The organism is Allobosea sp. GW823-FHT01F03 (assembly GCF_058798075.1).
Window position 1 is genome coordinate 4996549 of record NZ_CM179505.1, and the last position, 110952, is coordinate 5107500.

Annotated in this window: 105 protein-coding genes and 1 tRNA gene (2 of these 106 cut by a window edge); 47 read left to right on the forward strand and 59 right to left on the reverse strand. The window is 66.8% G+C overall.

Translation table 11 applies throughout. The features are described 5' to 3' along the window. The 3 genes from AC3RCC_RS23905 to AC3RCC_RS23915 all read left to right on the forward strand — a co-directional run. On the forward strand, positions 1 to 524 hold the final stretch of the coding sequence (locus AC3RCC_RS23905; protein ID WP_291640463.1) for a mandelate racemase/muconate lactonizing enzyme family protein. Its footprint begins 592 nt before the window's first position; the window shows 524 of its 1116 coding nt (coding positions 593-1116); the start codon falls outside the window, past its left edge; the stop codon is at positions 522 to 524. Positions 525 to 566: 42 nt separating this feature from the next. After that, positions 567 to 1586, forward strand: coding sequence for a GntR family transcriptional regulator (locus AC3RCC_RS23910; protein ID WP_492256823.1), 1020 nt, complete (start codon positions 567 to 569; stop codon positions 1584 to 1586). Positions 1587 to 1814: 228 nt separating this feature from the next. After that, positions 1815 to 1973 (forward strand): hypothetical protein, encoded by a 159-nt coding sequence (locus tag AC3RCC_RS23915; RefSeq protein ID WP_492256824.1) that lies wholly within the window; start codon positions 1815 to 1817, stop codon positions 1971 to 1973. A 1000-nt stretch (positions 1974 to 2973) separates the two neighbouring features. Here AC3RCC_RS23915 and AC3RCC_RS23920 read toward each other — a convergent pair. From AC3RCC_RS23920 to asnB, 6 genes are all read right to left on the reverse strand, one after another. Beyond that, entirely contained in the window at positions 2974 to 3417 is a 444-nt protein-coding gene (locus AC3RCC_RS23920; protein WP_492256825.1) for a hypothetical protein, read from the reverse strand. A 109-nt stretch (positions 3418 to 3526) separates the two neighbouring features. Beyond that, the gene (locus tag AC3RCC_RS23925; protein WP_492256826.1) at positions 3527 to 9991 is read right to left on the reverse strand and encodes a hypothetical protein; all 6465 of its coding nucleotides are present in this window, start codon (positions 9989 to 9991) and stop codon (positions 3527 to 3529) included. Between the two features lie 3 nt (positions 9992 to 9994). Beyond that, complete coding sequence (locus AC3RCC_RS23930; protein WP_492256827.1) at positions 9995 to 11833, reverse strand: hypothetical protein; 1839 nt, start codon at positions 11831 to 11833, stop codon at positions 9995 to 9997. Between the two features lie 53 nt (positions 11834 to 11886). Continuing rightward, the gene (locus AC3RCC_RS23935) at positions 11887 to 12438 is read right to left on the reverse strand and encodes a hypothetical protein (RefSeq protein ID WP_492256828.1); all 552 of its coding nucleotides are present in this window, start codon (positions 12436 to 12438) and stop codon (positions 11887 to 11889) included. A 129-nt stretch (positions 12439 to 12567) separates the two neighbouring features. After that, positions 12568 to 13152, reverse strand: a complete 585-nt coding sequence (locus AC3RCC_RS23940) for a hypothetical protein (RefSeq protein ID WP_492256829.1) — start codon at positions 13150 to 13152, stop codon at positions 12568 to 12570. Positions 13153 to 13855: 703 nt separating this feature from the next. Then, positions 13856 to 15385, reverse strand: coding sequence for an asparagine synthase (glutamine-hydrolyzing) (gene asnB, locus AC3RCC_RS23945; RefSeq protein WP_492256830.1), 1530 nt, complete (start codon positions 15383 to 15385; stop codon positions 13856 to 13858). A gap of 278 nt (positions 15386 to 15663) precedes the next feature. Here asnB and AC3RCC_RS23950 point away from each other — a divergent pair, with 278 nt between their 5' ends. The 4 genes from AC3RCC_RS23950 to AC3RCC_RS23965 are packed head-to-tail and all read left to right on the forward strand — an operon-like array spanning position 15664 to position 19083. Next, a complete protein-coding gene (locus AC3RCC_RS23950; protein ID WP_291639859.1) occupies positions 15664 to 16317 on the forward strand; it encodes an ABC transporter permease in 654 nt (217 codons plus the stop codon). After that, the gene (locus AC3RCC_RS23955; RefSeq protein WP_492256831.1) at positions 16314 to 17426 is read left to right on the forward strand and encodes an ABC transporter ATP-binding protein; all 1113 of its coding nucleotides are present in this window, start codon (positions 16314 to 16316) and stop codon (positions 17424 to 17426) included. The genes AC3RCC_RS23950 and AC3RCC_RS23955 overlap by 4 nt, the downstream gene beginning before the upstream one ends. Then, positions 17419 to 18156 carry an ABC transporter permease gene (locus AC3RCC_RS23960; RefSeq protein WP_291639855.1) on the forward strand — a complete coding sequence of 246 codons (738 nt, stop codon included), beginning with the start codon at positions 17419 to 17421 and terminating at the stop codon, positions 18154 to 18156. Before AC3RCC_RS23955 ends, AC3RCC_RS23960 begins: the two co-directional genes overlap by 8 nt. A 42-nt stretch (positions 18157 to 18198) precedes the next feature. Beyond that, positions 18199 to 19083, forward strand: a complete 885-nt coding sequence (locus AC3RCC_RS23965) for a glycine betaine ABC transporter substrate-binding protein (RefSeq protein ID WP_492256832.1) — start codon at positions 18199 to 18201, stop codon at positions 19081 to 19083. A 195-nt stretch (positions 19084 to 19278) separates the two neighbouring features. Here AC3RCC_RS23965 and tam read toward each other — a convergent pair whose 3' ends face one another. Continuing rightward, positions 19279 to 20067 carry a trans-aconitate 2-methyltransferase gene (gene tam, locus AC3RCC_RS23970; protein ID WP_492256833.1) on the reverse strand — a complete coding sequence of 263 codons (789 nt, stop codon included), beginning with the start codon at positions 20065 to 20067 and terminating at the stop codon, positions 19279 to 19281. Between the two features lie 159 nt (positions 20068 to 20226). Between tam and AC3RCC_RS23975 the strand changes: the two genes are divergently transcribed. After that, positions 20227 to 20451, forward strand: a complete 225-nt coding sequence (locus AC3RCC_RS23975; protein WP_465247529.1) for a helix-turn-helix domain-containing protein — start codon at positions 20227 to 20229, stop codon at positions 20449 to 20451. A 102-nt stretch (positions 20452 to 20553) separates the two neighbouring features. Here the strand turns inward: AC3RCC_RS23975 and AC3RCC_RS23980 are convergent, their stop codons facing one another. The 4 genes from AC3RCC_RS23980 to AC3RCC_RS23995 all read right to left on the reverse strand — a co-directional run bounded on the left by AC3RCC_RS23980 (position 20554) and on the right by AC3RCC_RS23995 (position 26797). Further along, positions 20554 to 20835 (reverse strand): hypothetical protein, encoded by a 282-nt coding sequence (locus AC3RCC_RS23980; RefSeq protein WP_365878421.1) that lies wholly within the window; start codon positions 20833 to 20835, stop codon positions 20554 to 20556. A 199-nt stretch (positions 20836 to 21034) separates the two neighbouring features. Further along, the gene (locus AC3RCC_RS23985; protein WP_492256834.1) at positions 21035 to 24517 is read right to left on the reverse strand and encodes an error-prone DNA polymerase; all 3483 of its coding nucleotides are present in this window, start codon (positions 24515 to 24517) and stop codon (positions 21035 to 21037) included. Continuing rightward, the gene (locus AC3RCC_RS23990) at positions 24514 to 26061 is read right to left on the reverse strand and encodes a Y-family DNA polymerase (RefSeq protein WP_492256835.1); all 1548 of its coding nucleotides are present in this window, start codon (positions 26059 to 26061) and stop codon (positions 24514 to 24516) included. The genes AC3RCC_RS23985 and AC3RCC_RS23990 overlap by 4 nt, the downstream gene beginning before the upstream one ends. Then, positions 25967 to 26797 (reverse strand): ImuA family protein, encoded by an 831-nt coding sequence (locus AC3RCC_RS23995; protein WP_492256836.1) that lies wholly within the window; start codon positions 26795 to 26797, stop codon positions 25967 to 25969. The genes AC3RCC_RS23990 and AC3RCC_RS23995 overlap by 95 nt, the downstream gene beginning before the upstream one ends. Positions 26798 to 27021: 224 nt before the next feature. Here AC3RCC_RS23995 and AC3RCC_RS24000 point away from each other — a divergent pair, with 224 nt between their 5' ends. From AC3RCC_RS24000 to AC3RCC_RS24015, 4 genes are all read left to right on the forward strand, one after another. Then, positions 27022 to 28020: a DUF808 domain-containing protein gene (locus tag AC3RCC_RS24000; protein WP_492256837.1), complete on the forward strand. Its 999-nt coding sequence runs from the start codon at positions 27022 to 27024 to the stop codon at positions 28018 to 28020. 107 nt (positions 28021 to 28127) lie between these two features. Next, on the forward strand, positions 28128 to 28874 hold the full coding sequence (locus tag AC3RCC_RS24005; protein WP_291639838.1) for a bestrophin-like domain: 747 nt from the start codon (positions 28128 to 28130) through the stop codon (positions 28872 to 28874). 135 nt (positions 28875 to 29009) lie between these two features. Further along, positions 29010 to 29948, forward strand: coding sequence for an AEC family transporter (locus AC3RCC_RS24010; protein WP_291646517.1), 939 nt, complete (start codon positions 29010 to 29012; stop codon positions 29946 to 29948). Positions 29949 to 30006: 58 nt separating this feature from the next. After that, entirely contained in the window at positions 30007 to 31104 is a 1098-nt protein-coding gene (locus AC3RCC_RS24015) for an NADH:flavin oxidoreductase/NADH oxidase (protein ID WP_492256838.1), read from the forward strand. A gap of 243 nt (positions 31105 to 31347) precedes the next feature. On the opposite strand, the gene AC3RCC_RS24020 is transcribed toward AC3RCC_RS24015, so the two are convergent. The 6 genes from AC3RCC_RS24020 to epmA form a co-directional block, all read right to left on the reverse strand. Then, complete coding sequence (locus AC3RCC_RS24020; RefSeq protein ID WP_066478322.1) at positions 31348 to 31656, reverse strand: DUF1330 domain-containing protein; 309 nt, start codon at positions 31654 to 31656, stop codon at positions 31348 to 31350. A gap of 2 nt (positions 31657 to 31658) precedes the next feature. Next, on the reverse strand, positions 31659 to 31946 hold the full coding sequence (locus tag AC3RCC_RS24025; RefSeq protein WP_291639831.1) for a DUF1330 domain-containing protein: 288 nt from the start codon (positions 31944 to 31946) through the stop codon (positions 31659 to 31661). A gap of 36 nt (positions 31947 to 31982) precedes the next feature. Beyond that, positions 31983 to 32690 (reverse strand): orotidine-5'-phosphate decarboxylase, encoded by a 708-nt coding sequence (gene pyrF, locus AC3RCC_RS24030; RefSeq protein ID WP_291639829.1) that lies wholly within the window; start codon positions 32688 to 32690, stop codon positions 31983 to 31985. Between the two features lie 91 nt (positions 32691 to 32781). Beyond that, on the reverse strand, positions 32782 to 33426 hold the full coding sequence (locus AC3RCC_RS24035; protein ID WP_492256839.1) for a DsbA family oxidoreductase: 645 nt from the start codon (positions 33424 to 33426) through the stop codon (positions 32782 to 32784). 32 nt (positions 33427 to 33458) lie between these two features. Then, positions 33459 to 34523, reverse strand: a complete 1065-nt coding sequence (locus tag AC3RCC_RS24040; RefSeq protein ID WP_492256840.1) for a lysine-2,3-aminomutase-like protein — start codon at positions 34521 to 34523, stop codon at positions 33459 to 33461. Beyond that, positions 34520 to 35584, reverse strand: coding sequence for an EF-P lysine aminoacylase EpmA (gene epmA / locus AC3RCC_RS24045; RefSeq protein WP_492256841.1), 1065 nt, complete (start codon positions 35582 to 35584; stop codon positions 34520 to 34522). The genes AC3RCC_RS24040 and epmA overlap by 4 nt, the downstream gene beginning before the upstream one ends. 115 nt (positions 35585 to 35699) lie before the next feature. On the opposite strand from epmA, the gene efp reads away from it, so the two are divergent. Both efp and AC3RCC_RS24055 read left to right on the forward strand, forming a co-directional pair. Continuing rightward, a complete protein-coding gene (gene efp, locus AC3RCC_RS24050) occupies positions 35700 to 36269 on the forward strand; it encodes an elongation factor P (RefSeq protein ID WP_291639821.1) in 570 nt (189 codons plus the stop codon). 91 nt (positions 36270 to 36360) lie between these two features. Next, on the forward strand, positions 36361 to 36879 hold the full coding sequence (locus AC3RCC_RS24055) for a DUF1993 domain-containing protein (protein ID WP_492256842.1): 519 nt from the start codon (positions 36361 to 36363) through the stop codon (positions 36877 to 36879). Positions 36880 to 37086: 207 nt separating this feature from the next. Here the strand turns inward: AC3RCC_RS24055 and AC3RCC_RS24060 are convergent, their stop codons facing one another. From AC3RCC_RS24060 to AC3RCC_RS24110, 11 genes are all read right to left on the reverse strand, one after another. Beyond that, positions 37087 to 38544 carry a phospholipase D-like domain-containing protein gene (locus tag AC3RCC_RS24060; protein ID WP_492256843.1) on the reverse strand — a complete coding sequence of 486 codons (1458 nt, stop codon included), beginning with the start codon at positions 38542 to 38544 and terminating at the stop codon, positions 37087 to 37089. Between the two features lie 255 nt (positions 38545 to 38799). Next, positions 38800 to 39456 carry an MBL fold metallo-hydrolase gene (locus tag AC3RCC_RS24065; RefSeq protein WP_492256844.1) on the reverse strand — a complete coding sequence of 219 codons (657 nt, stop codon included), beginning with the start codon at positions 39454 to 39456 and terminating at the stop codon, positions 38800 to 38802. 57 nt (positions 39457 to 39513) lie between these two features. Continuing rightward, positions 39514 to 39846 carry a hypothetical protein gene (locus AC3RCC_RS24070; RefSeq protein ID WP_291646527.1) on the reverse strand — a complete coding sequence of 111 codons (333 nt, stop codon included), beginning with the start codon at positions 39844 to 39846 and terminating at the stop codon, positions 39514 to 39516. Beyond that, complete coding sequence (locus AC3RCC_RS24075) at positions 39843 to 41459, reverse strand: fumarate hydratase (RefSeq protein WP_291639814.1); 1617 nt, start codon at positions 41457 to 41459, stop codon at positions 39843 to 39845. Before AC3RCC_RS24075 ends, AC3RCC_RS24070 begins: the two co-directional genes overlap by 4 nt. 276 nt (positions 41460 to 41735) lie before the next feature. Continuing rightward, complete coding sequence (gene ptsN, locus AC3RCC_RS24080) at positions 41736 to 42197, reverse strand: PTS IIA-like nitrogen regulatory protein PtsN (RefSeq protein ID WP_291639812.1); 462 nt, start codon at positions 42195 to 42197, stop codon at positions 41736 to 41738. A gap of 86 nt (positions 42198 to 42283) precedes the next feature. After that, positions 42284 to 42871, reverse strand: a complete 588-nt coding sequence (gene hpf / locus AC3RCC_RS24085) for a ribosome hibernation-promoting factor, HPF/YfiA family (protein WP_452116888.1) — start codon at positions 42869 to 42871, stop codon at positions 42284 to 42286. A gap of 221 nt (positions 42872 to 43092) precedes the next feature. Continuing rightward, the gene (gene rpoN, locus AC3RCC_RS24090; protein WP_492256845.1) at positions 43093 to 44625 is read right to left on the reverse strand and encodes an RNA polymerase factor sigma-54; all 1533 of its coding nucleotides are present in this window, start codon (positions 44623 to 44625) and stop codon (positions 43093 to 43095) included. A 264-nt stretch (positions 44626 to 44889) separates the two neighbouring features. Further along, the gene (gene lptB, locus AC3RCC_RS24095; protein WP_452116890.1) at positions 44890 to 45735 is read right to left on the reverse strand and encodes an LPS export ABC transporter ATP-binding protein; all 846 of its coding nucleotides are present in this window, start codon (positions 45733 to 45735) and stop codon (positions 44890 to 44892) included. A 177-nt stretch (positions 45736 to 45912) separates the two neighbouring features. Then, on the reverse strand, positions 45913 to 46629 hold the full coding sequence (locus AC3RCC_RS24100) for an LptA/OstA family protein (RefSeq protein ID WP_452116891.1): 717 nt from the start codon (positions 46627 to 46629) through the stop codon (positions 45913 to 45915). A 43-nt stretch (positions 46630 to 46672) separates the two neighbouring features. Further along, positions 46673 to 47431, reverse strand: coding sequence for an LPS export ABC transporter periplasmic protein LptC (gene lptC, locus AC3RCC_RS24105; RefSeq protein ID WP_291639801.1), 759 nt, complete (start codon positions 47429 to 47431; stop codon positions 46673 to 46675). A 131-nt stretch (positions 47432 to 47562) separates the two neighbouring features. After that, positions 47563 to 48177: a ribonuclease D gene (locus AC3RCC_RS24110; RefSeq protein WP_291639799.1), complete on the reverse strand. Its 615-nt coding sequence runs from the start codon at positions 48175 to 48177 to the stop codon at positions 47563 to 47565. Positions 48178 to 48368: 191 nt separating this feature from the next. Here AC3RCC_RS24110 and AC3RCC_RS24115 point away from each other — a divergent pair, with 191 nt between their 5' ends. The 3 genes from AC3RCC_RS24115 to AC3RCC_RS24125 all read left to right on the forward strand — a co-directional run bounded on the left by AC3RCC_RS24115 (position 48369) and on the right by AC3RCC_RS24125 (position 50648). Beyond that, a complete protein-coding gene (locus AC3RCC_RS24115) occupies positions 48369 to 48797 on the forward strand; it encodes a DUF805 domain-containing protein (protein WP_291639797.1) in 429 nt (142 codons plus the stop codon). Continuing rightward, positions 48794 to 49993 carry a succinyl-diaminopimelate desuccinylase gene (gene dapE, locus AC3RCC_RS24120; protein ID WP_492256846.1) on the forward strand — a complete coding sequence of 400 codons (1200 nt, stop codon included), beginning with the start codon at positions 48794 to 48796 and terminating at the stop codon, positions 49991 to 49993. The genes AC3RCC_RS24115 and dapE overlap by 4 nt, the downstream gene beginning before the upstream one ends. Before the next feature lie 67 nt (positions 49994 to 50060). Continuing rightward, positions 50061 to 50648, forward strand: a complete 588-nt coding sequence (locus AC3RCC_RS24125) for a hypothetical protein (RefSeq protein WP_291641257.1) — start codon at positions 50061 to 50063, stop codon at positions 50646 to 50648. Positions 50649 to 50678: 30 nt separating this feature from the next. Here the strand turns inward: AC3RCC_RS24125 and truA are convergent, their stop codons facing one another. The 3 genes from truA to def all read right to left on the reverse strand — a co-directional run bounded on the left by truA (position 50679) and on the right by def (position 53037). Next, positions 50679 to 51416, reverse strand: coding sequence for a tRNA pseudouridine(38-40) synthase TruA (truA, locus tag AC3RCC_RS24130; protein WP_291641259.1), 738 nt, complete (start codon positions 51414 to 51416; stop codon positions 50679 to 50681). Positions 51417 to 51420: 4 nt separating this feature from the next. After that, positions 51421 to 52350, reverse strand: a complete 930-nt coding sequence (gene fmt / locus AC3RCC_RS24135; RefSeq protein ID WP_492256847.1) for a methionyl-tRNA formyltransferase — start codon at positions 52348 to 52350, stop codon at positions 51421 to 51423. Positions 52351 to 52503: 153 nt separating this feature from the next. Continuing rightward, positions 52504 to 53037: a peptide deformylase gene (def, locus tag AC3RCC_RS24140; RefSeq protein ID WP_291641263.1), complete on the reverse strand. Its 534-nt coding sequence runs from the start codon at positions 53035 to 53037 to the stop codon at positions 52504 to 52506. Positions 53038 to 53142: 105 nt separating this feature from the next. Between def and AC3RCC_RS24145 the strand changes: the two genes are divergently transcribed. Together AC3RCC_RS24145 and AC3RCC_RS24150 are read left to right on the forward strand one after the other, a co-directional pair. Next, the gene (locus AC3RCC_RS24145) at positions 53143 to 54327 is read left to right on the forward strand and encodes a DNA recombination protein RmuC (protein WP_492256848.1); all 1185 of its coding nucleotides are present in this window, start codon (positions 53143 to 53145) and stop codon (positions 54325 to 54327) included. Positions 54328 to 54405: 78 nt separating this feature from the next. After that, positions 54406 to 55647 (forward strand): MFS transporter, encoded by a 1242-nt coding sequence (locus tag AC3RCC_RS24150; protein WP_492256849.1) that lies wholly within the window; start codon positions 54406 to 54408, stop codon positions 55645 to 55647. A gap of 9 nt (positions 55648 to 55656) precedes the next feature. On the opposite strand, the gene AC3RCC_RS24155 is transcribed toward AC3RCC_RS24150, so the two are convergent. The 5 genes from AC3RCC_RS24155 to AC3RCC_RS24175 form a co-directional block, all read right to left on the reverse strand. Beyond that, entirely contained in the window at positions 55657 to 56166 is a 510-nt protein-coding gene (locus AC3RCC_RS24155) for an OsmC family protein (protein ID WP_492256850.1), read from the reverse strand. A gap of 95 nt (positions 56167 to 56261) precedes the next feature. Then, complete coding sequence (locus AC3RCC_RS24160) at positions 56262 to 56987, reverse strand: ATP-binding cassette domain-containing protein (RefSeq protein ID WP_492256851.1); 726 nt, start codon at positions 56985 to 56987, stop codon at positions 56262 to 56264. Positions 56988 to 57160: 173 nt separating this feature from the next. Further along, positions 57161 to 57943 (reverse strand): ABC transporter ATP-binding protein, encoded by a 783-nt coding sequence (locus AC3RCC_RS24165; protein ID WP_492256852.1) that lies wholly within the window; start codon positions 57941 to 57943, stop codon positions 57161 to 57163. A gap of 10 nt (positions 57944 to 57953) precedes the next feature. After that, a complete protein-coding gene (locus AC3RCC_RS24170; protein ID WP_492256853.1) occupies positions 57954 to 58784 on the reverse strand; it encodes an ABC transporter permease in 831 nt (276 codons plus the stop codon). Between the two features lie 19 nt (positions 58785 to 58803). Further along, a complete protein-coding gene (locus AC3RCC_RS24175) occupies positions 58804 to 59778 on the reverse strand; it encodes an aliphatic sulfonate ABC transporter substrate-binding protein (protein ID WP_492256854.1) in 975 nt (324 codons plus the stop codon). A 322-nt stretch (positions 59779 to 60100) separates the two neighbouring features. On the opposite strand from AC3RCC_RS24175, the gene AC3RCC_RS24180 reads away from it, so the two are divergent. Both AC3RCC_RS24180 and grpE read left to right on the forward strand, forming a co-directional pair. Then, on the forward strand, positions 60101 to 62857 hold the full coding sequence (locus AC3RCC_RS24180; RefSeq protein WP_465247195.1) for a [protein-PII] uridylyltransferase: 2757 nt from the start codon (positions 60101 to 60103) through the stop codon (positions 62855 to 62857). 91 nt (positions 62858 to 62948) lie between these two features. Beyond that, positions 62949 to 63557 carry a nucleotide exchange factor GrpE gene (gene grpE / locus AC3RCC_RS24185; protein WP_452116901.1) on the forward strand — a complete coding sequence of 203 codons (609 nt, stop codon included), beginning with the start codon at positions 62949 to 62951 and terminating at the stop codon, positions 63555 to 63557. A 70-nt stretch (positions 63558 to 63627) separates the two neighbouring features. Here the strand turns inward: grpE and AC3RCC_RS24190 are convergent, their stop codons facing one another. From AC3RCC_RS24190 to AC3RCC_RS24200, 3 genes are all read right to left on the reverse strand, one after another. Next, positions 63628 to 64251 carry an alpha-ketoglutarate-dependent dioxygenase AlkB family protein gene (locus AC3RCC_RS24190; RefSeq protein WP_492256855.1) on the reverse strand — a complete coding sequence of 208 codons (624 nt, stop codon included), beginning with the start codon at positions 64249 to 64251 and terminating at the stop codon, positions 63628 to 63630. Positions 64252 to 64415: 164 nt separating this feature from the next. Further along, positions 64416 to 65222 (reverse strand): 4-hydroxy-tetrahydrodipicolinate reductase, encoded by an 807-nt coding sequence (gene dapB / locus AC3RCC_RS24195; RefSeq protein WP_452116963.1) that lies wholly within the window; start codon positions 65220 to 65222, stop codon positions 64416 to 64418. 141 nt (positions 65223 to 65363) lie between these two features. Beyond that, complete coding sequence (locus AC3RCC_RS24200; RefSeq protein WP_492256856.1) at positions 65364 to 66353, reverse strand: TIM44-like domain-containing protein; 990 nt, start codon at positions 66351 to 66353, stop codon at positions 65364 to 65366. Positions 66354 to 66536: 183 nt separating this feature from the next. Between AC3RCC_RS24200 and AC3RCC_RS24205 the strand changes: the two genes are divergently transcribed. After that, positions 66537 to 66860, forward strand: coding sequence for a hypothetical protein (locus tag AC3RCC_RS24205; RefSeq protein ID WP_492256857.1), 324 nt, complete (start codon positions 66537 to 66539; stop codon positions 66858 to 66860). A gap of 474 nt (positions 66861 to 67334) precedes the next feature. On the opposite strand, the gene AC3RCC_RS24210 is transcribed toward AC3RCC_RS24205, so the two are convergent. The 3 genes from AC3RCC_RS24210 to AC3RCC_RS24220 all read right to left on the reverse strand — a co-directional run bounded on the left by AC3RCC_RS24210 (position 67335) and on the right by AC3RCC_RS24220 (position 70223). Beyond that, positions 67335 to 68579 carry an amidase gene (locus tag AC3RCC_RS24210; protein ID WP_492256858.1) on the reverse strand — a complete coding sequence of 415 codons (1245 nt, stop codon included), beginning with the start codon at positions 68577 to 68579 and terminating at the stop codon, positions 67335 to 67337. A 163-nt stretch (positions 68580 to 68742) separates the two neighbouring features. Next, positions 68743 to 69525, reverse strand: coding sequence for an SDR family NAD(P)-dependent oxidoreductase (locus tag AC3RCC_RS24215; RefSeq protein ID WP_291641289.1), 783 nt, complete (start codon positions 69523 to 69525; stop codon positions 68743 to 68745). Continuing rightward, the gene (locus tag AC3RCC_RS24220; RefSeq protein WP_492256859.1) at positions 69525 to 70223 is read right to left on the reverse strand and encodes a hypothetical protein; all 699 of its coding nucleotides are present in this window, start codon (positions 70221 to 70223) and stop codon (positions 69525 to 69527) included. The genes AC3RCC_RS24215 and AC3RCC_RS24220 overlap by 1 nt, the downstream gene beginning before the upstream one ends. A gap of 118 nt (positions 70224 to 70341) precedes the next feature. On the opposite strand from AC3RCC_RS24220, the gene AC3RCC_RS24225 reads away from it, so the two are divergent. The 4 genes from AC3RCC_RS24225 (at position 70342) to AC3RCC_RS24240 (ending at position 74001) form a co-directional block, all read left to right on the forward strand. Then, a complete protein-coding gene (locus AC3RCC_RS24225) occupies positions 70342 to 71190 on the forward strand; it encodes an IclR family transcriptional regulator (RefSeq protein ID WP_492256860.1) in 849 nt (282 codons plus the stop codon). Beyond that, positions 71187 to 72005 (forward strand): ABC transporter permease, encoded by an 819-nt coding sequence (locus AC3RCC_RS24230; RefSeq protein ID WP_291646559.1) that lies wholly within the window; start codon positions 71187 to 71189, stop codon positions 72003 to 72005. The genes AC3RCC_RS24225 and AC3RCC_RS24230 overlap by 4 nt, the downstream gene beginning before the upstream one ends. A 60-nt stretch (positions 72006 to 72065) precedes the next feature. Further along, positions 72066 to 73058, forward strand: coding sequence for an ABC transporter substrate-binding protein (locus AC3RCC_RS24235; protein ID WP_492256861.1), 993 nt, complete (start codon positions 72066 to 72068; stop codon positions 73056 to 73058). A gap of 160 nt (positions 73059 to 73218) precedes the next feature. Then, complete coding sequence (locus AC3RCC_RS24240) at positions 73219 to 74001, forward strand: ABC transporter ATP-binding protein (protein ID WP_492256862.1); 783 nt, start codon at positions 73219 to 73221, stop codon at positions 73999 to 74001. A gap of 102 nt (positions 74002 to 74103) precedes the next feature. Here the strand turns inward: AC3RCC_RS24240 and AC3RCC_RS24245 are convergent, their stop codons facing one another. The 3 genes from AC3RCC_RS24245 to AC3RCC_RS24255 form a co-directional block, all read right to left on the reverse strand. Then, positions 74104 to 75033, reverse strand: a complete 930-nt coding sequence (locus AC3RCC_RS24245) for a dihydrodipicolinate synthase family protein (protein WP_492256863.1) — start codon at positions 75031 to 75033, stop codon at positions 74104 to 74106. A gap of 66 nt (positions 75034 to 75099) precedes the next feature. Further along, a complete protein-coding gene (locus tag AC3RCC_RS24250) occupies positions 75100 to 75786 on the reverse strand; it encodes a fumarylacetoacetate hydrolase family protein (protein ID WP_291639954.1) in 687 nt (228 codons plus the stop codon). 186 nt (positions 75787 to 75972) lie between these two features. After that, positions 75973 to 76443, reverse strand: coding sequence for an Lrp/AsnC family transcriptional regulator (locus AC3RCC_RS24255; protein ID WP_066478449.1), 471 nt, complete (start codon positions 76441 to 76443; stop codon positions 75973 to 75975). 155 nt (positions 76444 to 76598) lie between these two features. Here AC3RCC_RS24255 and AC3RCC_RS24260 point away from each other — a divergent pair, with 155 nt between their 5' ends. From AC3RCC_RS24260 to AC3RCC_RS24270, 3 genes are all read left to right on the forward strand, one after another. Continuing rightward, positions 76599 to 77624, forward strand: a complete 1026-nt coding sequence (locus AC3RCC_RS24260; RefSeq protein ID WP_492256864.1) for an ABC transporter substrate-binding protein — start codon at positions 76599 to 76601, stop codon at positions 77622 to 77624. A 175-nt stretch (positions 77625 to 77799) separates the two neighbouring features. Next, positions 77800 to 78552 carry an ABC transporter permease gene (locus tag AC3RCC_RS24265; RefSeq protein ID WP_492256865.1) on the forward strand — a complete coding sequence of 251 codons (753 nt, stop codon included), beginning with the start codon at positions 77800 to 77802 and terminating at the stop codon, positions 78550 to 78552. Continuing rightward, positions 78528 to 79304 carry an ABC transporter ATP-binding protein gene (locus AC3RCC_RS24270; protein ID WP_492256866.1) on the forward strand — a complete coding sequence of 259 codons (777 nt, stop codon included), beginning with the start codon at positions 78528 to 78530 and terminating at the stop codon, positions 79302 to 79304. Before AC3RCC_RS24265 ends, AC3RCC_RS24270 begins: the two co-directional genes overlap by 25 nt. 44 nt (positions 79305 to 79348) lie before the next feature. Here the strand turns inward: AC3RCC_RS24270 and AC3RCC_RS24275 are convergent, their stop codons facing one another. Further along, positions 79349 to 79873, reverse strand: a complete 525-nt coding sequence (locus AC3RCC_RS24275) for a DUF6428 family protein (RefSeq protein ID WP_492256867.1) — start codon at positions 79871 to 79873, stop codon at positions 79349 to 79351. Positions 79874 to 79919: 46 nt separating this feature from the next. Here AC3RCC_RS24275 and AC3RCC_RS24280 point away from each other — a divergent pair, with 46 nt between their 5' ends. From AC3RCC_RS24280 to AC3RCC_RS24300, 5 genes are all read left to right on the forward strand, one after another. Further along, positions 79920 to 80267 carry an ArsR/SmtB family transcription factor gene (locus AC3RCC_RS24280; RefSeq protein ID WP_291639966.1) on the forward strand — a complete coding sequence of 116 codons (348 nt, stop codon included), beginning with the start codon at positions 79920 to 79922 and terminating at the stop codon, positions 80265 to 80267. Next, on the forward strand, positions 80264 to 80962 hold the full coding sequence (locus AC3RCC_RS24285) for an aquaporin (protein ID WP_452116917.1): 699 nt from the start codon (positions 80264 to 80266) through the stop codon (positions 80960 to 80962). Before AC3RCC_RS24280 ends, AC3RCC_RS24285 begins: the two co-directional genes overlap by 4 nt. Then, complete coding sequence (gene arsC, locus AC3RCC_RS24290; protein ID WP_492256868.1) at positions 80959 to 81378, forward strand: arsenate reductase (glutaredoxin); 420 nt, start codon at positions 80959 to 80961, stop codon at positions 81376 to 81378. The genes AC3RCC_RS24285 and arsC overlap by 4 nt, the downstream gene beginning before the upstream one ends. A gap of 141 nt (positions 81379 to 81519) precedes the next feature. Beyond that, on the forward strand, positions 81520 to 82713 hold the full coding sequence (gene metZ / locus AC3RCC_RS24295; protein WP_492256869.1) for an O-succinylhomoserine sulfhydrylase: 1194 nt from the start codon (positions 81520 to 81522) through the stop codon (positions 82711 to 82713). A gap of 121 nt (positions 82714 to 82834) precedes the next feature. Continuing rightward, on the forward strand, positions 82835 to 83200 hold the full coding sequence (locus tag AC3RCC_RS24300) for a hypothetical protein (protein WP_291639974.1): 366 nt from the start codon (positions 82835 to 82837) through the stop codon (positions 83198 to 83200). Positions 83201 to 83206: 6 nt separating this feature from the next. On the opposite strand, the gene AC3RCC_RS24305 is transcribed toward AC3RCC_RS24300, so the two are convergent. From AC3RCC_RS24305 to fabA, 5 genes are all read right to left on the reverse strand, one after another. Then, positions 83207 to 83452, reverse strand: a complete 246-nt coding sequence (locus AC3RCC_RS24305; RefSeq protein ID WP_291639975.1) for a DUF2188 domain-containing protein — start codon at positions 83450 to 83452, stop codon at positions 83207 to 83209. A gap of 113 nt (positions 83453 to 83565) precedes the next feature. After that, the gene (gene fabI / locus AC3RCC_RS24310) at positions 83566 to 84399 is read right to left on the reverse strand and encodes an enoyl-ACP reductase FabI (RefSeq protein ID WP_291639977.1); all 834 of its coding nucleotides are present in this window, start codon (positions 84397 to 84399) and stop codon (positions 83566 to 83568) included. A 93-nt stretch (positions 84400 to 84492) separates the two neighbouring features. Then, complete coding sequence (locus tag AC3RCC_RS24315; protein ID WP_291639979.1) at positions 84493 to 84765, reverse strand: DUF3303 domain-containing protein; 273 nt, start codon at positions 84763 to 84765, stop codon at positions 84493 to 84495. Between the two features lie 7 nt (positions 84766 to 84772). Beyond that, positions 84773 to 85999, reverse strand: coding sequence for a beta-ketoacyl-ACP synthase I (fabB, locus tag AC3RCC_RS24320; protein WP_291639981.1), 1227 nt, complete (start codon positions 85997 to 85999; stop codon positions 84773 to 84775). Positions 86000 to 86230: 231 nt separating this feature from the next. After that, the gene (fabA, locus tag AC3RCC_RS24325; protein ID WP_291639983.1) at positions 86231 to 86743 is read right to left on the reverse strand and encodes a 3-hydroxyacyl-[acyl-carrier-protein] dehydratase FabA; all 513 of its coding nucleotides are present in this window, start codon (positions 86741 to 86743) and stop codon (positions 86231 to 86233) included. Positions 86744 to 87030: 287 nt separating this feature from the next. Here fabA and irrA point away from each other — a divergent pair, with 287 nt between their 5' ends. After that, a complete protein-coding gene (gene irrA / locus AC3RCC_RS24330) occupies positions 87031 to 87495 on the forward strand; it encodes an iron response transcriptional regulator IrrA (protein ID WP_291639986.1) in 465 nt (154 codons plus the stop codon). Positions 87496 to 87552: 57 nt separating this feature from the next. Beyond that, positions 87553 to 88311 (forward strand): YbaY family lipoprotein, encoded by a 759-nt coding sequence (locus AC3RCC_RS24335; protein ID WP_492256870.1) that lies wholly within the window; start codon positions 87553 to 87555, stop codon positions 88309 to 88311. A 29-nt stretch (positions 88312 to 88340) separates the two neighbouring features. Here AC3RCC_RS24335 and AC3RCC_RS24340 read toward each other — a convergent pair whose 3' ends face one another. Continuing rightward, positions 88341 to 88874, reverse strand: a complete 534-nt coding sequence (locus tag AC3RCC_RS24340) for an SH3 domain-containing protein (RefSeq protein WP_291639989.1) — start codon at positions 88872 to 88874, stop codon at positions 88341 to 88343. Between the two features lie 307 nt (positions 88875 to 89181). Here AC3RCC_RS24340 and AC3RCC_RS24345 point away from each other — a divergent pair, with 307 nt between their 5' ends. After that, positions 89182 to 90177, forward strand: a complete 996-nt coding sequence (locus AC3RCC_RS24345; protein WP_291639990.1) for a 2-hydroxyacid dehydrogenase — start codon at positions 89182 to 89184, stop codon at positions 90175 to 90177. A 149-nt stretch (positions 90178 to 90326) separates the two neighbouring features. Here AC3RCC_RS24345 and AC3RCC_RS24350 read toward each other — a convergent pair whose 3' ends face one another. Then, positions 90327 to 91331, reverse strand: a complete 1005-nt coding sequence (locus AC3RCC_RS24350) for a complex I NDUFA9 subunit family protein (protein WP_492256871.1) — start codon at positions 91329 to 91331, stop codon at positions 90327 to 90329. A gap of 191 nt (positions 91332 to 91522) precedes the next feature. Between AC3RCC_RS24350 and AC3RCC_RS24355 the strand changes: the two genes are divergently transcribed. Further along, positions 91523 to 91609 (forward strand) — tRNA-Leu (locus tag AC3RCC_RS24355). Between the two features lie 580 nt (positions 91610 to 92189). Here the strand turns inward: AC3RCC_RS24355 and AC3RCC_RS24360 are convergent. The 5 genes from AC3RCC_RS24360 to acnA all read right to left on the reverse strand — a co-directional run bounded on the left by AC3RCC_RS24360 (position 92190) and on the right by acnA (position 98614). Beyond that, on the reverse strand, positions 92190 to 92855 hold the full coding sequence (locus AC3RCC_RS24360) for a GntR family transcriptional regulator (protein WP_291639994.1): 666 nt from the start codon (positions 92853 to 92855) through the stop codon (positions 92190 to 92192). Next, positions 92852 to 94324, reverse strand: a complete 1473-nt coding sequence (locus AC3RCC_RS24365; RefSeq protein WP_291650680.1) for a tripartite tricarboxylate transporter permease — start codon at positions 94322 to 94324, stop codon at positions 92852 to 92854. The genes AC3RCC_RS24360 and AC3RCC_RS24365 overlap by 4 nt, the downstream gene beginning before the upstream one ends. A 68-nt stretch (positions 94325 to 94392) precedes the next feature. Continuing rightward, positions 94393 to 94860, reverse strand: coding sequence for a tripartite tricarboxylate transporter TctB family protein (locus tag AC3RCC_RS24370; protein ID WP_291639998.1), 468 nt, complete (start codon positions 94858 to 94860; stop codon positions 94393 to 94395). Between the two features lie 12 nt (positions 94861 to 94872). After that, positions 94873 to 95841 (reverse strand): tripartite tricarboxylate transporter substrate binding protein, encoded by a 969-nt coding sequence (locus AC3RCC_RS24375; protein WP_492256872.1) that lies wholly within the window; start codon positions 95839 to 95841, stop codon positions 94873 to 94875. A 91-nt stretch (positions 95842 to 95932) separates the two neighbouring features. After that, on the reverse strand, positions 95933 to 98614 hold the full coding sequence (gene acnA / locus AC3RCC_RS24380) for an aconitate hydratase AcnA (protein ID WP_492256873.1): 2682 nt from the start codon (positions 98612 to 98614) through the stop codon (positions 95933 to 95935). A gap of 186 nt (positions 98615 to 98800) precedes the next feature. On the opposite strand from acnA, the gene AC3RCC_RS24385 reads away from it, so the two are divergent. Then, a complete protein-coding gene (locus AC3RCC_RS24385) occupies positions 98801 to 99664 on the forward strand; it encodes an isocitrate lyase/PEP mutase family protein (protein WP_492256874.1) in 864 nt (287 codons plus the stop codon). A 154-nt stretch (positions 99665 to 99818) separates the two neighbouring features. Here the strand turns inward: AC3RCC_RS24385 and AC3RCC_RS24390 are convergent, their stop codons facing one another. Further along, positions 99819 to 101258 carry an aminotransferase-like domain-containing protein gene (locus tag AC3RCC_RS24390; protein WP_492256875.1) on the reverse strand — a complete coding sequence of 480 codons (1440 nt, stop codon included), beginning with the start codon at positions 101256 to 101258 and terminating at the stop codon, positions 99819 to 99821. A gap of 159 nt (positions 101259 to 101417) precedes the next feature. On the opposite strand from AC3RCC_RS24390, the gene AC3RCC_RS24395 reads away from it, so the two are divergent. The 8 genes from AC3RCC_RS24395 to AC3RCC_RS24430 form a co-directional block, all read left to right on the forward strand. Continuing rightward, entirely contained in the window at positions 101418 to 102740 is a 1323-nt protein-coding gene (locus AC3RCC_RS24395; RefSeq protein WP_492256876.1) for a hydroxymethylglutaryl-CoA reductase, degradative, read from the forward strand. Positions 102741 to 102810: 70 nt separating this feature from the next. Next, the gene (locus tag AC3RCC_RS24400) at positions 102811 to 104013 is read left to right on the forward strand and encodes an ABC transporter substrate-binding protein (protein ID WP_492256877.1); all 1203 of its coding nucleotides are present in this window, start codon (positions 102811 to 102813) and stop codon (positions 104011 to 104013) included. A 213-nt stretch (positions 104014 to 104226) separates the two neighbouring features. After that, complete coding sequence (locus tag AC3RCC_RS24405; RefSeq protein ID WP_291640011.1) at positions 104227 to 105144, forward strand: branched-chain amino acid ABC transporter permease; 918 nt, start codon at positions 104227 to 104229, stop codon at positions 105142 to 105144. Further along, positions 105144 to 106922, forward strand: a complete 1779-nt coding sequence (locus AC3RCC_RS24410) for a branched-chain amino acid ABC transporter ATP-binding protein/permease (RefSeq protein ID WP_492256878.1) — start codon at positions 105144 to 105146, stop codon at positions 106920 to 106922. The genes AC3RCC_RS24405 and AC3RCC_RS24410 overlap by 1 nt, the downstream gene beginning before the upstream one ends. A 2-nt stretch (positions 106923 to 106924) precedes the next feature. After that, positions 106925 to 107629: an ABC transporter ATP-binding protein gene (locus AC3RCC_RS24415; protein ID WP_291650692.1), complete on the forward strand. Its 705-nt coding sequence runs from the start codon at positions 106925 to 106927 to the stop codon at positions 107627 to 107629. 1 nt (position 107630) lies between these two features. Continuing rightward, the gene (locus AC3RCC_RS24420; protein ID WP_492256879.1) at positions 107631 to 108497 is read left to right on the forward strand and encodes a hydroxymethylglutaryl-CoA lyase; all 867 of its coding nucleotides are present in this window, start codon (positions 107631 to 107633) and stop codon (positions 108495 to 108497) included. A 184-nt stretch (positions 108498 to 108681) separates the two neighbouring features. Beyond that, on the forward strand, positions 108682 to 109965 hold the full coding sequence (locus AC3RCC_RS24425) for a glycosyltransferase (RefSeq protein WP_492256880.1): 1284 nt from the start codon (positions 108682 to 108684) through the stop codon (positions 109963 to 109965). Positions 109966 to 110016: 51 nt separating this feature from the next. Beyond that, positions 110017 to 110952 carry the 5' portion of a DegT/DnrJ/EryC1/StrS family aminotransferase gene (locus AC3RCC_RS24430; RefSeq protein WP_492256881.1) on the forward strand. Its footprint extends 336 nt past the window's final position, so 936 of the gene's 1272 nt are visible here — the first part of the coding sequence; its start codon is at positions 110017 to 110019; the stop codon falls past the right edge of the window.

Here is a 110952-nt window from a genome sequence, read left to right on the forward strand (position 1 = left end):
TTACCATTGCGGTGGACGGCAACGGGAAATGGGATCTCCCGACCTGCATGCGCTTCTGCGCCCGGGCCGAGGCCTATGATTTGCTCTGGTTCGAGGAGCCGCTCTGGTACGACGACGTCGCCTCCCACGGCGCCCTGGCCCGGGCGACCACGATCCCGGTTGCGCTCGGCGAGCAGCTCTACACGCTCGACGCCTTCAACGCCTTCCTCGACGCCGGAGCGATCCATTATGTCCAGCCGGACGTGACCCGCCTCGGGGGCATCACCGAGTACATTCAAGTGGCGGATGCAGCCCATGCCCGGCGCCTGCCGGTCGCCCCGCATGCCGGCGACATGTCCCAGGTTCACGTCCACCTCGCCTTCTGGCATCCCGCCTCGACGATTCTGGAGTATATCCCCTGGATCAAGGACTGGTTCGAAGAGCCCGCCGCGGTCGAGGCCGGCGCCTTTCGGCGCCCACAACGGCCAGGCGCGAGTTCGACACCAAGCGAAGAGGCGTTCAGGCGGTTCGCCCAGCCCGCCTGAACGCATCGACTGATGTGAGCGGCTTTGAAAGGCGCAGGCAGCATGACGAGAGCTTCGGCGTCTCCGGCTGGCAAGGTCGGCGAAACCCTGGTCGGCCTGCCGATGTACAGGCTCATCGCCGACACGCTCCAGAGCAACATTCGCGACGGCACGCTGCCGGACGGCACCGTGGTGAACGAGACTTCCGTCGCGAAGGCATTCGGCACCAGTCGCGTGCCGGCGGCAGCGGCATTGCGGGAGCTTGAAGAAGCGGGGCTGGTCAGCCGTCTGGCGCGGCGCGGCTTCCAGGTCGGGCAGGGAGCCGGCAAGCTGCACCGGGTCGATCTGCTCGAAGCCGGACTGGTCCTGCCGGAGGGGTTCGACACCGCCGGCGGCTCGCGCAGCCACCGCGCACGGCTCTATCCGGAGGTCGAGCGCGAAATTTCCGCCTGCCTCGCCTATGGCAAGTTCACCGTCAACGAGAGCGGGCTGGCGCGCGCCTACGGCGTCAGCCGGACCATCGCGCACGAGATCCTGGTGCGATTGGAGCGGCTCGATATCGCGCGGCTCGAAGGCTCGCGCTGGTATGTGGGGCCGCTGTCCATGGACGATCTACGCAACCGCTACGAGATGCGCTGGCTGCTCGAGCCCGCCGCCCTTATGCGCGCAGCCCCCCTCCTCGGCCGCCCCGCCGTTACGCGTGCCCTGCGCAGGGTCGAGCGCTATGTCGATGCCGAAACCCGCCCGGCCGCGACGAAAATCCTCGAGCTCGAACAGGACCTCCATCTCGACATGGTGCTCAAGAGCCCCAACAGCGAGATGTGCTCGGCAATCTACCGCTCGCAACTGCCCCTGCTGTCGACGCACTACACCTTCCAGAAGGGCACCAGCGTGGAAGAGATACGCAGCATGGCGCGCGAACACGTCGCGGTGTTCCGCCGGCTGCTGGCGGGGGACGCGGCGGGCGCAGCGGAGGCGCTGGAACAGCATCTTCGCTCGGCCTTCGACGTCGTGATCGAGCGCTATCAAGCCTCGCCGCCGGACGATTTCGTGGCGCCAGAATACATGTCGCGCGAGGCCTAGATCGCCGCGCGTCCGCTCGGACGCGATCACGGCGATCTCTCTCGGTGTTATCGCATCGGAGTTTTCCGAAAAGTGGAGCCCACTTTTCGGTCCGATGCTATGGAGCTTTTCCGAGCGACGCAGCAGCCGGAACGATGCCGGGCCGAACGCAGCTGCGGCGGCACATTCTCGGCCGCAACCGCCAAGCCCTGCCGTCACATCGTCGCTGACGGCAAGAGAGACCTTCCGATGCCTCTCTTGCGAACCTCACCTATAGCCAGAACGGGCGCTTTCACGCTCCTGGTCGAAGCCCTGACGCAGATCGTCGAAACCGATGACGAAGCCCGCGACAAGGCCATCGCCAAGCCTCGCATCGAGGTCCGGACGGCAACGCAGCACAGCGCCTGAAGCCGAGGACGATTGACGAGACGAGGCCTGCCGGTGAAGATCAGCGGACTCTATCCAAGCAAAATACGACGAGCTGCCTCGATATCCTTCTGTCGCAACAGAAATTATTGAAGATTATATTTACTTACTTGGATAGCTCGCAGTGGAATTTTCCTTCGCCGGCCGGTATCGGATTGTGCGTCTGGAAACAGGCGATTATCGTATATACGGAGGATGCCAGCGCTATGGACGCGACTGAGCTTTGCTCATTTGTCCATTTTATAGTCGCGATATTCTCACCCGGATAGTAAGTTCCGGTCTTACAGCGCCAATCTCCGACATTCTGGAATCCAAATATTCGCGCGACTTCGCCGACACCGCTCTTGTCGCAGAACCTGGCTGTTATTGCCCGGTCGCACTTATTCTCAAAACTCCGAAAACTCCAATTCCGATCATCGGAAACATTGATGCAATGCATCGCCGAAGCGCTGCTCGTTGATTTAAAGACATAAGGAACAACGATCGCCCCGAAAACGCCTGCGAGAACATATGGCCAGATTTTCATCTTAACGGAACACTCTTTCGATAACGGCCCATATGACGTAGAACCACGACAAGGGCGCTAAAAACAGTAAATATGCAATTCCTGACATTCCATTTTTGGCAATAAGAATCATGGCCGCAATAAATACACCGGCCCAATAGCCATCAGAACTCATTTTTGCGCACCTCCCCCAATCCCCGTAAAACCGCGAACATGCGAAATGAAACGGCCCACGCGCGAGTCATTGCGGCGATCTGAATTCAAATCGCCATGAAGGCGACGCAGATGGTGCTTTATTGAATGTGTGCTCGTTCTTTGCTTGCTCCGCCATCACCGATCCCTCCCGGTGTCGCGCGACGCCCCTGAGAACACGCCACGCACAAAGCCGCGAGAGACGGCTTTGGCGGCAGCCCCCCCGAGCGTCCGCCGCTCGCTTGCATATTTCTCAACCAGCCCGGTCGTTCCCACGCGCTCGCGTCACGATCGTCTTCGATCTCGGCCAGCCTCGCCGACATGACCTCTGCCTCCTTCACGAGAACGGAACAGAAGCAAAAGCCGAAAGGATACCAGGCTGCTTGCCGGCGTTTGCGCCATGCGCTTGATCGGTGTTGTGCGCTTCCGTGCTTTGATGGCCGCATGAGCAAGCTGGAACAGCATCGGATTGAACGCCCATGCCGTGACGCCGACAAGGAACTCGTGCCGTTCGGCGGCGCTTTGCGGCGATCTCGCGCCGTCATGGCCGAGCTGCTGCGAGCCCGACATTCTCGGCCTCGCACCGCGCCCTGATGAGCTGGTCCCTACCGAGCCCTGTCTTTTGGCGGCCAGCAGGACCGCAATGCCGAGGAAACGCCACGGGCCGGAAGAAACCCTGAAGCACTGTTCGATCGATTTTCGGATTCCGATCTCGTCAATAATCAGCATCCCCTGTCATGCGGCAGCCGGCGCAGCCGCATGACAGGACTGGCGGCATCGATTGCCGTCGAACGCCATGGCTGGATCGGATCGAGATGTCGGCCTATGCGATCCACGCCTATGTCTTCAGCACCCCATCATGCGAAATGATCGGGATCGGCGGCGAGACCGCGACGATGCGCGCCTGCGCCTCCACCATCTGGCGCAAGGCCTGCGGCGTCACCTCGAGCGCCGGCTCATCCCCGCCGGCCCGGCCAAACAGCCAGTCGAATTCGAAAGCGCCCGAGAGTGGCTTCGGGACATGCAGCAACGATACGTCGGCCCAGAACTCGCCAGAGCCGCCCTGCGCCTTAACCCCGATGACGAAGCCGGAATTCTCTCTGATCTTTGTCGGCATCGCAAAGCTGCCGGCGCTGTTGTCATGCGGAACCAAGCGTGCCTCTCCGTCGGATCGCAATTGCTGGACGGACACGATCCTTTCTCCCTCCACCCGCAGCTCGAGCGCCTTGGTGAAGCTCCTAGCGCCGTTGTCGAGCTGGATCTCGATCTTGCGGAGATTCTTGTTCGCATCGGCCAACTCAAGCTCCAGGCTGGAGAACCGGTGCAGATGCGCTGGCGATCCAACCAGGCGTATCAGGAGCCGCATGCCCTTGATGTCGGTGTCGAGGCCGGTTCCCGTCAGGTCGAAATAGGCCTTGTGGTATGTCAGCGGGATCGCCCCCGACGGGGTCCCGCACAGGATCGCGGCCGGCGTCTCGAACTCGACGACTCGCACGCGGTCTTCGGCAGAGGGGGATTTGATGGCGCCCGAGGGCAAGACAAGCCCGTTGACCGCGCCAGCGAGCAGCGCCGAACGGCAGAAAGTCTCGACCGGCCGCCCCGGCTCGTCGAGATAGCGGGTGGTGAGCGCCGCAAGATGGCGGTGAACGTGGAGCGGAAACGGGCTGAGGAGGGTCGACGAGATCAGCCAGGCGGGCTGGCCATTGCTGCCGCTGCGCATCAGCTGGATCTTCTCGTGGTTCGCCGTGAGCATGGCGACGAGTTCCGTTGTCGGCACCGGTTCCGCGGCAAAGTCATTCTGATCGCCCGAACCGTCCGGCTGCTTCTGCTCGGCGACATGCACGAAGTCGAAATCGCGGCTGGTCCGTGTCCAGGCCAGGAAGGTCGGCAAGCTCGCCATCGCGGCACGGGCAGTAGCGCTTTCCGCTGCCGTCAAAGTGACGGCGACCGGCTGCTCCTTCTTGCCCTTGCTCTTGTCCTTGGCGGGCGACGACCATTCGAAGCTTGCCAGCATCAGCGGCGCGCTGCTGCGGCCGGCGGCTGTGTCGACCCAGTTCGCTGTCGGAACCGCGAATACGGAAAGCGAATAGCGTCCGGCGGAGACCGGCTGATGCAGGACGGCGAGCTTCGCGAAATCGCGTTCCTCCGGCGAGCCCTTCTGGATCGACGGCAAGCGTGCGATGTCGACATGCTTGTCCTTGGCTCCCGCAACATGGCCGTCGACGGCGAGCTTGAGGGTGCGCAAGACGAGGGCGCCGCCGGCTTCAGCGCTCAGCAGCAGATCCGCTTCGGCCCCGTCGGCGCCGTATCGCAGCAGCTTTTCGGGCATCCCCTTCTGCAGATCCAGCTCGATCCACCAGCCGCGCTCGGCGTCGAGGCCGATGGACGCGACGGTCTCTTCCGTCGTCCATGCCGGATCGAGGTGACGGCGTAGCGAAACGCCGAGGAAGTGCTCCTCGAGCGAAACGGCGTCGGAGGCCGCATCGCCGATATCGCGTGGCGAGAGCATGACGAGGCTGTTCGGGAAGGCCGGCGCCGTGGCGTTGGCATGGTCGAAGGTCAGGCCGACCGGGCCTTCTGCCATCAGCGTCATGCCGAGCGCCCGCGTCTTGTCCATGGGGCGGTAGTCCAGATAGGGGGTCGGTCCGATCTCCTTGCGCGCGTCGAGGATCTCGACGGTTGCGACCTGCTTGCCCGAGCCCGATTGTGGGAGCGCTTCAAAGCCGTAGCCGAAGCCGGTCTTGATCTCCGAAGCGATCCGATCGGCGAGCCCGCCGCGGGCGAAAGGCGGCTCCTGCAGCACGCCGATCACCGGCGGCCCGGGATGCCTGTCGGCCCCGCCGCCCGGCGCCGTCGTCAGGGGGATCAGCGCACGCAATTGCGGCCGGGTCAGCATGATGCGCGACTGGTCGGCGAGCATTGCGACGCGCATCGTCCAGCCCGTCTCCGGCCTCGCCTCCTCCGCCGACCAGGATATGAGCTCGCGGCCGGCCCGCAAGGCGCCGGCATAGCGCGAGCGCAGGGTGAAGCGATGACGGAAATAGGTGGCGGAAGGCTGGTCCCAGAAATGCGGTTGCAGCACCGTGCGCGAGGGCAAGGGCAGCAGCTTCTGGGTGATGCTCTGAGCGTCGAGATTCGAGCGGTCGAAAAACGCCTCCCCCTCGAAACGAGCCAGCCGACCAGCCTGATCGAGCCGGAGCTCCACGGCCGGGTCGAGCGGGGTGTCCGCCTTCTGGCCGTCCTCGCGAAAATCTCTCGGGTTGATGTGATGATAGATCGGGCGCCCGCTCGGGCGCCAGCACTGCGAGGTCACGTCGATTTCGCCGATCAGTCGCCAGAAGCGTGTCCGCTCGGCGTGCGATGGACCTTTCGGCAGCTGGTCCCTGGTGACGATCTCATAGCGGCGAGAGCTGCGGATCGGCTGAACCGCGATCATCTCGGCGGCGAGCCGGCTCCGAGCCTCCCTGTCCTGCTGCGCGGACGTGAAGGCCAGCATCGTCTCGACCCGAACCGCCGCGGCCGGGAAAGCGAGGTGCTTGCCGGCGATGGCGCGTGTCGTGAATTGCAGAAGGCCGGTGTCGAACACGGGCGGATGGATGCCTTGCCCGGCGAAGTGCTCGGCCGGGACGAGCGCGTCGACAGACAGGCGTGCGACATGGCCGGCCGGGATGATCGCCCTGAAATCGCTGGCTTTGCCAGCAAGCCTCAGCGAAGGGCCCGGACCGATAGTGACCGTGCAGCAGAATGCCTGCGCGATCGGGGCGAAAATCTTGGCGTGCAGACGCTCGGGCGTCCAGAGCGTGTTGTCCTTCAGGTTCTCGGCGATCTTCCGCAGCGCTTCCGAGACGTCGAAGGTCTCGCTGTCGGGCTTCGCCGGCGTCCCGGCGAGCTGATCGAGCAGGATGAGTTCGATCCGTATCTGCTCCACGGCCGGATCGGGCAGCCGGTCGAGCGCGGCCGCGATGCTCTCATCCTGGTGACGCATCAGATAAGCGGCGAGCAGCGCGCCCTCGAAGCGCCGGGCGATGGCGTCATCCTTGAAGATCCGCTTGCGCAGATCGGCATTGCCGAGCCAACGGTCGAAATCGAGATAGCCGATCCGCGGCGTATGCAGCGTGACGATGACCTCGTCGCTCAACCCGCCATTCCAGCCATCCTTTTCCGGGGCCAGAAGCAGCAGTGGTGCATCCACTCCGTCCGGTGCGCGGGCCCCCGTATCCGTGAAGCTCATCGCGGCCGATCCGCCTGCGGCTTTCAGCACGAGGCGCAGCCGCAGCGTGTCGGACCGGCTCTGGAACGTGCGCCTTTCCTTGACACCGCCGCAGCTCACCGTCAGCACCACGTCGAGCGGGCTGGCGGCATCATACGGGTCGCTGCGCGTCGCACTGGAACTGATCTCGATCGCGTCCACCGCTGCGAGATCGACAGCGTTCGACTTGCCCTCATTGGCCGCGCCCACCTGCTCGAAGCTGACATTGGCGATGCCGGGATGGTCCGGGTTCGCGGCCGGGCCATCGAAGAAGCGCAACTCGAGCGCGGAGGGCGCGCCGATCCAGCGGATATCGGCGAGCTGCCAGCTGTTCGTCATGTCCGAGGCGGTGGCGCTGCCGATCACCAGGGCCCCGCGTCCGTCGGATTCGCGGAACAGATCGCGCGCGCCGTCGGCGGATTGTTCAGCGTAAACTCCGATGCGCGGATAGTCGGCGGCGAGCGGCGCGACCGCGGCGAGCGGAGCACCAATGCGCAGGGGCTTTCCGTTCTGGCGCTTCTCCTCCACCGCCGTCTGGCCGATCGCGGTGCGACGGCTGTAAGGGACGCGTGCGATCAGTGTGCCCTGCGTCGTCTCGCTTGGCGCCTGCAGCTTGTGCTTCGGCATCCAAGGCTGCGCGGCAGAGTGCTGCAGAATGAGCGGCAAGGTACCGGCATTGGTCGTGACGAAGGACAGGCTCTCGACCCAACGCCCATAGGCGAGACGTGGGACCCTGGCGAAACCGGGCGCCGTGGAGGATCCGTGGCGATAGAACGGCGTGTAGCTGCGTTCTCCTTCCGCGGTGCCGTTCGGCAGCCGCGTTTCCAGGAGCTCGGTGCTGGCGAAGGGAAAGCCCTGAAAGTCGATGAACATCGGGGCCCGGCCGTCGCTCACCGCTGGCAGCATCGGATGGATCACAGCTTCGACGGTCGTGACGGATGCGGGCTTGTCAGGATCGTGCGGCCAGGTCAGCTCGGCCAGATTGGCATGTGCCCAGAGGTTCTTGCTGTCATCGGTGCTGTCGATGCGCCGCAGGCAGACGCCGATGCCATTCAGATGCTGCGCGAAAACGTCGACCCTGGCTCCGTCCATATCGGCTGCAATCTGGATAGGCAGCGGGTGCGGCGCATTCTCAGGGATGAAATGCGCCAGCGGATCGAGGAGGCGGTCGAGCCCCGCGATCGAGGCAGCATAGGCTCGCGCGAGATGCGTGTGGACCAGCCGCCTGTCCTCGGGCGTTCCCGGAAACGCCGGCGTCGGCAGCGCCTCGATCAACGTGGCGAAACATCCCAGCCCTGCCGCAACGCCGTCCTCGCCGAGCAGGCGCCTGCCGAAATAGTCGGCGTCCCTGGCGAGCTCACGAAATTGCGTCGATCTGCTTCGCTCCGTGCCGTCCAGCCGCTCCAGCACCAGTTTGAGGAACTCGCTGCCGGCAGCACGCCTGGCCGCCTCGGCGCCGTTGAAAGCGCCGTCGAGCAGGGCTCGGAAGGCGGCCCAGGCCGACGGGACCACATCGCTCTCGATAGCGTCGATGAGCGCCTCGTCGCCGGGTCGCCCGATCGCCTCCGCATAGTTTTCGGCGATCAGCCGCGCCGGCGGTCCGTTGAAAGCCGGTGCGCTGGTCTCGATCAGCCGCAATGTCGCCGCTTCCAGCCCCGCTTCGTCCTGCAGACGCTGTTCGGCGGCGGCGAGGCCCCGCATCAGCATCGCGAGCCCCTGCTCCTCGGTGACCGAGAGCCGGGCGGGGTCGAGCACCACTCCCGACGCGCCCTCATAAATGCGCAGCAAGGTCTCGATATAGGCTGCTTCAGGCGAAGCATCGGATCCGGGTTTGCCGATGCCGTGCACATGGCGCAGGGCTGCGGCAAGCTGCGCGCGATCGGCATTGCGCTGCGCAAGCGGACTGTGCCGCAACGTATCGCGCAGCGCGCCCGTCACGAACGGCGCGCGCAAATTCTCCGGGGTGAGCTTATGGGCGTCTTGAAACCCCGGCCGTTCGAGCTCTTCGAGCAGCGCCGTGACCAATGGCGCGAGGATCGGCCCCTCGCTGTCATCGCCAGAGGCAGGTTTCAGGAGACCGATGAGGAGGGTGTCGAGCGCAGCGCAGAGTCCCGCGGCCGCGGCCCAGACGGCGATCGGCGACGGTGTTCCCGGCTCGGCGGGAACCGAACCCGGCTCGAACAATGCTTCGTACGGCCTGTCCGCCTCGCCGGCAGACGAAGCCAGCGCAGGGCCGACCGCCAGCAACGTGGCGGCCCGTTCCTCGAACCAGCGCGCGACGCGCCACAGATTGACGGCGTCGCAATCGACCTTGAGAAAGCCCTCTGGGCCGATGATGTCGTCGACTTCCCCGGGCAGGTCGAGCGGCAGGGCCGCCTCGCTCAGCAACTCGGTCCTGCAAATGACCTTGCCGAGTCCGCCGAGTGGATCATAGCTGACATCCCAGTTCGGATCGGCGATGGTGCCGGCGGTCGTCGGCACCTCCGGATGCTCGCCCGGGTCGGCGAAATAAGGCAGCACCAGATAGTGCCCGAGCCCCTTACTCGCCGGGCGCAGCAGATGCGTCAGCCCAAATTTGTGGGCGATCGGCGCGTTCCACGACTGCGCCGCCCGCAGCCGGTCGGCCGCTCCGGCAGCCTGGACGGTGATCTCCGTCGGCTCTTGCGTGTTGGCGGCTGCGCTGGTCGACCAGTATCGCGACGAGGATGTCGAGGCTGGTCGCCCTTCCTTGTCGAGCCATGCCAGGAGTTCCCCGGCCGCACCGAGCGAGGTCTCGGAAATCTGGTCGTCGACCTTGCCGACCCATGCCAGCCCCTGGCCGGTGACGTATTTCCAGACATGGAACCGGACCTGCTGCACGGCCTGCAGAAATCTATCGAAGAGGCGCCGCGCCGCGGCCTCCTCGTCATCGATCGGCGCGGCCGATCCGGAAACCGACGGGCATTCCAGACTGAGATTGACCGCGAAGACGATCGGCTTCTCGGCGCTGGCGGGGTGGAACGAGGCCGGCTCGCGATCCAGCAGGCAATGGAGGACGGGGTCTTGCAAGGCCATGGCTCAGCTCCTCGCTCCCTGCAATTTCCTGGCTTGCGTCTGGAATTCAGGCTCCGGTCTTGGATTGGCTGCCGTTGCGGCGACGCTCAGGCTCGTGGCGGTCTCGGCCTTGCCGTCGCGCAGCTTGTATCGGACGCCGGCGCGCGCCGTGATCTTGAAGAACCTCGAAATGCGGATGGTCACGGAAAGCGTGCCGTCGGCGTCGATCTGGCCGGAGTCGCGATAGGTCATCCGCAGCATCAGCACGATGCCGACCGTGGCGATGCCGGCGACATTGACGTGGCCGGCGATCACCAGCACCAAGGCGATCGAGAGCCCGCCCCCGGGACGGCCGATCAGCTTGCGGTAGCTCAGCACTCCGGAAAGCGTGATGAAGACCTGGCCGGAGAACGGGCCGACGGCGAAGGCGAGCGAGGCCGACCCGCCCGCGCCGGCCTCGACCGCGACCATCAGCTCGGAGTCGAAGGGCCGGTATTCGGCCTCGACCTGGATGTAGCCAGTGCCGCCGATGATGAAGATCGAGAAGATGAAGGGCCGCTCCACCGTCGACAGGTTGAAGCGGTCGGCGAGCATGAAGTCCGGATAGGCGAGCAGCTTGAAGCGGTTCTCGATCGAGAGGTTCGAGATGCCGCTGGTGCCGAAGTTCAGAGCGAGCGGCGGGATCGCAAATTCGTGCTCGATGCCGACCGGGACGCCATCGCGCTTGACGAGCTTCAGCCCACCGATCTCGTCCGGAAAGAGGGTCGAAAGGAAGTCCTGGATGAATTTGAAGCTCGGATTGAGCCGGATGTTCTTCGGATCGAACTCGATCTCGAGCCCCTTCTCGCGCGTGAAGGCGAGCGCGAATTTGTCGAAGCGCAGCATCGACTGGCCGCCGACGACGATGTCGATGCTGGTGTCGATGCGGCCGAAGCCGCTTTCCGTCGGCCGATCCTCGTCCTTGGAGGCTTCCAGCCGCACGCGGCCGGTGAGCGCCATGTCGACGAAATCGGCACTGAACGGGCCGACCGAGAACAGGCTGCGACGCCCCGGCATGGGCGCGTTGATGTCGAGCTGCACCCAGGCGCGCGCCTGAGCCTTGTCGAAGTCGTGCGTGACCTTGATGGCGTCGCGAACGCCGGCGGGCAATTTGAAGCCCTTGAACAGGCCGTCGAGCTTGGCGCCGCCGAGATTGCGGAACACCGCGCCGATATCGAGCCCGGACAGGTCGGAGGGCAGCAGCCGGTCGCCGATCCTGTCGAAGGGCAGCGACAGGCCGAGCGCCTTCAGCTCGTCGCCGAGCCGGTTGAACAGCGCCTTCGTCTCGGTGGTGTCGATGATGTCCGAAAGCTCGTCATAGCCTGACCGGATACGGTCGATATCGGCCTTGAGGGCGGCGAGCTCGGGCGCCGAGGTGACCGCCGAATAGAGCTTCAGGACATTGGACGGGGCCGCCATCGGCCCGCCCGTGGTGAGCCGGCTCGCTGCGCCGAAGGCGCGCTCGCCATACATGCGCGCTGTTTCGGTCGAGCGGGCAAGGTTGTTCTGCAGGCCGCGCACCGAATGATCCAGCGCGTTCACCGTGGCGAGCAGCGCGTCTGCCTTCCTGCCAAAATCCTCGATACTGCCGCCGATGGCATCCTCGATGCGCTTCGTGACCGTACCGAATGCGGCCTTCAGCTCCTCGGCCTTCGTATCGAGATATTTCTCCGCATCGGTCGCCAGGGCCTGGAGATAGGATCTGGCCTTGTCCACGCCTTCGAAGGCCGCCCCGCAGGCGAGCGAGACCTCGTCCAGCGCTCCGAGCGTCGCGGCCGAGAGCTCGCCGATCGGCTCCTCAATCGCCTCGCCCAAGGCGCGCATCTGCTGGCGGATCCGTGCGAGCGCCTCGTCGGGCTTTCCGAGATCCGCTTCGGTTAGACGACGCAGAAGGGAAACGAGGCGGGGTTGTGGTTCCGGCCGGTCGGCAAAGTGGTGCGGCGCACCGGCAGGGGCAGATGGAGATTGAAGCGAAAGATCGCGCTGCCCGAAATACGCGCGACGACGAGTTCGCTATAGACTGTCTTGTTCTTCCGATAGGCGCAGGCCGTGACCAGCGGCAGGCGCAGGTCAAGCCTCGGTTTGCCTGCCGCGTCTGTTTCGTACTGGTCGATCAGGAAGGCACCGCGGAACGCGACCTTCGAGATATTCTTCGCTGATACTTCGTTATCGATCCAGAGCGACGCGACCTGCTCCTGGTGGTCGACGAACCATTGGGCCGCATCGGAAATGCGATAGATGTTCTCCGTCGGAAGTTCGACGGCCGTGTCCGGGACGCCCCGCGGAACCCAGCGCAGGAACGCATGGAGGTTGTTTCCGCCCCTTTGCGCGTAGTGGACCTCGATCGTCCCGGTTTTCGTCGGCTGCAGCGCCGGCTCCGGTGTGGGCGGCCAATGGAAATCGCCATAGAGTTTGAACGCGAGAACCATCGCAGGCAGCCCCCCATCTTCTGCTGGCGCCGCTCGGATCGGCGCTCTTGCTTCAGCTCAGGCGCAACACGTCATGTCTGTGGCGCGGTCCCGCATTGGACCGGCCCGGTTTCCTCGGCACGGAAGCTGCTATTCGATCCGATAGACCACGAGGCTCTGGCCGCTGAGGTCGACCGGTTCTCCGCAGCGATGATTGGTATGCCCCCAGACCTTGCCGCCGGCGGCGCTGACGGGGCCGGCCAGAACCATCACATGATCCTTCGACAGGCCGAACCAGCTGACGACGAAGCAGAAATCGCCTTCTTTCGTTTTGCTGAGATCAGTGATGGGCTTGACGTTCGTGTACTTGCCGGCGGCGTTCTTGAACGCGGCAGCAAGTTCCGTCACGCGTATGCAGACACCATTGGCGCAGGTCGTGCTCGGGAGGTTGACGAGGATTTTGCTCTTCGACAGGCCGTGAGCGACGAAATGCGTGCAATCCAAGGGAAATTCGTGATCGGGGCAGTCGTTTCCGCCACCGCGGGGACAGTATTCCGCATAGTATTTTCTAGCACTCGGCCAATCGAACGGCAGCTTCGTCACATCCGCGCCGTCGCGCGGGATCAGCAGCAGGTTCGGGGCGAGCGGGCCGATTTCAGCGGAAAGGCGCCGTGAGAATTCCGAATCCGTAAGTACCGTTGCTGCTTTGAGGCGCCCTTTATCCTTCGTCTCCATCGGTGATCTCCCCGGATCATGCCGTCGGCTACGCGGTGGCTGTATAGTTCTCCAAATCGAACGTTGATTGTCTTGAGCCGTCTCGCGCGAACCGGGCCGCCATGCCCCCCATTCCTTCGCGACGAAGTTCCTTGAGCAGGCTCCTTCATTGTTGGCGAAGCTTTTCAAGAGAAGCGTCTACTGCCGGAACATCAACCTTAAGTTGTGACTCCTCTCACATTCTTCCGGACTGCAAGGAAATGCAACTCCTTTTTGCAGGCGGCATTCGATGCAATCTTTCAGGCTTTTTGGCAGAGACCAAGCAATGCGCGAAACCTCAGGGCATTTCCGGGTTTCCCTGAATCGCGGGAACGCCCTATCTCCTTGTTTCATCGCACTTTCTTCACGTGGACCGGTACCCGCTTCGCTCCAAAATGCTCGAGATCGCCGCGCGTCCGTTCGGATGCGGTCACGGTGATCTATCTCATTGTTATCGCATCGGAGTTTTCCGAAAACTGGAGTCCACTTTTCGGTCCGGTGCTCGAGCGGCCGGGCGAACCATCTCGGAGCCCGGTGACACGATTGTGCCGGGCCGTCCTCGCGACGGCGCCACACGGAAAATCCGTCCGCGCCGCGGCGGACGCGTCCCAGGCATCGGATTCCGCCACTGAACAGCTCGATCCGATGCCTCGCTCAGCCTTGGAAAGGCCGTCCGGCGCCAAGGTCAGGCGGCGATGCGGTTGGCGTTCCATTGCCCGGCCTGGCTCAGGATCATGCCGGGATCCTTGAAGCGGCGGCGCAGGATCTCGCGATACAATGCGCTCTCACGCTGCCGCTCGATCTCGCCCCTGCCGCCCGTCAGGATCCGCAGCGCCTGCTGCAGCGCCTCCACGGTCCCCGAGCCCTCGTCGAACTGCGCCTTCTTGCGCCAGACGAGATCGACCGGCAGCAGGTCGGCGCAGGCCTTGCGCAGCAGCCATTTCTCGGTCGTCGGCCCGGTCGCCTCCGTGATCGCCGGATCGGTCCGGCGTAGCTTGAGCTGTGCCGGGATGGATTGGGCGAAGGCGATCAGCTCGCGGTCCAGGAACGGGGTCCGCGCTTCCAGCGACTCCGCCATGGTCATGCGATCGACCCGCTGCAGATTGATGTTGTGCATGGAGCAAAGACTGCGCGTCAGCTCGTCCGCGAGGGCGCGCGGCTGGTCGACATAATCATGGTGGTAGGTGTAGCCCGCGAAGAGCTCGTCGGCGCCCTCGCCGGTCAGCACGGCCTTGACATGGGCACGCGCCAGCCTGGCTGCGAACAGCGTCGGGATGGCGCTGCGGACGAGATCAGCATCGGCGCTTTCGAGATGATAGATCACATGCGGCAGGTTGTCGGCGATGTCCTGCGCCGTGAAGGTGAACTCATGGTGCTCCGTCCCGATATGCTCCGCCACGCGCCGCGCCGCGATCAGGTCGGAGGAGCCGGCCGTGCCGACGGCGAAAGTCTTGAGCGGCCCCTGCCCCGCGTTGACCCTGACCTTCTGCGCGAGCGCCGCGATGATGGAGCTGTCGAGCCCTCCGGACAGGAACGAGCCGACCTCGACATCGGCGACCATCCATTTCGCCACCGCCTCTTCCAGGCTTAGGCGCAATTCACCCGCCACCGCGTCGACGTCGAGCTCCGGCTCGGCTTTTGCCGCTCCCGACGGGACGCGATACCATTGCCTCAGCCCGCCGCGGCTGTCGAAGAGCGCCCCGGGCGGCAGCGCGCTGATCTCCTCGAAACCGAGACCGTCGAAGGCCTTGAGTTCGGAGGCGAACGCCAGGCCCTTGCCGCGGCGCGCCATGTAGAGCGGCTTGATCCCGAGAGGATCGCGCGCCGCGATGATCCGGTCCGGCGTCGCCAGCACGAAGGCGAACATGCCGTCGAGCCGGCTGATCCAGCGCTGCGAACCGGTGCGGAACAAGTGAAGAATAGTTTCGCTGTCGCTCGCCGTATCGAAGATCTCGGCGCCGAGGATCGCTCTCAGATCCTCATGGTTATAGATTTCTCCGTTGGCGACCAGCATTTCCGCACCGGCCCGAATGGGCTGGCGGCCGTTCTCGGCTCCGATGATCGAGAGCCGGCAATGGCCCATCACGGCCGGTGTCCCACTCAGCTCGGCGACCTCGGTCGCATCGGGACCGCGATGCCCAAGGCGCGAGAGCATTGCCTCGATCAGCGTCCCGTCCTGGTCATCGATCTCCCACAGGCACACGAAGCCACACATGAAACATCCTCTTCATTCACGGCTTTTCACGACGCTCGACACCGGATTGCGCCCCGCATGAAAAGCTACAAGGTTTCGATAAAGAGTTAATTCGCTAAATTCTAAAATTTAATTTGAGATATACAAAGTATGCATTCGTCATATGAGAAATAAATATTTCAAACTAAATAGAATCAGAGAATAGATATCATCAGGAATAACTGTCAGATTATCATAAAAAATTCTCAAAAATGGGTTGCCAAGTCCGGATATCCTGCTCTAAAAGCCGCCTCAACGCAATGGACATTCTCAATTACATCATTTCGAACTGGGGGCTCATCGTCACCCGGACTGGCGAACACGTTGCCATCGTCGGGGTCGCGGTTGCGCTGGCCATTCTGACCGGCGTGCCGATCGGCGTGGCGATCAGCCAGAACCGACGCGTGGCGGACGCCGTGCTCTATGTGGCGTCGATGGTGATCACCATCCCGTCGATCGCATTGTTCGGGATGATGATCCCGGTCCTGTCGCTGGTCGGCCACGGGATCGGCTACCTTCCGGCGGTGATTGCGGTATTACTCTACTCGCAGCTGCCGATTATCCGGAATACATACGCCGCGATCCGCAATCTTGATCCCGCCCTGCGAGAAGCTGCGCGAGGCATGGGCTTGACCAGAGGCCAGCGCTTGCGGGAGGTCGAGCTACCGCTCGCACTGCCGGTGATCATGACCGGGGTGCGGCTCGCAGTGGTGATGAATATCGGCGTGACCGCGATCGCCGCCTATATCGGCGCCGGCGGACTCGGAACCTTCATCTCGCGGGGCATCAGCCAGACCGATCCGCGCCAGCTCATCACCGGAGCCCTCGCCGTCAGCCTGCTCGCCATCGTCGCCGACCTCGCCCTGCTGTGGCTGCAGCGGAAGCTCACCTCTCCGGGACTGAGGACCAGATGATCAGACTGCACCAGGTCAGCAAGACCTTCGCCGGAAGCACCATGCCGGCCGTGGACCGCGTGTCGCTGGAGGTTCCCGCGGGCGAGATCTGCGTCCTGCTCGGCCCCTCGGGCTGCGGCAAGACGACGACGATGAAGATGGTCAACCGGCTGATCGAGCCGAGTTCCGGCGACATCCTCATCGACGGAAAGAGCACGGCCGATTGCGACGTCACGCAATTGCGGCGCAGCATCGGCTACGTCATCCAGCAGATCGGCCTGTTCCCCAACAAGACCGTCGAGGACAATATCTGCATCGTCCCCGACATTCTCGGCTGGGACCGACGCAAATCGCGCGAGCGGGCGGCCGAGCTGCTCGACATGGTCGCGCTCGAGCCCGGCGCCTTCCTGCACCGCTATCCGCGGGAGCTTTCGGGCGGCCAGCAGCAGCGCATCGGCGTGCTGCGCGCCATCGCCGCCGATCCGCCGGTCCTGCTGATGGACGAGCCTTTCGGCGCCATCGACCCGATCAACCGCGTGATCATCCAGGACGAGTTCCTGAAGATGCAGGCGCAGATCCGCAAGACCATCCTGTTCGTCAGCCACGATATCGACGAGGCCGTGAAGATGGCCGACCGGATCGCGATCTTCAAGGATGGCCGGCTGGTCCAGTACGATACGCCGGATAACATCCTCGCCCATCCGGCGAGCAGCTTCGTCTCCGATTTCGTCGGCGGCGACCGGACGCTGAAGCGCCTGCAATTGCTGACGGTGCGCGACGCCATGCTGTCGGATCCGCCGCGCGTCAAAGCCACGGACGATCTGAGCCAGGCGGCCTCGACGATGGAGCGGCATGGGCACCAGGCGATCGTGATGGTCGGGCCGCGCGGTCGGGCACGCGGCTATGTCTCGCTCCAGGCGGCGCGCGGCGCCAGCGGCATGGTCGGCGAGAACCACGAGACCCTGCCGACGACGATCAGGCCGCATGAGGATCTGCGCACCGCGGTCTCGACGATGTTCCGCCATGACGTCTCCTGGCTCGCCTGTATCGACGAGGACGGCATGTTCGTCGGCTATGTCACCCTGCGCGGCATGACGCGCCTGCTCTCGGAGACCTACCGGGATGGCTGACGGGGTGCTGCCCATGCTGACCCGGCTGCGCCGCAATGGAGTCCATCTCGCCGTCTTCCTGCTCGGAGCATGGGCCTGGGCGGGCGGTCTTCTGCCGGGCCTGATCGAGAAGTGGGACGACATCGCCTTTCTCGGCTGGCAGCATATCGAGCTGGTCGCCGTGTCGGGCGGCGCCGCGATCCTGTTCGGCGTGCCGCTCGGCGTTCTCCTCACCCGGCCGCGCTTTCGCCGGCTCGGCGACATGGCGCTTCAGCTTCTCAATGTCGGGGCGACGATTCCGACGCTCGCCGTCCTGGCTCTGGCGATGAGCCTGCTCGGCATCGGCAACGGTTCGGCGATCTTCGCGCTGTTCGTCGCCTCCCTGCTGCCGATCGTCAGCAACACGATGGCGGGCCTGCGCGCCGTGCCGCCGCATCTGCTCGAGGCGGCGCGCGGCATGGGCCTTTCGGCGCGCCATACGCTGCTCCAGGTCGAGCTGCCCAACAGCCTGTTCGTGATCTACACCGGCATCCGCACCGCGCTGGCGATCAATGTCGGCACCGTACCGCTGGCCTTCCTGATCGGCGGCGGCGGGCTCGGCGAGCTGATCTTCACCGGCATCGCGCTCAACGAGTTCGGCACCATGCTCGCCGGCGCCATCCCCACCGCCCTGCTCGCGGTGCTGATCGATTTCATCATGGCCCAGCTCCAGTTCTGGACCATCCCGCGAGGGGTCAACCCGCTGCGCTGACCCCTCCGACCTTTTCCCGTAGTAGCTTCAAGGAGACCTGGCATGAAGCTTTCGTCGCGCATGTTCGCCATGGCCGCGCTCGCGGCCCTCTGGGCGATGCCCGTGCAGGCCAAGCCCATCGTCGTCGGTGGCAAGAACTATACCGAGCAATTGCTGCTCGCGGAGATCACCACGCAACTGCTCAAGAAGAAGGGTTTGGAGGTCGACAAGCGCGACGGCATCGGCTCGCAAGTCCTGCGCGACGCCCAGATCAGTGGCCAGGTCGACGTCTACTGGGAGTATACCGGCACCTCGCTCGTCACCTACAACAAGATCAAGGACCGCCTGAGCGCCAAGGATACCTATGAGCGCGTCAAGGAACTCGATGCCAAGCTCGGCCTGGTCTGGCTTCAGCCTTCGAGCGCCAACAACACCTATGCACTCGCCGTCCGTTCCGATGATCCCAAGACGGCTTCGGTCAAGACGCTCTCGGATCTCGCCGCCGCCTTCAACGCCAAGAAGCCGCTGAGCATCGCCATCAACGCCGAATTTTCCGGGCGTCCCGACGGCCTGCCGGGCCTCCAGACGACCTATGGCTTCAAGGCCGGGCGCGCCAATCTGAAATCGATGGATTCCGGCCTGACCTACCAGGCGCTCCGCGACTCCCAGGTCGACGTCGCGCTCGTCTTCGCCACCGATGGGCGCATCCAGGCCTTCAAGTTCCGCGTGCTCACCGACGACAAGGAGTTCTTCCCGAACTATGCCGCCGTCCCGGTGGTGCGCGCCGAGATCCTCAAGGCCAATCCGGCCCTCGAAGCGACGCTCAATGCGCTCTCCGGCAAGCTTTCCGACGAAGTCCTGCAGGGCCTCAATGCCAAGGTCGATGTCGACAAGACCCCGATCGAAGAAGTTGCGCGCCAGTTCCTGGCCGAAAGCGGCTTGAACTAGAGCATTTTCGAGCGAACTGGGCACCGGTTCGCGTGAAGAAAACGCGATAGAACAAAGACCTGGAGCATCTGCGCGTTTCAGAGAACCGCGGAAATGCTCTGGATCACCGGGCGTCCCACCGGACGCGGGTCAGCGATCCAGCTCTTTGCGATTGCATCGGCCCGAAAAGTGGATCCCACTTTTCGGGCCGATGCATTAGGCGCCCTGCCGCGTCGCGACGATGAACAGGCGCGGGAACCGGAGCAACACCTTGCCATCCGGTTCGGCTGGATAGGCTGCGGCGATCCGTTTCAGATACTGGTCCAGGAAGGCGGTCCGCTCCTCGGCGGACAAAAGATCGACAAAGGGCTTGAGCCCCGTGCTCTTGAACCATTCCACGATCGCGCCGGGCCCTGCCAGCGCATGCACATAGGTCGTCTGCCAGATGTCGACGGCGCAGCCGGCCTCCTGGAGCCAGCGGCGGTAGTCGGAAAACGAACCGATCAGTGCCCTCGCCGCGCGCGCGCTCGCCAGTCGCTGCGCCCAGGGACCATCGGCCGCCACCTCTGTCATCGCGACATGCGAAGGCTCGGCCAGATTGTTCGGCATCTGGACCGCGAGCACACCGCCCGGCTTCAAGGCACGCGCCAGCCGGGCGAACAGGGTGGCATGATCGGGAATCCATTGCAGAACGGCATTCGCGAAGATCAGATCGTAGCGGCTCTGTGCCGACCATTCCTCGAGCTGCGCCAGTTGGAAGGTGACCTGCGGCAGCCGCTTGCGCGCCTTGTCGAGCATGTCGGGCGAGGAATCGAGGCCCTCGATCTGCGCTGCCGGAAACCGCGCCGCGACCAGCTCGGTACTGTTACCGGGTCCGCAGCCGAGATCGATGCAGCGTTCCAGCTGGGCCGGGCGGACACGCAGGAGCAGATCAAGCGAAGGGCGCGTCCGCTCGTCCTCGAAACGTAGATATTGCCCGGCATCCCAGTCGACGCGCTCGCCCATGGCCTCATCCCGACGAATCCGCGGAGCATCATGCCGGCTCGGGCCCTGCCCGACCAGCCACAAGACACGCCAGCCGCAGCCTCAACCTTTTGTTAACCCTATGGCTCTCTCTTGGAAGACATCCGACCGGGGGCTGGGCAACCGGAAAAGGATAAGGCCATGGGCGATGCCGGGCCAGAAGCGACCGCGGTCAATGACCTCGTCGGCCTGCCTGTCGCACAGGTGGAGCGCGACCTCATCCTCGCGACATTGCGCGAAACACGCGGCAACCGTACGCATGCCGCACATATCCTCGGCGTTTCGATCAGGACGCTGCGGAACAAGATCGCAGCCTATGTCGCGGAGGGGTATTACGTGCCCGAACCCGGCACCGCCGTTCACTGAGCCGGCGCCCTTGTCGATATCCGCCCCATTCACGGCTGCGCGGATCGCTGCGCCTCCCGCCGGAACCTCGCGCCCGCGGCCAGCGCAAGGCACCGGCGAGGTTCACCGTTTCGCCCGCCAGGCACGGTAGCGCTCGAGCAGACCAACGCTGCGCATGGCGAAAGCCGCCATCGGCTTGCGCAGGAAGGGAATATCGGCGGCGATCAGCATCAGGCCCAGAGGCAGCATCCAGAGGCCGAGAAAGGGCAGGATCGAGAAGATGCCGCCGAGGATCAGCAGAAGCGCCGCCGGAATGCGGACGAGGCGCGACGAGGGATGCCTGAGCCAACGGCTCACCGCGGCGAGCCTCTCGGGCAGTTCCTGCTCCAGGCGCTTGAAGGCCAAGCGAAGAAGCCGTTCTCCGTCGTTCATCCGTTCCTATTTCAACCAAGGCTAGATCGCCGAGCTCCCTAGCCCTTTGTTTAAGCATCGGATTCGCCCGAAAAGTGGATTCCACTTTTCGGTCCGATGCTCTGGGCAGAGGGCCGCCTTCATCTGCCCGTAAATCATGGCGTTTTCTGAGCAGCTTCCGAGCAGCGTAAGCTCAGTGGAAATCGCGCGACTTCGGAAGGATGCGGACATTGCGCGGGTGGCCGGCGCGCGGGTGCTGCGGATGCAGGAACTCGTCGGCACGGCTGAGCGCGATCTCGGCGCGGTGGGTGTCGGACAGGCCCAAGAGATCGGCCGAGCGGTCGAAGACGCGCCGCGCCATCAGATGCACCACGCCTTCCTGGCTCTTCTGCACCCTGCCTTCGACCAGTAACAGTCGCGCGCCCATCACCTCGCGGCGGAAGCGGGCGAAATCACGGGCCCAGAGCACGATGTTGGCGATGCCGGTCTCGTCCTCGAGCGTGATGAAGACCGCATTGCCCTTGCCGGGGCGCTGACGCACCAGCACGACGCCGGCGACACTCGCCCAGGCCCCGTCGCGCCCAGCGGCGATCGCCGCGCAGGTCACAACGCCCGCTCCGGCGAAACGCGGGCGCAGCAGGCCCATCGGATGGCCCTTCAGCGAAAGCCGCACCGTCTGGTAGTCGGCGACGACATGCTCGGCGAGCGGCATGACTGGCAAAGCAGCAGCCGGCTCCTCTCCGAGTTCGCGGGCCTTTGCGACCTCGAACAAGGGCAGTGCCTCGTCATCCGGCAGGCGGCGCACGGCCCAGAGCGCCTCGCGCCGATCCAGCCCAAGCGAGCGGAAGGCGTCGGCATCGGCGAGCAGACGCATGGCGCGCGCTGGGAGCCGCGCCCGGCGCGCAAGACCCTCGACATCGCGATAGCCCTCGCCGCGGGCTGCGATGAGGCGCTCCGCCCATTCCTCCTTGAAGCCGTCGAGCTGGCGCAGGCCGAGGCGCAGAGCGAGACGGCTCGGCTTCACCTCTCTCGCCCTCATCCTGAGGAGCGCCGGAGGCGCGTCTCGAAGGATGCTTCCAGCACGCTCTGGATCATCCTTCGAGACACCGCTGCGCGGCTCCTCAGGATGAGGGATCGGCTCGTCGAACACTTCTTCCAAGAGATTGTCCCAGGCGCTGGAATTCACGTCGATCGGGCGCGGCTCGACGCCGCCATTCTCCTGCGCCTCCCGGACGATCTGGGCCGGGGCGTAGAAGCCCATGGGTTGCGAGTTCAAAAGCGCCGCGGCGAAGATCGCGGGGTGATGGCATTTCAGCCAGGAGGAGACATAGACCAGCTTGGCGAAGGAGGCGGCATGGCTCTCGGGAAAACCATAGCTGCCGAACCCCTTGATCTGCTCGAAGCAGCGCTGGGCGAAGGCCGGCTCGTAGCCACGCTCGACCATGCGCCCGACCATCAGCGCCTCATATTGGCCGATGGTGCCGAGATTGCGGAAGGTCGCCATGGCGCGGCGCAGGCCGTTGGCTTCCGGATCGGTGAATTTCGCCGCCGTCATGGCGAGTTGCATCGCCTGTTCCTGGAAGAGCGGAACGCCCAGGGTGCGGTTCAGGACATGATAGAGTTCGTCCTCCTTCCCATGAGCCGGTGACGGCGAGGGATAGTCCACTTTTTCGATGCCGGAGCGCCGCTTCAGATAGGGATGCACCATATTGCCCTGGATCGGGCCGGGGCGGACGATCGCGACCTGGATGACGAGATCGTAGAAGGCCCTGGGCTTCAGGCGGGGCAGCATGTTGATCTGTGCTCGGCTCTCGACCTGGAAGACGCCGAGCGACTTGCCCTCGCAGAGCATGTCGTAGGTCGCCTCGTCCTTCTGCGGGACATCGGCGAGCCCGAGGTCGACGCCTTCCCACTCGCGCAGCAGATCAAATGCCTTGCGGATGCAGGTCAGCATGCCCAGCGCCAGCACGTCGACCTTCATCAGGCGCAGCGCGTCGATGTCGTCCTTGTCCCATTCGATGAAGGTGCGATCCTCCATCGCGGCATTGCCGATCGGCACGGTCTCGTCGAGGCGCCCGCGCATCAGCACGAAGCCGCCGACATGCTGCGAGAGATGGCGCGGGAAGCCGAGCAGGCGCACGGCGAACTGCACCGCCTGTGCGATCACCGGGTTGTCGGGATCGAGCCCGGCCTGGCGGACCTGCTCGCGGGTGATGTCGGAGCCCCAACTGCCCCATTGCGTCGAGGCGAGCCGGGCGGTGACGTCCTCGGTCAGCCCTAGCGCCTTGCCGGCCTCGCGGATGGCGCTGCGCGGCCGGTAATGGATGACGGTCGCAGCGATGCCGGCGCGCTCGCGGCCATAGGTCCGGTAGATCCACTGGATCACCTCCTCACGCCGCTCATGCTCGAAATCGACGTCGATATCGGGCGGCTCGCGCCGCTCCTCCGAGATGAAGCGCGCGAAGAGCAAGGTGTGCTCGGCCGGATCGACCGCGGTGATGCCGAGCGCGTAGCAGACGGCCGAATTGGCGGCCGAGCCCCTGCCCTGGCAGAGAATGCCCTCGCTTTCGGCGAACTCGACGATCTGGCGGATGGTCAGGAAATAGCGGGCATAGTCGAGCCTGCGGATCAGGACGAGCTCGTCGTCGACCTGCTTCTGGACCGCGAGCGGGATGCCGTCGGGATAGCGCATCGGCAGGCGCCGGCGCACCAGCTCCTCCAGCCAGCCCTGCGGCGTCCAGCCGGGCGGCACCGGCTCGTCGGGATACTCGTATTCGAGCTGCTTGAGATCGAATTCGATGCGACTGAAAAGATGCTGCGTCTCCTCGATCGCCTCCGGCGCTTCGCGGAAGAGCCGGGCCATCTCCTGCGGGGTCTTGAGATGGCGCTCGGCATTGGCCTCGAGCAGGCGGCCGGCCCTGGCGATCGTCGTGCCCTCGCGAATGCAGGTCACGAGGTCCTGGAGATCGCGCTGTTCCGGCGCGTCGTAGAGCACATCGTTCGTGGCGATCAGCGGAGTGCGGGTCGCAGCCGCGACGCCTCTCAGCCGGGCGAGGCGGCGGCGATCATCGCCACGGCGCGACATGGTGGCGGCGAGCCAGACCGCGCCGGGCGCGGCGGCGTCGAGCCGGGCGAGCAGCTCTGGCAAGCCATCGAGCCGGCGTTCCGGCATGACGATCAGCAGGAGGTCGCGGGCGTCGCGCAGGAGATCGTCGAGGACGAGAATGCATTCGCCCTTCGTTTCCGTTTTCAGATTTCCAGCGGTCAGCAGGCGGCAGAGCCGGCCCCAGCCGGCGCGATTGGCGGGATAGGCGACGATATCGGGCGTGCCGTCGACGAAGACCAGCCGGCTACCGGTGACGAGCTTGAAGGCCTTCGCCTTCGCTTGGAGCCATTCAGGCGTGAAGGGCAGGTCGGCGAAGGCCGGATTCTCGACCCAGACATATTCGCCGGGACTGCCGCCGTGGCGTAGCTTCTCCCGCGGAGGCAGCCCGTCCTCACGCAGATCGCGCAGCGCGCTCCAGGCCCGCACCACGCCGGCGAGCGTGTTGCGGTCGGCGATGCCGAGGCCGGTCTGACCGAGCAGCAGCGCGGTCATGACCAGGTTCGGCCCGGGCGAGGCGCCGCGCAGGAAGGAGAAATTCGTCGCGGCGACGGGCTCGGCGTAAGTCATCATGCGAACAGCCCGTGCAGGAACCAGCGCGGCTGGACGCTCTCGCGATCGTAGAGCCCGGCGCGGAACAGCCAGAAGCGGCGACCCTGCGCATCCTCGACGCGGTAATAGTCGCGCGTCGGCTCGTCCGGTCCGTCGCGCCACCATTCCGGCGCGATCCGCTCCGGCCCCTCGGCGCGGGCGATCTCGTGCAGCACCCGGCGCCAGCGAAAGCGCAAGGGCGGGCCGTCCGGCACCTCGGCGAGCGTCTCGACCGGCTGCGGCGGCTCGAAGAGCTGGAGCGGCCGCGCCGGCGGTTCGCCCGCTTCGGGCTTCGGCCAGGGCTGCATCTCGGATGGCGCGCCGACGGCCGGGACCGCGCCGGCTTCCCGCTCGGGATGATGGGAGTTGCGGGCGACGAAGCGCAGCACCCGGTCACGGCCGAAGCGGGCGACGAGCCGGTCGACCAGATCGGCCACCGCCTCCTCCTCGACGGCGCGCCCGTCGAGGCTCGCCTGCGGCGTCCCGAGCGGCTCGCAGACCGGCACGGCGAGGCGGATCGCATCGAAGCCGAAACCGGGATCGAGCGGGTCCGCCAGCGTGTCGATGCGTTCGCGGTAGAGCCGCAATATGGCGGCGGGATCGCGCGAGGGCCGGCCGGTCTCGAGGGACAGGCGCCGGACGGCGCCGTCGCTGCGGAAGAAGCTGATCTCGAAGGCGCGCCCGCCCTCGCCGCGCTGCTCGAGGCTACGGACCGCCTCGTCGAGCAAATGCCGCAGGATCGCCTCCAGCCCATCGGTATCCTGCAAAGGCTCGGGGAAATGCCGCTCGACCATGCAATCGGGCGGCAGCCGCAAGGGGGTGATGCGGATGTCCTCATGGCCGAGGATACGCCGCAGCCGCCTGGCGAGGGCTTCGCCGAAGCGGGCCGACAGCGTGCCCGAAGGGCGGGCTGAAAGATCAGCGAGCGTCTTCAGCCCGGCTCGCGACAGGGCGAGAACGATCTCGGCCGGCGCTTCCAGAGCGGCGACCGGCAGGAGCCGGGTGTGCTCCGCATCGCCGCCCGGCGGGGAGACGGCACAGTCGCCGAACCGGGCGAGCGCCCGCGCCGCCTCGGGCGTGCCGGCGATGCTGGCGCGCAGCTGGAGGCCGAGCCGGCGCAGCCGGATGCCGATCTCCTGGCGCAATGCCGCCTCGCCGCCGAAGAGATGGGCGCAGCCGCTGATGTCGAGCACCAGCCCATGCGGTGGATCGAGCGCAACCAGCGGGGTGAAGCGGTCACAGAGCCCGGTAAGGCGTTCGAGGAAGCGCGCATCGGCGGCGGGATCGGCCTCGGCGATGGCGAGATCGGGAATGCGGGCGCGGGCATCGGCGAGGGTCAGGCCGCGGGTCAGGCCGAGCGCGACGGCGCGCCGGTCGCAATCGGCGAGCCTGAGCGCACCGCCCTCCTTCTCGACCAGGACGAGCGGCCGCTCATCCAGCCCGGCGCCAGGCGGGAGCGCCCTCTGCCGATGCAGCCGGTCGCTCGCCAGGAAGGGAAACCAGAGGGCGAGATAGCGGCGCTGCATCGCTTCGGCCTCCATCCTCCCGGTTCCATTCCTGGAAAGATCGTCGCTCACGGTTCCACTCCACACGCCACTCACACTCACCGAGGCCGCCGCGATGGCGCAGCAGCCTCAAACTGAAGGCCGGATCGCCCGGCGCATTGGCCTCGCGCGGCCGCGACGGCAGAACCCGCACCAGCCAGCGGGTCGTCGCCGCGCTCGGCGCCGGCTCAGGAGAGACCCGCAGGAGCAGGGTCATGACGCCGGAAGCCTCGGCTGCCAGAGCAAGGCGCCGGCTGGCGGTCAGGTCGAGCTGGCGCGGCTCGCCCCAGGGCTCGATCAGCGCCGCGCCGAGAGCCGAACAGCGGGCCGCCTCGGCCCCAGCACGCAACACGCCCTCGGCATCGCGGGCCCGCACCAGCAGAACCTGCGCGGGGTCGAGGCCGAGCTCGGCGAGGCCGGACGGGTGCAGCCGGCCGGCCTCGGCCGCCAGAAAATCCTGCCGAACCCAGAGCAGCGGCCGCATCCCCGCGGCCCGCAGGGCCAGCGCCGCGGCGAAGCCGGTCGCGGCGGGCAGATCGGCTCCAGCCGAGGCATAGATCTCGTGCAGGGCGGCGCGGGCGATGCCGCCGCCCAGCGGCTCGTCCAGCCCCGCCATGCCGAAATCGACCCGCTCCACCGGCGCGAGCTCGCGCGCCAGCCCCGCCAGAGCGAGGCTCTGCCGGAGGCCGGCCAAGGAGCGGGAAGAAGCGTCGGACATGGGATAATGTTCACTATTTGTTCTGACATAAAACCACTCCCAAACTCTGCCGGAGTCAAGCCCGGATATGCGGCCCGCTCCTTGCCAGAAAGGCGAGACATGGCAGGAATCGCCTCCCAGCCGGCCGAACTGTCGCCAATCGCAGGTTTTCTGTCATATCAAGGAAATGCCGATCGGCTTGCTGCGAGGCAGGTACGCCCGCCGCCGCCTTCCCGGGGACAGAGATGAGCTCAGGACTGTTCGCGCTTCTCGACGACATCGCCGGCCTCGCCAAGGTCGCGGCCGCCGCGCTCGACGATGCGGCGGGCCAGGCGACCAAGGCGGGCGCCAAGGCTGCGGGCATCGTCATCGACGATGCGGCCGTGACGCCGCGCTATGCCGTCGGCTTCTCGGCCGATCGCGAGCTGCCGATCATCGGCAAGATCGCCCTCGGCTCACTCAAGAACAAGCTCATCTTCCTGCTGCCGGCGGCTTTGGTGCTGAGCTTCATCGCGCCCTGGGCGATCACGCCGCTCCTGATGGCAGGCGGCGCCTATCTCTGCTTCGAGGGCTTCGAGAAGGTCTACGAGCTCGTCATGCCGCATGCCGGGCACGAGGCGGCGCAGGGCGAAGCCACGGCCGAAATCCTCGATGCCACGCAGCTTGAGGCACAGAAGATCTCAAGCGCGATCAAGACCGACTTCATCCTCTCCGCCGAGATCATGGCGATCACGCTCGCGACCGTCACCGCCTCGTCCTACTGGACGCAGGCCCTGGTGCTTGCCGTGGTCGGCCTCGGCATGACCCTGCTGGTCTATGGCGCCGTCGCCCTGATCGTGAAGGCGGACGATGCAGGCGCCGCGATGGCGCGGACCGGCAAGCCGCTGATCCGGCCGATCGGCCGCGGCCTCGTCCTCGGCATGCCGCATTTCCTGAAAGCGCTGAGCGCAGTCGGCACCGCCGCGATGCTCTGGGTCGGCGGCGGCATCATCATCCATGGCCTCGCCGGCTACGGCCTCGACGGGATCGAGCACGCCATTCACGGCGTCGCGGTGGCGGTCGGGCAGGCCGGCCCGGCGGCCTCCGGCCTGCTGGAATGGCTGACCACTGCCGGCGCCTCGGCCGTGTTCGGGCTTGCGATCGGCGGGCTCTGCCTCGTCGGCATGCATTTCGTCGTCGAGCCGGCCCTCAGGATCTGGCGCGGCAGGGCGGCGAAGACCGCCGGCGCCGCGGCGAGGAAGTAGTCCAGCCGGCGGAAGCCCTGGCGGGCAGTACTTCGCTACCCAAACGACCACTACCGTGCCCTTGGCTCGCCGAATAATCTCACGCCACAGACATGCGGGGAAAGAGCATGACTCCGTTCCTGGTCGGCGCCGTCGCGTTCATCTTCGTGTTCGGCGCAGCAGCCGGCGGAATGCTGCTGCGCGCGCGCCTGCCGGATCATCATCTCTCCCCCGACTCCCGGGAGTTGATCAAGCTCGCCACTGCCATCATCGGAACCCTGTCCGCGATCGCGCTCGGCCTGCTGATCGCCTCGGCGAAACGCTCCTTCGACGAAGCCGGGACCGAGCTCAGAACCTCGGCGGCCCATGTCGTGCTCCTCGACCGGACGATGGCCCAATACGGGCCGGAGACGAAGCCGCTGCGCGTCGCCCTGCGACAGAGCCTCGAGACGAGGCTGAACGAGCTCAAAGATGAACGCGAGGGGCTGCTGCATGAGGGCCTCGACGTCGAGCCCATCCAGATCGGGCTCAGGCATCTCGTACCGGCCAATGACGGACAGCGCTGGCTTCAGGCCCGAGCCCTCCAGCTCAGCGGACAGATCTCGGAAATGAGGTGGCAGCGGCCGGAAACCGAGACCGGCGGCTTCCCAGGCATCTTCATCATCATCCTCGTCTTCTGGCTCGCTTTGCTCTTCGCCTCCTTCGGCCTGCTGAGCCCGGGAAATGCCACGGTCGTGGTGACGCTGTTAGGCTCGGCCTTGTCGGTGACGGCAGCACTGGTGCTGATCATCGACATGGACCACCCCTATCTCGGCTTCATCCGCGTCTCCGACCTGCCGCTCCAGCTCGCGCTCGCACGTCTCGGCCAGCCCTGATCCGCATCGCAGCCGCCGGTATTCCGCCTCCCCCCGCAAACATGCCGGGCGCCATGCATGGGCAGGGGCCGTCATCCCTACGCAAATCTGCTAGCTCCTCGCCCGAGGTCCAACGCACGGACCGCCGGACCTGTCATGCTGCAATTCCTCGCCACCAGCACGCCCTTCTTCGCCGTGATCGGGCTCGGTGCCCTCTCCGCCTGGCGCGGCCTGTTCGGCAGCGATGCGGTCCGGGTGCTCAACACCTATGCCTTCATGGTGGCGACGCCGGCGATGGTGCTCCGGGTGATGTCGCGCCAGCCGATCGCCGAGCTCTGGAACGGGGTGTTCTTCGCCGCCCTGGCCCTGCTCGGCATCGTGGGGATGGGCCTCGGCATCCTTGTGGCGCGCCGCTTTTTCGGGATGCCCTTCCCCAATGCGGTCTCGCGCGGCCAGAGCCTGGTCGGCGGCAATTTCGCCTTCCTCGGCATTCCCCTGATGCTGGCCTTCCTCGGCGACGGGGCGGCAGCGCCGATCGCGATCGGGCTGATCTGCGACACGGCACTGGTCGTTCCCCTCGCGATCGGGCTGATCGAGGCCGGGCGGGGCAAGGGCTCGCCCTGGCGCATCGCGGCAAGGCTGGTGCGCGGCACCATCGTCAATCCCTTCATGCTCTCGATCATGGGCGGCGTCGCGCTCTCGCTCAGCGGCCTTTCCATCCCCGAGCCGATCGACCGCTTCCTCGTCTTCCTCGGCGGCTCGGCCGCCCCGGTCGGCATCTTCGCGCTCGGCGTCGCCGCCTGGCAGTGGAGCCGGGAAGGGAGGCTGCCGCTGAAAGGCGTGCTGCCGCTCGTCCTCGGCAAGCTCGTCCTGCACCCGCTGCTGACCTGGTTCGTGCTCGCCATCGTGCTCAGACTCGACCCGTTCTGGGTCAAAGCCGGCGTGCTCTATGCGGCGCTGCCGATCGCCGCCAATGTCTTCGTGATCTCGGAGCGCTTCGAGACCGACAGCCGGCCGCTGGCCGCCGCCATCGTGATCTCGACCACCGCCGCAGCCCTGACCTTCCCCATCGCGATCTGGCTGGTCTCCGGCTGAACCGCAGCCCGTCGCAATTCCTGCCTTTCCACTGCTCCAGCAATCTCGAGGACAGCGCATGACAAGCCAGCTCTTCCGCCCGCTCGCACTCGATGGGCTCCAGCTTCCGAACCGCATCGTCATCGCGCCGATGTGCCAATATTCGGCGGAAGACGGCTCGGCCACCGACTGGCACCTGATCCATCTCGGCAATCTCGCGCTCTCCGGCGCCGGCCTCCTGATCATCGAGGCGACCGCGGTCGAGCCCGAGGGCCGGATCAGCCCCGACGATCTCGGCCTGTGGAGCGATGAAAACGAGCGCGCGCTCGGCCGCGTGCTCGACGCCGTCCGGCGCCACTCCGATATGCCGATCGGCATCCAGCTCGGTCATGCCGGGCGCAAGGCCTCGATCCACTCACCCTGGAACGGCAGCCGCCAGCGGCCGCTCGACGATCGCGGCTGGCAGACCCTCGCGCCCTCGGCCCTGCCGATGAACCCGAACGATCGGCCGCCGCTGCCCCTCGATGCCGACGGGCTGAAGCGCGTGCGCGAGGCCTTCGTCGCCTCGGCGAAGCGCGCGGCGCGGCTCGGCCTGCAGATGGTCGAGATCCATTGCGCCCATGGCTATCTGCTACACCAGTTCCTCTCGCCGCTCGCCAACCGGCGCGACGACGCCTATGGCGGCGCGCTCGAAAACCGGCTGCGCTTTCCGCTCGAGATCTATGAGGCGGTGCGCGACGCCGTGCCGGCCGAAATCCCGGTCGGCGTGCGGGTCTCCGGCACGGACTGGGTCGAGGGCGGCTGGGAGATCGAGCAGACCATCGCCTTCGCGCAGGCGCTGAAGGCACGCGGGGTCAGCTTCGTCCATGTCTCCAGCGGCGGCCTCTCGCCGGAGCAGAAGATCCCGCTCGGGCCAGGCTATCAGGTTCCGCTGGCGCGGGCAGTGAAGGCGGCGACGGCGCTGCCGGTCATCGCAGTCGGGCTGATCACCGAATACGAGCATGCCGAGGCGATCGTCGCCGGCGGCGATGCCGACATGGTCGGACTGGCGCGCGGCATTCTCTACGATCCGCGCTGGCCCTGGCACGCGGCCGCCCATCTCGGCGCCAGCGTCAAGGCGCCGAAGCAGTATCTGCGTTCCCAGCCGCGGCAGCTGAAGGAGTTGTTCGAAAGCTGAACTGGGTTCGAGCTGCCATTCCGGGGCTTCGCGCAGCGAAGAGCCAGACCCCTATATCGGTGTTGTTCCAGTTCGTCATGCTCGCCCTTGTGGCGAGCATCCACGTCTTGAACACCGCTCTTGTTACGGGAAGACGTGGATGGTCGGGACAAGCCCGACCATGACGGCAAAAGTGGTGTTCATGGGTTCCGGGCTCGGCCCTGCGGCCGCCCCGGAAAGATAAGTCTTGCGCACCAGGCGGGCTCAATCGCCCGGCTGGGCTCCGTCATAGCCGCCGATGATCACGAGATCGACCGGGCCGACCTTGGCGAGGTGCTGCACCGCCGCCTGATATTCCGGCGATTCATAGCAGGCACGGGCCGTCGCCTCGTCCTTGAACTCGATGACGACGTTGTGCTTGCGGCCCTCGCCGCGGGCGAGCTTGTACTCGCCGCCGCGGACGATGAACTTGCCGCCATACTTCGCGAAGGCGATGGCGTTGAGCGAGCGGTAGGTCGCGTATTCCGCCTCGTTCTGCACGTCGAGGCGGGCGATCCAGTAGCCCTTCGCCATGATCAGACGCCTTCGACGACGACGATGTCGATCTCGCCGGCGCCTTCGCGCTCCTTGCGCGCCGCGGCGTATTCCGGCGAGTTCACATAGGCCTTGGCCGCTTCGAAATCCTTGAACTCGATGACGATGTTGCGGGCCCTGCCCTCGCCCTCGCCGACCGTCATCTGGCCGCCACGCACCAAAGGCGTGCCGCCATACTGCTTGATCGCTTCCGAGGCCTTGGCGGCATAGGCCGCCCACAGCGTCGCGTTGGAGACCTTGGCGCGCGCGATCACATATCCCTTGGGCATTTCGGCTTCCATTTCCGTTTGGATGGGGGGCGAAGCTTAGGCGGCGCCGGCGATCTCGTCCATGATCGCGGCAGCCGCCGCGCGCGGATCAGCCGCGCGGATGACGGGACGCCCGATCACCAGATGGTCGGCCCCGGCGGCAATGGCCTCGCCCGGCGTCAAGGTGCGCTTCTGGTCGCCGGCGGCGCTGCCGGCCGGGCGGATGCCGGGGGTGACGATGACCATGTCCGGACCGATGACGCCGCGCACGATCTCGGTCTCGGCGGCGGAGCAGACGATGCCATCGACGCCGGCGATGCGGGCCTGCTGGGCGCGCATACGCACGAGATCGCGCACGGCGAGCCCATAGCCGGCATCCTTGAGATCGCCATCGTCATAGGAGGTGAGCGCCGTGACGGCGAGCAGCTTCATGGCGGAATCGCCGCGCCCCTCGACCGCACCGCGCATGGTCTGCGGATAGGCGTGCACGGTGAGGAAGGTAACGCCGAGCTTGGTCAGCGATTCCACCCCTTCGGTGACGGTGTTGCCGATATCGTGCAGCTTCAGGTCGAGGAAGACCTTCTTGCCCTCGCCGATCAGCTGGCGGGCGAGGTCGAGCCCGCCGGCGAAGGCGAGCCGGTAGCCGATCTTGTAGAAGCTCGCCTGGTCGCCGAGCGTCGCGACGATGCGATAGGCGTCCCAGATCGTCGGAACGTCGAGCGCGACGATCATGCGGTCCCGGAGATCGTTGATTTTCTGCGCCATGGCCCTGTCCTCCTCGCTGCCCGGCGGCGATGGGGCACGATTCGACGGGGAGCGCAACCTTTGCCTGCTTGCTCGCGGGCGAAGAGGCGCCTCAGGCCGCCCCGCTCAGCACCTGCGCGAAGACCTTGGCCCAGACGTCGGGCGTCTGCGCGCCGGAGACGGCGAGCTTGCCGTCGACGATGAAGAAGGGCACCCCGGTGACGCCGACCCGCTGCGCATGCGCCTCGAGGCCGATCACCGTCTCGCGCAACTCGTCATTGGCGAGTTCGTCGCGCGCCGCCCGCTCGTCATAGCCCTGCTCGCCGGCGATCGCGACCAGGGTGTCAAGATCGCCGATGTCGCGACCCTCCTGCCAATAAGCCTTGAACAGCGCCGCCTTCATCTCGCTGCCGCGCTGCACGGTCGAGGCGGCGGCGACGAGCATATGGGCCATGCGGGTGTTGACGCTCTTCTTGACCGCAGCCCAGTTGAAGGTGACGCCGCTTTCCAGCGCCGCCTCGGAGAGGCGCAGTTCGATCTCCCTGCGCTTGCCGGGCCCGAACTTGGCATCGAGATAGGCGGTGCGGTCCATGCCCTCCTCCGGCATCTCCGGATTGAGCTCATAGGGCAGCCAGGTGATGGCGACACGCTCGGTCAGGCCGTGATTGGCGAGCGCCGTCTCGAGCCGCGCCTTGCCGATGAAGCACCAGGGGCAGGCGAGATCGGAGACGATCGCGATCGGCAGCTTGTCTTGCATGACTCGTTCCTTGGCGCTGGGCGCGGCAGGTTTCAGATCGGCGGATAGGCATGGAGGTCGCCATGGCGATCTTCCGCATGGCCCTGCGCGCCGGGCGTCTCGCAGCCCGAGAGAAAGGTCGGGCCCACGGGAATCTTGCCGGCGCCGCCGGGGATGTCGAGGATATAGGTCGGCTGGCAGAGGCCGGAAAGATTGCCGCGCAGGCTTTTGACCAGCGCCTGCCCTTCCGCCAGCGACAGCCGGAAATGCGAGGTTCCCGGCGCGAGATCGGGATGGTGCAGGTAGTAGGGCTTGACCCGGTTCTCGACGAAGGCGCGCATCAGCGCCGAGAGCGTCTCGACATCGGCGTTGACGCCCTTGAGCAGCACGCTCTGGCTGACCAGGACATGGCCGGCATCGGCGAGCCGGGCGAGCGCCGCGCGCGCCGCCGGCGTGAACTCGCGCGGATGATTGGCGTGGACCGCGACATAGCTCGCCTTGCCGGGCACACGCAGCGCCCTGGCGTAATCCTGCGTGACGCGCTCCGGCTGGACCATCGGCACGCGGCTGTGCCAGCGCGCCACCTTGATATGCGGGATCGCGGCGAGCCGCTCGCCGACCTCACGCAGGCGCCGGGCGGAGAGGATCAGCGGGTCGCCGCCGGTCATGATCACCTCCCAGATCTCAGGCCGAGAGGCGAGATAGGCGAGCGCCGCGTCGAGCTTCTCGCCGGTCAGCGCATCGCCGCCGGGGCCGACCATCTCGCGGCGGAAGCAGAAGCGGCAATAGACCGGGCAGGCATGGACCAGCTTGAGCAGAGCGCGGTCGGGATAGCGATGAACCACGCCCTCGACCGGCGAATGCGCCTCGTCGCCGATCGGATCGGCGAGCTCTTCCGGCAAGGTCCTGAGCTCGGCGGCATCCGGCACGAACTGGCGAGCGATCGGGTCGGCCGTGTCGGCCGGGTCGATCAGCGCCGCGACCGCCGGGGTCACCGAAACGGCGTAGCGCTTGGCGACCTCGGCCAAGGCCTCGCGCCGGGCGGGCGCGACGAGGCCTCGCTCGACGAGGGCGTCGATCGTCTTCAGCGGCTGGCCGGGCGGCTGATGGATGGTCATCGCCCTCCCCTGCCCGGTTGCGCGACCGGCGTCCAGAGCACATCTTCGATGCGGCGCGCATCGGTGCAGAGCATCACCAGCCGGTCGAAGCCGAGCGCGATGCCGGAGGCCTCGGGCATCGCGCCGAGCGCCGCGAGGAAATCCTCGTCGATCGGATAGCGCTCGCCATAGATGCGCTCTTTCTCATCCATATCCGCCTCGAAACGCCGGCGCTGCTCGGCCGGATCGGTCAGTTCGCCGAAAGCGTTCGCCAGCTCGACGCCGCAAGCGAAGAGTTCGAAGCGTTCGGCGACGCGCGGATCGCCGGGTTTCGGCCGGGCCAGCGCCGCCTCGGAGATCGGGTATTCGCACAGGATGGTGGCGCGCCCGCGGCCGAGATGCGGCTCGACCTTCTCGGCAAGGACGCGGCTGAAGATGTCGGACCAGCTGTCGTCCTCGGCCAACCTGATGCCGGCGGCCCGCGCCTGCCCGGCCAGTGCCTCGCGATCGGTCGCTCCATCGGCGGCGATCGTCGCCATCAGGTCGATGCCGGCATGGCGGGCGAAGGCTTCATGCAAGGTGAGTCGCTCGGGCTCGGCGAAAGGATCGACCTCGGAGCCGCGCCAGCGCAGGCTGGCCGCACCGGCTGCCCGTGCAGCCTGCGCCAGCAATTCGGCGCAATCGGCCATCAGCGCCTCATAGGGCTCGCCGACCCGGTACCATTCCAGCATGGTGAATTCGGGATGATGCAGCGCCGTGCGCTCGCGGTTGCGGAAGACGCGGGCGAAATCGAAGATGCGTCGCTCGCCGGCCGCCAGCAGCTTCTTGGCGGCGAATTCCGGCGAGGTGTGCAGGTAATAGGGGTGCTCGGCCCCGCCATCGTCGACGAAAACGGTGCGGAACCCGTGCAGATGCGTCTCGTTGCCGGGCGAGCGCTGCAACAGTGCCGCCTCGACCTCGATAAAATCGCGCGCCTCGAACCAGCGCCGCAGCGCCGCCTTGACGCGGCCGCGCGCCATCAAGGCGGGGCGTCGGTCGGCATGGATGTCCGGCCGCCAGAAGGGCGGGGCATTTTCGTTCATGGATCCTCTGGCGAAACCGTCAGCCAGCTTTCGTTTTGCGCGTAAATGCGGTAGTTGCGCGGCGATGAAATCGGCATAGCGCGCCCCTCAGCAGCGCACCAGCGAGGAATTTCAAGTGGTCAAGGTCATCGCCTCCTCCGTCCGCAAGGGCAACGTCCTCGAAGTCGACGGGCATCTCTGCTCGGTGCTGTCGGCCGAGAGCTTCTTCCCCGGCAAGGGCACGCCGACGACACAGATCGACATGCGCCGCATCGCGGACGGCGTGAAGGTCTCGCAGCGCTACAAGACGACCGAGCAGGTCGAGCGCGCCTATGTCGAGGATCGTGACTTCACCTATCTCTACCAGGACGGCGAGCAATACGTCTTCATGAACCCCGAGACCTATGACCAGCTGCCGGTCGACGGCGATGTGGTCGGCGATCTCGCCGCCTATCTCCAGGAAGGCATGAAGGTCACCCTCTCGGTGTTCGACGACCGGGCGGTGGCGATCGAGCTGCCGCAGCGCGTCACGCTCGAAGTGGTCGAGACCGAGCCGGTGACCAAGGGCCAGACGGCCTCCTCCTCCTACAAGCCGGCGATCCTCTCGAACGGTGTGCGCTCGGCCGTGCCGCCGCATATCGGCGTCGGCACCCGCATCGTGGTGATGACCGCCGACGGCTCCTATGTCGAGCGCGCGAAGGATTGATCGCGCTTCGGCGCGCCGCCTGACGGCGCATGCGCTATAGAATGAGGCAGCGGGCCCTTTCCGGGCCCGTTTCCGTTTCTGGAGCCAGACCATGCCGCTTTCCGCCCATGCCGCCGCCTTCACCGGCTTCGTCCAGACCCTGAAGGCACTCGACGCCATCCTCGACAAGGCGCAGGCCGAAGCGGAGACGCGCAAGATCCAGCCGGAAGTGCTGCTGTCGAGCCGCCTCGCGCCGGACATGCTGCCCTTCACCCGGCAGATCCAGCTGATGTCGGATTTCGCCAAGAATGCCGGGGCGCGCCTCGCCGGCGGCGAGAATCCGCGCTTCCCCGACGAGGAGAAGAGCTTCCCGGAACTCAAGGCGCGGATCGCCCGGACGCTCGATTTCCTCGCCTCCGTCGACGAGGCGGCGCTCGATGCCGGGCTGGAACGGGACGTCACCTTCCCGCGCGGTCAGTCCGCCACCGTGACGATGAAGGGCGCGGATTATCTCACGCGCTTCGCCGTTCCGAACTTCTATTTCCACGCCACCACCGCCTACGCGATCCTGCGCGAGAACTGCTTCTCGATCGGCAAGCAGGACTTCCTCAAGGGCGTGTTCGACGCCTGAGTCGCGCCGCACCACCGCGAGCGCAGGGAAAGGACGACCGTCGTCATGCTCGCCCTTGTGGCGAGCATCCATCTCTTGAACACCGCACTCGCTACGGGAAGACGTGGATGGTCGGGTCAAGCCCGACCATGACGGCAAGCGGCTCGCCCGGACTTCGACGAGACTGTGGCTCCGTCACTCCGTGACGCCATTGGATGCAGCGGCCCGTCACAGATAGGGCGAGCAGAGCCAGAGCAGGCGGTCGAGCAGGCGGATCGGAAAGGGCCGGGCCCGCAACTGCGCCAAGGTGACCGGGCGCGCCGTGGCGATCACCCCGTCGATACGCGCCTCGATGCTGCGGGCGAAATCCGCATCCAGCACTTCGAGGTCGATCTCGAAATTCAGCCGCAGCGAGCGCGGGTCGAGATTGGAGGAGCCGACATAGGCCCAGGCTCCGTCGATGGCGAGCAGCTTGGAATGGTCGAAGGCGCCGGTGGCGCGCCAGACCCGGCAGCCATCCTTCAGCACCTGGTCGAACTGCGCCTGCATAGCGCGGTCGACGAGGACGAGATTGTTGACCTCCGGCACGACGATGTCGATCGTAACCCCGCGGCGGGCGGCGGTGACGAGCGCGCTGATCAATTCGCGATCCGGCAGGAAATAGGGCGACATGATCCGGATCGAGTCGCGCGCCACCGAGAAGGCACCGATCAGCAGCCGGTGATTGGTCTCGAGGCTGGAATCCGGCCCCGAGGCGACCGCGCGCATCACCACGCCGCCTTCGCCGGGGGGCGGCTGCGGCGCGACCGACCAGGCGGCGTCGGCGAGGTCCTCGCCCGAGGCGAAGCGCCAATCCTCGGCGGCGACCGCGAGCAGATCCTCGACCACCGGGCCGGCGATACGGAAATGCGTGTCTCGCGCCGTTGCGTCCCCGGCGAATTCCCGGGTGAAGCCCTGCCTGATGTTCATGCCGCCAGCGAAGGCGATCTCCCCGTCGACGATCAGGAGCTTGCGGTGCGTGCGCAGGTTCGCATAGGGCAGCCGCAGCCCCATGATGATGTTGCCGTTAAAGACGTCGACCTGCACGCCGCCCTTCTGCAGATAGCCGACGATGCTCGGCACCGAATAGCGCGCGCCGACCGCATCGATCAGCACCCGCACCGCAACGCCGCGCCCGCGCGCCGCGATCAGCGCATCGGCGAGACGCAGCCCGATCGGATCCCGGTCGAAGATATAGGTCTCGAGGATGACCCCGCGGCGGGCGCTCGCGATCGCTTCCGCCATCGCGGCATAGGCCTCGTCGCCGGTTCGCAGGGTCGCGATGGCGTTGCCGCTCTTGAGCTGACGGCGTACCACCTTGTCGCCGAGCGTCTTCAGCGCGGCGAAGCGCCGGCCGAATGCGCGCGCCACCGCTTCGTCGGAGATCGCGGCGGGCTCGCCCGCCGCGCCGGCCCCGAACTCCCGCCTTCGCTGCGAGACGATCGAGGCCCGGCGCATGCGGTTGACGCCGGCGACCGCATAGATCAGTGCGCCCAGAAAAGGGGAGAGCAGGATGACGCCAACCCAGCCGATGGCGGCGCGGACCTCGTCCTTGGTCAGCGCGGCGTGGCTGGCGGCGACCACTGTGATCGCCAGCGACAGCGCGGCCAGGATATGCGGCCAGTAGCCGTAGAGAATCTCCCACATGGCGCCGACTATCGCACGGCCGGCAGCCCCGGCAATGGCGCTCGCGCCGGCGTAGCGCTTCCCCCCTTGCGCAACGGAGGGGGCATACCCATATCGGGTTCACGGCGATGTCGAGGGCGTTCCACGGCCCTCCAGCGCCGTTGAAGACGGCCATGAATTTGGACCGGTGACGCCGGATGTACGCGCACAGGTTCGGGACATGGCCGTTGGCCAATCAGAGACCCGCCGCGAGCGCTCGCGGCGGGTCTTTTCACATCAGTCGCGCAGGAACGGATTGTTGCGCCGCTCCTCGCCGAGCGTGCTCGCGGGCCCGTGGCCGGGCAGGAACTGGACATCGTCGCCGAGCGGCAGGAGCTTGCCCTTGATGCCGGCGATCAGGTCCTCATGGCTGCCATAGGGAAAGTCGGTGCGGCCGACCGAGCCGGCGAAAAGCGTGTCCCCGGCGAGCAGGAAGCGCAAATCCTTCTGGAAGAAGGTGACATGGCCCGGCGTATGCCCCGGCACATGCTGGACGGCGAAGCTGATCTCGCCGACCGAGACATTGTCGCCCTCGGCGAGCCAGCGCGTCGGCTTCACAGCTTTCATGTCGCGGATCTCGAAGCGCAGCCCCTGTTCAGGCAGCGCATCGAGCAGCGGCCCATCGGCCTCGTGCGGGCCGATGATCGGTAGGGAAAGCGCCTCGGCGAGTTCGGTCGCGCCACCGGCATGGTCGAGATGACCATGGGTCAGCCAGATCGCCACCGGCTTGACACCGGTTTCCTTCAGCGCCGCCCGGATGCGGGCGACATCGCCGCCGGGATCGACGATCGCCGCCTCCATGGTCTTGGTGCACCAGACGAGCGAGCAGTTCTGCTGAAACGGCGTCACCGGAATGACGGCGATGCTGAGCGGGGGCTGCGGTTGGTCGTTCATGCGGTGCCTTTCGGTGAAATGGGCCGAGCTTGCTAGGCTGCGTCGGGCCGGCGCCGGTCAACGCTTGCCGCAGCGATTGGCGAGCAGCACCCGGTAGTCGGAGAGCGACTCGTCCATCTGGGCGACGTTCTGCTCGCGCTCGCGCCCGCTCTGGCAGGTCGCGAAGACCGAACGGGCCTTCTGCAGGAAGGCGACATGCTCACGCCAGGCCGCGCATTGCGTCGCCTGGTCGGCATTGGCGACCTGCTGCATCTTGTACTGCCGCTGGCGCATCGCCGCCTCATTCTGGAACAGGTCGCGCGAGCAGGTCGCCGGAACCGGACGCGGCTGCGCCGCCGCCAGCGTCGGCAGCAGCGCGAGCGTCACCCCAAGGATGGCACGGCGAATCATCCGAGATTCAGCTCCTTGAAGAAGTCGTTGCCCTTGTCGTCGATGACGATGAAGGCCGGGAAGTCCTCGACCTCGACCTTCCAGACCGCCTCCATGCCGAGCTCCGGATATTCCAGCACCTCGACCTTCTTGATGCAGTCCTGCGCCAGCCTCGCCGCCGGTCCGCCGATCGAGCCGAGATAGAAGCCTCCATGGCGGGCGCAGGCCTCGCGCACCGCCGAGGAACGGTTGCCCTTGGCGAGCATGACCATCGAGCCGCCGAAGGACTGGAACTGGTCGACGAAGGAATCCATGCGCCCGGCCGTGGTCGGGCCGAAGGAGCCGGAAGCCATGCCGTCCGGCGTCTTGGCCGGGCCGGCGTAGTAGACCGGGTGGTTCTTGAAATAGTCGGGCATGCCCTGCCCGCTCTCGAGCCGCTCGCGGATCTTGGCATGGGCGAGGTCGCGGGCGACGACGATCGTGCCGGTCAGCGAAAGGCGGGTCTTGACCGGATGCCTGGTCAAGGTGGCCAGAATCTCGCTCATCGGCTGGTTGAGGTCGACCTTGACGACATCGCCGCCGAGCGAAGCGTCCTCGACCTCGGGCAGGTATTTGGCCGGGTTGGTCTCCAGCGCCTCGAGGAAGATGCCGTCGCGGGTGATCTTGCCCTTGGCCTGACGGTCAGCCGAGCAGGAGACGCCGAGCCCGATCGGCAGCGAGGCACCGTGGCGCGGCAGGCGGATGACGCGCACGTCATGGCAGAAATACTTGCCGCCGAACTGCGCGCCGACACCGAGCGACTGCGTCAGCTTGTGGATTTCCTCTTCCATCTCGATGTCGCGGAAGGCGTGACCGGAGGGCGAGCCCTTGGTCGGCAGGCCGTCGAGATAACGGGTCGAGGCGAGCTTGACGGTCTTCAGATTCTGCTCGGCCGAGGTGCCGCCGATGACGATGGCGAGGTGGTAGGGCGGGCAGGCCGCGGTGCCGAGCGTCAGGATCTTCTCCTTCAGGAACGCCGTCATGCGGTCCTTGGTCAGGAGCGAGGGCGTCGCCTGGTAGAGGAAGGTCTTGTTGGCCGAGCCGCCGCCCTTGCAGACGAAGAGGAATTTGTAGGCGTCCTCGCCCTCGGCATAGATGTCGATCTGCGCCGGCAGGTTGGTCGCCGTGTTCTTCTCCTCGAACATGGAGAGCGGTGCGAGCTGCGAATAGCGCAGATTGCGCTTGAAATAGGCATCTGCGACGCCTTCGCCGAGCGCGGCTTCATCGTCGCCATCGGTCCAGACCTTGCGGCCGCGCTTGCCCATGATGATCGCCGTGCCGGTATCCTGGCACATCGGCAGCACGCCACCCGCGGCGATATTGGCGTTCTTGAGCAGGTCATAGGCGACGAACTTGTCGTTCGAAGTCGCCTCGGGATCGTCGAGGATCTTCTGAAGCTGGGCGAGATGACCCGGGCGCAGGAGATGGTTGATGTCGATGAAGGCCTGCTCGGAGAGCCGGCGGATCGCCTCGCGCGAAACCGTCAGGAGCTCGCGATCACCGATCTTCTCGACCGTGACACCTTCCGTGCCGAGCGAGCGATAGGGCGTCTTGTCCTCGCCGAGCGGGAAGAGATCGACATGGGTATAGGCCATCGGGCGACACTCCGGCATTTCGGTGGCGCCTGGCGCGACACCTCACAGCTTCGGCCGCGTCATAGCCCCTTGGGCCAAGGCCTCCAAGCCTAGATTGCGATGGTTCCAGGGAGGGGTGGCGGCACTCGAAACGCGATACGAGCCCTCATCCCGAGGCGCGATCGCAATTCGCGTCTCGCAAGCCGCCCCAGATGATTCCGATGCTTTCCGGAGCATCCTTCGAGACCGCCGCCCAGCGGCGGCGCCGGACGAGGGGCTCGCAGCCCCTTGCGAAACTCAGGCCGCCTTGGCCGCGGTCTCCGCCAGGATCGCATAGATCGCCGCCGGATCATGCGCATGGCGCACCTGCTCCAGCACAGTCTGGTTGCGCAGCACGCGGGCGACGCGCGCCAGCGCCTTGAGATGGTCGGCCCCCGCCCCTTCCGGGGCGATCAGCACGAAGATGATGTCGACGGGCTGGCCATCGAGTGCCTCGAAATCGAGCGCTTTCTCGGCGCGCGCGAACAGACCGACGAGCTTGTCGATGCCGGGCATCCGGCCATGGGGAATGGCGATTCCATCGCCGATTCCGGTCGAGCCGAGGCGCTCGCGCTGCAGCAGCGCCTCGAAGAGTTCACGCTCGGGCAGGCCGGTGAGCAAAGCCGCGTGCTGGGCCAGTTCCTGAAGCGCCTGCTTCTTGCTGTTGGCGCGCAGCGGCGAAATCACCGCCTCGGGCCGAAGGAGATCGGTCAGCGTCATAGGCCAATCCATGCATGTCCCGTGCCTAGCGTCCGGTCCCTACCGGCAAGCCCGGCAGGGCGCCCAGATTCATCGGCGGCGGAACCTCAAGAAAGAGAAGCCGGCGGATCGATCCAGCCGATATTGCCGTCGCGGCGGCGGTATACGACGTTCATGCGACCATTGCCAGCGTGGCGGAAGATGACGACCGGCGCGCCCGTCATGTCGAGCTCGGCCACTGCGTCACCCACCGTCATCTGATGCAAGGATTTCGTCGATTCGGCCACGATCACCGGGTTTTCGCCGACGAGATCCGCATCATGTTCCTCGACGTCCTGGTCGGGAGCCGCGATGACATAGCTGGGGATGGCGAGCCCGGCCTCGCGCCCGTTCATCGCCGCGGAACGATCCTTCAACCGGCGCTTGTAGCGGCGCAGCCGCTTCTCGATCCGCTCGGCCATCTTTTCGAGGCTGGCATAGGGATCATGCGCGACGGCCGAGGCTTCGAGCGTGATGCCGGAGGAGAGATGCAGGACACCATCCGTCTTGAACGCCGTTCCGTCCTTGCCGACGGTGACGTGCCCCTGATAGCCGCCCTCGTAATACTTGCTCAGGGCTGCCGCCACGCGCGCTTCGGCCTGGCCACGCAGGGCCTCGCCGACATCGAGATTCTTGCCGGAGATTCGCAAGCTCATGGAGTGCTTCCCCTTCTTGTCGCCATGGCCAGTGGTCGGCCATCTACTGGAGGTAAGGACGGGGTTGCCGGCTTGTCAATGAGCCGGAAGGCGGGTGCTTCGAAGGGACTGCTCCGAAATTGACACCTGCCGCTAGGGCACCGAAAGCACCCGGGGCAGGACAAGCTCCCGCCTCTGCCAGCCGCCCGTGCAGAGCTCTTCCGGGCCGGCCGCGGCCGCTCTCAGCGCCCGCCTCCGGCCATGGCGAGTTTCTCGCGACGGCGCTCCATCGAGGATGGGATGCGCAGCGATTCGCGGTATTTCGCGACGGTTCGCCGGGCGATATCGATGCCGCTCGCCTTCAGCCTGGTGACGATCGCGTCATCCGAAAGGATCCCGGACGCGCTCTCCTCGTCGATCATCTGCTTGATCCGGTAACGCACCGCCTCGGCGGAATGGGCCTCGCCATAACCGGTGGCGGCGATCGCGGCCGAGAAAAAATACTTCATCTCGAAGACGCCGCGCGGGCAGCCCAGATACTTGTTCGAGGTCACGCGCGACACCGTCGATTCGTGCATGCCGATCGCGTCGGCGACGGTCTTGAGATTCAACGGCCGCAAATGCTCGACGCCATGGGCGAAGAACCCGTCCTGCTGCCGCACGATCTCGCTGGCCACCTTGAGGATGGTGCGGGCACGCTGTTCGAGCGATCGGGTCAGCCAGTTCGCGGTCTGCAGGCATTCGGCGATGAAGGCCCTGTCCTCGTCATTGCGCGCCGCGCGCGAGACACGGGCATGGTAGGTCTGGTTGACCAGCACCCGTGGCAGCGTGTCGGGATTGAGGTCGATCAGCCAGGAGCCATCCGGCGCCGCGCGGATGAAGACGTCCGGCACCACCGTCTCGGCCGCCGAACCGCCGAAGGCCCGGCCCGGCTTCGGGTCGAGGCGCCTGATCTCGGCGACCATATCGGCGATGTCCTCGTCATCGACGCCACAGACCCGCTTCAGCGCGGCATAATCGCGTTTGGCGAGCAGCGGCAGATTGGCGAGCAGGGCCTGCATGGCGGGGTCGTAGCGATCGCGGTCGCGCAGCTGGATGGCGAGGCACTCGCCGACGTCGCGCGCCGCGACACCGCTCGGATCGAACCCCTGGACGAGGCGCAGCACCGCCTCGACCCTGGCCTCGTCGACGCCCAGCCGCGACGCGATCTCCGTCAGCGGCTCGGCGAGATAGCCGGCATCGTCGACCCCGTCGATGATGTGCCGCCCGATCAGGCGCTCGGCCGGCGAGGCGACGGCAAGGTCGAGCTGGGCGGCGAGATGCTCGTGCAGCGAGAGCTCGGCGGTCAGGCTCGACTCGAAGCCCTCAGGGCCATCCTCGAAGGAGCCGCCATTGCCGCCATAGGCCCCGCCGGTGATCGGCAGGCTGTCGGCGCCACGGCTGTCGAGCCGCGCAACCTGCGGCTGCTCGCTCTGGAAGACGTTCTCCAGCCCGGTGCCGAGCCGGCCTTCGATGCCCTCCTGGGTGTTCAGGCTCTCGGCCCGCTCATAGCTTGCCTGGTCGGCAGCCAGCACAGCCTCGTTGGCGGCCCCGGGCAGCGCCGGCTCGCCGGCCTCGTCACCGCGCTCGAGCAACGGGTTGCGCTCGAGCTCGCCCTCGACGAAGCTCTGCAGTTCGAGATGGGAAAGCTGGAGGAGCTTGATCGCCTGCAGAAGCTGCGGCGTCATCACCAGGGATTGTCCCTGGCGCAACTCCATGCGCGGCATCATCGCCATAGACGGCCTTCACTCCGACTCCTGCAAGACCCGGCCGGCACGCCAATCCACCGGCACGCTTCTTGCTTGAAGCGGAACCCTAACCGCCTCGGCGGATGAGGTCAAAGGCCGATCCGCCGCAGCCTGACGTCATGAACCGAGGCGCCAGCGCAGCGGACCGAGAGGTGGAATCCCCTCTTCGGGCGCATCCGATGCCTTCACAATGAGACAGATCGCCAATCCGCATCCGGCAGGACGCCCGGCGATCCGGACCGGAAACGGCTTTCAGAGCCGGAAATCCTCGCCGAGATAGACGCGGCGGACGTCCGCATTGGCGATGATCTCGGCCGGCGAGCCCTCGGTCAGCACGCGGCCGGAATGGATGATATAGGCGCGATCGACCAGACCCAGCGTCTCGCGGACATTGTGATCGGTGATCAGCACGCCGATGCCGCGATCGGTCAGTTGCCGGACCAGTTCCTGGATGTCACCGACGGCGATCGGGTCGATGCCGGCGAATGGCTCGTCGAGCAGGATGAAGGAGGGCCGGCCGGCCAGCGCGCGGGCGATCTCGCAACGGCGGCGCTCGCCGCCGGAGAGTGCGATCGAAGGCGCCTTGCGCAGGCGGGTGATGTTGAATTCGTCGAGCAGCTTGTCGAGCTCGCGCTCACGCTTCTTGCGGTTGGGCTCGACCACCTCGAGCACCGCCCGGATATTGTCCTCGACCGAGAGACCGCGAAAGATCGAAGCTTCCTGCGGGAGATAGCCGATGCCGAGCCGGGCGCGCTGGTACATCGGCAGATTGGTGATGTCGTTCCCTTCGAGCGAGATCACGCCCATATCGGCCCCGACCAGGCCGGTGATCATGTAGAAGATCGTGGTCTTGCCGGCACCGTTCGGCCCGAGCAGGCCGACCGCCTCGCCATTGCGGACATAGAGCGACGCCTCGCTCACGACATTGCGGGCGCCATAGCTCTTGCGCAGCCCGCTGACGGCGAGGATGCCAGGCCCGCCGATCGAGGAGGCGACCGGCTCCGCCCCCGCGAACGGCTCGCTCGCCCGGGCATCGCCCTTCCTGCCGAAGAGCCGACCGAGGCGCGAGAACACACCACCACCGCCGGGCGACGCCACGGCTGCGGCCGAAGCTTGCGAACGCTGCGGGCTTGCGACGGTTTCGGCGGGCGATGGCGGGGAGATCGTCACGGGAACGGGCGTAACCTGCTGGTTTTCGGCACGGCGTGTGCTCTGGTATTCGAGGCGTTCCAAACTGGCAACGCCCTCGTCATCACGAAATGCCGTGCGGCGGGATCAGTTCGTCGGGGTGGCGGGCTTGGCCGCCGCACCCGGCTTCTCCTTGCCGGCCTCGGCCGAATTGGGCACGAAGAAGCCCTGCACGCGGCCGCCCGGCTTCGTGTCGACATTGGCGATGCCGGTCTGCGTGTCATAGACGAGGCGCTCGCCGCGGGTGATGTTCGGGCCGTCGTTCAGCGCGACATTGCCGGTCATGATCACCTTGTTGTTGGCACGGTCGAAGACGGCGTTGTCCGAGGTCGCGGCCTGGGTCTTCGAGACGACGGTCACGGGCCCCGCGCATTCGATGCGCTTGATCGCGCCATCGTTCGAGGAAGGCGCGGCGCCCGCCGCCGGGGCCGGCGCAGGCGTGGTGCGCTTGCCGGCACCGTTCTGGCCACGCCCCTCATAGAACACCGTCATGGTCGAGCAGCGAACCGTGGTCTCGCCCTGGACGGCGACGACATTGCCGGAGAAGATCGCCTTGTTGTCCTTGTCCAACACGTCGAGCTTGTCGGCGTCGATCTTGATCGGCTCCTTGCTGTCGCCGCCCATGCCGCCGAAGGGCGAACCCGGAGCGCCGCCACGCGCCTTGGCCGGGGCGGCCGCAGGCTTGGCGGCCGGCTGCGCCGGCGCCGCGCCGGACCTGGCTGGGGCCTGCTGCTGAGCCTGCGCCGCCGAAGGCAGCCAGAAGAGTGCGGACATCGCTGCGAAGAGGAGGGTTGTAGGTTTCATCGCCGACCTGTCATTCGCTTGAGCTTCACTTTCGGCCCGCCTCTCAGCGCTGCGGCGCCGGTGCGGTCGCAGCCCCCGCCTCCGCGGCGGGCCGCAGCAGATCGGGATTGGGCGTGCTGCCCTGGCGCTCCGGACCGGCCAGGCTGTTGGCCGGCGCGTTCTCGATCACGACACGCACCCGCCCCTCGAACACGATCAGGCCCCCGTTATCCTTAACATCGAGTGTATCGGCATTGACCGTGGTGGTGCCGAGATTGACCGTGACCGGCTCGCGCGACAACACGGTGCCGGCCTTGAAGTCGACATCCGCTGTCCGCATCTGCACGTCATAGCCCGATTCCGTCCGGATCTTGACGTCGTCGACCAGCTTCAGCTTCTCCTTCTGCTGGTCGAAATGGCCGCTGCGCGCATTGACCGTGACCCAGCCATCCTCGGATTTCATCTGGACCCGCGCCGTCATCTTCACCAGCTCGATCTGGGTGGGGTTGCGGATGTCCTGAAGGGCGGACTCGGCCGTGACCACGTAGGGGCTGTTGTCCTTGCGATAGCCGGCAAGCTTGGGGGCCTCCATCACGACCTTGCCGCCGGACAGCCCGATCGAGCCGAGCGAGAGATTGCCGACCTCGCGCAGCGGGCTGAGGAAGGGAGCGACGATCAGGCCGAGCACGGCCACGACCGCACCGACGGGGATGGCGCGCCGCAGCAGCCGCACCAGGCCGGAATGGCGGCGCGCCGCCTTGAACGCCGCCTGCCGCGCCCGTGCCTGCTTTGCCAGTGTTGCCGCCATGTCAGGCGATGTCATTGCCAAGGTCATGCCCCGCCCATTGCCAGCCGCCGGCGGCTTTTTCATGTCGGCACCCACCCGTCCGGCTGCAAGGCCGCGGGCCACCGGACCGACCGGTCGACGATTGACCTAGCTGGAATACATCAACTTTACGTATGTGCGAAGATGTCGGTTTCAGGCCAGCCGGCGAGATCGAGTTCCGCCCGGACCGGCAGGAAGTCGAAGCAGGCACTGGCCAGATGAGCCCGCTGCTCTCGCTCGAGCATCACATCCAGCCTGGCCTTCAATGCATGCAGATGCAGCACGTCGGCCGCTGCATAGCTCAGCTGCGATTCGGAGAGTGTCTCGGCACCCCAGTCGGATGACTGCTGCTGCTTCGACAGATCGATGCCGAGCAGCTCCCTGACCAGATCCTTGAGCCCGTGCCGGTCGGTATAGGTGCGGACCAGCTTCGAGGCGATCTTGGTACAGTAGACCGGCGCGGTGACGACGCCGAAGGCCTTCTGCAGCGCGGCGATGTCGAAGCGGGCGAAGTGGAAGAGCTTCAGCACGCCGGGATCGGCGAGGATGCGGCAGAGATTGGCCGGCGGCGGTGCATCCTTCGGGATCTGCACGACATCCGCCGAACCATCGCCGCGCGAGAGCTGCACCACGCAGAGCCGGTCGCGCTGCGGGTTGAGACCGAGCGTCTCGGTGTCGATCGCCAGGATCGGCCCAGGCTGGAAATCGGCCGGCAGATCGCCGCGATGCAGACGAATGGTCATGGTGTGGAATCAACCCTTGCGAATACTGGCCGCTCACCGTCCAGGCGGGCGGCCCTTGCCAGCTAGCGAGCCGACCGGCGCCAGACAAGCCTTTTCTCGCTGCAACTGTCCGGAGAAAATTAACCCTTCATTCACCATATCTTTCATTTCGCGGCCAAGACGTGCCAAGGTTGGTGATCGGAGCCCAACTCATGTCCGTCATCCGCCTGTTCACCGATCTCGATGGCCGCATCGGCCTGCGCCAGTTCTGGCTCGGCAGCATCGCGCTGGCGCTCTGCCTGCTCTTGGTGCAATGGGCGGCGCCGCGCCTGGTCGAGATGCCGATGGCGATGAGCATCATCGCCTTCACCAAGGCTTTCGCGCTGTTCCCCTGGGCGGCCCTGGCCGCCAAGCGCGCCACCGACCGCGGCGGCTCGGCGCAATTCGGCATCTTTCTCGTCTGCGCCATCGTGCTGCCGGCCGAATTGCAGCCGCATCTCGGCTATGCTTGGCGTCCCTCGCTCGATGCGATCTCGACCATCGCCTGGCTGATCGCGCTGGTCGATCTCGGCCTTCTGCCGGGCGCCAGGCCCGATCGGCAGCTTGCAGCACAGAGGGCTGCTGCTAAACCGGCGTCATGAGCCAGAACAGCACCGCCCCCGCCTTCGACGCCGCCGATCCCGTAGCCCTGACCCAGGCGCTGATACGCTGCCCCTCGGTGACGCCTGCCGAAGGCGGCGCGCTCGCCTTGCTCGACGCCGTGCTGACGGCCGAGGGTTTCACGGTCGACCGGCCGGTGTTCTCGGCGCCCGGCATGCCGGATGTCGAGAATCTCTATGCCCGGATCGGTGCTGACGGACCGGTCCTCGTCATCGCCGGACATACCGACGTCGTGCCGCCCGGGGACCTCGCCGCCTGGACGCGTGATCCTTTCGCGGCAACGATCGTCGACGGCGTCCTCTATGGCCGCGGCGCCTGCGACATGAAGGGTGGCCTCGCTGCGATGGTGGCGGCGGCGATCCGCTATCGCCGCGAGAATCCGCAGTCGCACGGATCGGTCGCCTTCCTCATCACCGGCGACGAGGAAGGCCCGGCCGTCAACGGCACGGTCAAGCTGCTGGAATGGGCGAAGGCGCGCGGCGAGCGCTTCGACCATTGCCTGCTCGGCGAGCCGACCAATCCGGCGAACATGAGCGACATGATCAAGATCGGCCGGCGCGGCTCGCTGACCGGGAAGCTGACTGTCGCCGGCGTGCAGGGCCATGTCGGCTATCCGCATCTGGCGCAGAACCCGATCCGCGGCATGGTCCGCCTGCTCGCCGGGCTCGATGCGAGCCCGCTCGACGCCGGCACGGAGCATTTCGACCCGAGCAATCTCGAGGTGACGACGCTCGATGTCGGCAACCCCGCATCGAACGTAATCCCGGCGCAAGCCAAGGCGGTGTTCAACATCCGCTTCAACGATCTCTGGACGCCCGAGACGCTCGCCGCCGAGATCGAGCGCCGGCTGCGCGAGGCAGCCGGCAACACCGCGCGCTACGAGATCACCTTCGAGCCGACCAACGCGGTCGCCTTCCTGACCAAGCCCGGCCCCTTCGTCGCCATGGTCGCCGACGCGGTCGAGGCCGAGACCGGCAAGCGCCCGGCGCTCTCGACGACGGGCGGCACCTCGGATGCGCGCTTCATCAAGAATTACTGCCCGGTCGTCGAATACGGCGTCGTCGGGCAGACCATGCACCAGATCGACGAACGCGTCGCCCTCGCCGATCTCGCGGCCCTGGAGCGGATCACCCATCGCCTGCTGAGCGCCTATTTCGCCGCAGCACCCACGGCTTGACGGAACCTTCCCGGCTCGACATGCTTTAGACGAAAGTCTAATGCCGTCGAACCCGGAGGGTCTGGCCATGAGGCTTGCTGCCGACGATGTGACGCGCTCGCTGCGGGCCTCATGGCGCCTGCTCTCGGCCGACGCCAAGGCCCTGCCCGATCTCGACCTTTCCCGCGACGGATTCTGGCGCTCCTATCTGGCGCTGGTCCTGACGGTTCCGGCGATCATCCCGGTGCTGGCGGCCGAGCGGGTGCTGGCCGGCCTGCCGAACACCGGCCGCCTCTTCGACGCCCCTCTCCTGCTCGCCTCGGTGATCGCAGCCCAGCTTCTGGCCGTCATCACCGTGCCGGCTCTTCTCGTGCTGCTCGTGCCGGGGCTGCGGCAATCCCCGCGCTTCACCGGCTTCATCATCGCCTGGAACTGGGCGAGCATTCTGTCAGCCGGGCTGATCGCGGTACCGGCAGCGGTCTTCGCGCTCGGCTGGTCGCATGGCGGCATCGCGGTGATCCAGGCCCTCGCCTTCGGCACGATCATCCTGCGGCTGCGCTATTGCGTGGCGCGCGCCACGTTCGGTGCCGAAGCCCGTATTGCCGGGGCGATCGCCTGCGCGAGCCTGCTCGCCGATTACGCGATCATCAGGACTTTCGGACTCGCCGGGTTCTGAACCTCAAGCCTCGGGCCGCGGAAGCGCGGATCAGTAGTCGACACCGTCGAGATAAAGCCCGCAGGGCGGGGCGAGCGCCGCGCATTGCGAACGGTCGCGCGCCGCCAGCACCTTGCCGACCTTGTTCTCGGGCCAGCGCCCCATGCCGACCATCTTCAGGCAACCGACCATGGAGCGGACCTGATGGTGCAGGAAGGAGCGGGCATGGGCGTAGACCACGATCTCGGCGCCCTCGCGCCGGCAATCGAGCCGGTCGAGCGTGCGCAGCGGGCTGTTGGCCTGGCATTCGGCGGCGCGGAAGGTGGTGAAGTCGTGATGGCCGAGCAGGGCCTTGGCGGCGCGGTCCATCGCCTCGTGATCGAGCCGGACCGGAACATGCCAGACGCGGCCGGCATCGAGCGCGGGCTGCGCCCGGCGGTCGAGGATACGATAGATGTAATAGCGGCGCTTCGCCGAGATACGGGCGTCGAAGCTGTCCGGCACCGCCTCGGCGCTCAGCACCGCCACCGGCAGGCGCTTCAGCCTGGCATTGCTGGCGTCGCGCACGACATCGGTGCGCCATTCGCGCTCGAGTTCGACATGGGCGACCTGATGGGTGGCATGGACGCCGGCATCGGTGCGCCCGGCACAATGCAGCCGCACGGGGTGGCCGCAAAAGGCCTCGACGGCCTCCTCGACGCTCTGCTGCACGGAGGGGCCGTTGAGCTGGCGCTGCCAGCCCGAGAACGGACCGCCATCATATTCGATGACGAGCTTGTAACGCGGCATCGCGCTAGAGCTTCGCACCGGCGCTGAGCCGGGCGCCGCGCAGGAACTCGCCGCCGCTCATCGGCGCACGCCCGGCGCGCTGGACCTGGAGCAGCTTCACCGCCCCGACCTTGCAAGCGACAGTGCCCTCGTCATCGAGCAGGGTGCCCGGCTCGGCGGCGCCGCCGGCGCGTGCCGTGCGCAGCAGCTTGAGCCGCTCCGGGCCCTTGCCGAGATCGACCTCGACGAAGGCGCCGGGAAAGGGCGAGAGACCGCGCACGAGATCGTGCACCTGCTGCGCCGGCCTGGTCCAGCTCAGCCGCGCCTCCTCATTGCCGATCTTGCTGGCATAGGTGACGCCTTCCTGCGCCTGCGACGTGAAGCGCAAGCCCCCACGGCCGAGCGCCGCCAGGGCCCTGACCATCAGGTCGGCGCCGAGCACGGAAAGCCGGTCATGCATGTCGCCGGCGGTGGCGTCGCTGTCGATGGCCAGGCGCTCGACCATGCCGACCGGGCCGGTATCGAGCCCCTCCTCCATCTTCATCACGCAGACGCCGGTCTCGGCGTCGCCGGCCATGATCGCGCGCTGGATCGGGGCGGCGCCGCGCCAGCGCGGCAGCAGCGAGGCGTGCAGGTTGAGGCAGCCAAGCTCGGGAACCTCGAGGATGGCCTTGGGCAGGATCAGGCCATAGGCGACGACGACCGCGACATCGGCCTGGTGCGAGGCCATGATCTCGGCCGCCTCGGCGCTCCTCAGCGTCTTCGGCGTGAAGACCGGGATGCCGAAGCGCTCGGCGGTGCGCTGCACCGGCGACGGCTTCAATTCCATGCCGCGCCCGGCCGGGGCCGGCGCGCGCGTATAGACGGAAACGACCTCATGGCCCTGGCCGATGATCTCGGTCAGGGTGGGCACGGCGAAGTCCGGCGTGCCCATGAAGATGACGCGCAAGCTCATACGCGGAATTTACCCCAAACGCGCCCGGCATTCCGGGCGTAGCGAAGCGAAGACCCGGAAGCCATCGAAGGTCTCCGGCATTCTACGATGGATTCCGGAGCGGGGCCGCTCACGCGGCTCGTCCGGAATGACGGTGTGTTTCGTCGCCCTGGCCTAGGCCGCGCTCTCGCGACGGGCGGCCTTGGCGAAGCGCTTGGTGACGCGCTCGCGCTTCAGGCGCGACAGATGGTCGATGAAGAGAATGCCGTTGAGGTGGTCGATCTCATGCTGGAGACAGGTGGCGAGGATGCCGTCGGCCTCGATCTCCTGCGTCGCGCCGTCGAGATTCATGTAGCGCACCTTGACGCGGGCCGGCCGCTCGACCTCCTCGTAATATTCGGGGATCGACAGGCAACCCTCCTCGTAGACGTTCATCTCTTCCGAGTTCCAGATGACCTCGGGATTGATGAAGACCATCGGCGCCTTCGGCGTCTCCTCGTCCTCCTCGCTCTTCTTCGAGACATCGATGGTGACGAGGCGGACCGGCTCGCCGATCTGGATGGCGGCAAGGCCGATGCCGGGCGCGTCATACATCGTCTCGAGCATGTCGTCGGCGAGCTTGCGGATATCGGGCGTGACCGAAGCGACGGGTGCCGAGACCAGCCTGAGCTGGCTGTCGGGCAGGATGACGAGGGGGCGAATGGCCATGGGGCGCTCTGGAGCAGGAATAATGAAGGTTCTCGCGACATAAGCACTTGTGCGGGAGCGGTCAAACTGTTCCGCTTTTGTTCGAATTGATATAGGATCGCCGGCATGAACCAGACCGCTTTCCTCCTGCTCGAACGCCCCGTCAGCTGGGGCGAGGCCGCTTTCGGCTTCGCCGGGCTCGTCCTGCTGCTCCTGTCGCTGGCGCTGCTCTCGTCCTGGCGCAGCGGGAGGCGGCACGCAGCGGAGGCCGGCGCAGCCGCCGAACGCGCCCGCGAGATGGACGACAAGGTCGCCGAGATGAACCGGATGCAGGCCGAATTGACCGGGCGCATGCAGACCATGGCCGAGATCCTCTCGACCCGGCAGGGCGACCTCGCCCGACTCGTCGCCGACCGGATCGACGGACTGCGCCAGCAGGTCGGCAGCGGGCTCGAACAGAATGTCCGCCAGACCACCGAGCATCTCGGCAAGCTGCAGGAGCGGCTCGCGGTGATCGACAGCGCCCAGAAGAACCTGACCGAGCTGACCGGCGAGGTGGTGACGCTGAAGGAGGTGCTCGCGAACAAGCAGGCGCGCGGCGCCTATGGCCAGGGCCGGATGGAAGCGATCATCCGCGACGGGCTGCCGGCCGCGTTCTTCTCGTTCCAGCCGACGCTGTCCAACGGCCGGCGGCCGGACTGCCTGGTGACCCTGCCGGGAGACGGGCGTGGCCTCGTCATCGACGCCAAATTCCCGCTGGAGAGCTTCACGCAACTGCGCGCGGCGCGCGGCGAGCAGGAGAAGAAGGCCGCGGCGGCGCGGGTGCGCGGCGATGTCGGCCAGCACATCAAGGACATTGCCGAGCGCTATTTCCTGCCCGGCGAGACGCAGGACATGGCGCTGCTGTTCGTGCCCTCGGAGGCGCTCCATGCCGATCTGCACGAGCATTTCGACGATCTGATCCAGAAGGCGCACCGGGCCAGGGTTATGATCGTCTCGCCCTCGCTACTGGCGCTGGCGATCCAGCTGATGCAGTCGCTCATCCGGGACGCCCGCATGCGCGAAGAGGCGCAGGTGATCCAGTCCGAGGTCGGCAAACTGCTCGACGACGTCCGTCGCCTCGGCGAGCGGGTCGACAAGCTCGATACGCATTTCCGTCAGGCGCAGGAGGATGTCGGCCTGATCAAGACCTCGGCCGGCAAGGTCACCGGCCGGGCCGAGAAAATCGGCGCATTGGAGTTCGACGACGGCCCTGGCAGTCAGCCGAGCCTGCCCTTCGTGCGGGAAACCCGGCTCAAAGCGGCAGAATAAACCCGCACCGCCATCTGAAGATCACATTCCCGCGTAGTCCTGCGCAGCCCGCCCCCGCTGCTCAGGAGATCGCCCGGCGTGCTCGTCCAGATCGGAACCCTCATTGCCGCAACCAGCGTCGTCCAACTCGCCAATGGCTTCTTCAACACCTTCCTGTCGCTGCGGCTGACGACTGAGAGTTTCGGCCCGACACTCACCGGCATCGTGCTCAGCGCCTATTTCATCGGCTTCTCGGCCGGCGCCGTCGGCAGTGGCCGCATCATCCAGCGCATCGGACATATCCGCGCCTATGCCGCCTTCGCCGGCATGGTCGTCGTCGGCACGGCCGGAATGGCGATCTTCGTCTCGCCGCTCGGCTGGATCCTGTGCCGGATGGCGATCGGCATCGGCTGCGTCGGCCTGTTCATCACCACGGAGAGCTGGCTCAACGCCAAGGCTCCGCCGGACCAACGCGGCCGGATCTTCTCGATCTACATGGTCGGCACCTTCCTGGCGCTGGCGGCCGGGCAATTGCTGATCGGCTCGTTGCCGATTGCCTCTATGACGCCGTTCTTCATCATCATCGCGCTGTTCGCGCTGGCGCTGATGATGGTCAGCGCGACGCGCGCGGAGGCACCTGCGCTCCCGGCGGAGGCTTCACTGCCCTATGGCGAGCTGACCCGGCAGGCGCCGGTCTCGGTGCTCGGCTGCGTCGTATCGGGGATCGTCACCAGCGCCTTCTACGCACTGGTGCCCGCCTGGATGGCACGCAACGAAATTCCCCAGGAGACAATCGCGCTGTTCATGCTGGTCGCGGTGCTCGGCGGCTTCGCCTTCCAGGTCCCGGTCGGCAAGGTTTCGGACCACGGCGACCGGCGGGTCGTACTCGCCGGGCTCGCGATCGGCTTTTCGGCCGCGGCCCTCCTGATCCAGCTCGTGCCGCCGAGGCTCGCCTTCGTGCTGCCGGTCGCGGCCCTGCTCGGCGGCTTCATGTCGACGCTCTATCCGGTCAGCGTCGCCCATGCGCTCGACCGCATGCCCCAGGACCGGGTCGTGGCGGTGAGCGGCCGGCTGATCCTGGTCAGCGGCATCGGCTCGGCACTGGGGCCGATCCTCGGCGCCCAGGTGATGGGCCAGCTCGACATCAACGGACTGCTCTATTTCATGGCTGCCGCGACGGTCGCGCTCGCCGCGGTCGCCGGCCTGCGTATCAGGCACCGCGCGCCGCCGGAGCAGATGGCGGAGCGGCCTTTCGCCATCATCGACCCGCTGGCGGCGCCGATCTCGCAGGAGCCGGAAGCGACGGACGCGGACGGAACGCCGCGTCCGCTGCCCGCCTGAGCCGGCGGCTCAGGCGGTCTGCAATGTCGCCGACAGCTCCGGCTTGACGTTCAGCGTCTGGAAGACGACGCAATAGCGCTCGGTCAGCTTGAGCAGGCTGTCGAGCTTCTCCTGCGGGGCGTCGGTCTCGACGTCGAAGAACAGGCGGATCGCCTTGAAACCCACGGCGGCGTCCCTGGCGACGCCGAGAGTGCCGCGGAAGTCGAGATCGCCCTCGGCGCGGACGATGCCCTTCTTCAGCTCGATCTCGAGCGCGGTCGCGACCGCCTTCAGCGTGACGCCGGCACAGGCGACCAGCGCCTCCAGCAGCATGTCGCCGGAGCAGAGCTCGGCGCCTGTGCCGCCAGTCGCCGGGTGCAGGCCGGCGAGCGCGATGGCGCGGCCGGTCTCGACCTTGCAGGCGATGTGCTGGTCGTCGAGCTCGCCCTTGGCCTTGAGGGTGATCACGGCCGCGTCGGGGGCTTCGCGATACTTGTCCTTGAGCGGGGCCTGGAGGGCGCGAAGCGCGGTGACGTCCATGATGACTTGTCCTCGTTCGAAACGGATACCGGCAGGATTTACCGCATCGGACAGGAAAGTGGATGCGGTTTTCGGCAGGGTCTCTGGCTGCCGCGTCAGGCGGCGGCTTCCGCCTGCTCCGGCAGCGCGGCACCGCGTTCCTTTTCGAGCGAGTGGCGCAGTTCGCGCCGCAGGGCGACGAAGCCGACAGAACGGGGATCGCGCGGATACGGCAGGAGATTGTCGAGCCGGAAGGCGAGCGGACCAGGCGCCTGCGGCAGGACCAGAATCCGATCGGCGAGACGGACGGCCTCCTCGACGGAGCCCGTGGCGATCGCGACCGCCGGGCGACCCTGCCGACAGAGGTCCGCGAGAGGCTCGGCGAGGCGCTCCCGCGCCTCGTCGTCCAGCGCAGCGAAGGGCGCATCGACCAGCAGCAGCTTCGGACGCAGCAGCGACAGCCGGGCGATCGCCAGCCCCTGCAATTCGGCCGGCGAGAGCGCGCCCGGGCGACGATCCGCCAACCCGCCGAGGCCGGCCCGGACCAGAGCGTTGGCGATCAGCCCCTCGCGGGCGAAGGGTGTCGTGCCGGCGAGGCCGAATGCGAGGTTCTCGGCAAGGTTCAGCCAGGGAAAGAAGCCGGGCCGGGCAGCGAGCAGCCCCAGTTCGGCTGTCGGCACCGGATCGGCTTCGGCATCGAGGCCGGCCAGAGCGCGCAGCAGAGCGCTACGACCTTCAGCCTGCCCGCCGAGCAAGGCGACGACCTGCCCCGGCGCCGGGCGCAGCGCAGCCGCGTCGAAACCGGCGGCGAAGAGCTTTGACTCATTGGATTTGGCTGACATGGCGCGTTTCCTTCCCAAGCAAGGCGGAGGGAAAGCGCGCGACGGCCACGGCCGTCATCTCGTCTCCCACGCTTTAGCGGCATTTATTTCGCGCCCGCAAGCTGAGGCTCAAATCGGCGCGTATTCTTTATTACGGCCTCACTGTCCGTTTTGTCAAACACGCAAGCCTGACGTCACCACCACAGCCCGGCATTGGCCGCCGTCTTCTGCTGCCGGGGCTGGTCGTCGCGCAGCGAACGGTCGAGCGTGCGCAGCACCTCGCGCTTGGCGGCCTCGAAGGCGGGCGAGAGGTGGTCACGCGGCCGGGCCTGTGGGTTCTCGAGCTCGTCGAAGACGCCGCCCGGCCTCGGCTGCATCACCATGATCCGGTCGGCCAGCGTCACCGCCTCCTCGACATCATGGGTGACCATCACCACGGTCGGCCGGCTCTCCTGCCAGAGCGCCAGCAGATGCTCGTGCAGGCTGGCACGGGTTGTGGCGTCGAGCGCCGAGAAGGGCTCGTCCATCAGCAGGAGCTTGGGGCGGGTTATCAGGGCGCGTGCAATCGCGACGCGCTGCTGCTGGCCGCCGGAGAGCTCGCGCGGCCAGCGCTTGTCATACCCGCCGAGACCGACGCGCTCGAGCGCATGGCCGACGCGGTGCCGGCGCTCGGCGGATGCGAGCTCCGACAGGCCGAAGCCGACATTGTCGGCGACGCTGAGCCAGGGGAAGAGCCGCGGCTCCTGGAAGATCACCCCGACATCGGCGCGCGGTTCGGAGATCGCCTTGCCGTCCAGCACGATCCGGCCCTCGCTCGGCCGGTCGAGCCCGGCGACGAGGCGCAGCAAGGTGGTCTTGCCGCAACCGGAGCCACCGACGAGGGCGAGGATCTCGCCCGCCGCCACCTCGGCGGTGATGCCTGCGAGCGCCCTGGTGCCGTCGGCATAGGTCTTGGAGAGGTTGTCGAAGGTCAGCATCGCCACAGCCTCAGAGCTTGTCGCGGGCCGTGTCCTGCCAGCGCAGGAAGGGGCGTGCGAGCGCGACGAGCACGCCGTCGGCGAGCTTGCCGAGCACGGCGAAGGAAATGATGGCAGCGATGATGGTGGCGGGCCGGCCGAGTTGCTGGCCATCGACCAGGAGATAGCCTAGGCCTTCGCTCGCGCCCATGATCTCGGCGGCGACGACGAACATGAAGCCGAGGCCGAGGCCACCGCGCAAAGCCGTGAACCAGTCCGGCAGGATCGCCGGCAGCAGCACGCGCCGGACCATGGCGAGCCGGCCGAGGCGGAAGACGCGACCGACCTCGACGATCTTGCGGTCGATCGAGAGGATCGCGGCTGCGACGCCGAGATAGATCGGGAAGAAGACGCCGACCGCGATCAGCGCCACTTTCGAGGCCTCGAAAATGCCGAACCAGAGGATGAAGAGCGGCACCCAGGCGATCGAGGGAATGGCGCGCAGCGCCTGCAAGGTCGGATCGAGCAGTCCGCGCGCTACGGGCAGCGCCCCGGTCAGCGCGCCGAGCACCGTGCCGGCGAGGGCGCCGAGGCCGAAGCCGGCGAGGACGCGCCAGAGCGTCGCGGCGGCATGGGTGGCGAGCTCGCCGCTGGCGGCCAGCTCCCAGAGCGTCGCACCGACCACGCTCGGCGGCGGCATCAGCCGGCCATTGGCCAGGCCGGCCCTGACCAGCGCCTCCCAGATCACGGCGAGCACGACCGGCAGCACCAGCCCGGCGAGCCGCAGTTGCGCCCGGCCCGCCCGCTTCGCCGGGGCGGCCTCGGGCGCCGCTGCCGCCGTTCCGATCTCGATCGCGCTCATCGTCGCAGGATCACGCCGCTCAGTTGGTGGCGGCGAAGCGCCGGTCGAGCAGCGCGTCGACCGCCGCCTTCACATCCGTGCTCGCGGGCAGCACCCCGGCCTGCTGCAAAGCGAGGCCGGCGGCGAGGATGGTTTCGGCCTGGGCCGGCCCGATATTGCTGTGGGTCAGCTCGGTGCGGGTGAGCTGGCGCTCGATCACCGCATCGGAGAGCTTGGTCGCCTCGACCAGCGCCTTCCTGACCTCGGCCGGGTTGGCGAGGGCAATGGCGCGCGCCTCCTCATAGGCTTTCAGCACCTTGCGGACGAGTTCCGGGTTCTTTTCGGCGAACTCCTCGCGGACATTGAGCACGCCCCAGGTGTTGTCGGCCGCCTTGCGGTGGAAGAGCCTGGCGCCGCTCTCGATCTCGGCAGCCGCCATCAGCGGGTCGAGCCCCGCCCAGGCCTCGACATCGCCGCGCTCGAGCGCGAGGCGGCCATCGGCATGCTGGAGCAGGACGAGCTTGACGTCCTTTTCGGTCAGGCCGGCATCGGCGAGCGAGCGAACGAGGAAGATGTGCGGATCGGTGCCGCGGGTGACGGCAACGCGCTTGCCCTTGAGATCGGAAACCTTGGTGATCTCACTCTTGGCGCCGGTGACCAGCGCCGTCCATTCCGGCCGCGAATAGACATAGATCGACTTGATCGGATTGCCGTTGATCTTGCCGATCAGCGCGGCGGCGCCGGCGGTCGAGCCGAAATCGAGCGAGCCGGCATTGAGGAATTCGAGCGCCTTGTTGGAGCCGGCCGAGAAGACCCAGCGGACCTTGATGCCATCGGCCTCGAGCGCCTTCTCGAGGATGCCGCGCTCCTTCAGGACGAGGCCGACCGGATTGTAGGTCGCATAGTCGACGCGGATTTCCTTCGGCGCCTGGGCCAAAGCGGCGCCGGCTGCGATGGTGACAGCGGCAAGGCCGGCAAGCACGGCGCGGCGGTTCGGAAGCAAGGTCCGGATCATGGCGTTTCCCTTTCGTCACATGGCTGCGAAGGGATCGGAGGCCTTGCCGGGCCTCCCGCGCCCCACGCTTTAGCTGCACTTGTTTCGCGCCCGCAAGCTGGTGGCTCAAATCGGCGCGTATCCGGTTTTTAGGCTCACATGTTCTTTTTGTCAAACAACACTTTCAAAAATCGGCTTACCCATTATTCACATAAAATATTCGTTCAATAACGATTTCCGCCATGGCGCGCCGACGTGTTAGGGATCGCACCTGATCCTCCGCCGCGAAAGCGCCACCGTGCCGCCCATCGACGACAAGCCTGCCCCGAAACTGGCCGAGCTGATCGAGGACCCGGCCGCGGCCGTCGCCAGGCTGGCGCGGCAGACCCGTGGCGGCCCCGAGGCGCTCCGCGCCGTCCTCGTCCCCGCGCTGCGCGACGCGCTCGAGGAAGGCCGCGCCTCGGCCAAGGAACTGCTCGTCCGCACCCGCAACGGCCTCGCTTGCGCCAAGCGGCTCTCCGCCAGCATGGATGCCGTGGTCTGCAGCCTGCATGCCGCGGCGACCCGGCATTTCTACCCGGTGCAGAACCCGTCCTCGGGCGAACGCATGGCGGTCGTCGCCGTCGGCGGCTATGGCCGCGGCACGCTGGCGCCGGGCTCGGATGTCGACCTGCTCTTCCTGTTCCCGGACAAGCAGACGGCCTGGGGCGAGAGCGTGGTCGAGGCAGTGCTCTATCCGCTCTGGGACCTGAAGCTGAAGATCGGTCATTCCGTCCGCTCGGTCGAGGACTGCATCCGCGAGGCGCGCGGCGACATGACGATCCGCACGGCATTGCTGGAATCGCGGCTGGTGGCCGGGGATGCGACGCTGTTCGCCGACATGCTGCGGCGCTACGGCGCGGAAGTGGTCGAGGGCACGGCTCCCGCCTTCACCGAGGCGAAGCTCGCCGAGCGCGAGACGCGGGTGATGCGGGCCGGCGCCTCGCGCTATCTGGTCGAGCCCAACGTCAAGGACGGCAAGGGCGGGCTGCGCGATCTCAACACCCTGTTCTGGATCGCGAAATACGCCTATCGCGTCGATAATTCGGCTGATCTCGTCGAGGCCGGCCTGTTCGACGCCCGCGAGCTCGCTATCTTCCAGCGCGCCGAGGAGTTCCTCTGGCGGGTGCGCTGCTGGATGCACTTCATCACCGGCCGGGCGGAAGAGCGCCTGTCCTTCGACCTGCAGCGCCAGGTAGCGGCGGCGATCGGCTATGCCGGCCGCAGCGGACTGGCGCCGGTCGAGCGCTTCATGAAAGCCTATTTCCTCACCGCCAAGGATGTCGGCGACCTCACCGCCATCGTCTGCGCCGCGCTCGAAGCGCGCCAGCAGAAGCCGCGCGCCAGCCTGACGCATCTGCTCGGCTCGCTGACCAAGCGCAAGCGCGTGCGCGCGCTCGGCCACCCGGATTTCACTCTGAAGGGCCAGCGCCTCGGCGTCGTCGACGACGACGCCTTCAAGCGCGACCCGGTCAACCTGCTGCGACTCTACGAGATCGCCAGCCGCGACGACCTCGCCATCCACCCGGCGACCAGCCGGCTGGTGACGCAGTCGCTCCGGCTGGTCACGGCGCAATTGCGCCATGACCGCGAGGCCAACCGCATCTTCGTCGAGATCCTGACCGCGCGGCGCTCGCCCGAGGCGGTGCTGCGGCGGATGAACGAATCCGGGCTGCTCGGCCGCTTCATCCCGGATTTCGGCCGCATCGTCGCGATGATGCAGTTCAACATGTATCATCACTACACGGTCGACGAGCACCTGATCCGCTCGATCGGCATCCTCGCCGAGATCGACGCCGGAGCGCTCGAGGCCGAGCATCCGCTCGCCAATGCGATCTTCCCCAGCATCGCCAACCGGCGCGCGCTCTATGTCGCGCTGTTCCTGCACGACATCGCCAAGGGGCGGCCCGAAGACCATTCGATCGCCGGTGCACGCATCGCCCGCAAGCTCTGCCGGCGCTTCGGCCTGACGGAAGCGCAGACCGAGACCGTGGTCTGGCTGATCGAGAACCATCTGGTGATGTCGACCGTCGCCCAGAGCCGCGACCTCGGCGACCCCAAGACGATCGAGAGCTTCGCAGCGACCGTGCAATCGCTGGAGCGGCTGAAGCTGCTGCTCGTGCTCACCGTCGCCGACATCAAGGCCGTCGGCCCCGGCGTCTGGAACGGCTGGAAGGGCCAGCTCCTGCGCACGCTCTATTACGAGACCGAGATGGTGCTCGCCGGCGGCCATTCGGCGATCGAGCGCAAGGCCAGGGTCGAGCTGAAGCAGGACGCACTCGCCGCAAGGCTCTCCGACTGGGAGCCGGCGGCGCGCGAGGCCTATCTCGCCCGGCACTACCCGGCCTATTGGCTCAAGGTCGAGCTCGACCGGCAAGAGCAGCATGCCCGCTTCCTGCACGCAGCCGAGGCGGCCGGCCGCACCACGGCGACGCGGGTCGAGACCGATCGCTTCCGTGGCGTCACCGAACTCACCATCCTGGCGCCGGACCATCCGCGCCTGCTCGCCATCGTCACCGGCGCCTGCGCCGCGGCGGGCGGCAACATCGTCGACGCCCAGATCTTCACCACCAGCGACGGTCTCGTGCTCGACACGATCTTCGTCTCGCGCGCCTTCGAGCGCGACGACGACGAATTGCGCCGGGCCGAGCGCATCGCGGCGGCGATCGAGCGCGCGCTCAAGGGCGAGATCAAGATCGCCGATCTGGTGGCGCAGCGCCGCGCCCCGCCGCCGCGCGGCCAGACCTTCCAGGTCGCGCCCGAAGTCGTCATCGACAACGTGCTCTCGACCCGCCACACGGTGATCGAAGTCTCGGGCCTCGACCGACCGGGCCTGCTCTACGACCTGACCACCGCGATCTCGAAGCTCAACCTCAACATCGCCTCGGCCCATATCGCCACCTTCGGCGAGAAGGCCGTCGACGTCTTCTACGTCACCGATCTGACGGGCGCGAAGATCACCACCACCGCGCGCCAGCTGATCATCCGCCAGGCGCTGCTCGCCGTCTTCAGCTTCGACCATGACAAGGCCACGAAGAGCAAAGCGATGGCCCGAACTTGATTTCGGTCGACCGAAATCCGATATCGGCCTCGAACAGAGGCGGGTGAAACCCCGCTCCTGAGAGTCTGCATGACCGGAGTTTGATGACGCGATGACGCAGAACCCTGCGATGGACGATCCCAAGCCCGAGACGGAAGCCCAGGTCGAGACCGAGGGCCAGGCGCCCGACGCGCTCGCCGCCGCCTTGGCCGAGCGTGACGACCTCAAGGACAAGCTGCTGCGCACGCTCGCCGAGATGGAGAATCTGCGCCGTCGCACCGAGCGCGAGATCGCCGATGCCAAGGCCTATGCCGTGACCAGCTTCGCCCGCGACATGCTGGGCTCGGCCGACAACCTCCGCCGCGCCATCGAGAGCGTGCCGACGACGGCCGAGGCCGCCGCCGACACCGCCTTGAAGGCCGTCGTCGAAGGCGTCGAACTGACCGAGCGCGAACTGCTCAAGACGCTGGAGCGCCATGGCGTGCGCCGCATCGAGCCGCAGGGCGAAAAATTCGACCCGAACCTGCACCAGGCGATGTTCGAGGCGCCTGACGAGAGCATCGCCAAGGGCCTGGTCTCGAAGGTGGTGCAGACCGGCTACAAGATCGGCGAACGCGTGCTGCGTCCGGCCCTGGTCGGCGTCTCCGCTGGCGGCGCGAAGCCTGCCGTGAACGAGACCCCTGCGGCGGAAGCCGGGGACAAGCCCGCCTCCGGCAACTGAACGACGGCGCGAGGGCGAGCGACAGCGCCGCCCTCGCCGGCATCGATCCTGCTGGCCAAGCCGTCGAGAATCAGACCAGCGGCCTTGTCACCCGGCGCAGGGTCAGATTGATCCGCCCAGCCTGCGGCAAAAGGCTCGACGAGCCCGCGAGGATGCGGTCGACGCCGTGATAGGCCAGCCTCGCCTCGCCGCCGAAGGCGAGCGCATCGCCCGAGGCCAGCTTCAGCGAGACGGTCTTTCCGCCGCGGACCGTGCCGCCGATTCGGAAGACCGCGGTGTCGCCGAGCGACAGGGACAGGACCGGAGCGGCGAAATCCTCCTCGTCGCGGTCCTGGTGCAGGCCCATCTTCGCCGTCGGCTCATAGAAATTGATCAGACAGGCCTGTGGCGGAAGCGGGTAGCCCGCGAGCTCCTCCCAGGCCTGCAGCAGCCGCAAAGGCATGGCCGGCCAAGGCGAACCGGTTTCGGGATGGTTGGGCTGGTAGCGATAGCCGCCCTCGTCCGAGACCCAGCCGAGCACGCCGCAATTCGTCATCCTGACCGAAAAGGGCTTGCCCGTCTTTGGCATGCGCGGGGTGAAGAACGGCGCCTGCCGCGCGACCTCGCGCAATTCGGCGACCAGCGCCGCCTGCTCACCTGCGTCGAGATAACCCGGCCAATGCGTGACGCCGGGGGCGACCGCGAGCGCGGTCATGGTGACGCCGGTTCCAGCTGGGTATCAGCCCTCATCCTGAGGAGCGCCGCAGGCGCGTCTCGAAGGATGGTCCAGCTGTCTCCGGAACCTCCTGAAGCATCCTTCGAGACGCCGCTTACGCGGCTCCTCAGGGTGAGGGCTGCGGAGGTTTGCAAGACGGACCTTCAGAACTTGTCGAGGCCGAGCACGTCGGCCATCGAATAGAGACCGGGCTTGCGGCCGCGGCCCCAGAGCGCCGCCCTGACCGCGCCCTGCGCGAACAGGCTGCGATCCTCGGCGACATGGGCGAGTTCGAGGCGCTCGCCGGCGCCGGCGAAGATCACCTTATGATCGCCGACCACGGTGCCGCCGCGCAGGGCGGCGAAGCCGATCGCGCCGGCCGGACGCGCCCCGACCTGACCGTCGCGCACGGCGACGCGGGCCTGAGCGAGGTCGACGCCGCGGCCTTCCGCCGCCGCCTCGCCGAGCAGCACCGCCGTGCCCGAGGGCGCATCGACCTTCATCCGGTGATGCATCTCGGCGATCTCGATGTCCCAGTCGGTGCCGAGCGTCGCCGCCACCTTGCGCACCAGCGCCGCCAGGAGATTGACGCCGAGGCTCATATTCCCCGAGCGGATGATCGCGGCGTGCCGGGCAGCCGCCTCGAGCCGGGCGAGATGGCCGGGCTCCAGCCCGGTGGTGCCGACGACATGGGTGATGCGGGCCTGGGCGGCGAGGCCGGCAAAGGCGACGCTGGCCTCTGGCGAGGTGAAATCGAGCACGCCCTCGGCCTCGACGAAGGCCGGCAGGGCATCATCGGTGACGAGGACGCCACCGGCGGGCAGCCCGGCCAGAACCGCTGCATCCTGACCGATCGCAGGCGAGCCCGGACGCTCGATCGCGGCGCTTAGCACGCAGCCCTGCGTCTCCGCGACCGCCTTGATCAGCGTGCGGCCCATCCGGCCGGCGGCGCCGACGACGACGAGGCGCATATCGCTCATGATGAAACGCTCCAGAAAAGCCAAGCCAGCGCCCGAACGGGCGACGCGAATGCCTATAAGCCGCTTCGGCGCCGGCCGAAACGAAAAACGGCCGGGCGAACCCGGCCGTTCCGATTGGAGGTGAAGCTGGCCTTACTCGGCCGGCTGGATCGCCGAGACCTGCCACTGGCCGCCGCGCGGACGCAGGAAGGTCCAGAGCTCGGTGACCTCGCGCGGGATCGTGGCGTGGCCCTCGACGACGCGGCCCCCCTCGCGCTCGACCAGCGCATTGAGCGAGCTGAAGCGCATGGCGACGGTGGCGTATTCGACGCCGGCCTCGCGCCAGGACTCGGCGAGGTCGCCCTGCAGCAGCTTGACGTCGGCGACACGGTCGACGAGGCCCTTGCTGGCGTTCTCGGCGATGTCCTCTGCGAAATAGCCGGCCATTTCAGGCGTAGCGAGCTGGCGCAGCGTGGCCAGATCCTCGTTCGAATAGGCGATCTGGACGTCGTTGAGCAGACGCTCGAAGCTGCCGTAGTCGGCTGGCGCGAGCTCGAACTCGACGGGCTTGGCCGCAGCGGTCGCCGCACCCATGCCACCCATCATGCCGCCCATGCGCTGGGCCGCCTGCGGCTGCTCCTGCTGCGGCTGATAGGGCGCGCGATCGAGCGGCGCGCCGGCCGCAGCGAACTGCTGCTGGGGCTGCGAGCGGCGACGGAAGAAGCGCAGCGCGAGCCAGATCAGGCCGCCGATCAGCGCCACCTGGAACAGCATGCCGAGCATGCCGGCAAGGCCGCCGAAGCCGGCGCCCGAAAGCAGACCAAACAGGCCGGCGCCGAGCAGACCAGCGCCGATGCCCATCATCATGTTGCGGGCGAAGGACGGCCGCGCCGCCTGGGCGGCGGCGGCAGCGCCGGGGGCGGCCGCCGAAGCGCTGGGCGCAGGGGTCGCGGTACGCTGCATCGGCGCAGCGCCGGTCGGCGCCGTCTGGGTCGGCGCTACCTGCTGCGTGGTGCGCGAGCCGCGGCTGCCAAAGCCTTTGCCGCCACCGGGGCGGGCCTCGGCCAGAACCGGAACGAGCATCAGCGCGCCAGCTACAAGAGCGACGGCCCGGCCACGCCGGGCAAGCGAAATCAAAGACATGGTCCCTCCCGGGGCCGGATTGGCCCTCTTCGCGCAAATATGGAGAGGTCGTACGACTTTCGCAAGGTGAGAGCCCCGCTCGAAAGCGCAGTTTCCGCGCGCCGCGACCGGTTTGGGCCGCGAGCGCGCCGTGCTATGCTTTCGGCTTCGTTACGCCTCGACAGCGAACGAAAGGAGCAGGCCATGATCCGGATCATTCGGAGGCTGCACCGTACCGGCGCGACGGCGTCACGCCTCGCCGCGCCTCTCGCGACATCGCTGCTGCTTTTGGCGCTCCAGGCCCAGTCCCCGCCGGCGTGGGCGCAGGAGCACGCCGAGGCGCTCGACCGGCCGAGGCTGGCGCAGGCGCCCGAGCCCTATTGTTTCTGCTGGAGCGACGGCAAGAAGATCGCCGAAGGCGCGACCGCCTGCATCCGCACCACCAAGGGGCGTCGCCTCGCCCTGTGCGGCCGGGTCATCAACATGATGTCCTGGGAAGTGAGCGAGAATCCCTGCCCCGAGAGCTGAGCACGCGTTTCCCGCTGGCGAGCGGGCCGAAAAAGGAAAAGCGCCGCCGGATCCTTCCGGCGACGCTTCCTAACCGTCTCAATGGTCTTCAGACTTCAGACTGACTTCTGTCAGAACGCTCCGACCACGATCGCCAGAACGAGCAAAAACGCCGCTCCCATGGCCAACCGGTCGAGACTTAGCGCGAGGCTCATAGAACCCTCCTTTGTCACTGACCTGACATGGAAACTAGCAGAATCGCGGAGCGCCGCAAGCGGAAACGGCGCGAGAAGCCGAACCGTCCGAGAGCAATGACCTTAATCAAGCGTTAAAGCAATATCTCGCTTTGTATATAGTCAAGATAAAGACCATTCCCGCAGCGGGCATTAGTATTCGCAAGTTCTACTAACGCAGCCGACACCACCATTTCGCCAAAATTATTGCGATGCAATATTGTTCCAGACGGAACGGGCCGACCTTCCCGCCAACCTTCCGTCAGGCAGACGCCACGATCAGCCGCTCAAGTGCCTTGGCCACGGCGATCACCCGCGCATCCTCGCCGAAGCGACCAATGAGCTGGAAGGAGACCGGCAAGCCGCGCGGGCCGCGCAGCAGCGGCACGGTCACGCATGGCGTTCCCATCAGGGTCCAGAGCCGGTTGAAGCGGGAATCGCCGGTCGAGGCCAGCGTCGCCGGCGCCTCGCCCGGCGCGGCATAGGTCAGCATAGCATCGACTTCGCCGAGCCAGGCCTCGGTGAGATGGCGCCCACGCCGCGCGACGCGTCTCGCTTCGTCGTACTGGGCCGGCGTGGTCCGGCGCGCCTCGTCGAGATAGGCACGCAGCTTGGGCGGCAAGGCCTCGCGGTGATTGGCATATTCCCAGCCCAGAGCCTGGGTCGCCTCCCAGTCCTGCAAGGGCCCATGCGCCCGGAAGGCGTCGCCGAGCGCGGCCGGTGCAGCCAGATCGACGACGCTCGCGCCGGCCTGTCGCACCAGCGCCGCGATACGCTGCAGGGCCTGCTCGCAGGCCGGCTCCGGCGCCTCGGCGAATTCCTGGCGGTTGAGGCCGAGTCGGAGGCCCTGCAAGGAAGCCTCGGCGGCGTCGAGCTCCGGCCGGTCGGTCAGCGCCGCCAGGGCGAAGCCGAGATCGTCGGCGCTGGCCGCCATCAGCCCGAGTGTGTCGAGCGACCAGGAATAGGGCTTCACGCCGACTGTCGGCAGCAGGCCGTAGGAGGGTTTGATCGCCGCGGCACCGCAATAAGCGGCCGGGCGGATCACAGAGCCGCCGGTCTGGGTGCCGATCGCCAGGGGGATCAACCCGGCAGCGACCGCCGCGGCCGAGCCGGCCGAAGAGCCGCCGGGGCTCGCCGTCGGGTCATGCGGATTGCGGGTCGGAGCGGGATCGAGAAAGGCGAAGGCGGTCGTCTGGGTCTTGCCGGCGACGGTCGCACCGGCCGCCTTCAGCGCCATGACGATCGCGGCGTCGGCGCGCGGCTGCCAGCCTTCATAGATCGGCGAGCCCATTCCGGTCGGCAGATCGGCGGTGTCGATGATGTCCTTGACGCCGCAGGCGATGCCGGCGAGCGGACCTTCGCCCGGCACCAAGACCTGGGGGCGGCTGGCGAAGGCGCGCAATTCGCCATCACGCGCCTCGATACGGCGCTCGCTCTCGGCAAGGGCAGCCTGAGCCGAAATCTCGCCATTGGCGACGCGGCGGGCAATATCGCGAACCGAAAGCATGGCAGGTTCCTGGATGGCTTGACGGCCGCAGGATCGGGCCGGACCCGGGCATGCTGGCACGAAGCCGCCGGCTTGCGGTAGCCGGCAAAGCGCGGCCGTGCAGCAGCCTGGCGCATGGCCCCGCGCCGATGCGCCAGGCCATGAGAGCCTCAGATCGGGGCGCTCAGTAGCTCGCCCGCCCGCCCGAGAGATCGAAGATGCCGCCGGTCGAGAAGGAGCAATCGTCCGAGGAGAGCCAGAGCACCATGCGGGCGACCTCGTCGACCTCGACGAAACGGCCCATCGGAATGCGCGCCATGATCTCGGCCCGGCGCTCGGCGGAGATTTCCTTCGCCATCGCCGTCTCGGCCGCCGAGGGCGTCACCGCCGTGACCATGATACCGTCCGTCGCGGTGTCGCGGGCGACGCTCTTGGTCAGCGCGATCATCCCGGCCTTCGAGGCCGAATAGGCGCTGGCCATCGGCATGCCTTCCTTGCCCTGGATAGAGGCGATGTTGACGACATGGCCGCGCAGGGGATGACCGCCGGCATCGGGCGAGCGCGGCGCCTGGCGGCGCATCAGCCCGACCACCGAGCGGGTCACCAGATAGGTGCCGAACAGGTTGACCTGGAGCACGCGCTGGAAATTCTCGGGCGTCGTCTCCCAGATCGGCTTCACCTCGCCGAGCACGCCGGCATTGTTGACGAGAATGTCGATCCGGCCATGGCTGGCGAAGGCAGCTTGCGCCGCCTCCTCGACCGCCCCGGCCACCCTTATGTCGAGCTGGCGCCGGCTCACACGGCGGCCGAGATCGACGACAGCCTCGGTCAGCGCATTGGCATCCTGATCCCAGAGCTCGACGCTCGCCCCGGCGGCGAGAAGCGCCCGGGCGATGCCTCGCCCCAGCCCACCGGCGCCGCCGGTAACGATGGCGCAGCGGCCGGAAAGATCGTAGCGCACGCTCATCAGCCGGCACTCCACTGCGTCTTGGTACGGGTGATCTGGTGGCGGTAGAGGCCGAGCGTGAAAGGCGCCTCGCCGCCGAGCCCCGCGAGCCGGTCGGAGCCGAGCTCAGCCTTGGCCAGCGCGATGAAATCGGCCTCGTCGCCCCAGCCTTCCAGCAGCAGCACCCAGCGCGGCACGGCATTGGCGACGCCGCGCGCCTTCTGCTCGGCGGTGGCGACGCCGCTGGCCTGGGCATCGGCCGTCAGCAGGTGCAGACCCGCGACGCCCGGCCGGGCCAACAGATCGGGAATGAGACCGCGCAGCAGCGCGGCCTTGTGGCTTTCGGCAGCCTCGTCGGGCACGTCATAGCGCAGCGTCGCGATCAGGCCGCCCTGAGCCGGCCCGGCCGTGTGGGCGACACGGCAGATCGAGCGGGCGACCGAACGGAAATGCTTCACCGCCGACAGGGTCCAGGGCGTGGGCGCATTGACGCGAGCCGTGTAGTCCTGGCCCTTCAGGACCTCGACGGTCTGGGCCTCGTAGAGGTTGAAGAATTCGAGATCGGCCTCGATCGCGACATAGCGCCGGCCGCGCAGGAAGCCGGGAATCCCGACCCGCTCCGGCATGTGTTCCTGCCCGTGCCAGGCGTAGAAATCCGCCCTGCCCTCCGGCGCGATGTCGTGCCAGATCGCGACCGCCCCCTCACCCGCCAGACTCATCTTTCCTCCGTCAGGCTCTCTGCCGGGCGCGTTGACTCGGCCCGCTTCCGTCCGTATACGAAAATCAAATCCAAATTGGAAATCATTTCCAATTACAATATCGAACGGGACGGAACAGGTGACGATCGCTGCGGTCGAGCGCGCATTGAAGATGCTGGAAGCCCTGGCCGACGAGGCCGAGGGCGCCGATCTCAGCATGCTCGCCGAACGGCTCGGCCTGCCGGTCAGCGCGACGCATCGCCTGCTGGCGACGCTCGCCGAGCGCGGCCTGGTGGCACAGGATGCCAGCTCCGGCGCCTATGGGCTGACGCTGAAACTCGCCCAGCTCGCCTTTCGCAATCTCGACCGGCGCGGCCTGCCCGACGCCGGCCAACTGGTGCTCGACGAGCTCGCCCGCACCACCCGCGAATATTGTCGGCTCGCCGTCGTCGAAGGCGAGGATCTCGTCTGGATCGCCCGCGCCCAGGGCGCGACGGCCGGCCTGCGCTATGAACCGCCAATGGGCACCGACATCGTGCTGCACGCCACCGCGACCGGAAAAGCCTGGCTCACCAGCCTGCCGGAGGCGGAGGCGCTGCGCATCGTCTGCGCCCGCGGCTTCAAGGCGGAAGGACGCACCGGCCCCAACGCGCTGGGCGACGTCGATGCCTTGCGCGCCCATCTCGACGAGACCCGCAGGCGCGGCTTCGCGCTCGCCGTCGAGGAAGGCGAGATCGGCACCGTCGCCATGGCCGTGACCTTCCGCGCCGGCCCCGAGCCGGATGCCGCCATCGCCGGGACATTGAGCGTCGCCGGCCCGCTGCAGCGCATGCACGAAGCCAGGCGCGAAGAAATCGCCGCCGCCTTGCGGCACGCCGCCCAGGCCATGGCCGAAATCTGGCCGCTGCGGCGCCGACAGATCGCGCCGGCCGGAGCACAGGCACCACGCCTGGGCGCTACGGCACCGGCAACGGGAACAGCCGCATGAGCCAGGACAGCACCACCACCACTTCCGCTCCGGCACCGGCCACCACCGGCGGCGCGAAAGCCGGTGCACTGGCCTCCGCCATCGCCTGGCCGCTGGCGAGCTTCGCCGTTCTGCTGCTCGCCTGGCAATGGTTCGTGCCGGCCGCCGGCATCCCGGAATACATCCTCCCCGTCCCGAGCGCCTTCTTCGAGCGTCTCTGGACCGACCGCGCCCTGATCTTCCAGCACACGCTGGTCACGGCGAACGAGATCGTGCTCGGCTTCCTGATGGCGGCGGCGATCTCGATCCCGCTCGGCTACGTCATCGTCTCGGTGAAGCTGCTCGAGAAGGCGATCTACCCGGTGATCGTCTTTTTCCAGCTGGTGCCGAAGATCGCGATCGCGCCGCTCTTCGTGGTCTGGTTCGGCTTCGGCCTGTTCCCGAAGGTGCTGCTCACCTTCCTGCTCTGCTTCTTCCCGACGCTGGTCGCCAGCATGACGGGCTTCCGGGCGCTGGACGAGCGCGTGCTCTACCTGACCCGCTCGATGGGCGCCTCGGCCTGGCAGACCTTCCGCTATGTCCGGGTGCCGGCAGCGCTGACCTACATCTTCTCCGGCCTCAAGGTCTCCGCGGTGTTCGCGGCGACCGGCGCCATCGTCGGCGAGTTCGTCGGCGCCAATGCCGGGCTCGGCTATCTCCTGCTGCGCGGGACCAGTTTCCTCGACATGCCGCTGATCTTCGCCTGCCTGGTGGCGCTGAGCTTCGTCGGCATCCTGTTCAGCTATCTCGTCGACGGGCTCGAAGTGCTGCTGATGCCGTGGCAGCGTAAAGGCTGAAGGCTAAGGGAACACGACCATCAAACCGGGCAAACCGGAACCATAAGGGAGGATAGGATCATGCTCAGAAGGACCTTACTCACCGCCGCCGCCGTGCTGGCGCTCGGCACCACGGGCGCGCTCGCCCAGGCCGGCGGCAAGCCGATGAAGATCACGCTGAACTTCCTCGCCGCCGCGCCGAATGCCGGCTTCATGATGGCCAAGCAGATGGGCCTCTATGAGAAGGCCGGGATCAATCTGACGATCGAGGAAGGCAAGGGCTCGGGCACGACGGCGCAGATGGTCGCGACCGGGCAGAGCGATGTCGGCTTCGCCGATGCGCCGGCCGCGATGCAGCTGCGCACCAAGGGCGCGCCGGTGAAGATCGTCGCCCCCGTGCTGCAGACCAACGGCTTCGCCATCATCTCGCTCGAAGATAGCGGCATCGCCTCGCCCAAGGACCTGGTCGGCAAGAAGCTCGCGGTCCAGCCCGGCACGGCGCAGACGATCCTGCTCGACGCCATCCTCGCCTCGAACCAGATCGACAAGAGCAAGGTCGACGTCATCAACATCGATCCCGGCGCCTTCGTCGGCGCGCTGCTCGAGAAGAAGGTCGACGCGATCCTGGGTGGCGCCGATTTCCACTCGATCCAGATCCGCGAGCGCGGCTTCAAGGTGCGCGACATGTTCTACCGCGATGTCGGCGTGCCGACGGTCGGCCTCTCGATCATCGCGCGCGACGACAAGATCAAGGCCGATGCGGACCTCTACAAAAAGTTCATCGAGGCGAGCCTGCAGGGCTGGGACGCCGCCCGCAAGAACCCGGATGCCGCCGCGGACGCGGTCGTCGCGCAGTTCCCCGCGGTGAAGAAGGCGCAGGTGCTGGCCCAGTTCGAGGTGGTCAACAAGCTGCTCTGCGCTCCCGGCGCGACCGCGCTCGGCAAGGTGCCGGAGAAGAACTGGAACACCAGCTTCGAGCTGCTGACCCAGTATCTCGGCCTGCCCAAGGACAAGCCGATCACCGACTACTACACCACCGAGCTGCTGCCGGCCTCGCCGCCGGCCTGCTCTTAGGCCGCACGAAGCATCACCGGAACCGCGCCGTCATTCCGGCCGCAGCGCAGCGGAGCGCCGGAATCCACCGTAGAGCATGACGCCTTTCGATGGATTCCGGGTCTACGCCGCTTCGCGGCTTGCCCGGAATGACGGATCGGTTCTCGACTGGGAACGAAAAATGACCGCCACAGCCGCTTCCGCCGCCGCCTCGATCGAGGGGCGCGGCATCGTCAAGACCTTCGGCGGCTTCACCGCCGTCGACGGGCTGACGCTCGACATCAGGAGCGGCGAGTTCGTCAGCCTGATCGGTCCATCCGGCTGCGGCAAGAGCACCTTCATGCTGATGGCGGCCGGGTTGATCCCGACCAGCAGCGGCGAACTCCTGGTCAACGGCAAGCCCCTGCGCGAGCCCCTGACCGATATCGGCATCGTCTTCCAGGACCATCTCCTGCTGGAATTCAGGACGGCGCTGGAGAACGTCATGCTCCAGGCCGAGATCCGCGGCCTGCCGCTCGCGCCGGCGAAGGAACGGGCGCTCGATCTCTTCAAGAAGCTCGGCATCAGCCATGCGGTCGATCGTTACCCGAAGCAGCTCTCGGGCGGCATGCGCCAGCGCGTCTCGATCGCCCGCGCGCTGATCCACGACCCGTCCGTGCTGATGATGGACGAACCCTTCGGCGCGCTCGACGCGATCACGCGCACCCAGATCCGGCACGACCTCGAAATGCTCTGGCTGGAGCAGGCCAAGACCGTGGTCTTCATCACCCATTCGATCGACGAGGCGATCGGCCTGTCGGACCGGGTGCTGGTGATGTCGCCGACGCCGGGGCGGATCGTCGACGAGATCAAGATCGAGCTGCCGCGGCCGCGCCCGGCCCATCTCGGCGATTATCCGAGCTTCAACACCTACGCCGACCGCATCCACGACGCCTTCCGGCGCTTCGGCGTGATCAAGTACTGAGACATCCGCGCCCGGCCGCAGCGGGGCGCCAAGCAAAAACGGCGCTCCGGCTTCGACCGGAGCGCCGCCATGTTGCGTCGCGGAAAGCCTTGCCGGGCGGACTCAGAGCTCGGCGCGCGGATCGTGCCTGGCGAGGCGGGCGAGCAGGTAATCGACCTCGGCCTTGGCCGCAGCGGACAGGGCCGAGCCCGGCTTGCGCTGCGCGTCATGGGCGAGGATGCCGCGCTTCATCATGGTGTATTTGCGCACCGCAAGGCCGACGCCCTGCTGTTGCTCGTAGCGCATCAGCGGCAGATGCGCGTCGAAGATGTCATGCGCCTCGTCGCGCTTGCCGGCCTTGCTCAGCCTGACGACGTCGATCAGCAGCTCCGGGAAGGCATAGCCGGTATTGGCACCGTCGACACCGCGCTCCATCTCGAAATCGAGAAAGATGCCACCATTGCCGGTGACGATCGAGACATGGCGCAGGCTGCCCTCGGCCTCGAACTTGCGCAGCGCCGAAATCTTCTCAAGCCCCGGCCAATCCTCGTGCTTCAGCATCACGCAGGAGGGGTTGTCCTGGATGATCTTGCGGATGACGGCGGGCGTCATCACCACCGAGAGCGTCAGCGGATAGTCCTGGATGACGAAGGGGATGTCAGTGCCGATCGCCTCGACAGCCTGGGCGTAATAGCCGGTGATCTGGTCATCGGTGCGCAGGCTCGGCGGCGGCGCGATCATCACGCCGCCGGCGCCGAGGTCCATGACCTGGCGGGCGAGCGAGCGCATCGCCGCGAAGCCCGGAGCCGAAACGCCGACGATGATCGGCTTGCCGCCCATCTTGGCGACGGCTCGCTTGACGAGGCCGACCGATTCCTCCGGCTCGAGCTTGGGCGCCTCGCCCATGATGCCGAGCACGGTGACGCCGTCCGAGCCGATATCGGAATAGAACTCGAAGAGCTTGTCGGCCGAGTTCCAGTCGACAGTGCCGTCGGGCATGAACGGGGTCGGGGCGATCGGGAAGACGCCGCCGGCTTCGGGAGTCAGACGCATGTTCGATCCTACCTATTCACGATAATCGCGGAGCGGCCGCAAGGGCGGCCGGCTGAGGCCGAAACTTCAGACGATGCGGGTGCGGACGCTGCCGACGCCGGCGATGGAGCCTTCCAGCAGATCGCCCTTCACCACCGCGGCGACGCCTTCCGGCGTTCCGGTCAGGATCAAATCGCCGGGCGCGAGCTCGATCAGACCGGAGAGATAGGCGATGGTCTCGGGCACGTTCCAGATCTGCTTGGCGAGATCGGAACTCTGGCGGACCTTGCCGTTGACCTTGAGCTCGATCAGTCCGGCATCGGGATGGCCTGCCCTGGCCGCCGGCACGATCTCGCCGATCGGCGCCGAGAGGTCGAAGCCCTTGGCCATGTCCCAGGGCCGGCCGGCCTTCTTGGCGGCGGCCTGCAGGTCGCGACGCGTCATATCGAGGCCGGCGGCATAGCCATAGACATGGCCGAGCGCATCGGCCTCGGCGATGTCCTTGCCACCCTTCCCGATCGCGACGACGAGCTCCATCTCGTGGTGCAGATCGGCGGTCTTGGTCGGATAGGGCATATCGGCGCCAGCGATCAGGAGCGCATCGGCCGGCTTGGTGAAGAAGAAGGGTTCCTCGCGATCGGGATCGCCGCCCATCTCGCGGGTGTGCTCGGCGTAGTTGCGCCCGACGCAGAAGATGCGGCGCACCGGGAAGAGCCCGCCGCCGGCGACCGGGGCAGCGGCAACCTTCGGCGGGTCGATGACATAGCTGGACATGGCGCGCCTCGTTCGAGAAATCCAGAGCGTTCATGCGGGAGCAAGCCGGCTTCGGCAAGGCCCATCGCAGGCGGGACCGGCCTGCAATGCCGGCATTCCCGGCAAGCCTCCTCTCCCCAGCCCTCATCCTGAGGAGCAAGCGGAGCGCTCCTCAGGATGAGGGTAAGTGTCAGGCCGAAGCGTCGATCACGACGCCTTCGGCAGGTCCGGCACCTTATAGGCGGTGGTCGCCTTGATCCGCTCCATGGCGAAGCGCGAGGTGACGTTCTTCAGCGGGATCGTCTCGATCAGCTTCTTGTAGAAGCCGTCATAGGCGGCCATGTCGGCGACGACGACGCGCAGCATGTAGTCGACATCGCCGGCCATGCGGTAGAATTCCATCACCTCCGGCATCGCCGCGACGCTCTGGGCGAACTTCTCCAGCCAGGGGCCGGAATGGTCGGCCGTCTCGATCTGGACGAAGACGGTCAGCCCGAGCCCGATCCGCTCCGGAGCCACCAGCGCGACGCGCTTGGTGATGACGCCGGACTGCTCCAGGCGCTGGATGCGCTTCCAGCACGGTGTCTGCGACAGGCCGACACGGTCGGCGAGCTCCGCGATCGAGATGTTGGCGTCCGCCTGCAGGACGGTGAGAATCTTCCGGTCGATCGCGTCCATTCCATAGATCCTTGGATTTCGAGACAAATTATTTCTCTGAACCGGTATCGTTAGAAGGAATTTCTTTTTCCCGGCAAGTTATTGTCATTAGATAGAAAATCCTTTTATCAAACGTCAATAGGCTGAGATACACACGCTGATCGAGGGATTAAGCCATGGACCGCCGCCAGTTCCTGCTCGCCGGCTCTTCGCTGCTCGCCGCCACGCCTTTCGCCGGCGTCCGCGCGCAGGCGCCGGTTGCCGCCCGCATCGGCTACATCCCGATCATCGGCACCGCGCCGATCTTCGTCGCCAATGGCGAGGGCTGGCTGAAACAGGCCGGGATCGAGTCCGCCTTCACCGTGTTCGAATCCGGTCCGAACATGATCCAGGCGCTCGCCTCGGGCACGATCGACCTTTACGTCGCCGGCGTCGCGCCGCTTGCCGTCGCCCGCTCGCGCGGCGTCGACATCCGTGTCGTCGCCTCGACCGCGACCGGTGAGAACGTCTTCGTCGCGGCCCCCGCGCTGGCGAAATTCTTCACGGCGGGCACGGCCGCAGCGGCCGCCTTCAAGGCGCACAAGGCCGCGACCGGCAAGGTCGCGCGGCTCGCCACGCAGCCGGCCGGCTCGGTGCCGAACACCGTGCTGCAATACTGGCTCTGGGAGGTCGCGAAGGCCGACAAGGCCGATGTCGAGATCGTGCCGATGGGTATCGACGCGACGCAGCAGGCGGTGCTCGCCGGCGCCGTCGAGGGCGCGATCGTGCGCGAGCCGGCCCTGACCATCGTCCAGACCCGCAATCCCGGCATCAAGCTGATCGCCGGCGGCGAGGAACTCTTCCCGGGCCAGCCCGGCACGGTCGTCGCCGCCTCCGGCAATTTCGTCACCAAGAACCCCGACGCGGTCCAGAAGCTGGTCAACGGCCTCGTCCGCGCCGCCGACCTGCTCGCCAAGTCGCCGGACAAGGCCGCCCCCCATGTCGGCGCCGCGCTCGGCAAGGGTATCGTCGACCCCGCCTTGATCCAGAAGGCGCTGGTCTCCCCAGCCAGCAAGTTCGAGATCGATCCGCGCAAGATCATTGCACCGGCGCGGGCCATGCAGGCCTATCAGGTCAAGCTTGGCTCGCTGGAGAAGGAGCTGCCCTTCGACGGCCTGTTCGAGACGCAGTTCTACGAGCGGGCGCTCAAGGCGGCCGGCTGACGGCGATCGCCCGCCCACACAAGCACGCGACGCACCCTCATTCCGGACGAGCCGCGAAGCGGCTCAGCTCCGGAATCCATCGTAGAGCGCAACTCCCTTCGATGGATTCCGGCACTCCGCTTCGCTGCGGCCGGAATGACGGCGGGTTGTGCCAACGCCCCCCAGAGGAACGATCTTGCAGTCATTGCGGGCCCCGGCCCTAGCCCTGACGGGCCTCGTCGCCTTCCTGCTGCTGTGGGAGGCGATCCCCTTTTTCGGCATCGTCAACCCGGCCTTCCTGCCCGGGCCGAGCGCGCTGCCGGCCGCCTTCCTGCGCGAGGTCCAGTCGGGCGCCTGGCTGTCGGCGATCGCCGGCTCGCTCGGGCACTATTTCATCGGGCTCGGCACCGGCGCCGGCCTCGGCATCGCGCTCGGCGTGCTGACCGGCATGTCGAAGATCGCCGAGGAGCTGAGTTCCTGGGTGGTGCGCCTGCTGCGGCCGATCCCCGGTCTCGCCTGGGTCCCGTTCGCGATCATCTGGTTCGGCGTCAACCCGCAGGCAGCGGTGTTCATCATCGCGATCGGCGTATTCTGGATCGTGTTCTTCGCGGCACAGGGCGCGATCCGCGGCGTCGACCGCGACCTGATCGAGGTCGCCGACGCCTTCGGCTTCCATTCGGCGTGGCAGCGCCTCACCAAGATTCTGCTACCGGCGGCGATGCCCGGCATCCTGGTCGGCGTGCGCACCGCGCTCGGCCAGGCCTGGATGGCGGTGGTCGCGGCCGAGATCTTCGGCGTCGCCGGGGTCGGCCAGCGCATGATGCAGGCTTCGAGCCTGCTCGCGACCGATCTCGTGGTGATCTACATGCTGACGATGGCTGCTCTTTACGGGCTGCTCGACACGGCCTTCGTCGCCTTCCAGAAATGGGTGCTGCGTTGGAAAGCGTGATCGACATCAAGGGCCTGTCGCTGACCTTCACCCGCGACGGCGAGGCGACGGAGGTGCTGCGCAAGCTCGACCTTCAGGTCGCGCGCGGCGAATTCCTGGCGATCGTCGGCCCTTCCGGCGTCGGCAAGTCGACGCTGCTGCGCGTCATCGCCGGCCTCGTCAAGCCGAGCGGCGGCGAGGTGACGATCCACGCGAAGGACAATTCGCGCCGGCCGGTCGCCCTGGTCTTCCAGGATTCGCGCCTGCTGCCCTGGCGCAAGGTGATCTCGAATGTCGGCTTCGGTCTCGAAGGCCGGGCATCGCGGGGCGAGCGCCTCGCCAAGGCGCAGGAGACGCTGGATCTCGTCGGCCTCGGCAGCCTCGCCCAGCGCTGGCCGCACCAGCTCTCCGGCGGCCAGCGCCAGCGCGTCTCGCTGGCCCGTGCGCTCGCGGTCGAGCCCGAGATCCTCCTGATGGACGAGCCCTTCTCGGCGCTGGATGCGCTGACCCGCGAGACGCTGCAGGACGAGTTGATCCGCGTCTGGCAGCGCACCGGCAAGACCGTGCTCTTCGTCACCCACGACATCGACGAGGCCGCCTATCTCGCGGACCGGGTCGTGGTGCTCTCCGGCGCGCCCGGCCAGATCATCGCCGAGCACCGGATTTCGGCGCCGCATCCGCGCCGGCGCGGAGCGGCAGCGGAAGCCGAGATCGTCCGCGCGGTCCGCGTCGATCTCGGCGCCGATACGGTGAGCGACGGCGCGGCGATCTGAGCCCGCCCCGCACGGAACGGCGGCGCCGGCTCCGGCGCAGTCGATCAGCAGCAGCCCGCCTGCGATGATGCCGGCGCACAGCATGCCGGGCTGGTGGCTTGGCGCGCTACGCGGTGACGCGGCTTGCAGATGGCCGATCGCGCCATGAGCCGCAGGAGGACGTGACCCTGCTGCGGCGCGAGCGCAGCGAGATCGAAGATCCGCATCGGCTCGTCCGGCCTGCCAACTTCGAAAGTCAGGCGGGCATCCGCCGCCAATGCGATTCGCGCCGCGACGCGGTCGAGGATCGACCGGAATTTTCCGACCAGCATGCAGCCGTCGCCATCACTCGCCGGCAGGTCCTCGATCTGGAGGATCGTCTCCTGCCAGCGGTCGGGATTTCCGCCACAGTCGAGCGTGACGAAAGCCCCTGCCTTGACCTCGGTCAGGTGATAGCCGGGCTGGATCGTCCGCCCGGCATAGTCGAACAGCAGGGGCAGGGCCGCATAGGGTTCGAGAGCATCGAGAAGCGTCCCGAGCAGGGCATCGCCCTGAAAATCCACCGGCGAGGGGCTGGCTTCGATCGGCATCTTCGGCTACTTTCATTTCAATCTCTATTGAGATGTTGAGATGAAAATGACGGAAGCGCAAGCCCTCGCCGCCTTTTCGGCCCTCTCGCAGGAAACCAGACTGCGCATCGTCCGACTGCTGGTGACGGCGGGGCCGGACGGGCTCGCCGCCGGCGCGATCGGCGAGACGGTCGGCGCCTCCTCGTCGCGGCTTTCCTTCCACCTCAGCCATCTCGAGCAGGCAGGCCTGGTCCAGTCGCGCCGCGAGGCGCGTTCGATCATCTACAGCGTGGCTTATCCGGCGCTGTCGGGCCTCGTCGCTTTCCTGATGCGTGATTGCTGCCAGGGTCATCCCGCGATCTGCGGTCCAGCGGTCGCCGCGCTGGCCGATTGCTGCGCGGCCGGATCGCCATGAGCAGCGCTTTGCCCCAGCGCCTCGCGGCCGAATCCATCGGCACAGCCTTCCTGGTCGCGACCGTCGTCGGCTCCGGCATCATGGCGGACACGCTCGCCCGCGACCCGGCGCTGACCCTGCTCGCCAACACGCTGGCGACCGGGGCGATGCTCGTCGTGCTCATCACCGTGCTCGGGCCGGTCTCGGGCGCACATTTCAACCCGGCGATCAGCCTGATCCTTGCGCTCAGAGGCGAGTTGCCGCGCCGGGATGCCGGGCTCTACATGCTCGTCCAGACGGTCGGCGGCATCGCCGGAACCCTGGTCGCGCATGCGATGTTCGCACTGCCGTTGCTGCACGCCTCTTCCAGGATCAGAACCGGCGGCGAGCAATGGCTCTCAGAAGGGCTCGCAACCTTTGGGCTCGCAGCGACCATCCTCGCCGGGCTGCGCTTCGAACGGAGCGCCGTCCCCTGGCTGGTCGGCCTCTACATCGCAGCGGCCTACTGGTTCACCGCCTCGACCTCCTTCGCCAACCCGGCGGTCGCGATCGCACGATCGCTGACCGACACATTCGCCGGAATCCGGGCCATCGACCTGCCGGGCTTCATCCTGGCCGAATTGGCAGGCGCGCTCTGCGCATTGGCCGCGATGACATGGTTGTTGTCAGCGCGCACAGACAATACCGAAATCCGAGCCGCCGAGGGACGACCATGACCATCACGATCTTCCACAACCCGGCTTGCGGCACCTCCCGCAACACGCTCGCCATGATCCGAAAGAGCGGCGAAGACCCCGTCATCGTCGAGTATCTCAAGACACCGCCAGATCGCGCCCGGCTCATCGAACTGATCGAGGCCATGGGGATCGGCGCGCGGGGGCTGCTGCGTGAAAAGGGCACGCCCTATGCCGAGCTCGATCTCGGCAATGCGAAATGGACGGATGACGAACTGGTCGATTTCATGCTGGCGCACCCGATCCTGATCAACCGTCCCATCGTCGAGACGCCGAAGGGAACCAGGCTCTGCCGGCCTTCGGAAGAGGTGCTGCAGATCTTGCCGAACCCGCAGATCGGACCGTTCATCAAGGAGGATGGCGAACTGGTCGTTCCCTCCAGCAGCCCGCGACGCTGAGGCGTGGCACAGCCCATCTCGTAATCCTGACACAGCACGGCCGGCGGCAGTCCCTAGAAGGGAAAAACGTTCGCCTTTACGAACACAATCGACGGTGATATTCGCTTCGTCCGTTATAACGAACGAAACGGATGACGGGTCATGAGCATCGAAGCGGCGGACACATCAGCTCTGCACCCTGAAACCCGACTGGTCCATGCCGGCACGCTGCGCTCGCAGTTCGGCGAGACCTCAGAGGCGCTGTTCCTGACGCAGGGCCATGTCTACGACAGCGCCGAACAGAGCGAGGGCCGCTTCCTCAACACCGATCCCGGCTTCCAGTACGGACGCCTGTCCAATCCCACCGTCGCCATGCTGGAGCAGCGCATGGCCGCCTTCGAGGGTGCCGAGACCTGCCGCGCCACCGCGACCGGCATGGCCGCCGTCACCGCGGCCGTGATGGCGCCGGTGCGCGCCGGCGACCATGTCGTTGCGGCGCGGGCGCTGTTCGGCTCCTGTCGCTACGTCATCGAGGATCACCTGCCGCGCTACGGCGTCGAGTCGAGCCTGGTCGATGGCACCGACCCTTCCGCCTGGCGTGCCGCGATCAAGCCCAACACCAAGCTGTTCTTCCTGGAGAGCCCGGCCAATCCGACGCTGGAGGTGATCGACATCGCCGCCGTCGCCGCGATCGCCAAAGAGGCCGGCATCATCCTCGTGGTCGACAATGTCTTCGCCACGCCGCTTTTCCAGCGCCCGCTCGAACTCGGCGCCGATCTGGTGGTCTATTCCGCGACCAAACACATCGACGGTCAGGGCCGCTGCCTGGGCGGGCTCATCCTCGGCGCGAAGGCGCTGATCGAGGGCGATATCCAGACCTATCTGCGCCAGACCGGCCCGGCCTTGTCGCCCTTCAATGCCTGGGTGATGCTGAAGGCGCTGGAGACGCTGCCACTGCGCATCCGCCAGCAGGCGCAGAATGCGGCAGCGGTCGCCAAATGGCTGAAGAGCCGCAAGGAACTCCCGCATGTCGCCTTCATCGGCAACCCCGAGCATCCGCAAGCCGAGATCATCGCCCGGCAGATGAGCGGTCCCTCGACGCTGATCGCCTTCGAGGTTGCCGACGGCAAGCAAGGCGCCTTCCGCTTCCTCAACAGGCTCAGGCTGATCCGCATCTCCAACAATCTCGGCGACGCCAAGAGCCTGATCGTCCACCCGGCGACGACGACGCATCAGCGCTTCACGCCGGAAGTGCGCGCCAGCATGGGGGTCGGCGATGGGCTGATCCGCCTCTCGATCGGCCTCGAGCACGCCGACGACCTGATCGCCGATCTCCAGCAGGCGCTGGGCGGCTGAATTCGGGGCCGGCGCCCGTCATTCCGGCCGCAGCGACGCTCGCCTGGAACGATGAGCGCCGCGGGAGAATTGAACCCGGCAGACCGATCCGCGTTGAACCTCGACAGCAACCGAGGTTCACATGCTCCGACACATCGCCTGCGCGACCGCGCTGCTCGCTTTTCTCGCCGCCCCTGCTCTGGCGCAGAACGCCTCGCCGGCCTCGCCCGCGCCGGTCGAGAAGCCGGCATCGCCCGAGCTCGCGGCCTGCAAGTCGACGGCGATGGTGGCGATCACCGCGCGCGAGCCCGAGATCAAGGACATCGTGATCGATGAGGACGGGCTGACGATCGCGACCTCGGAAACCAAGGTCGAGGATACGCGGATCACGCGCATCATCATGGGCGAGGCCTATCTGAAGACCGATCGCTCCGACAAGCCGCGCCGCTTCCTCTGCCTGCTCGGCGAGAAGGGCAAGGTGCTGCTGACCTTCTTCACCCAGAACTGAGAGGGCTCAGGGCTCGTCGACGACGCGCGTTCCCGGCCGGTCGCGTCCGTCAGCGAGCTCCTCATGCCATCGGCCATCGGCGTCCTGGTAGACGATGCCGTCGGTGGTGCCAGGCCGCTTCTGCCGGGCCGCCGCCTTCTCGGCCGCCTTCAGCGCAGCATCATGCGTCCGGTACGTCTCGGAGAGCGCCCCGCCTGCCTTATAGGCCCAGCCGCCATCGTGCTGGACGACCTCGTATTTGACGATGACCATGAGCATTCTCCATCGCTCACAGGTCGAACCGCCGCGGCCGCGTCGGGTTCCACCATGAGCGAGGATAACGCCGTCAGGCCGATCGAGGGAAGGGCCGCGCTCCGCCGCCCGACCTATTCGCCATTGCCGGAATCGGCGGCGCGCAACCCGTCGAGCACCGGCATCGAGGTGATGTTGTAGCCGGCATCGACATGATGGATGTCGCCGGTGACGCCACCCGAAAGATCGGAAAGATAATACAGCGCGGCGCCGCCGATATCCTCGAGCGACACCGATTTGCGCAGCGGCGAATTGGCCCGCTGCCAGGAGTACATCGCACGGGCGTCGGAGATGCCGGCGCCGGCGAGCGTGCGCACAGGTCCGGGCGAGAGCGCGTTGACGCGGATGCCGCGCGGGCCGTAATCGGCCGCGAGATAGCGCATGCTCGCCTCGAGCGCCGCCTTGGCGACGCCCATGACATTGTAGTTCGGCATCACGCGGGTCGAGCCGCCATAGGTCAGCGTGATCATGCTGCCGCCCAGCGGCATACGCTCGGCGGCGCGCTTGGCTGCCTCCGTGAAGGAGAAGCAGGAGATCACCATGGTGCGCGAGAAATTCTCGCGGCTGGTGTCGGCATAGAGGCCCTTGAGCTCGTTCTTGTCGGAGAAGCCGATGGCGTGGATCAGGAAATCGAGCGTGTTGCGCTCGGGATCGCCGCCCCAGGCCTCGTCCAGCGCCGCGAAGGTCGCGTCGACCGAAGCGATGTCCTCGACATCGCAGGGAATGATCAGCTTCGAGCCGATGCTCTCGGCGAGCGGCTTGACGCGCTTGCCCAGCGCCTCGCCCTGATAGGTGAAGGCCATCTCGGCACCATGGGCGTGCAAGGTGCGGGCGATGCCCCAGGCGATCGAATTCTGGTTGGCGACGCCCATGACGAGGCCGCGCTTGTTGTGCATCAAGGGAAGCATGGGGTTCCGGTCTGGCTGCGATCAATTGCCGCTCATAGCGGCATTTTCACCGCCCCGGAAGCCCGGAGCGGATCAGGCGCCTCGCGGCGCCGCTCAGGTCTGCCCGCTCAGGGCTGCGGCGGTCGCCTTCGAGGTCGCGAGCGGCACGATCTCGAAACGGACGAGATCGCCCCAGGCAAGCACCCATTGCTGCAGCAAGGTGATGTCGTCGCATTCCATGACCTGGAAGCAACGTGAAAGATCGGCTGCGACCCAGCTGTCGACGTAGCGCAGCCCGTCCGGTGCCATCCGGCCCCGCTCGGCGAACCGAGCGTAGACATCCTTCACGCGCCCCTGATCGAAATGCTCGATCACCATGAACAGCATGGCGGGCTCAGGCCTCCAGGCGCTTCATCACGATGGTGGCGTTGGTGCCGCCGAAGCCGAACGAGTTGGAGAGCACGCAGCCGAGGCCGGCATTGTCGATGCGCTTGCGCACGATCGGCATGTCGGCAAAGGCCGGGTCGAGCTCGTCGATATGAGCGCTCTCGCAGATGAAGTCGTTGTTCAGCATCAGCAGCGAGTAGATCGCCTCCTGCACGCCGGTGGCGCCGAGCGAATGGCCAGTCAACGACTTGGTCGCGGAGATCGGCGGGCTCTTCTCGCCGGCGCCGAAAACCTCGCGGATCGCCTCGATCTCCTTGCCGTCGCCGACCGGGGTCGAGGTGCCGTGCGGGTTGATGTAGTCGACCTTGGCGTTGACGCCCTGCAGCGCCATGCGCATGCAGCGCACCGCGCCCTCGCCGGACGGAGCGACCATGTCGTAGCCGTCGGAGGTCGCGCCATAGCCGACGATCTCGCCATAGATCTTGGCGCCGCGGGCCTTGGCGTGCTCGAGTTCCTCGAGCACCAGCACGCCGGCACCGCCGGCGATCACGAAGCCGTCGCGGTTGACGTCATAGGCGCGCGAGGCCCGGGCGGCGGTCTCGTTGAAATTGGACGACATCGCGCCCATCGCGTCGAACAGCACCGACAGCGTCCAGTCGAGCTCCTCGCAGCCGCCGGCGAAGACGACGTCCTGCTTGCCCCACTGGATCAGCTCGTAGGCATTGCCGATGCAATGGTTCGAGGTCGCGCAGGCGGAGGAGATCGAATAGTTCACGCCCTTGATCTTGAACCAGGTCGCGAGCGTCGCGGACGCGGTCGAGGACATGCCCTTGGGCACCGCGAAGGGGCCGACCTTCTTGGACGAGCCGCTCTCGCACGCCTTGTCATAGGCATCGATCAGGGCACGGGTGGAGGGACCGCCGGAGCCCATGACGATGCCGGTGCGCTCATGGCTGATCTCCGCAGCCTCGAGCCCGGAATCGAGGATCGCCTGGTCCATGGCGACATGGTTCCAGGCCGTGCCGCCGCCATGGAAGCGCATGGCGCGGCGGTCGACGACATCGGCGGCGACGAGCGTCGGCACGCCGGCGACACGGCTGCGGAAGCCGTGCTTCTCGAAATCCGGAATATAGGAGATGCCGGACTTGGCCTCGCGCAGCGAAGCCAGCACTTCCTGCGTATTGTTGCCGATGGACGAGACGATGCCCATCCCGGTGACCACAACGCGTCTCATGCTGTTTCTCCGGCTCTTTGGTGACGGGCCGGGAAGCCAGCCCCGGACCCCATAAAGGTCAGCTCCTGCGCAAATGGACCGCGCAGGCGGCGAACGCAAGGCGCCTCGACCACGATGATCCGGGATCGCTCTCGTCCAAGATCACAAACGTGATCGATTTCAGCGTTTCGGAACGGTTTCGCCCGACGCGCCGGCAATCGGCCCGCCCTGCCCCGCCCGAGTTGTTTCCGTTCAGGCCGCTTCCGGCTTGAACAGACCGACCCGCATGTCGGCGACCGTATAGATACGCTTGCCGTCGGCCTCGAGCCAGCCATCGGCGATCCCCAGCACCAGCTTCGACTTGAAGACGCGCTTGAACTCGACGCCGTAGACCACCTGCTTGACGCTCGGCAGAACCTGGTCGGCGAATTTGACCTCGCCGACACCGAGCGCGCGGCCGCGGCCCGGCAGGCCGAGCCAGCCGAGGAAGAAGCCGGTGAGCTGCCAGAGCGCATCGAGGCCGAGGCAGCCCGGCATCACCGGGTCGCCCTTGAAGTGACAGTCGAAGAACCAGAGATCCGGGCGGATGTCGAACTCGGCGCGGACGAAGCCCTTGCCGTGCGGGCCGCCTTCCTCGCTGATTTCGGCAATGCGATCGAACATCAGCATCGGCGGCAGCGGCAGCTGCGCATTGCCCGGCCCGAACAGCTCCCCGCGACCACAAGCGAGGATCTCCTCGTAGCTGAAAGACGATTGCCGCGCCATTCCCGTTCCGCTCCGTTCCGGCCGCCGACAAGGCGGTCATTTCTCGTGACGCGTGCCTAACACGGTGTCGCCGGGAAACGAAAGGGCGCAAGCGCGCCAGGGCGTGGATGACCCGGCCCCGCGCCCCGACCTGCTCCCGAACCGTCGCGCCGCAGCCGGCACGCCGCAGATGCAAAGGCGCGGCGCGGTGCCGCGACGCTTGCGGGCCGAGGATCGAAGCCTTAAATCGAGGAGGAGCCGGAGGCCTTTCGCCTGCCGGCAGCAAACTCTGGAGGCGGACCCGCAGCATGAGCGATCTGACGCCACAAGACCTGGGCTACGGATCGAGCGCGCGCCAGGGATGTCCGTTCCACGACGTGCGCCTGCGCCTGCGCCGCGTCGGCCTGCGGCCGACACGGCAGCGCGTCTCGCTCGGCTGGCTGCTCTTCGCCAAGGGCGACCGGCATGTCAGCGCCGAGATGCTGTATGAAGAAGCGATGAAGGCGCGCGTGCCGGTTTCGCTCGCGACTGTCTACAATACGCTGCATCAGTTCACCCAGGCGGGCCTGCTGCGCGAACTCGCGATCGACGGCGCCAAGACATTCTTCGACACCGACAGCAGCGACCACCATCATTTCGTCGTCGACGGCGAAGACAAGGTGATCGACATCCCCGCCTCCGCGGTCGATGTCGCGGAACTTCCGCCGCCGCCCGATGGCTACGAGATCGCTCGCGTCGACGTCGTCGTCCGCCTGCGCAAGATCGATGGCTGAGGCATTTCCGCGCCCCGAACGGGCCGGAACGCTGCGACAAGAACAGGATTTCATATCATGACTGCATCGCGGCGCGCTTTCGTCGCCACCCTGGCGCTCGGGCTGCTGCCGGCAGGAGGAGCCTTCGCCACCACCGGGACCCTGCGCGGGACGGTCTCCTATCGCGAGCGCATCGCGTTGCCGCCCGGCGCCATCGTCGAGGTCAAGCTGCTGGACGTCTCGCTCGCCGATGCGCCGGCGCGCATCATCGCCGAGACCAGGGTCAGCGGCGCGCGCAACCCCGCGCGCTATGTGCTGCACTTCGACCGGGCGCAGATCCAGCCGCGCCGGCGCTATGCGCTGCAGGCCCGCATCCTGCACCGCGGGCAGCTGCTCTTCATCAATACCAGCCATCACGGCATTTTCGATGGCGGGCCGGAGCAGACGGATATCCGCGTCGAGCGTGTCGCCGCCTCGCCTTCGCCTGCCCCGGAGCGCAAAGCCTCGCCCGTCGGCCGCTGGCTGCTCGAGGATATCCGGCGAGCGGGGGTGATCGACCGGCTGCAGACAGTGCTCGAAATCGCAGCCGACGGCAGGGTGAGCGGCTCCGGCGGCTGCAACCGGATGAGCGGCTCGGCCACAATCACCGGCACGCGAATCAGCTTCGGACCGGTCGCCGCCACGCAGATGGCCTGCACGCCCGCCGCGATGAACCAGGAGCAGAAATTCTTCGCCGGATTGCGCGAGGTCCGGCGCTGGCGCACCGATCCGGCGCGCGGCAAGCTCGTCCTGCTCGATGGACGCGGCCGGCCGATGATGACCTTCTCGGCGATGTGACCGGCCGCCCGTCAGCGGGCGGCCGCGACTCAGTTCAGCTTCTCGTTGGGATAGACGCCCCAGAGACGGTCCTGGCGCAGATAGCCGTTGATCTTGTTGACCGTGACATTGCACCAGCCGCCGCCGGGGCAGGAATGGACATTGGCGATCACGCCCGGCTCGAGGCTGGCGAGAATCGCGGCGTTGTCGCTGGCCGAGTCGCGCAGGGCGAACGTCTCACCCTTCACCTTGGACCAGGGCGCGACCAGCACCGTGCGGCGCCCGGACAACAGGCTGTGCAGCACCCAGCCCTCGGTGCCATCGGCATCGCGCACGCGCCGCCAGGTCTCGAACTCGGCCGTGATCTCGACAGGCAGGCCGGCGCGCTGGAAGACCCAGCTGGTGCGATGCTCCTTCGACGGCCCCTCGCGCAGATTGACGCGGTCCGACTTCAGGCTGACATAGCGCGGCACCGGCAGGCCGCTGACCTGGCCGACGGCCAGCTCCTGTGCGACCGCACGCGGCGATGTAAGAGCAAGCCCCGCCATCAATGCCAGCGCCAGGCAGGCGAGTGCACCCCTCATGCTAGCCGCCATCCTTTCAAACTCCTTCATGCCTGCCGGGCGCCGCCACGGCGCGGCGTCGGGCCGTGCGCCTCGAAAGGCGACCGAGCCCGGCGGCGATCTCGCACGAAAATCCGGTTTCCACTTTGCCGCATCCTGCTCTAGACAACAGATCGGCTGCCGGTCGTCGAAACGCCACTCGCCCCATTCCTGAAGCGCCTCGGTTAATGGCGGGTTGAGGCGGAAACGAGACGGGCGGCGCCCGTGTGTTGGGAGCAGTCGGCGATCAGGCGGAGAGCCTGCGCCGACCGCCCCGGAGGAGCCGCTCATGTCGAAGAAGAAGCCTCTGGTCGTCGTTACGCGCAAGCTGCCCGCTGTCGTCGAGACACGGATGCGCGAGTTGTTCGACGCAAGGCTCAATCTCGACGATACGCCGATGAGCCAGGCGGCGCTGGTCGAGGCGCTGAAGACCGCCGACGTACTGGTCCCAACCGTGACCGACAAGCTCGATGCCGGCCTGATCGCCCAGGCCGGCGACCAGCTGCGGCTGATCGCCAATTTCGGCAATGGCGTCGACAATATCGACGTCGCCAGCGCCGTGCAGCGCGGCATCACCGTCACCAACACGCCGGGCGTGCTCACCGACGACACCGCCGACATGACGATGGCGCTGATCCTCGCCGTCGCCAGGCGCATCGCCGAAGGCGCGCGCGTCATCACCGATGACGAATGGGGCGGCTGGTCGCCGACCTGGATGCTCGGACGCCGGATCACCGGCAAGCGCCTCGGCATCGTCGGCATGGGCCGCATCGGCCAGGCCCTGGCGCGCCGCGCCGCCGCCTTCGGCCTGTCGATCCACTACCATAACCGCCGCCGCATCGACCTGCGGGCCGAGGAGGCACTCAACGCCACCTATTGGGATTCGCTCGACCAGATGCTGGCGCGGATGGACGTCGTCTCGGTCAACTGCCCGCATACGCCGGCGACCTATCACCTGCTCTCGGCCCGCCGGCTGAAGCTGATGAAGCCGGATGCGATCCTGGTGAACACGGCGCGCGGCGAGATCGTCGACGAGACGGCGCTCGCCCGCATGCTCGAGGCCGGCGAACTCGCCGGTGCCGGGCTCGACGTGTTCGAGCACGAGCCGGCGGTCAATCCGCGCCTGCTCAAGCTCGCCCGCCAGCACCGTGTCGTGGTGCTACCGCATATGGGCTCGGCCACACACGAGGGCCGCGCCGATATGGGCGAGAAGGTCATCGTCAACATCAAGACCTTTATGGACGGGCACAAGCCGCCGGATCGCGTGCTGCCGAGCATGCTCTGAGCGCAGCCTGAAGGCCCGCGCCGCGCCGAACCCCCGTCTGACGCGAATCATTGCTGAGCGCGCTGTCAGATCGACAGCGCGCTCACGCGGTCGTGCCGTGTCCCGGGGGAACGCTGCGCGCTCCGGGGGCCCCGCCTCGGAGCCAGTCTTCAGCCGCCGCGCGAGGTGGCGAACTGCCCGGCCTTGCGGAAGCGCCAGAGATAGGACGGCACCTCCGCCTCGAAGGAGACCGGCGCGATGCCGATGCCGGCAAACGTGCGACCGTCCTTGCGCGCCGCCTCGGAGACGATGTTGTCGCTCTGCAGCAAGGTGACCTGGTCACGGGTCAGCAGGAACTCGTCCGGCAGCAGACCGAGCGAGAGCATGTTGACGATCTCGAGGATCCGGGCCTGGAAGCGTGCCAGCGGGATCGGCAGCGAAGCGATGAAGCGCCGGCGGCCGGTGACCTCGCAGACATATTCGACCAGCTCGCGGAAGCTCTTCACCTCCGGGCCGCCGAGCTCATAGACCTTGCCGCCCGCGACCTTGCCCTCGATCGCGAGCGCGACCGCTTTGGCGACATCGCCGACGAAGACCGGCTGGAACTTCGTCTCGCCGCCACCGACCAGCGGCAGCACCGGCAGCATGCGGGCCAGCGAGGCGAAACGATTGAAGAAGGTATCCTCCGGCCCGAACATGATCGAGGGGCGCAGCACGACCGCGCTCTCGACCTGTTCCAACACCGCCGCCTCGCCCTGCGCCTTGGTGCTGGCATAGCGCGATTTCGAATCGGCGTCGGCGCCGAGCGCCGAGATCTGGACGAGACGCTCGATGCCGAGGCTGGCACAGGCATGGGCAACGGTGCGCGCACCCTGAGCCTGGACGTTGGAGAAATTCTGCCGGCCGCTCTCGCTGAGGATACCGACCAGATTGATCACTGCATCCGAACCCCGCACCGCGGCAGCGACCGAATCGGGGTAGCGCAGATTGGCCTGCACGGCATGGATCTGGCCGACGATGCCGAGCGGCTGCAGGAAATTCGCGAGATCGGGCCGGCGCACGGCGACCCGGACGCGATAGCCGCGCCGGGCGAGCGCCCGCACGACATGCCGCCCGAGGAAGCCCGAGCCGCCGAAGACGGTGACGAGTTGCTGAGCGGGAGGCAGGTTCGCCATGGTCACGCGAGCTCCGATTTTGAAGCGCTGGAAGCGGTTTCTCTCGCGCCTGTCCTAGTTCATCGCATCCCAACTGTGAAGGCGGCGCAACGCCTCGCCGCCCGCTGCAGAGTACTCTGCACAGCCGCCTGATAATTTCGTCGGCTAGGCCGTTGACAGGCGCGTCCGCCCCCCCTAAACGGACCCTCGTTGCCCAGGTGGCGGAATTGGTAGACGCACCAGCTTCAGGTGCTGGCGCTCGCAAGGGCGTGGAGGTTCGAGTCCTCTCCTGGGCACCACTCCTTCTCTTCAAGCAAGAGAAAGAGTTCCGCATCGAAAAGAACCGATCGACACCGCATTAGTCTTGCGGTCGTGTTGAATGGTTCTTCAGATGCCATGGCCCGTCACTACCAAGACGGGTTTTTATTTTTCGCATGCGAAGCGAGCACTGGCCTTTGCCCGAACGGCAAGGGTATCGGATCAGTTCGCCCGTGATCGGCGGACACCGGTCCACCGTCAGCCATGGCAAGGCCTTCCTCTCGCTCTGAACGAGGGTCGCCGAAGAGCGCTTTCTCCTCGCGCTCAATTTCTCGAATCATCTGGGCAGCCATCGCAATGCCGGGCGCGCTTACCATGCTGGCGTGGAATCCGGCCAGGGCGCCGAGCGCCGTGCCGGAAGCGAGATGGCGCCCTATCTCTTTGCAAAATCAGAGGATTTCCTCGAAAAAGGGGAGCCAATTTTCGATCCGATGTTCTGGCGGGTCGATGCCCCGCCCTGCCGCTGCACCATACTGCGTGGACCGACCAAGTGCCCGGGCATGGCCGAGGCGGCCTTACGGCAAGGCCACGACGCCTCGGAGCGCCAGGACAACGCGATGCTCAGGCTTTGCCGCGCTCGGCGTGCAGCATGTTCTCGTGCGAACGGCGCAGATGAACGCGCATGGCCTGTTCGGCGACCTCGGGCTGGCCTGCCGCGATCGCGGCTGCGACGACTGCGTGCTCTTCGATCGCCAGCCGGTTGCGCCCGGCATGGGAGCTCGAGCGATAGCGAAGAACGCGCAGGGCGTAGTAGAGGTCGCCATAGAGCATGTCGGACAGGCGGTCGTTCTTGCTGCCGCGGATCACGAAGAGATGGAAATCCTGCTCGGGGGACTGGTTGCGGTCGGCGGTCAGGCCCTGGCGCTCATATTCCCTCTGCCGCGCCACCAATTGCAGGAGCGCTTCCTTCTCCTCAGCCGTCATGTTCTCCGCCGCCTTGCGGGCGGCATAGCTTTCCAGCGCTTCGCGGATCTCGAGGACCTCGCGCAATTCCTTCGCCGAATGCTCGGCCACCCGTGCGCCGGCATTGTGCCGGCGCACGACGAGCTTCTTGCCCTCGAGGCGACGAAAAGCCTCACGCATGGGGCTTCTGCTGACCCCGAGCTCGGTGGCGAGCGACTGCTCCGAGAGCTTCATCCCCGCCGGATACTCGCCCAGCAATATCGCCTTCTCGATCCGCTCGACGACGAGGTCCACGAGCGAACCGGACTCCACCCTCGCCGTCATGCCGGTTTCCGCCCTGCTTGTGCCGCTGCGGCGGAGAGGCCCCTATACCATCGCAGCATTGGAACGACCGCCACGCAAACTACCAGCAGAAGTGCCAAGGCCAATGCAAGAGGCCGTTCGAACAGGTACTGCCAGTCTCCACCGCTGATCTGATAGACATACACCAGATTGGTGTCGCAAAGGCTCCCCATCAGCAGCCCGACCACCATCGCCGCAATGGAATAGTTGAAGCGGCGCATCAGCCAGCCGAGCGCGCCGAATGCGATCAGCACATAGGGGCCGAGCATGTTGCCGGTCAGGGCATAGGCTCCGGTGACCGACATCACCAGAACGGCGGCCGTCAGGTAGCGGATCGGCACTTTGACCAGTGCGCTGATGAAATGGATCGTGAACAGGCCAAGGAGCAGGAGGAGGAAGGCCTGCGCCATGTTTCCCAGAATGATCGCGTAGACAATGTCGGTCTGGTCGCGAATGAATTTGGGGCCGCCGGTGATGTTATGGGCGGCGAAGGCCGCCAGCATGACCGCCGTGCCGCCGCCGCCCGGCAGGCCCAGCGCCAGCAGTGTCACCATCGAGCCGCCTTCCGAGCTCGAATTCGCCGATTCGGCAGCAACGACACCTTTCGGATTGCCCTGCCCGAAGCTCTCGGGATTCGGGTCGCGACGCCGCGCCTCGGCATAGGAGGCGAGATTCGACACGGATGAGCCGACCCCGGGTATGGCGCCGATCAGCGCGCCCATCACGCTGCCCTGGAGCAAGGTGCCGGGATATCGCATGGCCATGCCGAAACCGGCGATGATGCGGCCGAAATTCAGGCGGCGGGAATCTTCGGAGCCGACGATATAGTCGCGCTGTGTCAGGCTGATCAGCTCGGAGACCGCGAACAAGCCGAGCATCGCCGGGACGACCGGTATGCCGTCGAGCAGATCCGGAATCCCGAAGGTGCCGCGCGTCACGCCGATGGGACTGGTGCCGATGGTTCCCAAAAGCAGGCCGAACAACCCCGCGAGAAGCCCTTTCGAGAAGCTCTTGCCGCCCAGAATCCCGATCAATGTCACGCCCCAGAGGGCCACCATCAGCATTTCGAGGGGGCCGAAATTGAGGACGAAACTCGCCAGGAAACCGATCGTCAGGAACAGGATGACGTAGGAGAAGAGCATCCCGACACAGGAGGAGAAAAGAGCAGCGCCCAGCGCCTCGTTGTGCTGACCCTTGCGGGTCATGGGATAGCCGTCGAACGTGGTGGCGACCGCCGTCGACGTGCCGGGTATGCCGATCAGGATCGACGAGATTCCGCCGCCGAAGCCTCCCCCGGTGAAGATCGCGGTCAGAAACAGCATCGCCGACAGGAAGTCCATGTACAGCGTCGCAGGCAGAAAGATGGCCATCGCCATCGAGGTCTGCATGCCCGGAATGGCGCCGAAGATCAGGCCGATCATCAGGCCCAGAGGCACGACGGCCCAGGCCATCCAGGAGCCGCCGAGAAGGGACAGGGCTCCATCGAGCGCCGAAAAGTCGATCCACATGGCGGGCGCTCCTAGAGCAGGGTCATCGGAAGTCGGTACGGAAGGATCATTTGGAAGGCCCATGCCGCTCCGAGGCCGAACAACGCTCCGAAAAGCAGGGCGTGCAGCGGCTGACGTGCCGCCTGCAGCCAGACGAACAGGGCGACGAAGACCATATTGGCCAGGTCGAACCCGATATGCGGGATCGAGAGGACATAGGCGACGAGCAGGCCGAAACAGTAGAAGGGAAGCGCGGCATTGGCCGCGCCTCCTTCGGATTGCGTGGTAGCTTCCGCTTCCCCGACAGCGCCGGCCGGCCGCCGCCGCGTGACGGCGACCAGCAGGCAGAGCCCGAGAATCGCAATGGCGAGCGGGACGATGAAGGCAAGGTTTTCGACCGAGCGCGACTTGGCCTGCGCATCGACGACATAGGCGATCGTTGCCGCCGCGCAGGCCGATACGACGAGCAGGTCGCCGAATTTTTCCAGGAAGCGCTTCATGACCTGGCGACGTCAGCGCTGGAGCAGGGGTTTGAATTCGGCGAAGATGTCGTGGACGGCCTTCACCTTCTCGGTGGTCTTCTCGGGGCCCAACCAGTCGTGTCCCATCGCGTTGCTCTCGGCGAACTTGATGAAATCGGGATCCTGCAAGGTGGCCTTGTGGGCCGCCTGGATGATGTCCCAGCGGTCCGGATGCTCGGCGCGGAACCGCGCCGACATCGCCAGTCCGCGCATCGACCCGGGCAGAACGGGCAATGACAGGCCCATGGATTTGGTCGCCTCGGCCAGGACGGGTGCGTCCCAGTCGGGATGTGGGGTGTCCCGAACCACGGCAAGCGGCTTGACGAATTCGCGCACGCCCTCGCTGCCGCTGCCCGCGATGACGATGAAGTCGACCTGGCCGCCGGCGATGGCTTGCCGCGCCTGTCCGCCGCCCTGGAACGTGACGAGGTTCAGATTGCCGACCGGAATACCCGCCCGCTGCAGCATCAGCAGCGTCGTAAGATGACCGCTCGAGCCGGTCACGACACTGGCGCGCACCTTTTTGGGGTTTTCCTTGATCGCCTTCAGCAGATCGGGAAGCGTCCGGTACGGAGAATCCTTGTAGGCGGCGATAACGTCCCAATCCGACCAGAAGGCGTTCATGAACGCGAAATCCTCGATCTTGTAGGGCGCCTGATGGAACAGGATCGAGGAGGCGATATAGGGCGAGAGGGCATGCGCCAGGATCACGTTTCCATCCTGAGGCTGCTGCAGAAAATACCGCACTCCTAACATGAAGGAGCCACCGGGGCGGTTTTCGACCTGGATCGGCTGGCCGATATGCTTCTGCATCACCGTGGAAAGGCCCCGGATCGCGCGGTCGATGCTGCCGCCGGCATCCGACGGCACGATCATCGTGAGAGGTCTTTCCGGCCAGCGGGCGGCGCGGACCAGCGAGGGCATGGCAACGCTGGCGCCGGTCGCGGCGGCGCCGATCATGAAGCTGCGGCGCTGCAGCGGCAGCTTGGTTCCGTTTTCTGTCATAGTTTTCCTCCCGGGTTGATTTTTCGCGGCGGCTTCGGCCGCAGGCTCAGTTGCGGATCGTCCGGAAGACGTGCTGCAACACGCCACCATTGCGGTACCATTCGAGCTCGCGGTCGGTGTCGATGCGGCAGATCACCGGCACCTCGACGCTCTCTCGATTTGTCCTGTGAACCGTGATGTGGAGCTCGGCCTTGGGCCTGAGCCCTTCTGCGAGGGCTCGCATGTCGTAGGTTTCCGTCCCGTCCAGCTGCCAGCTATGGCGGCTTTCGCCAGGGCGGAATTCCAGTGGCAGCACGCCCATGCCCACCAGATTGGAGCGATGAATGCGTTCGAAGCTCTCGGCCAGAACGGCGTTCACGCCCAGGAGCCGGGTGCCCTTTGCCGCCCAGTCGCGGGAGGAGCCGGTGCCGTATTCCCTGCCTGCGACAACGATCAGCGGCGTGCCGGCTTCGCGATAGCGGCGCGAGGCTTCGAATACGGACATCTCCTCGCCGCTGGGCTGCAGGCGGGTGAACCCGCCGGTGCGGCCCGGCGCCATCTCGTTGACGAGACGCAGGTTGGCGAAGGTGCCGCGCATCATCACTTCATGGTTCACGCGCCTCGCAATGTAGGAGCTGAAGTCCCGGGGCTCGACGCCGCAGGATTTGAGATAGCGTCCAGCCTCGCTGTCCTCCGGGATCGCCGAACCCGGCGAGATATGGTCGGTCGTGATGCTGTCGCCCAGGACAAGCAAGGCTCGTGCTCCCAGGATGTCGGGCGTTCCACGGGGACGGTCCACGAACTCCGGATCGAAAAAGGGCGGCCGACGCAGATAGGTGCTTCCGGACGCCCACCGGAACAGCTCTTCCCTCGGCGCCTCCAGCCGGGACCAGTATTCGTCTCCCTCGAACAGGCGGGCCTTGCGGGCCGCGAACAGATCGGGGGTGACATGGCGGGACACGATGTCCGCGATCTCCCGTGCGTCCGGCCAGATGTCCCGCAGATAGATTTCGCGCCCGCCCGTGCCGAGGCCCAGCGGCTCCTTCTCGAAGTCGACCAGGACATTGCCGGCCAGCGCGTAGGCGATGGTGAGCGGCGGCGAGCAGAGATAGCCGGCGCGTGCCAGCGGATGGGTGCGCCCCTCGAAGTTCCGGTTGGCCGAAAGCACGGCCGCGACCACGAGATTGCGCTCGCGGATCTCGGCTTCGATCTCGGGCGCCAGAGAGCCCGACCCGCCGGCGCAGGTCATGCAGCCGAAGCCGACGATGTTGAAACCGATCGCATCGAGGTCCGGCTGCAGCTCCGAAGCTGCGAGGTAATCCGCGACGATGCGGGAGCCGGGCGAGAGTGAGGTCTTGACCCAGGGCTTGGCTTCGAGCCCGAGCGCCCTCGCCTTGCGCGCCAGAAGCCCGGCGGCAATCAGCAGGGACGGATTCGAGGTGTTGGTGCAGGAGGTGATCGAGGCGATCACCACATCGCCTTCGGCGAGCGGCCGCTTTTCCCCGCCGGAGGGGGCGGGCGCGGCTGGTCGCGTCCGCCCATCGAAGAACTCTCCGAAACTCGCGGGAACGTCGGCAAGGCGCCGGCGATCCTGCGGGCGGCGGGGGCCGGAGACCGAGGTTTCGATCTCGGCGAGGTCGATGTCGATGACCTGGCTGTAGACGCGGCGAGCATCCTCGCCCCCCCACATCCCCTGCTCCTTGGCATAGGCTTCGGCCAGGGCGATGTCGGTTTCGGCCCTGCCGCTTTCACGCAGATAGCGAATAGTCTCGGCGTCGATCGGGCTGAAGCCCATCGTCGCCCCGTATTCCGGCGCCATGTTTGCGAGCGTCGCGCGGTCCGGAACGGACAATGCGGTCAGGCCGGGGCCGGTGAACTCGACGAGGCGGCCGACGACCCCGACCTTGCGCAGGCGCTCCGTGACGGTCAGCACCAGATCGGTACTGGTGACGCCCTCGCGCAGAGTGCCTGTCAAACGACAGCCCACGACCTCCGGCAGCTGCATGGTGATCGGCTCGGCGAGCATCGCCGAGCCGGCCTCGATGCCGCCGACGCCCCAGCCGAGCACGCCGATGCCGTTGATCATCGGGGTATGGCTGTCCATGCCGACCAGCGTGTCGGGAAAGGCCCAGAGAATGCCGTCGGCCTCTTCGCTCCAGATCGGACGCGCCAGGAACTCCAGATTGACCTGATGCACGATGCCGCTGCCCGGAGGCAGGACGCGGAAGTTCTCATAGGCGGTCGCCGCCCATTTGAGGAACTTGTAGCGCTCGTCGTTCAGCCGGTATTCGAGCTCCAGATTGCGTGCGAAGGCGGTGCTGCTGCGGGCGAATTCCGCAGTGGCCGAGTGATCGACGACGATGTCGACCGGGATCATCGGATTGACGCCGGCTCCGCTGCGCCCCGCCCTCACCATGGCCTCCCGCATCGCCGTGAGATCGGCGAGAAGGGGAATGCCCGAGGAATCCGGCATCAGCACGCGCACGGGATGGAAGCAGATCTCGCGCTCCCCGGCCTCTTCGCCGCGAGCCACTGCCGCAACATCCTCGGTCGACACGCTGCCGCGCGGCATGTTGCGCAGGAGGTTTTCCAGCAGCACCTTCAGCGACACTGGCAATTGCGCGATGCGTGCCGTCGGCATGATCTCCTGAAGCGCTGCGAGCGACACATAGCGATAGTCGCGCCCGGAAACCCGGAGCGTGCGGACAACGCTGTTCAACGTTTCTAGCTGGTTGCTGTGCAGGCCCATTCTCTCACCCTCGACCGACAGACCGCACGGCCATCGCGGTGCCGTCGTCGTCATGTCTCCTCCCATTTATATTGTATGTAACTTTGAGATTTGAGACCCGTCAACTCTTATGGATCCACCTTGTTTAAACCTCATTGTATGCAATAAGGGCGATCTGGTACATTCTGGTTTCCAAAGGAGCGATCGATGCGCCCATCCCTGAAGTCGATTCTCGTTCCCGCCGCGGCGGAGCTCATTCCCGGCGCCGCGAATGCGTTGACCGCGCGGGTGATCGAGGAAACCGGCTATCGGGTTCTGTTGGTGACGGGAGCCGGCGTAACGAACACCCATCTGGGCAAGCCGGATGTCGGCCTGATCTGCGTGAAGGAGATGGCCGACCATGTCTGGGCCATTCGCGACGCCGTGGAGATCGCGCTCATCGCCGATGCGGACACCGGCTTCGGCAACGGGGTCAATGTCTACCGCACGGTGCAGATGTTCGAGCGCGCGGGCGCCTCTGCGATCCAGCTGGAGGACCAGGTCTTCCCGAAACGCTGCGGCCATTTCGACGGCAAGGCGGTGGTCCCGGCCGGCGAGATGGTCGGAAAGATCAAGGCGGCGGTCGATGCCCGCAAATCAGAGGACACACTGATCCTCGCCCGGACCGATGCGATCGCGACCGACGGCATTGAAGCGGCGATCGAGCGGGCACATCTGTTCCACGAGGCCGGCGCCGACATGCTCTTCGTCGAGGCTCCGCAGGCGGAGGCCGACCTCGCGCGGATTGGCGCGGAATGTCCCGGCCCGCAGATCTGCAATCTCGTGATCGGCGGCAAGACCCCGATTCTGCCGCGCGAGCGCCTGCAGGAGATGGGCTTCGCCGGCATCATCTATGCGAATGCGCCCTTGCAGGCCGCAGTCAAAGCGATGCGCGACGTCCTCACCGCGCTCCACGAAAGCGGCAGCGCCGCCGAGCTGGAGCATATGGTCGCCTCGTTCCGCGAGCGGCAAGCGATGGTGCAGCACGATTTCTACAAGGAACTCGAAGCCCGCTACGCATTCGTCGACTAGACGAAGAGCGCTGGCCGGGCCCGCTTGAATGGCCCGGCCGCAATCGCATGCATGCTCGGCTCTGCGGCCATGCTCGACCGAGGCGCGCGCTGCCGGCGCCGGCAGCTTGTCGCCGAGCACGGAAAGCGCGTCGGGCTTGTAGAGCTGGTGCGCCTCACGACCGCTCAGCCAGGCCGACACCGGCCGCGGCAAAGTCACTTAGCTCCTTCTGGAGGAAGGCGACGAAGGCGGGATCATCGGCATAGGCGACGTTGACGCGCATGCCCGATGGACCGGCATCGAGCTCGCCGGAGCGCCGATCGGGCAGGAAGACCGTGCCCGGCGCGATGAAGATGCCCTGCTCCGAGGCCCGGCGCGCCAGCGCGAGATCGTCCAGCCGCGCGGGCAGACCGACCCAGAGATAATAGCCGCCGCCCTGGCGGGCGAAGATCGGCAGGCCGAGACGGTCGAGGCTGGCGAAGGCGCTGCGTGTCGCCTTGCCGATCCTCTCGCCCAGGCGCTTGAGATGATGGCGGTACTGGCCGCTGGCGATCAGGTCGCTGATCAGCCTTTCGAGATAGCCGGACGAGTTGACCACGGTCAGCATCTTCATGTCGCCGAGCGAGCGGGCGAGCGCCGGGCCCGCGGCGATATAGCCGATCCTGAGGCTAGCCGAGAGCGTCTTGGAGAAGGTGCCGACATAGATGACGCGCTCGAGCTGATCGAGCGCGGCGAGCCGCGGTGCACTCGCCGGCATCACATCGGCGAAGGGGTCGTCCTCGACGATGATCAGGTCGTGATGGGCGGCGATCTGGAGCAGGCGATGGGCGACCGGCAGGGCGATCGAGCCGCCGGTCGGATTGTGCGCCAGCGACTGGGTGAAGAAGATTTTTGGCCGGTGCCGGGCGATCTGGGCTGAGAGATCGTCGAGATCCGGCCCGTCGGCAAGGCGCCGGACGCCGGCGATCTCGATGCGCCCGAGCTTCAGCTTGCCGAACAGCGGATAGTAGCCGGGGCTGTCGACCAGCACGGTGTCGCCGGGCTGCAGCAAATGGCGGATAATCAGGTCGAGCGCGTGGTTGACGCCGAAGGTCATCAGGATGTTGGCCGGCGAGACATGGATCGAGCGTTCGGCCAACATCAGCCCGATCTGGGCGCGTAGCGGCCCGTAGCCGACCGGATCGCCATAGCCGTGCTTGACTGGCAACTCGTCCTTGCCGCCGCGCAGGCGCAAATGCCGGCCGAGCTCGGAATCCTCCATCCAGGAGGATGGCGGGCGCCCGTCGCCGACGCGCACCGGATGGACCTGGCAAAGCTGCTCGCGCAGCAGCGAGACAATGTCGATCGCCTCGGTCATGTGAGGCGGAGGCGCGTCGCTGGGACGATGGCCGGGGGCGCGGACATAGAAGCCGGCGCCACGCCGGGCCTCGAGCCGGCCGCTGGCAACGAGCCGATCATAGACCTCGACCATGGTGTTCTTCGAGACGCCGTGTTCGCCGGCGGCAGTCCGCAGCGAGGCCATGCGCCGCCCGGGCTGGAGCAGCCCCTCGTCGATCATCCGGGCGATCCGCGCGACGATCGCGCCGGTGCGGTTGGCTTCGGCCTGCTCGTCCATCGGACCTCGCATCTGTACCAGTAAATCGACTGGTACAGAGAATGGGACATTGCAGAAATTGTGCCTTGTCGCTCTCAGGCGATTGTCCGAGCTTGTCAATCGAAGAAGCGTCGATCTCCAACGCGGCGCAGCAAAAACCCCGGCTGGGGAGGAAACGACATGACGACGGCCCAGGCACGCGGCGGCGCCGCGCGCGCAGTGAATTCGCGGATCGAGAACTATCGCAATCTGAGCTGCGCCGAGCGACTGTCCCAGGCCGTCGCCGCTGCCGGCCTGGCCGATGCCGACCTCGCCTTGCTCGCCCAGCCCGGCGGGCTGCCGCTCAATCTCGCCAATGGCATGATCGAGAACGTCGTCGGCACCTTCGAATTGCCGCTCGGCGTCGCCACCAACTTCACCGTCAACGGCAAGGACTATCTCATCCCGATGGCGGTCGAGGAACCCTCGGTCGTCGCCGCCGCCTCCTATATGGCGCGGATCGCCCGCGGCTCCGGCGGCTTCCGCACCTCGAGCGACCGGCCGATCATGCGGGCGCAGGTCCAGCTGCTCGGCATCGGTGATCCCGAAGGCGCGCGCCACAAGCTGCTGGCGGCGCAAGCCGAGATCGTCGCCGCCGCCAACGCCAAGGACAAGGTGCTGGTCTCGCTCGGCGGCGGCTGCCAGGGCATCGAGGTCCATGTCTTCCCGCAGACCCCGCGCGGGCCGATCGTGGTGATGCACCTCCTGGTCGATGTCCGCGACGCCATGGGCGCCAACACCGTCAACACCATGGCCGAGACGGTCGCGCCGATCGTCGAGCGCATCACCGGCGGCACGGTGCGCCTGCGCATCCTGTCGAACCTCGCCGATCTCCGGCTGGCGCGGGCGACCGTCAGCATTCCCGAGGCGGCGCTGGGGACCAAGGAATTCTCCGGCCGGCGCATGATCGACGGCATGCTCGACGCCTATACCTTCGCGGCGATCGACCCCTACCGCGCCACCACCCACAATAAGGGCATCATGAACGGCATCGACCCCGTGGTGGTCGCGACCGGCAATGACTGGCGCGCCATCGAGGCCGGCGCCCATGCCTATGCCGCGCGCAGCGGCCGCTACACCTCGCTGACGACCTGGGAGGAGGACAAGGACGGCAACCTCGTCGGCTCGATCGAGATGCCGATGGCGCTCGGCCTGGTCGGCGGCGCCACCAAGACCCATCCGCTGGCGCAATGGGCGCTTCGCTTGCTCGGCGTCACCAGCGCGCAGGAGCTGGCCGAGGTCACCGTCGCGGTCGGGCTCGCCCAGAACATGGCCGCGCTTCGGGCGCTGGCGACCGAAGGCATCCAGCGCGGCCATATGGCGCTGCACGCCCGTAACATCGCCATCGTCGCCGGTGCCGAAGGCGCCGAGATCGAGACGATCGCCGCCGAACTCGCCCGCACGCACGATGTCCGCGTCGACCGGGCCCGCGAACTGCTGGCGGAGCGCCGCAAGGGCGGCTGATCCTGCTCCCTACCCTCTTCGACACCCACCACAGAACCGCATAAAGCGGACGAAAACCGGAGGAACGCTCATGAACACCCTGATTTCCCGCCGCGCGCTCGGCGCCCTGCTGGTCTCGACCGGCATGGCGCTGTCGCTGCCGGCCTTCGCCCAGAACGAGATCAAGATCGGCTACAATGCCGACCAGTCGGCCTCCGGCGCGGCCGAGCTCGGCCTCTCCGGCCTCTACGGCTTCCAGGCGGCGATCGAGGATATCAACGCGCAGGGCGGCGTGCTCGGCCGCAAGCTCGTCGGCGTGGTCCGCGACGATGCCGGCGCGCCGCCGAAGTCGATCCAGAACATGAACGAACTGATCGACAACGAGAAGGTCGCGGCCGTCGTCGGCCCGACCAATTCCGGCAATGCGCTCGCCTGGCTGCACATCCCGCAGCAGAAGAAGGTGCCGGTGGTCTCGCATGTCGCGACCGCGACAGACATCACCGCCCGCTACGCCAAGGAGCCGCAGAATTACATCTTCCGCGTCTCGATGGTCGACCGCGAGCAGCTCGCTCTGCTCGCCGCCTATGCGGTCAAGGCCTCGAAGAGCAAGAACGTCGCGATCATCGCCGACACCACCGGCTACGGCCAGGCGGCGACCAAGGATCTTCAGGAGATCCTCGCTTTGCACGGCATCAAGCCGGTCGGCATCGAGAAATTCGGGCCGAAGGACACCGACATGACCTCGCAGCTCGCCAAGCTGAAGGCGGCCGGCGCGGACATGATCATCACCGGCTCGCTGGCGGACGCCACCGCGCAGGTGCTGAAGAGCATGGAGAAGATGGACTACTATCCCGGCCTGCTCTCGACCTGGGGCTCGATCAACACGCCGCTGATCAACATCGCCGGGCCCAAGCTCGCCGAGAAGACGATCTTCGCGGCGTCGACCACCGAGGACGCCAGCGACCGCGCCGCGGCACTGCACAAGCGCCTGATGGCCAAGCATCCGAACATGCCGGCCTTCGTCTCGGCGGCGCAGGGCTATGACGCGGTGATGCTGATCGCCGCCGCGATCAAGCAGGCCGGCGGCACCGAGGGGCCGAAGGTCCAGCAGGCGCTGGAGAATCTCGGCGCGGTGCAGGGCATCATCAAGAAATACGAGAAGCCCTTCAGCAAGGAACAGCACGAGGCGCTCGGCGTCGCCGACTTCCATCTCGCGCAGTGGAAGGATGGCCGCGTGGTCAAGCTCGACGACGCCGTGGTCAAGGGCCTGACGGCGGCCGATCTGAAGCGCTGAGCGGTTTTCAGCTGCCTCCTTCCGTCATGGTCGGGCTTGTCCCGACCATCCACGTCTTCGCTTCACTGATCACATGCGGTGTTCAAGACGTGGATGCTCGCCGCAGGGGCGAGCATGACGGCTTGCGAGTGGAAATGGATTGGTGGCTGGCGACTCCAGACGCTGGCCGCTCAGAATGATGGCGCAAACGACCTGAGTCGTGGCGGAGAGACGATGACGGCATTTCTTCAGGCTCTGGCCAGCGGTCTGGCGCTGGGCGCGATCTACGGATTGATCGCGCTCGGCTTCAACATCACCTACGCCACGACCAAGACCTTCAATTTCGGCCAGGGCGCCTTCCTGGTGCCGGGCAGCCTGGTCGGCGTCTCGCTCTTGCTGCTGGCGGCGGGCAAGCCGCATTTCGGCAATCTCACCCAGGCCGAGATGACGATGACCGCCTATGTGCTGGCGACGATCGCCAGCGTCGTCGTGGTCGGCGCCATCGGCGTCGCGCTCTACTATTGCGCGATCAAGCCCTTCGTCGGGGCCGGCGGGCTCAACTGGGTGCTGAGCACGATCGGCTTCGGCATCATCATGCAGAACACCGCGCTGGCGATCTGGGGCCCGGCCTCGATCGCGGTGCCCTCGCCGCTCGGCAGCGATGTCTGGCGCATCGCAGGCGCCGGCATCCGGCCGCAGGAGGTGCTGATCGCGGTCGTCGCGGTCGCAGTCATGGTCGGGCTCGACATCGTCCTGCGCAAGACCCGCTTCGGCAAGGCGCTGCGGGCCGTCGCCTTCAACCCGCAGGCGGCGGCAATCGTCGGCATCAATGTCGAGACCATCGTCATCCTCGCCTTCGTGATCTCCTCGGCTTTGGCCGGTCTCGCCGGCATCCTGATCGCGCCGATCACCACGGCCTCGGTCTTCATCGGGCTCGGCGTCGCGCTGAAGGCCTTCTCGGCCGCGATCGTCGGTGGCTTGACCAGCCCGCGCGGCTGCATGCTCGGCGGCTTCCTGCTCGGCGTGGTCGAGGCGCTGGTCGGATTGTGGCGCGCCGAGATGCGCGAGATCACCATCTTCCTGCTGATCATCATCGTGCTGGTCGTCCGCCCGAGCGGGCTGATGGGCGCGCGCAGCGTGGAGAAGATCTGATGCCGGCGCTCGCCCATGCCATCGGGGTGGCGGCGCTCGCGGCGGCGCTGGCGCTCGTGCCCTATCTCTCGCTCAACGATTTCTACCTGCAGATCCTGTTCACGATCGGGGTGAACTATCTCGCCGCCGCCGGCCTCAACGTGCTCGTCGGCTATGCCGGGCAGAAATCGCTGGGCCATGCCGGGCTCTTCGCGGTCGGCGCCTATACGGCGGCGATCGCCAATATCGAATGGGGCATCAATCCCTGGCTTTCGCTGGTGCTGGCCTGTCTCTTCGGCGCGATCTTCGGCCTCGTCATCGCGATGCCCTCGGTGCGCGTCTCGGGCCCGAGCCTGGCCATGGTGACGATCGGCTTCGGCATCGTCGTCGAGAAGATCGTCACTGAGTGGACCGATATCTTCAAGGGCCAGGCCGGCTTCTACGGCATCAGCCCGCCCTCGCTCGGCGGAGTCAGCTTCACCAATCTGCACTGGGTCTGGTTCGTCGGGGCGCTGTGCATCGCGACGCATCTGATGCTGCGCTCGCTGCTCGCCGGCCGCTATGGCCGGGCCTTCCTGGCGGTACAGATGGCGGAGCCGGCGGCACAATCGGTCGGCATCTCCGTGGTCCGCGCCAAGACGCTGGCCTTCGTGATCTCAGCTGTGACCTGCGCGCTCGCCGGCGCCGTGGTCGCCCAGCAGAACCAGTATTTCAACTCCGACTTCATCACCTTCAACCTGTCGATCCTGCTCCTGGTGGTGGTGATCTTCGGCGGCTCGGGCTCGCTCTACGGACCGATCTTCGGCGCGGTGATCCTGACCCTGCTCGACGCCTGGCTGGCGCGCTGGCCGGCACTCCAGCACTTCACCTATGGCGCGCTGCTGCTGTTCTCGCTCTATCTGATGCCGAACGGCATCGCGGGCGCCGTCTCCGGGCTCGCGGCACGGTGGCGGAAGCCCGCCGAGACGAGGCCCGAGGACTCCGGACACAGTGCGCTGGCGGCAGCCTCGTCAGCACCGGCAAGCGGCGAGATTCTCGTCGTGAAGGATCTCTACAAGGCCTATGGCGGCATCGTGCCGGTCCGCAATGTCTCCTTCGCGATCAGCGCAGGCAAGGTCCATGCGCTGATCGGCCCGAACGGGGCCGGCAAGACCACCCTGCTCAACCTGCTTTCCGGGCATGTCGCGCCCGATGGCGGCTCGATCCGCTTCGAGGGGCGCGAGACGGTCGGCTTCGCCGCGCACCGCGTCGCTGGGCTCGGCATCGCGCGGACCTTCCAGAACCTGAAGCTGTTCGGCGAACTCTCGGCGCTCGACAACGTCCTGCTCGGCGCGCATCTGCACATCGAGACCGGCTTTGCCGCCTCGCTGCTCGGCTTGCCCTCGAGCCGCCGGACGGAGGCCAAGGCGCGGGCCGATGCCCTGGCGCTGCTGACCGATCTCGGTCTCGGCGAGCGCGCCCATGAGCCGGCGAAGAGCCTGCCCTATGGCCTGCAGCGGCGGCTCGAGATCGCCCGCGCCCTCGCCTCGCAGCCAAAACTCCTCCTGCTCGACGAGCCGGCGGCCGGGCTCAACCCGCAGGAGACGCACGAGCTCGGCGAGGTCATCCGGCGCATCCAGCAGGCCGGCGTCACCGTGCTGCTGATCGAGCATCACATGGACCTCGTCATGGGCATCTCCCAGCATGTGCTGGTGCTCGACTACGGCGCGCTGATCGCCGAGGGGCGGCCAGAGGCGATCCGCCGGGATCCCAAGGTCGTCGCCGCCTATCTCGGCGCCGAAGAGGACGAGGCCGCATGAGCATGCTCGCGATCGAGGGGCTGAAGGTCCGCTATGGCGCGGTCGAGGCGCTGAAAGGCATCTCGCTTTCCGTCGGGCAAGGCGAGGTCGTGACGCTGATCGGCGGCAACGGCGCCGGCAAGTCGACGCTGATGCGGGCGATCGGCGGGCTGGTGAAGGTCGCAAGCGGCGCGATCCGCTTCGAGGGGCGCGACATCGCCGGTATCAAGGGCCATGAATGCGTCCGGCTCGGCATCGGCCATTCGCCGGAAGGACGCATGGTCTTCGGCGACCAGAACGTGCGCGACAATCTCGTACTCGGCGCCTATGCGCGCCGCGACGAGGACGGCATCGCCGCGGACATCGAACGCTATTTCGGCATCTTCCCGCGCCTCGCCGAGCGGCAGGACCAGCTCGCCGGCACGCTGTCGGGCGGCGAACAACAGATGCTGGCGATCGCGCGCGCGCTGATGGCGCGGCCGAAGCTGCTTCTGCTCGACGAACCCTCGCTCGGTCTCGCGCCGCTGATCGTGCGCGAGGTCTTTTCCGTGATCCGCCGGCTGCGCGAGGAAGGCATGACCATCCTCCTGGTCGAGCAGATGGCCAATCAGGCGCTCGCCGTGGCCGACCGGGCCTATGTCATCGAGACCGGCACGATCACGCTGGAGGGCACCGGCGCCGAGCTTCTACGCGACGAGCGCGTCCGCTCGGCCTATCTCGGAGCCTGAGATGGCGGGGCGCGAGGTCGTCATCGTCGAGGTCGGTCCGCGCGACGGCCTGCAGAACGAGACGACACCGATCACGACCGCCGACAAGCTCGCCTTGATCGGCAGGCTGACGGAGGCCGGCCTCTCCCGCATCGAGGCGACGGCCTTCGTCTCGCCGCGCTGGGTGCCGCAAATGGCCGACCATGAGGCGGTGATGCGTGGCATCACCCGCCGGCCGGGTATCGTCTATTCGGCCCTGGTCCCGAACGAGAAGGGAGCCGAGGCCGCGCTTGCCGCAGGCGCGCAGGCGCTCGCCGTGTTCACGGCGGCCTCGGAAAGCTTCTGCCGGAAGAACACCAATTGCTCGATCGCCGAGAGCATTGCGCGCTTCCGGCCTGTGATGAGGCTGGCGGAACGCGCCGGAGTGCCGGTCCGCGGCTATGTCTCCTGCGCGCTGGATTGTCCCTATGAGGGGGAGATCGCGCCAGATGCGGTCGCAATCGTCTCGGCCGAGCTTCTGGCGCTCGGCTGCAGCGAGATCGCGCTCTCCGACACGCTGGGGCGCGGCACGCCGGAGCGGACGCAGGCGATGGTCGAGGCAACGCTGAGGCGCGCGCCGGCCGCGATGCTCGCCGGGCATTTCCACGACACTTCGGGCCAGGCGATCGCCAATGTCGAGATGGCCTGGCGGCTCGGCCTGCAGATCTTCGACGGCTCGGTCGGCGGCTCCGGCGGCTGCCCCTATGCCCCCGGCGCGGCCGGAAATCTGGCGACCGAACGCCTCGTCGCGCATTTCGAAGCGAAAGGTATCTCGACCGGCGTCGACCTCGCGGCACTGGAACGGGCGGGGCGATGGATCGGCGCGCGCCTGGACATGGCGGCCCGGTAGCCGATAGGCGCTCCCACCTTCAGGGCGACGATGCCACAGCACGCATACTCGCCACTCTGACTACCCCTTCCGCGCACTATCTCCGCGCCTCGCGAACACCGACGATTGCGGCTGACTTCAACCGGCGCGGCCTTCCAACGGTTTGCGGCGCCATTCGTGGGATCAGACAAGAACAGGTGTGGCAATGAGCTCGGATGGCGGGTTTCCGGAACGTGGTCTGCAGGATTGCCCCCTCGACATTCGACATCTGATCTTCGACGAAGCGGACGATCATCCATCGGCAGCAAACGGGCTGCATCAGGTCGGGCGACAGCTCGCGCTCGAGCAGATCCATGCCGGAGATCGTTCGCGCCTGATCTTCCTGACCGCACCGGGACGGGCACCGGACGTCCCGTCAGGCATCCCGGCACAGATTCTGCCCTTGCGGGGGCGGCGGGTATTGGGGCGCCATATCGGGCTGGACCGCGACGTGCTGGAGGCGATCCTCGCCGAGAGCGGCCCGTCGACCGTCTATCACATACACGGCGTCCGGCAGCCGCTGCTCCTGCCGATCGCGCGCGCCATGCGCCGGCGCGGTCTGCCTTTCGGCATCACCGCCCATAGCCGCTTCGGCCACATCTACAGCCTGGACGGCAAGCTGGAGCGCCCCAGGGCCGTGCTCTACATCAAGCTTCTCGAGCGTTTTGCGCTGAACGCGGCCCGCTTCGTCCATGCCCTGACCCCGCACGAGGCCGACGTCGTGCGCTGGCTGGTGCCCGGCGCCAAGGTCGCGCTGCTGCCCAATGCGGTCTATTCGAGCCGCCTGGACGGGATTCCGCAGGCGCCGCGCCATCGCAGCCCGTCCGCCACCTTCCCGACCTTCGGCTTCTTCGGCCGCCTGGCGATCGAGCACAAGGGTCTCGACCTGCTGATCGCCGGGTTCGCGCGCTATCGCCATACCGGCGGCAAGGGCAGGCTCGCGCTGTTCGGCAGCGGACAGACACATCAGCAACTGACCGAGATGTGCGCCGCACTCGGCATCGGCGACGTCTGCACGATCGAGGGGCCACGCTTCGGGCAGGACAAGGTCGAGGCGGCCAGCCAATGGGATTTCTACGTCGCGCCGTCGCGCTTCGACCATATGCCGCTGGCGCTGATGGAAGCCGGGCTCATGGGCCTGCCGCTCATCCTCTCGGAGGGAACCGGGCTCCTCGGCCAGGTCGAGGCGGGCGGCGGCGGGTTTGCGATCGCAGGCCTCAGCGCCGAATCTGTCGCGGAGGCGATGCACGCCGCGGAGACGATCGATCCGGCGCAATGGCGCCGCCTGTCGGGAAACGCCTATCGTGTCGCCCTGGCCATAGGCGACTGGACCGGGATCGCCGCCTCGCTGCGCGAGCTCTATCGCGGCCTGCCGATTACGGATCGTGTGTCGGAGCGTGCCGGGCACACCGACCAATATGGGAAAAAGGAGTTACTCCCCCATTCATAAATGTATTTACGAGATAATCCTTGTGAGTTGTTAGAAATCAAATCTATTTGATTGATCTCTACAATTTTCCATGACCCTATTTCGTATGCATCTTTCAGATTAAAATTTCGATCATCGCTCTTCAAAATTGAAAATCTCGGTCGGGAGGCGAGCATGCGGGTGCCGTTTTACCGTCATTCATTGCCGGCGAGCAGTGCGACACTGGTGGCAGAAGTCATCGAAAGCGGATTTCTGACAAGCGGACAGTATTGCTCCCGGGTCGAGGACAAGCTCTGCGCCATTTTCGGGGTTTCCCACGCCAAGTTGACCAGCAGCTGGACGCAAGGCGCGGTGGCCGTCCTGCTCGCCCTCGGAATCGGGCCGGGCGATGAGGTGATCGTGCCGGCGATGACCTTCGTGGCGACGGCGAATGTCGTCAAACAGGTCGGCGCGACGCCGGTCTTCGTCGATGTCGAGCCCTCGACACTGCTGATCGACATCGCATCGGTCAGGGCCGCAGTCACGTCGCGGACCAGGGCCGTGATCCCGGTCCATCTCTATGGCCAGATGGTCGACATCCCAGCCCTGCGCGCCGCGCTGCCCGCAGGAATCCGGATCATCGAGGATGCCGCCCACTGCTTCGAAGGCCGGCGCGGCGGGCGTCGCCCCGGCCAGGACAGCGACGCCGCGATCTTCTCCTTCTACGCCACCAAGAACGTCACTTGCGGCGAAGGCGGCGCCGTGATCACGCAGGATGGCGCGCTCGCCGCAAACCTCAAGGAGGCGGTGCTGCACGGCATGTCGGCCGCTGCGGCGCAACGCTTCTCGGGTGGGCGCTACCAGCATTGGGATGTGGCGCGGCTCGGGACGAAAGCCAATCTTCCGGATCTTCTGGCCGTGTTGCTGGAGACGCAGCTGGACAGTGTCGATGCGCGTCTCGCGCAGCGCGAGCGTCTCGCCCGACGTTATGAGGAGAGCCTGGCGGCGACGCCGCTCGGCTTTCCGGCG

What these genes read in the sequence shown, in the direction of transcription:
- AC3RCC_RS23930 (WP_492256827.1), bottom strand. Translation starts at nt 11,833, where the DNA reads ATGCGCGCCTTGGGCGAGGCGATTGAGGAGCCGATCGGCGAGCTCTCG.
- AC3RCC_RS23975 (WP_465247529.1), top strand. Translation starts at nt 20,227, where the DNA reads ATGGGCGATGCCGGGCCAGAAGCGACCGCGGTCAATGACCTCGTCGGC.
- AC3RCC_RS24230 (WP_291646559.1), top strand. Translation starts at nt 71,187, where the DNA reads ATGAGCCAGGACAGCACCACCACCACTTCCGCTCCGGCACCGGCCACC.
- AC3RCC_RS24060 (WP_492256843.1), bottom strand. Translation starts at nt 38,544, where the DNA reads ATGTGGGAGATTCTCTACGGCTACTGGCCGCATATCCTGGCCGCGCTG.
- acnA (WP_492256873.1), bottom strand. Translation starts at nt 98,614, where the DNA reads ATGGGCCTGCACAGCAACCAGCTAGAAACGTTGAACAGCGTTGTCCGC.
- AC3RCC_RS24375 (WP_492256872.1), bottom strand. Translation starts at nt 95,841, where the DNA reads ATGATCGGCGCCGCCGCGACCGGCGCCAGCGTTGCCATGCCCTCGCTG.
- AC3RCC_RS24070 (WP_291646527.1), bottom strand. Translation starts at nt 39,846, where the DNA reads ATGATTCGCCGTGCCATCCTTGGGGTGACGCTCGCGCTGCTGCCGACG.
- AC3RCC_RS24110 (WP_291639799.1), bottom strand. Translation starts at nt 48,177, where the DNA reads ATGACCATTCGTCTGCATCGCGGCGATCTGCCGGCCGATTTCCAGCCT.
- AC3RCC_RS24170 (WP_492256853.1), bottom strand. Translation starts at nt 58,784, where the DNA reads ATGAGCGCGATCGAGATCGGAACGGCGGCAGCGGCGCCCGAGGCCGCC.
- AC3RCC_RS23985 (WP_492256834.1), bottom strand. Translation starts at nt 24,517, where the DNA reads ATGATGACTTACGCCGAGCCCGTCGCCGCGACGAATTTCTCCTTCCTG.
- AC3RCC_RS24370 (WP_291639998.1), bottom strand. Translation starts at nt 94,860, where the DNA reads ATGAAGCGCTTCCTGGAAAAATTCGGCGACCTGCTCGTCGTATCGGCC.
- dapB (WP_452116963.1), bottom strand. Translation starts at nt 65,222, where the DNA reads ATGCGCCTCGTCGTCGTCGGCGCCGCCGGCCGGATGGGCCGCACGCTG.
- AC3RCC_RS24305 (WP_291639975.1), bottom strand. Translation starts at nt 83,452, where the DNA reads ATGGTCATCGTCAAATACGAGGTCGTCCAGCACGATGGCGGCTGGGCC.
- AC3RCC_RS24390 (WP_492256875.1), bottom strand. Translation starts at nt 101,258, where the DNA reads ATGGACGAGCAGGCCGAAGCCAACCGCACCGGCGCGATCGTCGCGCGG.
- AC3RCC_RS24245 (WP_492256863.1), bottom strand. Translation starts at nt 75,033, where the DNA reads ATGCGTCTGACTCCCGAAGCCGGCGGCGTCTTCCCGATCGCCCCGACC.
- AC3RCC_RS24010 (WP_291646517.1), top strand. Translation starts at nt 29,010, where the DNA reads ATGCTGCAATTCCTCGCCACCAGCACGCCCTTCTTCGCCGTGATCGGG.
- AC3RCC_RS24240 (WP_492256862.1), top strand. Translation starts at nt 73,219, where the DNA reads ATGACCGCCACAGCCGCTTCCGCCGCCGCCTCGATCGAGGGGCGCGGC.
- AC3RCC_RS24360 (WP_291639994.1), bottom strand. Translation starts at nt 92,855, where the DNA reads ATGACGGCGAGGGTGGAGTCCGGTTCGCTCGTGGACCTCGTCGTCGAG.
- AC3RCC_RS24125 (WP_291641257.1), top strand. Translation starts at nt 50,061, where the DNA reads ATGAGGCTTGCTGCCGACGATGTGACGCGCTCGCTGCGGGCCTCATGG.
- AC3RCC_RS24145 (WP_492256848.1), top strand. Translation starts at nt 53,143, where the DNA reads ATGAACCAGACCGCTTTCCTCCTGCTCGAACGCCCCGTCAGCTGGGGC.
- AC3RCC_RS23950 (WP_291639859.1), top strand. Translation starts at nt 15,664, where the DNA reads ATGGACATTCTCAATTACATCATTTCGAACTGGGGGCTCATCGTCACC.
- irrA (WP_291639986.1), top strand. Translation starts at nt 87,031, where the DNA reads ATGAGCGATCTGACGCCACAAGACCTGGGCTACGGATCGAGCGCGCGC.
- AC3RCC_RS24400 (WP_492256877.1), top strand. Translation starts at nt 102,811, where the DNA reads ATGAACACCCTGATTTCCCGCCGCGCGCTCGGCGCCCTGCTGGTCTCG.
- AC3RCC_RS24015 (WP_492256838.1), top strand. Translation starts at nt 30,007, where the DNA reads ATGACAAGCCAGCTCTTCCGCCCGCTCGCACTCGATGGGCTCCAGCTT.
- AC3RCC_RS24035 (WP_492256839.1), bottom strand. Translation starts at nt 33,426, where the DNA reads ATGCAAGACAAGCTGCCGATCGCGATCGTCTCCGATCTCGCCTGCCCC.
- AC3RCC_RS23920 (WP_492256825.1), bottom strand. Translation starts at nt 3,417, where the DNA reads ATGCTGATTATTGACGAGATCGGAATCCGAAAATCGATCGAACAGTGC.
- AC3RCC_RS24020 (WP_066478322.1), bottom strand. Translation starts at nt 31,656, where the DNA reads ATGGCGAAGGGCTACTGGATCGCCCGCCTCGACGTGCAGAACGAGGCG.
- AC3RCC_RS24275 (WP_492256867.1), bottom strand. Translation starts at nt 79,873, where the DNA reads ATGCCGATCGAAGCCAGCCCCTCGCCGGTGGATTTTCAGGGCGATGCC.
- AC3RCC_RS24350 (WP_492256871.1), bottom strand. Translation starts at nt 91,331, where the DNA reads ATGGCGAACCTGCCTCCCGCTCAGCAACTCGTCACCGTCTTCGGCGGC.
- AC3RCC_RS23935 (WP_492256828.1), bottom strand. Translation starts at nt 12,438, where the DNA reads ATGGTTCTCGCGTTCAAACTCTATGGCGATTTCCATTGGCCGCCCACA.
- AC3RCC_RS24270 (WP_492256866.1), top strand. Translation starts at nt 78,528, where the DNA reads ATGGGTGCTGCGTTGGAAAGCGTGATCGACATCAAGGGCCTGTCGCTG.
- AC3RCC_RS24420 (WP_492256879.1), top strand. Translation starts at nt 107,631, where the DNA reads ATGGCGGGGCGCGAGGTCGTCATCGTCGAGGTCGGTCCGCGCGACGGC.
- AC3RCC_RS24385 (WP_492256874.1), top strand. Translation starts at nt 98,801, where the DNA reads ATGCGCCCATCCCTGAAGTCGATTCTCGTTCCCGCCGCGGCGGAGCTC.
- AC3RCC_RS24345 (WP_291639990.1), top strand. Translation starts at nt 89,182, where the DNA reads ATGTCGAAGAAGAAGCCTCTGGTCGTCGTTACGCGCAAGCTGCCCGCT.
- AC3RCC_RS24415 (WP_291650692.1), top strand. Translation starts at nt 106,925, where the DNA reads ATGCTCGCGATCGAGGGGCTGAAGGTCCGCTATGGCGCGGTCGAGGCG.
- AC3RCC_RS24300 (WP_291639974.1), top strand. Translation starts at nt 82,835, where the DNA reads ATGCTCCGACACATCGCCTGCGCGACCGCGCTGCTCGCTTTTCTCGCC.
- AC3RCC_RS24410 (WP_492256878.1), top strand. Translation starts at nt 105,144, where the DNA reads ATGCCGGCGCTCGCCCATGCCATCGGGGTGGCGGCGCTCGCGGCGGCG.
- AC3RCC_RS23925 (WP_492256826.1), bottom strand. Translation starts at nt 9,991, where the DNA reads ATGGCCTTGCAAGACCCCGTCCTCCATTGCCTGCTGGATCGCGAGCCG.
- AC3RCC_RS24260 (WP_492256864.1), top strand. Translation starts at nt 76,599, where the DNA reads ATGGACCGCCGCCAGTTCCTGCTCGCCGGCTCTTCGCTGCTCGCCGCC.
- AC3RCC_RS24000 (WP_492256837.1), top strand. Translation starts at nt 27,022, where the DNA reads ATGAGCTCAGGACTGTTCGCGCTTCTCGACGACATCGCCGGCCTCGCC.
- AC3RCC_RS24340 (WP_291639989.1), bottom strand. Translation starts at nt 88,874, where the DNA reads ATGAGGGGTGCACTCGCCTGCCTGGCGCTGGCATTGATGGCGGGGCTT.
- AC3RCC_RS24155 (WP_492256850.1), bottom strand. Translation starts at nt 56,166, where the DNA reads ATGGACGTCACCGCGCTTCGCGCCCTCCAGGCCCCGCTCAAGGACAAG.
- AC3RCC_RS24405 (WP_291640011.1), top strand. Translation starts at nt 104,227, where the DNA reads ATGACGGCATTTCTTCAGGCTCTGGCCAGCGGTCTGGCGCTGGGCGCG.
- metZ (WP_492256869.1), top strand. Translation starts at nt 81,520, where the DNA reads ATGAGCATCGAAGCGGCGGACACATCAGCTCTGCACCCTGAAACCCGA.
- AC3RCC_RS23995 (WP_492256836.1), bottom strand. Translation starts at nt 26,797, where the DNA reads ATGTCCGACGCTTCTTCCCGCTCCTTGGCCGGCCTCCGGCAGAGCCTC.
- AC3RCC_RS23960 (WP_291639855.1), top strand. Translation starts at nt 17,419, where the DNA reads ATGGCTGACGGGGTGCTGCCCATGCTGACCCGGCTGCGCCGCAATGGA.
- AC3RCC_RS23915 (WP_492256824.1), top strand. Translation starts at nt 1,815, where the DNA reads ATGCCTCTCTTGCGAACCTCACCTATAGCCAGAACGGGCGCTTTCACG.
- AC3RCC_RS24205 (WP_492256857.1), top strand. Translation starts at nt 66,537, where the DNA reads ATGATCCGGATCATTCGGAGGCTGCACCGTACCGGCGCGACGGCGTCA.
- rpoN (WP_492256845.1), bottom strand. Translation starts at nt 44,625, where the DNA reads ATGGCGATGATGCCGCGCATGGAGTTGCGCCAGGGACAATCCCTGGTG.
- AC3RCC_RS24395 (WP_492256876.1), top strand. Translation starts at nt 101,418, where the DNA reads ATGACGACGGCCCAGGCACGCGGCGGCGCCGCGCGCGCAGTGAATTCG.
- asnB (WP_492256830.1), bottom strand. Translation starts at nt 15,385, where the DNA reads ATGTGTGGCTTCGTGTGCCTGTGGGAGATCGATGACCAGGACGGGACG.
- fabA (WP_291639983.1), bottom strand. Translation starts at nt 86,743, where the DNA reads ATGGCGCGGCAATCGTCTTTCAGCTACGAGGAGATCCTCGCTTGTGGT.
- AC3RCC_RS24255 (WP_066478449.1), bottom strand. Translation starts at nt 76,443, where the DNA reads ATGGACGCGATCGACCGGAAGATTCTCACCGTCCTGCAGGCGGACGCC.
- ptsN (WP_291639812.1), bottom strand. Translation starts at nt 42,197, where the DNA reads ATGACGCTGACCGATCTCCTTCGGCCCGAGGCGGTGATTTCGCCGCTG.
- AC3RCC_RS24220 (WP_492256859.1), bottom strand. Translation starts at nt 70,223, where the DNA reads ATGAGTCTGGCGGGTGAGGGGGCGGTCGCGATCTGGCACGACATCGCG.
- AC3RCC_RS24190 (WP_492256855.1), bottom strand. Translation starts at nt 64,251, where the DNA reads ATGACCGCGCTCGCGGTCGCCCCCGGCGTCACGCATTGGCCGGGTTAT.
- def (WP_291641263.1), bottom strand. Translation starts at nt 53,037, where the DNA reads ATGGCCATTCGCCCCCTCGTCATCCTGCCCGACAGCCAGCTCAGGCTG.
- AC3RCC_RS24425 (WP_492256880.1), top strand. Translation starts at nt 108,682, where the DNA reads ATGAGCTCGGATGGCGGGTTTCCGGAACGTGGTCTGCAGGATTGCCCC.
- AC3RCC_RS24075 (WP_291639814.1), bottom strand. Translation starts at nt 41,459, where the DNA reads ATGGCCTATACCCATGTCGATCTCTTCCCGCTCGGCGAGGACAAGACG.
- AC3RCC_RS23990 (WP_492256835.1), bottom strand. Translation starts at nt 26,061, where the DNA reads ATGCAGCGCCGCTATCTCGCCCTCTGGTTTCCCTTCCTGGCGAGCGAC.
- AC3RCC_RS24210 (WP_492256858.1), bottom strand. Translation starts at nt 68,579, where the DNA reads ATGCTTTCGGTTCGCGATATTGCCCGCCGCGTCGCCAATGGCGAGATT.
- AC3RCC_RS24065 (WP_492256844.1), bottom strand. Translation starts at nt 39,456, where the DNA reads ATGAACGACCAACCGCAGCCCCCGCTCAGCATCGCCGTCATTCCGGTG.
- AC3RCC_RS24160 (WP_492256851.1), bottom strand. Translation starts at nt 56,987, where the DNA reads ATGTCAGCCAAATCCAATGAGTCAAAGCTCTTCGCCGCCGGTTTCGAC.
- AC3RCC_RS23910 (WP_492256823.1), top strand. Translation starts at nt 567, where the DNA reads ATGACGAGAGCTTCGGCGTCTCCGGCTGGCAAGGTCGGCGAAACCCTG.
- grpE (WP_452116901.1), top strand. Translation starts at nt 62,949, where the DNA reads ATGACGCAGAACCCTGCGATGGACGATCCCAAGCCCGAGACGGAAGCC.
- AC3RCC_RS24200 (WP_492256856.1), bottom strand. Translation starts at nt 66,353, where the DNA reads ATGTCTTTGATTTCGCTTGCCCGGCGTGGCCGGGCCGTCGCTCTTGTA.
- dapE (WP_492256846.1), top strand. Translation starts at nt 48,794, where the DNA reads ATGAGCCAGAACAGCACCGCCCCCGCCTTCGACGCCGCCGATCCCGTA.
- AC3RCC_RS24040 (WP_492256840.1), bottom strand. Translation starts at nt 34,523, where the DNA reads ATGACCATCCATCAGCCGCCCGGCCAGCCGCTGAAGACGATCGACGCC.
- AC3RCC_RS24285 (WP_452116917.1), top strand. Translation starts at nt 80,264, where the DNA reads ATGAGCAGCGCTTTGCCCCAGCGCCTCGCGGCCGAATCCATCGGCACA.
- AC3RCC_RS24175 (WP_492256854.1), bottom strand. Translation starts at nt 59,778, where the DNA reads ATGATCCGGACCTTGCTTCCGAACCGCCGCGCCGTGCTTGCCGGCCTT.
- hpf (WP_452116888.1), bottom strand. Translation starts at nt 42,871, where the DNA reads ATGAGCTTGCGAATCTCCGGCAAGAATCTCGATGTCGGCGAGGCCCTG.
- AC3RCC_RS24250 (WP_291639954.1), bottom strand. Translation starts at nt 75,786, where the DNA reads ATGTCCAGCTATGTCATCGACCCGCCGAAGGTTGCCGCTGCCCCGGTC.
- tam (WP_492256833.1), bottom strand. Translation starts at nt 20,067, where the DNA reads ATGGGCGAGCGCGTCGACTGGGATGCCGGGCAATATCTACGTTTCGAG.
- AC3RCC_RS23965 (WP_492256832.1), top strand. Translation starts at nt 18,199, where the DNA reads ATGAAGCTTTCGTCGCGCATGTTCGCCATGGCCGCGCTCGCGGCCCTC.
- fmt (WP_492256847.1), bottom strand. Translation starts at nt 52,350, where the DNA reads ATGAGCTTGCGCGTCATCTTCATGGGCACGCCGGACTTCGCCGTGCCC.
- AC3RCC_RS24115 (WP_291639797.1), top strand. Translation starts at nt 48,369, where the DNA reads ATGTCCGTCATCCGCCTGTTCACCGATCTCGATGGCCGCATCGGCCTG.
- pyrF (WP_291639829.1), bottom strand. Translation starts at nt 32,690, where the DNA reads ATGGCGCAGAAAATCAACGATCTCCGGGACCGCATGATCGTCGCGCTC.
- AC3RCC_RS24025 (WP_291639831.1), bottom strand. Translation starts at nt 31,946, where the DNA reads ATGCCCAAGGGATATGTGATCGCGCGCGCCAAGGTCTCCAACGCGACG.
- AC3RCC_RS24365 (WP_291650680.1), bottom strand. Translation starts at nt 94,324, where the DNA reads ATGGCCTGGGCCGTCGTGCCTCTGGGCCTGATGATCGGCCTGATCTTC.
- arsC (WP_492256868.1), top strand. Translation starts at nt 80,959, where the DNA reads ATGACCATCACGATCTTCCACAACCCGGCTTGCGGCACCTCCCGCAAC.
- AC3RCC_RS24055 (WP_492256842.1), top strand. Translation starts at nt 36,361, where the DNA reads ATGCCGCTTTCCGCCCATGCCGCCGCCTTCACCGGCTTCGTCCAGACC.
- AC3RCC_RS23955 (WP_492256831.1), top strand. Translation starts at nt 16,314, where the DNA reads ATGATCAGACTGCACCAGGTCAGCAAGACCTTCGCCGGAAGCACCATG.
- AC3RCC_RS23940 (WP_492256829.1), bottom strand. Translation starts at nt 13,152, where the DNA reads ATGGAGACGAAGGATAAAGGGCGCCTCAAAGCAGCAACGGTACTTACG.
- AC3RCC_RS24235 (WP_492256861.1), top strand. Translation starts at nt 72,066, where the DNA reads ATGCTCAGAAGGACCTTACTCACCGCCGCCGCCGTGCTGGCGCTCGGC.
- fabI (WP_291639977.1), bottom strand. Translation starts at nt 84,399, where the DNA reads ATGCTTCCCTTGATGCACAACAAGCGCGGCCTCGTCATGGGCGTCGCC.
- lptC (WP_291639801.1), bottom strand. Translation starts at nt 47,431, where the DNA reads ATGACATCGCCTGACATGGCGGCAACACTGGCAAAGCAGGCACGGGCG.
- AC3RCC_RS24100 (WP_452116891.1), bottom strand. Translation starts at nt 46,629, where the DNA reads ATGAAACCTACAACCCTCCTCTTCGCAGCGATGTCCGCACTCTTCTGG.
- fabB (WP_291639981.1), bottom strand. Translation starts at nt 85,999, where the DNA reads ATGAGACGCGTTGTGGTCACCGGGATGGGCATCGTCTCGTCCATCGGC.
- AC3RCC_RS24315 (WP_291639979.1), bottom strand. Translation starts at nt 84,765, where the DNA reads ATGCTGTTCATGGTGATCGAGCATTTCGATCAGGGGCGCGTGAAGGAT.
- AC3RCC_RS24280 (WP_291639966.1), top strand. Translation starts at nt 79,920, where the DNA reads ATGACGGAAGCGCAAGCCCTCGCCGCCTTTTCGGCCCTCTCGCAGGAA.
- epmA (WP_492256841.1), bottom strand. Translation starts at nt 35,584, where the DNA reads ATGAACGAAAATGCCCCGCCCTTCTGGCGGCCGGACATCCATGCCGAC.
- AC3RCC_RS24335 (WP_492256870.1), top strand. Translation starts at nt 87,553, where the DNA reads ATGACTGCATCGCGGCGCGCTTTCGTCGCCACCCTGGCGCTCGGGCTG.
- AC3RCC_RS24165 (WP_492256852.1), bottom strand. Translation starts at nt 57,943, where the DNA reads ATGCTGACCTTCGACAACCTCTCCAAGACCTATGCCGACGGCACCAGG.
- AC3RCC_RS24005 (WP_291639838.1), top strand. Translation starts at nt 28,128, where the DNA reads ATGACTCCGTTCCTGGTCGGCGCCGTCGCGTTCATCTTCGTGTTCGGC.
- truA (WP_291641259.1), bottom strand. Translation starts at nt 51,416, where the DNA reads ATGCCGCGTTACAAGCTCGTCATCGAATATGATGGCGGTCCGTTCTCG.
- AC3RCC_RS24215 (WP_291641289.1), bottom strand. Translation starts at nt 69,525, where the DNA reads ATGAGCGTGCGCTACGATCTTTCCGGCCGCTGCGCCATCGTTACCGGC.